At 45.6% G+C, this 106,215-nt stretch carries 97 protein-coding genes, 1 tRNA gene, 1 other RNA gene and 1 pseudogene; 73 read left to right on the top strand and 27 right to left on the bottom strand.

The genetic code is table 11. The annotated features are described in order from the left end of the window. Window positions 1–46 precede the first annotated feature (46 nt). The 3 genes from KI743_RS05015 (at window position 47) to KI743_RS05025 (ending at window position 1,845) form a co-directional block, all read left to right on the top strand. A tRNA-Trp gene (locus tag KI743_RS05015) sits at window positions 47–123 on the top strand. 313 nt (window positions 124–436) lie between these two features. Next, window positions 437–1,276: a penicillin-insensitive murein endopeptidase gene (gene mepA, locus KI743_RS05020; protein ID WP_373417811.1), complete on the top strand. Its 840-nt coding sequence runs from the start codon at window positions 437–439 to the stop codon at window positions 1,274–1,276. A 260-nt stretch (window positions 1,277–1,536) separates the two neighbouring features. Continuing rightward, on the top strand, window positions 1,537–1,845 hold the full coding sequence (locus KI743_RS05025) for a hypothetical protein (protein WP_032551264.1): 309 nt from the start codon (window positions 1,537–1,539) through the stop codon (window positions 1,843–1,845). 40 nt (window positions 1,846–1,885) lie between these two features. Here KI743_RS05025 and KI743_RS05030 read toward each other — a convergent pair whose 3' ends face one another. The 3 genes from KI743_RS05030 to rdgC form a co-directional block, all read right to left on the bottom strand. After that, on the bottom strand, window positions 1,886–2,140 hold the full coding sequence (locus tag KI743_RS05030; RefSeq protein ID WP_032551266.1) for a YfhL family 4Fe-4S dicluster ferredoxin: 255 nt from the start codon (window positions 2,138–2,140) through the stop codon (window positions 1,886–1,888). Between the two features lie 28 nt (window positions 2,141–2,168). Further along, window positions 2,169–3,572 carry a tRNA 5-hydroxyuridine modification protein YegQ gene (gene yegQ, locus KI743_RS05035; RefSeq protein ID WP_032551267.1) on the bottom strand — a complete coding sequence of 468 codons (1,404 nt, stop codon included), beginning with the start codon at window positions 3,570–3,572 and terminating at the stop codon, window positions 2,169–2,171. A 441-nt stretch (window positions 3,573–4,013) separates the two neighbouring features. Continuing rightward, the gene (gene rdgC / locus KI743_RS05040) at window positions 4,014–4,928 is read right to left on the bottom strand and encodes a recombination-associated protein RdgC (RefSeq protein ID WP_152468190.1); all 915 of its coding nucleotides are present in this window, start codon (window positions 4,926–4,928) and stop codon (window positions 4,014–4,016) included. Window positions 4,929–5,123: 195 nt separating this feature from the next. On the opposite strand from rdgC, the gene phoB reads away from it, so the two are divergent. From phoB to KI743_RS05055, 3 genes are read left to right on the top strand one after another with little or no spacing between them, the layout of a single operon-like run. Beyond that, window positions 5,124–5,813 carry a phosphate regulon transcriptional regulator PhoB gene (phoB, locus tag KI743_RS05045; RefSeq protein WP_032551271.1) on the top strand — a complete coding sequence of 230 codons (690 nt, stop codon included), beginning with the start codon at window positions 5,124–5,126 and terminating at the stop codon, window positions 5,811–5,813. Between the two features lie 35 nt (window positions 5,814–5,848). Next, window positions 5,849–7,144, top strand: coding sequence for a phosphate regulon sensor histidine kinase PhoR (gene phoR / locus KI743_RS05050; protein WP_032551272.1), 1,296 nt, complete (start codon window positions 5,849–5,851; stop codon window positions 7,142–7,144). An 11-nt stretch (window positions 7,145–7,155) separates the two neighbouring features. After that, window positions 7,156–8,121, top strand: coding sequence for a PstS family phosphate ABC transporter substrate-binding protein (locus tag KI743_RS05055; protein WP_373417810.1), 966 nt, complete (start codon window positions 7,156–7,158; stop codon window positions 8,119–8,121). A gap of 44 nt (window positions 8,122–8,165) precedes the next feature. On the opposite strand, the gene ppx is transcribed toward KI743_RS05055, so the two are convergent. Next, the gene (ppx, locus tag KI743_RS05060) at window positions 8,166–9,644 is read right to left on the bottom strand and encodes an exopolyphosphatase (RefSeq protein ID WP_373417813.1); all 1,479 of its coding nucleotides are present in this window, start codon (window positions 9,642–9,644) and stop codon (window positions 8,166–8,168) included. Between the two features lie 115 nt (window positions 9,645–9,759). Then, entirely contained in the window at window positions 9,760–11,859 is a 2,100-nt protein-coding gene (gene ppk1, locus KI743_RS05065; protein WP_285465444.1) for a polyphosphate kinase 1, read from the bottom strand. Between the two features lie 204 nt (window positions 11,860–12,063). Between ppk1 and KI743_RS05070 the strand changes: the two genes are divergently transcribed. Genes KI743_RS05070 through phoU form a run of 4 tightly spaced genes read left to right on the top strand, consistent with a single transcriptional unit; the run spans window position 12,064 to window position 17,563 of the window. Next, window positions 12,064–14,280 (top strand): ABC transporter permease subunit, encoded by a 2,217-nt coding sequence (locus tag KI743_RS05070; RefSeq protein ID WP_285465445.1) that lies wholly within the window; start codon window positions 12,064–12,066, stop codon window positions 14,278–14,280. Window positions 14,281–14,304: 24 nt separating this feature from the next. Continuing rightward, the gene (gene pstA / locus KI743_RS05075) at window positions 14,305–16,005 is read left to right on the top strand and encodes a phosphate ABC transporter permease PstA (RefSeq protein WP_285465446.1); all 1,701 of its coding nucleotides are present in this window, start codon (window positions 14,305–14,307) and stop codon (window positions 16,003–16,005) included. Then, on the top strand, window positions 16,006–16,824 hold the full coding sequence (pstB, locus tag KI743_RS05080) for a phosphate ABC transporter ATP-binding protein PstB (RefSeq protein ID WP_285465447.1): 819 nt from the start codon (window positions 16,006–16,008) through the stop codon (window positions 16,822–16,824). A 40-nt stretch (window positions 16,825–16,864) separates the two neighbouring features. Continuing rightward, window positions 16,865–17,563, top strand: coding sequence for a phosphate signaling complex protein PhoU (phoU, locus tag KI743_RS05085; RefSeq protein ID WP_032551280.1), 699 nt, complete (start codon window positions 16,865–16,867; stop codon window positions 17,561–17,563). A 205-nt stretch (window positions 17,564–17,768) separates the two neighbouring features. On the opposite strand, the gene KI743_RS05090 is transcribed toward phoU, so the two are convergent. Both KI743_RS05090 and KI743_RS05095 read right to left on the bottom strand, forming a co-directional pair. Continuing rightward, entirely contained in the window at window positions 17,769–18,518 is a 750-nt protein-coding gene (locus tag KI743_RS05090) for a copper homeostasis protein CutC (protein ID WP_285465450.1), read from the bottom strand. 315 nt (window positions 18,519–18,833) lie between these two features. Continuing rightward, window positions 18,834–19,442, bottom strand: coding sequence for a peroxiredoxin C (locus tag KI743_RS05095; RefSeq protein ID WP_017053745.1), 609 nt, complete (start codon window positions 19,440–19,442; stop codon window positions 18,834–18,836). 221 nt (window positions 19,443–19,663) lie between these two features. Between KI743_RS05095 and KI743_RS05100 the strand changes: the two genes are divergently transcribed. Further along, window positions 19,664–20,569, top strand: a complete 906-nt coding sequence (locus KI743_RS05100; RefSeq protein ID WP_032551286.1) for a hydrogen peroxide-inducible genes activator — start codon at window positions 19,664–19,666, stop codon at window positions 20,567–20,569. 1,070 nt (window positions 20,570–21,639) lie between these two features. On the opposite strand, the gene KI743_RS05105 is transcribed toward KI743_RS05100, so the two are convergent. Then, window positions 21,640–22,083, bottom strand: a complete 444-nt coding sequence (locus KI743_RS05105; RefSeq protein WP_150871089.1) for a CBS domain-containing protein — start codon at window positions 22,081–22,083, stop codon at window positions 21,640–21,642. A 278-nt stretch (window positions 22,084–22,361) separates the two neighbouring features. Between KI743_RS05105 and queA the strand changes: the two genes are divergently transcribed. From queA to secF, 5 genes are all read left to right on the top strand, one after another. Next, on the top strand, window positions 22,362–23,414 hold the full coding sequence (queA, locus tag KI743_RS05110; protein ID WP_285465451.1) for a tRNA preQ1(34) S-adenosylmethionine ribosyltransferase-isomerase QueA: 1,053 nt from the start codon (window positions 22,362–22,364) through the stop codon (window positions 23,412–23,414). 179 nt (window positions 23,415–23,593) lie between these two features. Further along, window positions 23,594–24,730 (top strand): tRNA guanosine(34) transglycosylase Tgt, encoded by a 1,137-nt coding sequence (gene tgt / locus KI743_RS05115; RefSeq protein WP_032551290.1) that lies wholly within the window; start codon window positions 23,594–23,596, stop codon window positions 24,728–24,730. A gap of 108 nt (window positions 24,731–24,838) precedes the next feature. Then, window positions 24,839–25,168, top strand: a complete 330-nt coding sequence (gene yajC / locus KI743_RS05120; RefSeq protein ID WP_032551291.1) for a preprotein translocase subunit YajC — start codon at window positions 24,839–24,841, stop codon at window positions 25,166–25,168. 20 nt (window positions 25,169–25,188) lie between these two features. After that, on the top strand, window positions 25,189–27,045 hold the full coding sequence (gene secD / locus KI743_RS05125; protein ID WP_285465452.1) for a protein translocase subunit SecD: 1,857 nt from the start codon (window positions 25,189–25,191) through the stop codon (window positions 27,043–27,045). A 14-nt stretch (window positions 27,046–27,059) separates the two neighbouring features. Further along, the gene (gene secF / locus KI743_RS05130; protein ID WP_032551294.1) at window positions 27,060–28,007 is read left to right on the top strand and encodes a protein translocase subunit SecF; all 948 of its coding nucleotides are present in this window, start codon (window positions 27,060–27,062) and stop codon (window positions 28,005–28,007) included. Window positions 28,008–28,300: 293 nt separating this feature from the next. Here the strand turns inward: secF and suhB are convergent, their stop codons facing one another. Further along, window positions 28,301–29,104 carry an inositol-1-monophosphatase gene (gene suhB, locus KI743_RS05135; protein WP_032551298.1) on the bottom strand — a complete coding sequence of 268 codons (804 nt, stop codon included), beginning with the start codon at window positions 29,102–29,104 and terminating at the stop codon, window positions 28,301–28,303. A 181-nt stretch (window positions 29,105–29,285) separates the two neighbouring features. Between suhB and trmJ the strand changes: the two genes are divergently transcribed. From trmJ to ureG, 34 genes are all read left to right on the top strand, one after another. Next, the gene (gene trmJ / locus KI743_RS05140) at window positions 29,286–30,014 is read left to right on the top strand and encodes a tRNA (cytosine(32)/uridine(32)-2'-O)-methyltransferase TrmJ (RefSeq protein ID WP_032551299.1); all 729 of its coding nucleotides are present in this window, start codon (window positions 29,286–29,288) and stop codon (window positions 30,012–30,014) included. Window positions 30,015–30,131: 117 nt separating this feature from the next. Further along, window positions 30,132–30,653: a Fe-S cluster assembly transcriptional regulator IscR gene (gene iscR / locus KI743_RS05145; RefSeq protein WP_084181864.1), complete on the top strand. Its 522-nt coding sequence runs from the start codon at window positions 30,132–30,134 to the stop codon at window positions 30,651–30,653. Window positions 30,654–30,680: 27 nt separating this feature from the next. Further along, entirely contained in the window at window positions 30,681–31,895 is a 1,215-nt protein-coding gene (locus tag KI743_RS05150; RefSeq protein WP_032551302.1) for an IscS subfamily cysteine desulfurase, read from the top strand. A 33-nt stretch (window positions 31,896–31,928) separates the two neighbouring features. Continuing rightward, window positions 31,929–32,306 carry a Fe-S cluster assembly scaffold IscU gene (iscU, locus tag KI743_RS05155; protein ID WP_032551304.1) on the top strand — a complete coding sequence of 126 codons (378 nt, stop codon included), beginning with the start codon at window positions 31,929–31,931 and terminating at the stop codon, window positions 32,304–32,306. A 98-nt stretch (window positions 32,307–32,404) separates the two neighbouring features. Next, a complete protein-coding gene (gene iscA, locus KI743_RS05160) occupies window positions 32,405–32,728 on the top strand; it encodes an iron-sulfur cluster assembly protein IscA (RefSeq protein ID WP_032551305.1) in 324 nt (107 codons plus the stop codon). Between the two features lie 96 nt (window positions 32,729–32,824). After that, entirely contained in the window at window positions 32,825–33,340 is a 516-nt protein-coding gene (hscB, locus tag KI743_RS05165) for a co-chaperone HscB (RefSeq protein WP_285465453.1), read from the top strand. Window positions 33,341–33,362: 22 nt separating this feature from the next. Then, window positions 33,363–35,213: a Fe-S protein assembly chaperone HscA gene (gene hscA, locus KI743_RS05170; RefSeq protein WP_285465454.1), complete on the top strand. Its 1,851-nt coding sequence runs from the start codon at window positions 33,363–33,365 to the stop codon at window positions 35,211–35,213. 20 nt (window positions 35,214–35,233) lie between these two features. Beyond that, window positions 35,234–35,572: an ISC system 2Fe-2S type ferredoxin gene (fdx, locus tag KI743_RS05175; protein WP_032551309.1), complete on the top strand. Its 339-nt coding sequence runs from the start codon at window positions 35,234–35,236 to the stop codon at window positions 35,570–35,572. A 94-nt stretch (window positions 35,573–35,666) separates the two neighbouring features. Further along, window positions 35,667–35,867 carry a Fe-S cluster assembly protein IscX gene (iscX, locus tag KI743_RS05180; protein WP_032551310.1) on the top strand — a complete coding sequence of 67 codons (201 nt, stop codon included), beginning with the start codon at window positions 35,667–35,669 and terminating at the stop codon, window positions 35,865–35,867. 206 nt (window positions 35,868–36,073) lie between these two features. Continuing rightward, entirely contained in the window at window positions 36,074–37,369 is a 1,296-nt protein-coding gene (gene pepB, locus KI743_RS05185; protein ID WP_285465455.1) for an aminopeptidase PepB, read from the top strand. Between the two features lie 104 nt (window positions 37,370–37,473). Continuing rightward, window positions 37,474–37,908 carry a nucleoside-diphosphate kinase gene (gene ndk / locus KI743_RS05190; RefSeq protein ID WP_285465456.1) on the top strand — a complete coding sequence of 145 codons (435 nt, stop codon included), beginning with the start codon at window positions 37,474–37,476 and terminating at the stop codon, window positions 37,906–37,908. Between the two features lie 453 nt (window positions 37,909–38,361). After that, window positions 38,362–39,480: a bifunctional tRNA (adenosine(37)-C2)-methyltransferase TrmG/ribosomal RNA large subunit methyltransferase RlmN gene (locus tag KI743_RS05195; RefSeq protein ID WP_032551314.1), complete on the top strand. Its 1,119-nt coding sequence runs from the start codon at window positions 38,362–38,364 to the stop codon at window positions 39,478–39,480. A gap of 443 nt (window positions 39,481–39,923) precedes the next feature. Beyond that, entirely contained in the window at window positions 39,924–40,868 is a 945-nt protein-coding gene (gene rodZ / locus KI743_RS05200) for a cytoskeleton protein RodZ (RefSeq protein ID WP_285465457.1), read from the top strand. 7 nt (window positions 40,869–40,875) lie between these two features. Next, on the top strand, window positions 40,876–41,997 hold the full coding sequence (gene ispG / locus KI743_RS05205) for a flavodoxin-dependent (E)-4-hydroxy-3-methylbut-2-enyl-diphosphate synthase (RefSeq protein ID WP_032551317.1): 1,122 nt from the start codon (window positions 40,876–40,878) through the stop codon (window positions 41,995–41,997). Window positions 41,998–42,058: 61 nt separating this feature from the next. Next, complete coding sequence (hisS, locus tag KI743_RS05210) at window positions 42,059–43,327, top strand: histidine--tRNA ligase (RefSeq protein WP_032551461.1); 1,269 nt, start codon at window positions 42,059–42,061, stop codon at window positions 43,325–43,327. Between the two features lie 86 nt (window positions 43,328–43,413). Continuing rightward, on the top strand, window positions 43,414–44,028 hold the full coding sequence (locus tag KI743_RS05215) for a YfgM family protein (RefSeq protein ID WP_032551318.1): 615 nt from the start codon (window positions 43,414–43,416) through the stop codon (window positions 44,026–44,028). Between the two features lie 10 nt (window positions 44,029–44,038). Then, entirely contained in the window at window positions 44,039–45,199 is a 1,161-nt protein-coding gene (gene bamB, locus KI743_RS05220) for an outer membrane protein assembly factor BamB (RefSeq protein WP_285465458.1), read from the top strand. A 159-nt stretch (window positions 45,200–45,358) separates the two neighbouring features. Further along, window positions 45,359–46,840 (top strand): ribosome biogenesis GTPase Der, encoded by a 1,482-nt coding sequence (gene der, locus KI743_RS05225; protein ID WP_032551321.1) that lies wholly within the window; start codon window positions 45,359–45,361, stop codon window positions 46,838–46,840. A 73-nt stretch (window positions 46,841–46,913) separates the two neighbouring features. Further along, window positions 46,914–47,801: an alanyl-tRNA editing protein gene (locus KI743_RS05230; RefSeq protein ID WP_285465459.1), complete on the top strand. Its 888-nt coding sequence runs from the start codon at window positions 46,914–46,916 to the stop codon at window positions 47,799–47,801. A 287-nt stretch (window positions 47,802–48,088) separates the two neighbouring features. Then, window positions 48,089–49,087, top strand: a complete 999-nt coding sequence (locus KI743_RS05235) for a sensor domain-containing diguanylate cyclase (protein WP_285465460.1) — start codon at window positions 48,089–48,091, stop codon at window positions 49,085–49,087. Window positions 49,088–49,126: 39 nt separating this feature from the next. Further along, window positions 49,127–49,354, top strand: a complete 228-nt coding sequence (locus KI743_RS05240; protein ID WP_285465461.1) for a zinc ribbon domain-containing protein — start codon at window positions 49,127–49,129, stop codon at window positions 49,352–49,354. A gap of 296 nt (window positions 49,355–49,650) precedes the next feature. Continuing rightward, window positions 49,651–50,937, top strand: coding sequence for an urea ABC transporter substrate-binding protein (urtA, locus tag KI743_RS05245; RefSeq protein WP_150871118.1), 1,287 nt, complete (start codon window positions 49,651–49,653; stop codon window positions 50,935–50,937). Between the two features lie 177 nt (window positions 50,938–51,114). Next, window positions 51,115–52,743, top strand: coding sequence for an urea ABC transporter permease subunit UrtB (gene urtB / locus KI743_RS05250; protein ID WP_285465462.1), 1,629 nt, complete (start codon window positions 51,115–51,117; stop codon window positions 52,741–52,743). Between the two features lie 10 nt (window positions 52,744–52,753). After that, complete coding sequence (urtC, locus tag KI743_RS05255) at window positions 52,754–53,977, top strand: urea ABC transporter permease subunit UrtC (RefSeq protein ID WP_225312867.1); 1,224 nt, start codon at window positions 52,754–52,756, stop codon at window positions 53,975–53,977. Next, on the top strand, window positions 53,974–54,816 hold the full coding sequence (gene urtD / locus KI743_RS05260; protein ID WP_285465463.1) for an urea ABC transporter ATP-binding protein UrtD: 843 nt from the start codon (window positions 53,974–53,976) through the stop codon (window positions 54,814–54,816). The genes urtC and urtD overlap by 4 nt, the downstream gene beginning before the upstream one ends. A 1-nt stretch (window position 54,817) precedes the next feature. Beyond that, complete coding sequence (gene urtE / locus KI743_RS05265) at window positions 54,818–55,513, top strand: urea ABC transporter ATP-binding subunit UrtE (protein ID WP_150871123.1); 696 nt, start codon at window positions 54,818–54,820, stop codon at window positions 55,511–55,513. Further along, entirely contained in the window at window positions 55,510–56,439 is a 930-nt protein-coding gene (locus KI743_RS05270; RefSeq protein ID WP_150895761.1) for an urease accessory protein UreD, read from the top strand. The genes urtE and KI743_RS05270 overlap by 4 nt, the downstream gene beginning before the upstream one ends. Before the next feature lie 129 nt (window positions 56,440–56,568). Then, a complete protein-coding gene (gene ureA / locus KI743_RS05275) occupies window positions 56,569–56,871 on the top strand; it encodes an urease subunit gamma (RefSeq protein ID WP_032551330.1) in 303 nt (100 codons plus the stop codon). 10 nt (window positions 56,872–56,881) lie between these two features. Then, entirely contained in the window at window positions 56,882–57,217 is a 336-nt protein-coding gene (locus KI743_RS05280) for an urease subunit beta (RefSeq protein ID WP_150871128.1), read from the top strand. A 59-nt stretch (window positions 57,218–57,276) separates the two neighbouring features. Then, complete coding sequence (ureC, locus tag KI743_RS05285; protein WP_285465464.1) at window positions 57,277–58,980, top strand: urease subunit alpha; 1,704 nt, start codon at window positions 57,277–57,279, stop codon at window positions 58,978–58,980. A gap of 174 nt (window positions 58,981–59,154) precedes the next feature. Beyond that, window positions 59,155–59,607, top strand: coding sequence for an urease accessory protein UreE (gene ureE / locus KI743_RS05290; RefSeq protein ID WP_285465465.1), 453 nt, complete (start codon window positions 59,155–59,157; stop codon window positions 59,605–59,607). A 72-nt stretch (window positions 59,608–59,679) separates the two neighbouring features. After that, complete coding sequence (locus KI743_RS05295) at window positions 59,680–60,264, top strand: HupE/UreJ family protein (protein WP_255231360.1); 585 nt, start codon at window positions 59,680–59,682, stop codon at window positions 60,262–60,264. A 21-nt stretch (window positions 60,265–60,285) separates the two neighbouring features. After that, window positions 60,286–60,966 carry an urease accessory protein UreF gene (locus tag KI743_RS05300; RefSeq protein ID WP_285465466.1) on the top strand — a complete coding sequence of 227 codons (681 nt, stop codon included), beginning with the start codon at window positions 60,286–60,288 and terminating at the stop codon, window positions 60,964–60,966. Window positions 60,967–61,005: 39 nt separating this feature from the next. After that, window positions 61,006–61,644: an urease accessory protein UreG gene (gene ureG / locus KI743_RS05305; protein WP_239940670.1), complete on the top strand. Its 639-nt coding sequence runs from the start codon at window positions 61,006–61,008 to the stop codon at window positions 61,642–61,644. Window positions 61,645–61,729: 85 nt separating this feature from the next. On the opposite strand, the gene xseA is transcribed toward ureG, so the two are convergent. Then, window positions 61,730–63,070 (bottom strand): exodeoxyribonuclease VII large subunit, encoded by a 1,341-nt coding sequence (xseA, locus tag KI743_RS05310; protein ID WP_285465467.1) that lies wholly within the window; start codon window positions 63,068–63,070, stop codon window positions 61,730–61,732. Window positions 63,071–63,308: 238 nt separating this feature from the next. Between xseA and guaB the strand changes: the two genes are divergently transcribed. The 3 genes from guaB to KI743_RS05325 all read left to right on the top strand — a co-directional run bounded on the left by guaB (window position 63,309) and on the right by KI743_RS05325 (window position 68,500). After that, window positions 63,309–64,772 carry an IMP dehydrogenase gene (gene guaB, locus KI743_RS05315; RefSeq protein ID WP_150871141.1) on the top strand — a complete coding sequence of 488 codons (1,464 nt, stop codon included), beginning with the start codon at window positions 63,309–63,311 and terminating at the stop codon, window positions 64,770–64,772. Window positions 64,773–64,971: 199 nt separating this feature from the next. Next, window positions 64,972–66,525 carry a glutamine-hydrolyzing GMP synthase gene (gene guaA / locus KI743_RS05320; protein ID WP_032551338.1) on the top strand — a complete coding sequence of 518 codons (1,554 nt, stop codon included), beginning with the start codon at window positions 64,972–64,974 and terminating at the stop codon, window positions 66,523–66,525. Window positions 66,526–66,760: 235 nt separating this feature from the next. Further along, a complete protein-coding gene (locus tag KI743_RS05325; RefSeq protein ID WP_285465468.1) occupies window positions 66,761–68,500 on the top strand; it encodes a chitinase in 1,740 nt (579 codons plus the stop codon). 28 nt (window positions 68,501–68,528) lie between these two features. On the opposite strand, the gene KI743_RS05330 is transcribed toward KI743_RS05325, so the two are convergent. After that, window positions 68,529–68,900, bottom strand: coding sequence for a hypothetical protein (locus tag KI743_RS05330; RefSeq protein ID WP_285465469.1), 372 nt, complete (start codon window positions 68,898–68,900; stop codon window positions 68,529–68,531). Window positions 68,901–69,330: 430 nt separating this feature from the next. Between KI743_RS05330 and KI743_RS05335 the strand changes: the two genes are divergently transcribed. Continuing rightward, the gene (locus KI743_RS05335; RefSeq protein WP_032551341.1) at window positions 69,331–69,924 is read left to right on the top strand and encodes a GPR1/FUN34/YaaH family transporter; all 594 of its coding nucleotides are present in this window, start codon (window positions 69,331–69,333) and stop codon (window positions 69,922–69,924) included. Between the two features lie 123 nt (window positions 69,925–70,047). On the opposite strand, the gene KI743_RS05340 is transcribed toward KI743_RS05335, so the two are convergent. Then, entirely contained in the window at window positions 70,048–71,595 is a 1,548-nt protein-coding gene (locus KI743_RS05340; RefSeq protein ID WP_150871148.1) for a sodium:alanine symporter family protein, read from the bottom strand. Window positions 71,596–72,108: 513 nt separating this feature from the next. Between KI743_RS05340 and KI743_RS05345 the strand changes: the two are divergent. From KI743_RS05345 to KI743_RS05355, 3 genes and pseudogenes are all read left to right on the top strand, one after another. Further along, window positions 72,109–73,140 (top strand): annotated as a pseudogene (locus KI743_RS05345) (PTS mannitol transporter subunit IICBA); the annotation flags it as partial. 120 nt (window positions 73,141–73,260) lie between these two features. Then, the gene (locus KI743_RS05350) at window positions 73,261–73,848 is read left to right on the top strand and encodes an MltR family transcriptional regulator (RefSeq protein ID WP_285465470.1); all 588 of its coding nucleotides are present in this window, start codon (window positions 73,261–73,263) and stop codon (window positions 73,846–73,848) included. A gap of 177 nt (window positions 73,849–74,025) precedes the next feature. Beyond that, window positions 74,026–74,820, top strand: coding sequence for a hypothetical protein (locus KI743_RS05355; RefSeq protein ID WP_285465471.1), 795 nt, complete (start codon window positions 74,026–74,028; stop codon window positions 74,818–74,820). Between the two features lie 69 nt (window positions 74,821–74,889). Here the strand turns inward: KI743_RS05355 and KI743_RS05360 are convergent, their stop codons facing one another. Together KI743_RS05360 and KI743_RS05365 are read right to left on the bottom strand one after the other, a co-directional pair. Then, window positions 74,890–76,239 carry an MBL fold metallo-hydrolase RNA specificity domain-containing protein gene (locus KI743_RS05360; protein WP_285465472.1) on the bottom strand — a complete coding sequence of 450 codons (1,350 nt, stop codon included), beginning with the start codon at window positions 76,237–76,239 and terminating at the stop codon, window positions 74,890–74,892. Window positions 76,240–76,380: 141 nt separating this feature from the next. Beyond that, window positions 76,381–77,148, bottom strand: coding sequence for a 1-acylglycerol-3-phosphate O-acyltransferase (locus KI743_RS05365; protein ID WP_285465473.1), 768 nt, complete (start codon window positions 77,146–77,148; stop codon window positions 76,381–76,383). 301 nt (window positions 77,149–77,449) lie between these two features. Here KI743_RS05365 and KI743_RS05370 point away from each other — a divergent pair, with 301 nt between their 5' ends. From KI743_RS05370 to KI743_RS05405, 8 genes are all read left to right on the top strand, one after another. Next, window positions 77,450–79,162, top strand: a complete 1,713-nt coding sequence (locus tag KI743_RS05370) for a class I SAM-dependent methyltransferase (RefSeq protein WP_285465474.1) — start codon at window positions 77,450–77,452, stop codon at window positions 79,160–79,162. A gap of 10 nt (window positions 79,163–79,172) precedes the next feature. After that, complete coding sequence (locus tag KI743_RS05375; protein WP_285465475.1) at window positions 79,173–79,883, top strand: DUF429 domain-containing protein; 711 nt, start codon at window positions 79,173–79,175, stop codon at window positions 79,881–79,883. 109 nt (window positions 79,884–79,992) lie between these two features. Further along, window positions 79,993–80,961 carry a cysteine synthase A gene (cysK, locus tag KI743_RS05380; protein WP_285465476.1) on the top strand — a complete coding sequence of 323 codons (969 nt, stop codon included), beginning with the start codon at window positions 79,993–79,995 and terminating at the stop codon, window positions 80,959–80,961. After that, window positions 80,942–81,136, top strand: a complete 195-nt coding sequence (locus KI743_RS05385; RefSeq protein WP_285465477.1) for a hypothetical protein — start codon at window positions 80,942–80,944, stop codon at window positions 81,134–81,136. The genes cysK and KI743_RS05385 overlap by 20 nt, the downstream gene beginning before the upstream one ends. Window positions 81,137–81,212: 76 nt before the next feature. Next, complete coding sequence (tpx, locus tag KI743_RS05390) at window positions 81,213–81,713, top strand: thiol peroxidase (protein ID WP_152468245.1); 501 nt, start codon at window positions 81,213–81,215, stop codon at window positions 81,711–81,713. Window position 81,714: 1 nt separating this feature from the next. Further along, entirely contained in the window at window positions 81,715–82,329 is a 615-nt protein-coding gene (locus KI743_RS05395) for a peroxiredoxin (RefSeq protein WP_285465478.1), read from the top strand. A 262-nt stretch (window positions 82,330–82,591) separates the two neighbouring features. After that, window positions 82,592–83,281 carry a response regulator transcription factor gene (locus tag KI743_RS05400; RefSeq protein WP_285465479.1) on the top strand — a complete coding sequence of 230 codons (690 nt, stop codon included), beginning with the start codon at window positions 82,592–82,594 and terminating at the stop codon, window positions 83,279–83,281. Further along, window positions 83,278–84,468, top strand: a complete 1,191-nt coding sequence (locus tag KI743_RS05405) for a sensor histidine kinase KdpD (RefSeq protein ID WP_285465480.1) — start codon at window positions 83,278–83,280, stop codon at window positions 84,466–84,468. Before KI743_RS05400 ends, KI743_RS05405 begins: the two co-directional genes overlap by 4 nt. 89 nt (window positions 84,469–84,557) lie before the next feature. Here the strand turns inward: KI743_RS05405 and KI743_RS05410 are convergent, their stop codons facing one another. The 5 genes from KI743_RS05410 to KI743_RS05430 form a co-directional block, all read right to left on the bottom strand. Continuing rightward, window positions 84,558–85,022, bottom strand: a complete 465-nt coding sequence (locus tag KI743_RS05410; RefSeq protein ID WP_084181867.1) for a copper chaperone PCu(A)C — start codon at window positions 85,020–85,022, stop codon at window positions 84,558–84,560. Window positions 85,023–85,050: 28 nt separating this feature from the next. Then, entirely contained in the window at window positions 85,051–86,226 is a 1,176-nt protein-coding gene (locus tag KI743_RS05415; RefSeq protein WP_285465481.1) for a hypothetical protein, read from the bottom strand. Next, the gene (locus tag KI743_RS05420) at window positions 86,223–87,386 is read right to left on the bottom strand and encodes a methanobactin export MATE transporter MbnM (protein ID WP_285465482.1); all 1,164 of its coding nucleotides are present in this window, start codon (window positions 87,384–87,386) and stop codon (window positions 86,223–86,225) included. The genes KI743_RS05415 and KI743_RS05420 overlap by 4 nt, the downstream gene beginning before the upstream one ends. Before the next feature lie 5 nt (window positions 87,387–87,391). After that, window positions 87,392–88,279, bottom strand: coding sequence for an MbnP family copper-binding protein (locus tag KI743_RS05425; protein WP_285465483.1), 888 nt, complete (start codon window positions 88,277–88,279; stop codon window positions 87,392–87,394). A 128-nt stretch (window positions 88,280–88,407) separates the two neighbouring features. Next, entirely contained in the window at window positions 88,408–88,821 is a 414-nt protein-coding gene (locus KI743_RS05430; protein ID WP_373417814.1) for a hypothetical protein, read from the bottom strand. Between the two features lie 415 nt (window positions 88,822–89,236). Here KI743_RS05430 and KI743_RS05435 point away from each other — a divergent pair, with 415 nt between their 5' ends. Further along, a complete protein-coding gene (locus KI743_RS05435; RefSeq protein ID WP_285465485.1) occupies window positions 89,237–91,120 on the top strand; it encodes a RimK/LysX family protein in 1,884 nt (627 codons plus the stop codon). Window positions 91,121–91,355: 235 nt separating this feature from the next. On the opposite strand, the gene KI743_RS05440 is transcribed toward KI743_RS05435, so the two are convergent. The 3 genes from KI743_RS05440 to KI743_RS05450 form a co-directional block, all read right to left on the bottom strand. Next, on the bottom strand, window positions 91,356–92,657 hold the full coding sequence (locus tag KI743_RS05440) for a type II toxin-antitoxin system HipA family toxin (protein WP_285465486.1): 1,302 nt from the start codon (window positions 92,655–92,657) through the stop codon (window positions 91,356–91,358). Further along, window positions 92,657–92,905 (bottom strand): type II toxin-antitoxin system antitoxin HipB, encoded by a 249-nt coding sequence (gene hipB, locus KI743_RS05445; protein WP_065740598.1) that lies wholly within the window; start codon window positions 92,903–92,905, stop codon window positions 92,657–92,659. Before hipB ends, KI743_RS05440 begins: the two co-directional genes overlap by 1 nt. A 191-nt stretch (window positions 92,906–93,096) precedes the next feature. After that, a complete protein-coding gene (locus KI743_RS05450; RefSeq protein ID WP_285465487.1) occupies window positions 93,097–94,035 on the bottom strand; it encodes a competence protein CoiA family protein in 939 nt (312 codons plus the stop codon). A 197-nt stretch (window positions 94,036–94,232) separates the two neighbouring features. On the opposite strand from KI743_RS05450, the gene KI743_RS05455 reads away from it, so the two are divergent. Then, window positions 94,233–94,823, top strand: coding sequence for a helix-turn-helix domain-containing protein (locus KI743_RS05455; protein ID WP_285465488.1), 591 nt, complete (start codon window positions 94,233–94,235; stop codon window positions 94,821–94,823). A gap of 89 nt (window positions 94,824–94,912) precedes the next feature. Here the strand turns inward: KI743_RS05455 and ssrA are convergent. Next, window positions 94,913–95,279, bottom strand: a transfer-messenger RNA (tmRNA) gene (gene ssrA / locus KI743_RS05460). 67 nt (window positions 95,280–95,346) lie between these two features. Continuing rightward, a complete protein-coding gene (smpB, locus tag KI743_RS05465) occupies window positions 95,347–95,832 on the bottom strand; it encodes an SsrA-binding protein SmpB (protein ID WP_032551363.1) in 486 nt (161 codons plus the stop codon). A gap of 118 nt (window positions 95,833–95,950) precedes the next feature. Here smpB and KI743_RS05470 point away from each other — a divergent pair, with 118 nt between their 5' ends. Together KI743_RS05470 and KI743_RS05475 are read left to right on the top strand one after the other, a co-directional pair. Further along, window positions 95,951–96,379: an SRPBCC family protein gene (locus KI743_RS05470; RefSeq protein WP_032551364.1), complete on the top strand. Its 429-nt coding sequence runs from the start codon at window positions 95,951–95,953 to the stop codon at window positions 96,377–96,379. Between the two features lie 2 nt (window positions 96,380–96,381). Next, window positions 96,382–96,684, top strand: coding sequence for an RnfH family protein (locus KI743_RS05475; RefSeq protein WP_285465489.1), 303 nt, complete (start codon window positions 96,382–96,384; stop codon window positions 96,682–96,684). Window positions 96,685–96,756: 72 nt separating this feature from the next. Here KI743_RS05475 and bamE read toward each other — a convergent pair whose 3' ends face one another. From bamE to nadK, 3 genes are all read right to left on the bottom strand, one after another. Further along, the gene (gene bamE, locus KI743_RS05480; RefSeq protein ID WP_285465490.1) at window positions 96,757–97,116 is read right to left on the bottom strand and encodes an outer membrane protein assembly factor BamE; all 360 of its coding nucleotides are present in this window, start codon (window positions 97,114–97,116) and stop codon (window positions 96,757–96,759) included. 167 nt (window positions 97,117–97,283) lie between these two features. Then, the gene (gene recN / locus KI743_RS05485) at window positions 97,284–98,948 is read right to left on the bottom strand and encodes a DNA repair protein RecN (RefSeq protein ID WP_285465491.1); all 1,665 of its coding nucleotides are present in this window, start codon (window positions 98,946–98,948) and stop codon (window positions 97,284–97,286) included. A 284-nt stretch (window positions 98,949–99,232) separates the two neighbouring features. Next, complete coding sequence (nadK, locus tag KI743_RS05490) at window positions 99,233–100,117, bottom strand: NAD(+) kinase (RefSeq protein WP_032551369.1); 885 nt, start codon at window positions 100,115–100,117, stop codon at window positions 99,233–99,235. Window positions 100,118–100,260: 143 nt separating this feature from the next. Here nadK and grpE point away from each other — a divergent pair, with 143 nt between their 5' ends. From grpE to dnaK, 4 genes are all read left to right on the top strand, one after another. Continuing rightward, on the top strand, window positions 100,261–100,842 hold the full coding sequence (gene grpE, locus KI743_RS05495; RefSeq protein ID WP_032551370.1) for a nucleotide exchange factor GrpE: 582 nt from the start codon (window positions 100,261–100,263) through the stop codon (window positions 100,840–100,842). A gap of 323 nt (window positions 100,843–101,165) precedes the next feature. Next, complete coding sequence (locus KI743_RS05500; RefSeq protein ID WP_032551372.1) at window positions 101,166–102,440, top strand: dicarboxylate/amino acid:cation symporter; 1,275 nt, start codon at window positions 101,166–101,168, stop codon at window positions 102,438–102,440. A 264-nt stretch (window positions 102,441–102,704) separates the two neighbouring features. Then, window positions 102,705–103,742 carry a polysaccharide lyase family 7 protein gene (locus KI743_RS05505; RefSeq protein WP_285465492.1) on the top strand — a complete coding sequence of 346 codons (1,038 nt, stop codon included), beginning with the start codon at window positions 102,705–102,707 and terminating at the stop codon, window positions 103,740–103,742. A 350-nt stretch (window positions 103,743–104,092) separates the two neighbouring features. Further along, window positions 104,093–106,006, top strand: a complete 1,914-nt coding sequence (gene dnaK, locus KI743_RS05510) for a molecular chaperone DnaK (RefSeq protein ID WP_285465493.1) — start codon at window positions 104,093–104,095, stop codon at window positions 106,004–106,006. Window positions 106,007–106,215: the final 209 nt, after the last annotated feature.

The following is a 106,215-nucleotide window of genomic DNA, read 5'->3' on the forward strand; positions in this document are numbered from 1 at the left end:
CACTCCGCCACTTATTCAGACAAAGTTAAGTCTTTAAAACAACTACAGGGGTGTAGCTCCAATTGGCAGAGCAGCGGATTCCAAATCCGCGTGTTGGGAGTTCGAATCTCTCCACCCCTGCCACTTTCAAGGCTCTAGTCGAAAGACTAGAGCCTTTTTACTTTTTGGTGCGAGGGTATATCGTTACTTCCAAGTGATAGAAGTGCTCCTGCTGTTACAATTAAACCTCTCCCTCCCTCTATAGATTTAAATCGGCTCTTACCATTACGAACTGAATACCCCACCTCTATTACCTTCTTATCAACTAAGAAAGATCTCAGAGCCCAATTTTGCTCGTATAAGTTCGTTGTTAGATTTTGTTTTTATGATATTCAGCTATGCTCATAATCATGGGCTGACTTTATAGTAAGAGTGATGAGAGGAGTAAAGAATGCAAATGAAATGGGGGAGTGTTTTGTTATCGCTCTTACTCTGTATGCAATCACAAGCGATCCCAACTCAATGGGAAGGTGTAGATAGCCCTACACGCAATCAAACCAACTCAATAGGCTCTTATGCCAACGGGTGTTTGGATGGAGCACAAGCATTGCCTCTGGAAGGTGTGGGGTATCAGGTTATACGTCCTCAGAGAAAGCGATACTACGGCCATACAAACGCGATTAGGTTTGTAGAAGCACTTGGAAAAACCGTTAACGATAATCTTAATCAAGTACTCATGATTGGCGATATTTCACTTCCACGTGGTGGCCGCTTCTCTTCAGGACACTCAAGCCATCAAACAGGATTAGACATCGATATCTGGTTAAGACTGAATGATCACAACCTCTCACTGAATCAACTCGCGGTACCTACACCAGTCAGTGTAGTTGACTTAACTAACTACAAGTTACGCACCTCAAACTGGCAAAACAATCACTTTGAGGTACTTAGATACGCGGCAAAAGATCCTAATGTAGCCCGTATATTTGTTCACCCTGTTATAAAACAAACACTGTGCGATCAAGAATCAGCGCAAGATGATGAGCGCAATTGGCTTGGAAAGATAAGGCCCTGGTGGGGCCACCATTCTCATTTTCATGTTCGTCTACATTGTCCGCAAGACGCGACTAGCTGTGTCGAGCAAAAAGCGCCACCGAAAGGTGATGGTTGTGGTTATGAGTTAGCGAGTTGGACGCCCAAACAGATACCTGCACCTCCACCGACGAAAGTTGCTAAATCAAAACCAAAGAAAAAAAAGGTGATGCCGGAATATTGTTCAACTGTAATTGCTAATTAAACATTTCAAGCTAAATTACCAGTTTCTGAACAGGTTCAGAAACTGGAGAAATGTCACACTTTTGTCTAGAGTGAGTAAAGAGTAAATAAGAATATCGTTTGATATTTAATCTTTCACAATCCGACAAAAACAAAAACAGAGTCGAAGTGGCATAGTTGGGTCATAACAAGAATGTTTTTGGGGTGACAAATAGGACTTACACGCCGTATATAAGAATTAGAGTCTTGATACCCGTCGATATGTAATTCGAGGACAAAACCATGACAATGATTTGTGCGAAGGAGTTTTCTGAGTGGTTAAGGCATAGATTTAGCAGTGAGGTTTCTGGTGTTTCTTTAACACGAGAAGATTTGAATAGCTTAACGGGGCGACAGCGCGTAGACCCTGGATTTATTAACGATGTGCATTATGAGTTGATGCAATATGGGATGGCCTTCGTAACCGACACAAGTCGAGAGAACTTTTATCTTGTACATGTTTCTCAAGCATCCAATTGGAGAGAGCGGTTGGAGTATCAATTTGAGAAGGACTTGTTCTGCAATATCTACCCGATAGAGAAATCAGGTTAAAAAAAAGGTTCAACTTAATGCTAAGTTGAACCTTTTAGTTTTAGGTGAGGCCTTGAATGATGACGAACTTCTCTAGAAGTTGATCATCGGTTTCGATGTGATTCGGGTCTGTAATGATACATTTTGTAATCGGACATACAGACTGACACGTCGGCTTTTCGTAGTGACCTTTACATTCAGTACAGAGATCAGGGTCGATCTCAAAGATCGTGTCACCCATAGTAATTGCGCCATTTGGGCATTCAGGGTCACACATATCACAGTTAATGCACTTGTCAGTTATTAGCAGAGCCATTGCTTACTTCTCAGTTTTTTAAGTACAGTTACTTACCTGATGCGTTGCGTGTGTCTTGGCCTTCGCTCAAGTTACGCATCAACAAGCCGTACTCTAAGTCTAGATCGGCAGGTACAGGAATAAATACAAAGTGACCGTTACCTTTTGCGTCTTCTACTGCTTCAGACTTACGGTTTTCCATCATCTCTAGTGTGAAAACAACGTTACCTTTCGGTGTCATCATTTCTAAGCTGTCGCCAACTAGGAATTTGTTCTTCACTTCTACTTCCGCTAGATCGCCACGGCGTTTACCTGTGAATTCGCCAACAAATTGTTGAGTATCAGAGATAGAGTAACCGTACTCGTAGTTCTGGTAAGTATCGTGAGTGTGACGACGTAGGAAGCCTTCAGTGTAGCCACGGTGCGCTAGGCTCTCCAGTGTACCCATTAGGCTTTCATCAAATGGCTTGCCTGCTACAGCGTCATCGATAGCTTTACGGTAAACTTGTGCAGTACGAGCACAGTAGTAGAAAGACTTAGTACGACCTTCGATTTTCAATGAGTGAACACCCATCTTCGTTAGACGCTCAACGTGCTGGATTGCGCGAAGGTCTTTTGAGTTCATGATGTAAGTACCATGCTCATCTTCAAACGCAGCCATTTTTTCTTCTGGCTTGTGTGACTCTGAAAGTAGAACCACTTCGTCTGTTGGTTTACCTAGACCTAGTGTGTTGTCTGGACGTTCGTCTTGAACTTCAACATCCTGAATCTCAACACCTGTAGGGTTTGCTTCAACGATTTGACCGTTCTCGTCTTCTTTTGCCGCTTCTGTTTTGTATTCCCAACGACAAGCGTTAGTGCAAGTACCTTGGTTTGGATCGCGCTTGTTCATGTAACCAGAAAGTAGGCAGCGACCAGAGTACGCCATGCAAAGTGCACCGTGAACAAAGATCTCTAGTTCTGTTTCTGGGCAGTGTTCACGGATTTCTTCGATCTCTTCCAGTGATAGTTCACGAGATAGAATTACACGCTCCACACCTTGCGTTGCCCAGAATTTTACCGTTGCCCAGTTAACAGCATTAGCTTGAACTGAAAGGTGAATTGGCATTTCAGGGAATGCTTCACGAACCATCATAATAAGACCAGGATCAGACATGATTAGGGCATCAGGCCCCATATCTACAACTGGTTTAAGGTCGCGAATGAAAGTTTTTAGTTTAGAGTTGTGCGGCTGAATGTTACATACAACATATAACTTTTTGCCTTGAGCATGAGCTTCGTTGATACCAATTTGTAGGTTTTCGTGGTTAAACTCGTTGTTACGAACACGAAGACTGTAACGTGGCTGGCCCGCGTAAACTGCATCTGCGCCGTAGGCGAATGCGTAACGCATGTTTTTAAGGCTTCCTGCCGGTGATAATAGTTCAGGTACAAATGGTTTTTGTGTCGTCATTGCTTCTTTCTCTAATCTGATCTCAAGTCAGGTTGACATCACCAAGTGATATCAAAGGGGCGCAAATTTTACGCTAAAATGAGATCCAACACTAGTTATTTAGGGTAGAAGACAATAATAAAAGCAGGGGTATTAGGGTCTGTTGATCTTTCGAGCTGATTTTTGCAGCGCTTTGTGGGAGATTTCTACAAGGCAGAGGCTTTGATGTGTAGCTAGCCTACATGAAAAGCCGATAACGCAGTAGAGATGAACCACAAAGGCTGCCTGAAGGGTTCGGCTAGAATCGTTTTATGCTTTGTTAAGAAGTATTTACTTAGAGTGACTAGGCTACATACTCCTTGCAGCGCCTAAAACGATTCTAACTCGAACAAAACTTAACCGCGAAAGGCCAACAGACCCTATCAGGCTCTCAAGAGAATCGGCCTTGAGAGCCTAGTTTGATTACGCTTCAGGGTGAGGTAGACCACCTAAAGAATCAAATAGATTTGGTAGGAAAGCGCTGAACTCACCACACAGTAGAGAGAAGTCTGCATCGAATCGTGCAGCTTGATCTTCACGTGGAATGTCGTCGTTTTCGTCTTTAAGATCATCGCTGAACTTCAGGCGCTTGATGCTGCCGTCTTCGCCAAGAATGAATTCAATACGATCTTGCCAGTTCACAGCAAGCTTGGTGACAACTTTATTGGCTTCGATATGGTTCTTGATCTCGTCAGCTTCTAGTTCCTGTTTCTTCACACGAACGATGCCGCCATCTTCTTGGATTGATTTAAGCTCCGCTTCATCTAGCATGTTGATGCCTTGTGGAGTATCACCTGTTTTAACCCATTCTGTTAGAGTTTCATCAATCGCGCGCTCTGGAATCGCAGGCACAACAGGTAAGCTACCCATTGTTTTACGTAGCAGTGCTAATACGTCTTCGGCTTTCTTGTAGCTGCTTGCATCAACAACAATGAAGCCCTCTTTTGGCATGATCAAAGCGTAGGTGAAGTTGCTGCGGCTGAAAGCGCGCGGAAGAAGATCGATGATGATGTCTTCTTTGATGCTGTCTTTCTCTTTTTTCTTCACTGGTTGGCCTGATTCTACTTCAAGCGCTTCTACTTTAGCGTTCAGTGTCTCTTTGATCACTGAAGCGGGTAGCATCTTCTCTTCTTTCTTTGCACAAATCAGAATGCGGTTTTCAGAAACATGCGTCATCATGTCACCGTGCTTACCCATAGCGTGAACCCAACCAAACTTCTGTTTGTCTTGGCTGCCGCAAGGTGTGAAGCGAAATTCTTCTAGCTGCTTCTCTAGCTTGTCTGCATTGAACTCAATATCACGATTGAAGCGATACACTAGGCAATTTTTAAACCACATATACTTTTTCTCATACCTTTTTAGAAGTGGTCCATCATAGGGGATTTGATCGAATTTGTCGTTAATTCGGTATCAAAACTTCTAAAGTGAAACGATTGAGACAGTTATATTAAAATTTGTTTTCAAAGGTCACAAAAGTGTCATAATTAACTCTGATAATGCAATGCGTTGATTAAATACAAAGGCTATTCAATTATGTCGAGAAGGATTCTGGTCGTTGAGGATGAAGCACCAATTCGTGAGATGTTGTGTTTTGTGCTTGAACAAAAAGGCTACCAAGCAGTAGAAGCTGAAGATTACGATACAGCGGTGAACAAGCTATGTGAACCTTTCCCAGATCTAGTATTACTAGATTGGATGCTACCCGGTGGTAGCGGTATTAATTTCATCAAGCATATGAAGCGTGAAGAGTTAACACGCAACATCCCTGTGGTAATGCTGACAGCGCGTGGTGAAGAGGAAGATAAGGTTCGTGGTTTAGAAGTGGGCGCGGATGATTACATCACCAAGCCATTCTCTCCAAAAGAACTGGTCGCTCGTCTGAAAGCAGTGATTCGTCGTGTGACACCAACAGCCCTAGAAGATGTGATTGACGTGCAAGGTCTAAAACTTGACCCTGTATCTCACCGCGTTACCGCGAGTGATGGGCCTGTTGATATGGGACCAACTGAGTTTAAGATGCTGCACTTCTTTATGACGCATCAAGAGCGTGTATACAGCCGTGAGCAGCTACTGAACAATGTTTGGGGTACCAACGTTTACGTAGAAGACCGTACTGTGGATGTACATATTCGTCGTCTTCGCAAAGCACTTGAAGCCGCAGGTCACGATAAACTGATTCAAACAGTTCGCGGTGCTGGCTATCGCTTCTCTACAAAAGCTTAATATATGGCTTCGATGCCCGATTTACGGAGTCCTGAATGGTTGAAAAGTTAACCTGGAAGAAGCTAGCTTGGGAGCTGGCTTTTTTTTACGCACCTTGGTTTATAGTTGGCTGGATATTTGGCTACCTACCTTGGTTGCTGTTGGCTGCTACGGTACTGCAGCTGGCATGGCATCTTCATAACCAAATGCGTCTTTCGGCGTGGTTGTGGGATGAAAAGCGATTAACACCACCTTCAGGTTCTGGAAATTGGGAATCTCTGTTTAACGGTATCTACCGTATGCAGCAGAGACAGCGTCGTAAGCGCAAAGAGCTAACCAATCTAATTCGCCGCTTCCGAAATGGTGCGGAATCTCTACCTGATGCTGTTGTTGTATTTCGTAGTGAAGGCAACATCGTCTGGTGCAACAAGCTTGCCCAATACTTACTCGGCTTTCGTTGGCCGGATGATTCTGGTCAGCCGATCTCGAACCTGATTCGTACTCCTGATTTCATTAAGTACCTCAATAAACAAGATTTCTCTGAACCGTTGGAGATGCCGTCGCCATTGAATGTGGAGCGTATGCTGGAATTGCGTATCGTGCCATACACTGAAGGTGAGCATCTAATGGTAGTACGTGATGTTACTCAGCTTAAACAGCTTGAGGGCATGCGTCGTAACTTCTTTGCTAATGTTTCTCATGAGCTGCGCACGCCAATGACAGTACTTCAAGGCTACCTTGAGATGACTGAAGACCCGGATATGGTTGTCGGCCCAATGTGGAGCAAAGCACATGGTGTGATGACAGAACAGTTGAATCGCATGAATAGCCTAGTGAACCAATTGCTGACGTTATCTAAGATTGAAGCCGCGCCAATGCATGAATTAGATGAGGTGGTGAATGTCCCTGCAATGCTGGAGGTGCTTGAAAAAGAGGCCACCAGTTTGAGTGGTGATAAAGAGCATAAACTTGAGTTTGATATCGATAAGAGCTTGCGTGTTCTCGCCGATGAAGATCAGTTGCGCAGTGCTATCTCTAATCTCGTTTACAACGCAGTGAAGTACACTCCTGCTGGTGCTACGGTGAAGGTGCGTTGGTATCAAACCAGTCAAGGTGCCTGCTTGGATGTCTCTGATACGGGTGATGGTATTGAACCGCAACACCTGCACAGACTGACTGAGCGCTTCTATCGTGTTGATAAGGCTCGCTCTAGGGACACCGGCGGTAGTGGGCTCGGACTCGCTATTGTGAAACATGCGCTCAGCCATCACGACTCACATCTCGAAATACAGAGTGAAGTTGGCGTTGGTAGTCGTTTCTCCTTTACGCTGCCAAGTCGTCTAACTGTTTAATGAGTCAATCGATGAGAAAATTGTCTGTCTCTAGCCTTTTAATTGCCACTCTAACCATGAGTGGCATTGTTCGTTCAGAGCAAACCACGGAATCATTGCCTGACTATGAGAAAGTACATGGCATTTCGGGGAGTTTGCTATCCGTAGGTTCGGACACCTTAGCCGGAATGACGACGCTCTGGATGGAAGAGTTTAAGACTTACTACCCAAACGTTAATGCACAGGTGCAAGCGTCTGGTTCATCAACTGCCCCGCCGGCATTGACTGAAGGTACTGCACACTTAGGCCCAATGAGCCGACCAATGCGCCTGCGCGAGATTGAAGCCTTCGAGCGAGAGCATGGCTATAAGCCGACCGCACTTAAAGTGGCTATCGATGCGATTGGTATCTTTGTTCATAGAGATAACCCTATTGAAGGGCTGAACTTTCGTCAGATTGACGGGATCTTTTCTCAAACGCTACGCTGTGGCGCCAATCAATCCTACGAAACCTGGAACGACCTAGGTATTACCCAAGCTTGGGCCAAGCACCCATTCCAGTTGTTTGGACGAAACTCGGTCTCAGGTACTTATGGTTACTTTAAGATGAATGCGCTATGTGGCGGTGATTTTAAAAACCGTGTCAATGAGCAGCCTGGTTCTGCATCTGTGGTGCAGTCGGTCTCATCATCAATCAGTGGAATCGGCTACTCAGGCATTGGCTATCGAGTTGCAGGGGTTAAATTGATCCCAGTGGCAACGCAAGGTGATGACTATGTTGATGCTACGCGTGAAAACATCATCAATGGCGATTACCCATTATCGCGATTCCTCTACGTATATGTGAACAAGCACCCAGAGAAGCCTCTGTCTCCGGTAGAACAGGAGTTTTTAACGTTTGTGTTCTCAAAGCAGGGACAGGAGTTGGTTGAAAAGGACGGCTACGTAGCGATTCCAAGAGAATTTGCCCAACAAGAGCTAGCTAAAGTTGGGCTGTAATCGCGCTATTTTATGAAGGCTTGGCTGCGGTATTATCATCGAAACTATTTATCATCGAAACTATCGTTGTCGAAGCCATTGTTATTGAAGTCTAGCTGCCAATCGGCTTGCTCCCATAGCTCTTGCTCTTGCGCTAAATCCGCCGCGAGGAGCTTGTTTTCAGTTAGCCATTCAGGGTTGTCACAGCTAAGTTTCCAGTGATCTTTATCTACAAGGTCAATCTTTATATCTAACAGCGGTGCATCATTCCGCTGCCCATTCAATAAGATAGCTAGCCTTAAAATTCGTATTAAACCTATGACCTGTTTCTTTTTGAACAGGTTGAACTCAGGCACCTCTTGAAGCTTTAAAGACTTACGTTGGAATCGTGCCAAAGTAGCCATCACAGACTGCTGCTCGCTGTTGAAGCCTGGCATATTGGTATGCTTTAAGATGTAGGCTGAATGGCGATGAAACCCTTGAAAGCTGATGCTTAGGCCAACTTCATGGAGTAGGGCACTCCAGCTTAGTAGATCAAACAGCTGGCTCTTTTTCTTGATGCCGAGTGAGTCTTGCAGTTGATGGATGAACTCTAACGCCTGTCCCTTAACCCGTGCTGCATGTTCTAAGTCAACCTGATGCTTGAGCGCTAAGTTTTCTGTGGTACGCATCCGAATATCAGAGCGTTGAAAGCGCTCTTCCATTTCGTACAGCAGCCCCTCTCGGAGGGCTCCGTCTGAAAAGTGCATTTCCTTGATCGATAGAGCTTTGAAGACCCCTGTTAGAATTGCGACGCCCGCTGCGAACACAGGTTGTCGTTCAACGGTTAAACCTTTGATATCGATATCTTCAATCGTTTTATGCTCGCACAGAGTTTCGATGAGGTGCTCTAATCTTTTCTCGGTGATGATTGAATCTTCATAGCCTAGACCGATTAAGACTTCTTTGATGGCTTTGATCGTGCCAGAAGAACCTAGAGCGGCTTCCCAACCTTGCTTCTTGTATTGTCCCGCTAGCGATTCGAGACGCTGTTGCGCAGCAATGATGGCTTTGGCAAAGTTTTTTGAGGAGAGTTTGTTGTTGGCGAAATAGCGATGAGTAAAGCTCACACAGCCCATTTGCTTACTGTTGACGAGCCTGGCTTCAAAGCCTTCACCAATGATCAGCTCGGTACTGCCACCGCCAATATCAACCACCAGTTTAGAGTTAGACTCAGGTTGGGTGTGCGCGACGCCAAGATAAATGAGACGAGCTTCTTCTTGGCCAGGGATCACTTCAATTGGAAAAGGAAGGATCTCTCTCGCTCTCTGAATAAAGGTATGAGCATTGTTTGCTTGTCGAAGGGTGTGAGTCGCGGCAATACGAACGTTATCTAACTCAAAACCTTGTAAGCGCTCTGCAAACATCGCTAAGCATTCAAGACCTCGCTCCATAGCACTGTTGCTAAGGTTGGACTGACTGTCTAGGCCTGAACCTAAGCGCACGCGCTGTTTATGGCGGCTCACAAGTTGCAGTTCTTGGCCAATGACCTTAGCAACCACCATGTGGAAACTGTTGGAACCTAAGTCTATGGCGGCGACATTTCGGATTGGCACAGATGCCGCCTCTAGTGAGATGGCATCTAGGGAAGTATTTGGTTCTTGTTTAGAGGAAGCATCGTTAGTTTTGCTCATCGTCTGGCTTTGTTTCCCTGGCTTTTCTGGTGTGCTTTTCGACCTGCTTTAGGTAATCGTAGATGGCGACTTGTGAGCGAACTTTTTTACGGTTACCGCGTGGAACGTAGCTGTTGCTCATTTCTTTATCAATCCACCTTGCTTTAACTGTATCGGTAAAATGGATATTTACAATATCAATAATACGCTGTTTCAAACGTTCATCACGGATTGGCGCAGCGACTTCGATACGGTGATCGATATTTCGAGTCATCCAGTCAGCAGAAGAGATGTAAACCAGAGGATCGCCATCATTGTGAGTGATAATGACGCGAGGGTGCTCAAGGAAGCGATCAATAATGCTAATGATTTCAATATTCTCACTAATGCCTTCGACCCCAGGTACTAAAGAGCACATACCGCGAATGATCATGCGGATTTTCACCCCAGCACTGCTCGCACCATAGAGTTTATTGATCAGACCTTTATCTACGAGGTTGTTCACTTTTAGGGTGATCTGCGCTTTCTTGCCTTCTTTGGCATTTGCAATTTCACCATCGATCAATCGGTAGAGCTTTTTACGAGAATTTCGCGGAGAAACAATTAAGTGGTCGAAGCGTACAGGTCTGTATGGGTTTTCGATGTAACCAAAAACGTTTCGCACCTCGTTGGCCAAGTCTTGGTCGGCTGTGAGTAATGAGAAGTCTGTATAGATGCGCGCATTTTTTTCATGGAAGTTGCCGGTACCGATATGTGCGTAGCGAGTGATTTTTTCCCCCTCGCGACGGCTAATCAATATTAGCTTTGAGTGTATCTTCAAACCGGGAGCGCCAAAGATAACGTGCACGCCTGCTTCTGTGAGTACTTTCGCCCACTCAATGTTGGCTTCTTCATCGAATCGAGCTTGCAACTCAACCACTACCGTAACGCTTTTCCCATTGTGTACCGCATCAATGATCGAGTTTAATAACTTCGAATTCTTGGCTACTCGATAGACGTTTATCTTAATGCTGATCACTTTAGGATCGAACGACGCTTGGCGAACTAACTCAGTGATATGATCAAAGGTGTGGTAAGGGTAATAGAGCAGGATATCTTTCTCTTTGATCGCATTAAAGGTGTTGTGGTGGTGATCGAAGTCGGCGCACTTCATTGGCGGCAGAGGCTTATTCTCTAAATACTCTCGCCCCATATTTGGAAAGGCAATAAAGTCCTTGAAGTTATGATAGCGCCCACCCGGAATTAAGCTGTCATAGTTGGACATCCCAAGCTTTTCACACAAGAAGCTGAGCATGTTCTCTGGCATTGTGTGTTCGTAAACGAACCTTACAGGCATTGCACTCAATCTTTGCGCAACCCCTTCAGACATCTGTTCTAGCAAGCTATGTTCGACCTCAAAACTCAGATCATATTCAGCGTCACGGGTCATTTTCATGGCGTAACAATTAAGGCTATCGTATTCAAAGAATCCTTTGAAAAGGTCGTCAATACAGTAGCGAATAATGTTGTCGAGCAGAATGATGGTCTTACGGCGCTTGCCTTTTGGCTCTGGCACTTTGACGAAACGTGGAAGGTGATCGGTCGGTATTTCGATCAGGGCATAACTCGATTGCTGATCTTTTTCTAACTCAACGGTGAGGTATGCATATTCATCTTTCAGAAACTGTAATACGTCGATCTCATCGGTCATCAGTAGCGGAGTAATGTGAGGGAGTATCTCTTTACGAAAGTACTTTCGGATCCACTTAATCTGAGATTCATTGAGTTGTGTTTCGTTGACGAGAAAGATGCGTCGTCTTGCCATCTCTAGAATCAATTCATTGTAGAGTTCATCAAACCTTTGATTGAGTTTTAGTGCTTTGGTTTGCATTTTAGCCAAGAGGTGCTTTGAATTATCATTAATACCGCGTTCTTGGTTAATTAAGATTCGACGTTTGACATCAGCAAAGCGAACTTTGTAAAACTCATCTAAATTGTTGGAAAAAATACCCAAAAATCGGACACGCTCTATCAAAGGAACATGTTTATCTGCGGACTCTTGCAATACCCTCTCATTAAAAGAGAGCCAGCTAAGTTCCTTTTCTATGTAGAGTTTTTCCGCATTCATTAAGACTCTCCTCGATTGACTGACGTGTTTTTTGGGGCTTAAATTATAAAAAATAAGCAGCGTATGCTCATTTTGTTACGGTATTATTGCAATTGAAAGTTTATGCAAAAGTTGCTACTAGTTTCAGTTATTTAATGTGACCTGTAATATAATTGTCATCTAATCGAAATATTATGATATTAGCTCAAAAAAGTAGACAGAAAGATGACCCCTAGCCAATTCTCACTGAAAGAAAAAGACAAGAAGCGATGGTTGAAAGACCGTCTTGTCCGCTTTTCTGTGACGTGCGGCGGGGTAAGTGTTCTGGCAGCTTTAGTACTTATCTTTATCTACCTTGCAATGGTTATCCTACCGGTATTTTCTGATGCAGATATTCAGGTAAGTGACAATCGCAAGTCTCTCACTGTAAATAACGCTGTTGCGCTCTCGGTTGATGAATACGGGCAACACGCTTTTACTATTGAAAACTCAGGTAAAGTTCAGTTTTGGGACTTAGATACACAAAACTCAGACTCTTATTTTTCTGAGCAGGTCATCGATGCCCCTATCGCGTTCGCTCGAAACACGCCTGCTGAAAATTGGTTCGCTTTTGCTACGAAAAGTGGTGACATTAGCTTTTTCTCTCCTGAATTCAGTGCGCCACTCTACAAACCAAACAGTGTTGCCGAACCTAAAGTTCAACGCCTAAAGACGATTGAACGCTTCTTACTAGCAACAGAAAGTAACGGAGCTGAGATTGAACATTTTGCTTTCTCACGTCATGGCTCACAGCTGACCATTACTGCTCAATTGACTGATCAGCGTTTGTTGGTGAAATGGTACCAAGCCGATCTTCAAGGCAACTATCATCTGCAAGCGAATCAATGGCTCTCTACTAAGTTTAGTCAACAAGATCAGATCTTGATGACGCCTGATGGCAAAACGCTTTACTTAAGATCAGACTCTGAACTGGCGGTACTTACGCTCAATCAGCACCATTTCTCGGTCAGGGAGCTGGTGGATTTGAGTTTGAGCGATGAAAAACACGCGGTGAAGAAAATTGATCTTCTGTCTGGTGCTTATTCTTTGCTTGTGACCCATAACGATGGTCAGGTGTCACAATGGTTTGATGTGCTGAAGGATAAACAGCGTAGCCTAACTCATATTCGAGATTTTCAGTTAGCTGAAGAAGTACAATTCATTCTGCCGGACACCTATCGCAAAGGCTTTTATAGTTTTTACGAAAACGGCACATTGCAAAGCCATTACACGACCAGTGAAAAACTGTCTCTGTTTGAACGTGCTTTTGATAAGTCACCAGAGTTGGCGGCGATGTCTGCCAACGAGTTGCACCTAGTGGCTTTGATAGACGATGAAATTCGAGTGGCAGCGGTCGACAATGAATATCCGCAGATCTCACTCTCATCGCTCTGGCAGAAGGTATGGTACGAAAGCTACCCAGAACCGGCTTACGTGTGGCAGTCGACATCAGCGAATGATGACTTTGAAGAGAAATTCAGTTTAATCCCGATCACTTTCGGTACCATAAAAGCCGCGCTGTTTGCGATGCTTTTTGCGACGCCGATAGCGGTGTTGGGCGCGATTTATACCGCGTATTTCATGTCTCCAAGAATGCGTCGAGTGGTGAAGCCGTCGATTGAATTAATGGAAGCTTTACCTACGGTGATTATCGGCTTCTTAGCCGGTCTATGGTTTGCGCCTATTGTCGAAACCCATCTCACCGCGGTCTTCTCGTTAATGGTGGCGCTGCCATTAAGCGCATTGTTGGCGGGGTTAGTTTGGTACGTATTGCCTAAAGGTTTTACTCGTCGATTTTCTAACGGCTGGCACGCACTGATCTTAATTCCTGTGTTAATTGTTACCATCGTTGGTGTATTTGTACTCGGGAATCAGATTGAGGCTCTTTTGTTCGGTGGGGATATTCGTACTTTCCTTGCTGGCTACGGCATTGGCTTTGACCAAAGAAACGCGCTGGTGGTTGGTTTTGCTATGGGCTTTGCTGTTATTCCTACCATCTTTACTATCGCGGAAGATGCGATCTTCTCTGTGCCTAAGCATCTCTCAGACGGTTCATTGGCCTTAGGCGCTACTGCATGGCAAACACTGATTTATGTTGTGTTGCTGACGGCGAGTCCCGGTATTTTCTCTGCGATCATGATGGGGCTAGGGCGTGCTGTTGGCGAAACCATGATTGTTCTGATGGCGACTGGCAATACGCCTATTTTGGATTGGAACATATTAGAGGGGATGAGAACTCTGTCTGCGACCATTGCGGTTGAACTGCCTGAATCTGAAGTCGGTGGTTCCCATTTCCGCCTATTGTTCTTAGCTGCGTTGCTGCTGTTTGTCTTCACCTTTGCCGTAAACTTCTTGGCGGAGTGGGTAAGACAACGACTGCGCGACAAGTATCGTGCGTTATAGTGTTAAAGGAGCAGCATAGTATTCATGGCCAATAAATTTAAATCTCTATTGAACTGGGTTAAGTCAGGTTCTCCTTGGATCTGGCTGACCGGTGGCGCGGTTAGTATCAGTATGCTTTCCGTGCTTGGTTTGATGCTCCTAATTGGTTGGAAAGGGCTTACGTACTTTTGGCCAGCACCACTCTACCAATGGCAACTTGACGATTCAGCGCAGTCACAAGTCGAATTGAATGGTTCTCCGGATCGCCTTATTGGTCAACTCTATGAAAACAAATACATTCCCATCGCTCAGATTCCTCAGTCTCAAGAGCATCTATCTGAGCAGCAGCTTGCGACAGGGTTGGTGAAACGCCTAAGTATTAAAGTGGCGAATCGTGAGCTGTATCCGGCAGATTTCGTATCGATTCTAGATATCAACTTACAGCAGCCAACAGAGCCGAAAGAGTGGGCGGTGATTGAGCGTAGCCGTGGTGGTTACTTCTTTGGTAAACCGGTTCGTTTTGAGAGTGCAGCTGGCTCGAGTGTGACTGATATTGACCAGTCCTTAGAAGATGGCCTTGCGTTTGCCGATGTACTTCGTGAAGAGACGTCGCGGATTGTAAATCAAGAGATCCGTGGGATCAGTTGGCAGCTAGAGAAGCTAAGGCTTGAAAAGCGCAAACTAGAGCTGAACGAGACGGTCAGTGATAGCTATTTGAAAAGTTATGAGGACACGCGACGTGCACTCAATGAACAGCTTGATGATGCCGAACTGCGCTTAGAACAACTCAGAACCCAACTCAACATTGAAAGTCTAATTGTCGAAGATATGACAGGACAACAAGTGGAAATCCCACTCAGTCATATCTTAGATTATTGGTACCCAAACCAAATGAACTATGCTGAGAAAGTAACGCACTGGTTCAAACAGATCTGGAAGTTCTTGTCGGAAAACCCAAGAGAGTCGAACTCTGAAGGGGGCGTTTTCCCTGCTATTTTCGGCACAGTGCTGTTGGTTATCTTAATGTCGATCGTAGTGATGCCTCTTGGTGTTATCGCTGCGATCTACCTCCATGAGTATGCAAAGACCAATGCACTCACGCGTTTGATTCGTATCGCGGTAATCAACTTAGCCGGTGTTCCTTCGATTGTTTATGGGGTATTTGGCTTAGGTTTCTTTGTTTACACCATCGGTGGCTCGATCGATACGCTGTTTTATGCCGAGCGTTTACCGGCTCCGACCTTTGGTACCCCGGGGCTTTTATGGTCTTCATTGACCTTGGCAGTTTTAACACTGCCTGTCGTTATTGTGACGACAGAGGAAGGTTTAACACGAATTCCTAGCGCTGTTCGTCACGGTTCGTTAGCGTTAGGGGCAACCCAGTTCGAAACCTTATGGCGAATTGTATTGCCAATGGCAAGTCCGGCAATCATCACCGGTTTGATACTAGCGATTGCGCGTGCCGCAGGTGAAGTTGCGCCGTTAATGCTGGTGGGTGTGGTAAAGCTGGCTTCAAGCCTTCCGGTTGATGGGCAGTTTCCATACGTTCATTTAGATCGTAAGTTCATGCATTTAGGTTTCCATATTTATGATGTTGGTTTTCAAACGTCCAATATCGAAGCTGCTAGACCTCTGGTGTACGCCACGTCGTTTCTTCTGGTTACCGTGATTGTAGGGTTAAATCTGACTGCGATTAATATTCGCAACAATTTGCGTGAGAAGTACCGAACCTTAGGACAAGATTAGATGTTTTCAATTAATGAAACCTTGGGTTATTACGCCCCACTTGATGTTCATAATCTGACGGATGAGCAGACAGCTATCTCAATTGAGGGGCTCAACCTTCATTATAAAGAGAGCCAAGCGCTCGACGACATCTCAATGAAGATCCCTAAAGGGCAGGTGACTGCGTTTATCGGGCCATCGGGTTGTGGTAAATCTACCTTGTTGCGCTGTATTAACCGAATGAATGATTTGGTGGAAGGATGCCAAGTCTCTGGCAAAGTGAAGCTTTACGGTCACAATGTCTATGACCCTCAAGTTGATGTTGCCACCTTACGCCGACGCGTGGGCATGGTTTTTCAGAGACCAAACCCTTTCCCGAAATCGATCTATGAGAACGTGGTTTACGGTTTACGCCTGCAAGGTATGAGTAACAGTCGCGATCTTGATGATGCAGTTGAACGCTCTTTGCGTGCAGCGGCTTTATGGGATGAGGTAAAAGACAGGTTGCATGAAAACGCATTTGGTCTGTCTGGCGGTCAACAGCAGCGACTGGTGATTGCGCGTGCGGTGGCGATTGAACCTGAAGTACTGTTACTGGATGAGCCAACGTCGGCACTGGATCCTATCTCTACTCTGACGATTGAAGAGCTGATTAACGATCTTAAAACGCAATACACGGTAGTGATTGTGACTCACAACATGCAACAAGCAGCGCGAGTCAGTGACCATACCGCGTTTATTCATATGGGGAAGTTGATCGAGTACTCAGATACCGACTCAATCTTTACTTCGCCATTGAAAAATCAAACAGAAGACTACATTACAGGAAGATACGGTTAAGTTTGCTATCTCTATAGCAAATCATCATTTAGGAGCTGACATGCATTTCGGTCGTCATATATCTGGACAATTTAACGTGGAGCTTGAGTCTATACGTACTCATGTTCTGACTATGGGCGGCCTCGTGGAGCAGCAGCTCTCTTTTGCAATGCAGGCGCTGCATAAAGACGATATAGAATTGGCTAAGAAAGTGATCCGTGATGATCACAAGGTCAATGCGATGGAAGTTTCGATCGATGAAGCCTGTACTCGAATCATTGCTAAGCGACAACCAACAGCCAAAGATCTCCGCTTGATAATGGCGATTATCAAAACCATTACCGACCTTGAGCGCATTGGTGATGTTGCCTCTAAGATTGCGCAGGGGGCGATTGATATCCCATCGACTAAGAATCAGAAGTTTCATGTTTCCCTAGAGCCACTATGTCGACATGCAATTGCTATGTTGCATCAAGTTCTTGATGCTTTTGCGCGTATGGATGTCGATGCGGCAGCAGAAGTCCATAAGCTTGACGATAAACTCGATGCAGAATATGAAGCGGTGATTCGCCAGCTGATGACCTACATGATGGAAGACCCGAAGAATATTCCCAATATTCTACAAGTGATGTGGTCGGCTCGCGCTATTGAGCGTGTTGGTGATCGATGCCAAAACATTTGTGAGTACATCATCTACTTTGTGAAAGGAAAAGATGTACGTCATCTAGGAAACCAAAGCCTAGATGACGCACTGAAGTAGTCTGAGAATCTGAATTCTGATCCTAGAAGCTAATGACGGCACCAAGGTTAAAGTTAATCGTGGTGTCATAAGGGATATAAGTTTTGTTATGGTCGAATATGTTAATATCGGCTCCCGCTCTAAGTGCCAGCACTGAAGTTGCTTGGTAAACGTAAGCTCCCCCAATACTTAAACCAGTCTTACTCGGTAAAGCTTTGTTAAACAATTAATTGTGATTGAGGATAACGTTTTTTATGGCTCTAATTTTTTCTGAACTAGTGACAGGAATCAGGTAATCATCGATATCCTGATTTCCCATTTTTGCCTCTGACGTTCTATTCATTAAGCTATCACGAGTGGTTTTCCCTGATAGGTGCAGTGCATTGACCTTCGATGATTGTAAAAGAAGTGACGCATTTTCAGCATTGACACCAGCCCCGGCCATTATATCGATGCGACCTTTAGCAAGCTTAACCATATCGCCTAAAACTTCTATTCCGCTCTCGGCCGTTGGCGCGAGCCCTGAAGTCAGTACTCGTTCAAAGCCAAGTTGAATCGCTTGTTCTAGAGCAAGCTTATAATTTGGAGAGACATCAATTGCTCGGTGGAGAGTCATGCCGAGATTCAGGCATTTCGCTTTTTGGGTCAATTTCTCTAAAGTATTCATATCCAAAGAGCCATCTGACTTAGTGACTCCCAGAACAACACCTGTTAGCCCAGCGATAGAGGCTGCTTCAATATCTTCTAGCATGCATTCAATGTCTTCTGCATCGAAGATGAAGTCGCCTTGCCTTGGGCGAATCATTGCGTAAACAGGAATTGAAGATAGCTGTGCCGCTTTTTTCATAAAGCCAAAGCTTGGGGTGAGTCCGCCTAAGGCGAGAGATGAACACAGTTCTATGCGATCAGCACCACCTTCTACAGCAAGGTGAAGGGACTCAAGGTTATCGATACATACTTCTAATTCAGGTTTCATTCTTTCATTCCGAAGAGGGGATAACTGGATGATAGCAATAGCATGTAATGAAAGGGTAGAGAGAAAAGGAACGAAATAGGGGTAAATCTTTTAGGTATTCGTTGCCTCAATTTAGAGGTTCGAGATAAGTGGATAAGAAGGTTTACTGCCAACATAAGAAAAGCCCGAAGCGTGAACTTCGGGCTTTTTATAAAGACTTTACTTCTTAACTGATTGGCGTTGCACTTTGTGCTATTGCTTTACGCTTCTTGTGCCTTGGGCTACTAAGAGAGCTTCCAACCATTCACCCGTGTTGAGTCGGGCTTAAGAATGTAATTACTTGCTTAGGTCGTCTGCGTGCTCAGATAGGAATGCTGCAACACCTTTTGGAGATGCGTCCATACCTGATTTACCTTCTTCCCATTGTGCAGGACAAACTTCACCGTTCTTCTCGTGGAAGTTTAGTGCGTCAACCATGCGTAGCATTTCGTCGATGTTACGGCCTAGTGGTAGGTCGTTAACTACTTGGTGACGTACAAGACCGTCAGCGTCGATTAGGAAAGAACCACGGAAAGCAACGCCAGCTTCTGGGTGCTCAACGTCGTATGCTTTACAGATTTCGTGCTTAACGTCAGCTACTAGTGGGTACTTAACTTGACCGATACCGCCATCTTCGATAGCAGTGTTACGCCATGCGTTGTGAGAGAATTGAGAATCGATAGAAACACCGATTACTTCAACGCCTTTAGCTTGGAAATCTTCTAGACGGTTGTCGAAAGCGATAAGCTCAGAAGGACAAACGAATGTGAAGTCTAGTGGGTAGAAGAAAACAACCGCTTTCTTACCTTTTGTGAATTCTGCGAAGTTGAAGTTATCAACGATTTCGCCGTTACCTAGAACAGCTGCTGCAGTAAAGTCAGGGGCTTGACGACCTACTAGTACCATTTTGGAATCTCCTAAAAAATTAGTTGGCCCAACACTTCTTTGATTGGGCTCCGTTTCTACGCGACAAACTATAGTACAATCGGTACTATAGAAAAAAGCGAATTAAATAGATTGAGTTCATCGAAAAAAACGATAAACCCTCTCTTTGTCCTTTCCAAGTCTATCGACCATTCAGGAAGCGTAGACTCAAATTTATCTTACTCATATTACAAAGTAATTTCATGAATAAATGGCCAAGTCTTAAGCAACTTCACTATCTAGTGACACTCCATGAAACACGTCACTTTGGTGATGCCGCTGAGCGTTGTTTCGTGAGTCAATCGACTCTAAGTAAAGGTATACAAAATCTTGAAGAGTTGATTGGGTGTCCTCTATACGAAAAGAAAGATAAGAAGAGCCCACTGGTGTTTACTCATGCTGGTGAGCAGGTGGTGGAGCATGGGCGCGAGCTATTAGCTAAAGGGCAAGATTTAGTTGAGCTAGGGCGACTATGCCAAGGCGGCGACATGCAAGGTCAACTTAAAGTGGGTTGTATTCCGACGATTGCCCCTTTTCTTCTATGTAATCTCGTTCAAGAGGTCAATGTTCGCTTCCCAGAATTGAACATGTTGCTGCGTGAAGATACCACTACCAATTTGTTGGCTGCGTTACGCCAGGGTGAACTAGATGTCTTGATATTGGCATTACCTGTCGATATTGATGGAATGGAAAGCCAAATTGTCGGCAGTGACCCGTTTCGAATGATCATCAGTCGCAATCAAGCGGATGCGATTCGCACGCCAATCAAATATGCAGATCTTCCAGATGAATCAGTGTTCCTTTTAGAAAAAGAGCACTGTCTAACGGAACATGCGGTGTCGGCATGTCAATTGACCGCCAAAGAGAAGATCAACCCGTTCTCTGCAACCAGCCTTCACACGCTAGTGCAAATGGTAGCGAATGGTCTAGGCACTACATTCATTCCTCAGATGGCGATTGATCATGGCTTGATTGAGAACCAGAACCTAGTGGTGGTTGATGCGCCGGGGCAGCAAGCCCACCGTCATATTGGCTTAGTTTGGCGTCCTAGCTCTTCACGAGTAAGTACATTCAATCAGTTGGCAGAAGTTGTGTCGGAATTACTTTAATCTTTTTTCTATTCACGATAGCAATAAGTATTAAGTCAGATTTCCTGATAGCTTGAACAAAAGCACACTGCATTTTGTGTGCTTTTTAGTATTTTGTTCTGTTGAAATGATTTTGTTTAACGGCAAATAATTGAGAGCTTGTTAAGTAGCTTTCATTCATTTGTGAAATTTCACACGCCTAATTTTACACATCTTTTTTGGCTCCCTGTTTAACTTCCTTGATGCATATGCTTATCTGTGGTTGAAGGCTAACGACATTCTCACGTTTACTCTAAATCAAACGGTTGTTTTAAACTGGGTGTTGCCCAATTTTTCAACGTAATAAAATTACGTAAATCCTCGAAGAGTAAGCTGTGAAAAAGCCACTTAGATCACAACGATATAAAGCTTTGAATTTAACTTTTCATTAACTTTAGACCTTTTGCTCTACCTTGATTTGGGGTAGATTAACTGCATGAAGACTAAGACTTATGTCTAGCTGCAGCTCACTTGTAATCGATTTCAAATTTGGAGATGGTAATAAGCGAAAGCAACATGGAGCAGACATACATCGACGAGCAATCCCCCATAATATTAATCAGCTTGTCGACGCAAAATGTAGTTTTTGAGTTACAAACGTTCTTAGCGTTATAGCTCTTATTTAGATTGATAGAGATAGTGTCGAAACAGGGAAGTATGTTTGCTACATAAAAACCAAAGCAGACATACCTTACGCCACAGGCAAGCTTGAGGGATTAGGTACCCTTTCACCTAGCCCTTAAGTTATTTTCCCGAAATGAAGCCCAAACCTTTTTACCTGCGCAAAGGCGCACGATGTGAAATCAAGGAGTGCAGTGATAAGTGAAGCAATAAGTAGGAAGGCCGCCTACCTATACAAGAATGAAAACCAGATCGAGCAATAACAAGATTCCTTACTGTTTACAGGAACGCATGAAACCCTGACCTTCGAGCGGCCCAATCCAGCCGCTCATTTTTTTGTCTGTCATCTATCAAAATTCACCGAGCGAGATGAACGGAATCAAGCTTGTTGAATTCGACTTAGACAATAAGCCAGCTTTAAAGAGCGTGTACTACACCTCAATCTCTTCAGGTTCACTCTCTTCTTGCAGCTCCAGTAGATTGATGGCAATGGTCACAAAGTCACTGTCTGTGATGATGCCAACCAACTCACCGTGCTCTACAACGGGTAGACAGCCCACTTTGTGCTTTTGCATATAAATAGCCGACTCTTTCAATCCTGCTCTCGGTTCAACCGACATGACGTTCTTGTGCATGATTTCATTGAGAGGTGTGGCGAGAGTATAAGATTGAGCTTGAGGGATGTTTTGTAGGCTGGATTCTTGAGCGGCAAGGACGTCGCGTTGGGTAACAACACCGAGCAATTTTCTGTCTGCATCTACAACTGGAATGTGCCGAATATCCAAAGCTTCCATGGTGTGTTTAGCATCGGCGAGTGAGTGTGAGCGCAATAGGGTATGAGGGTTGCGAGTCATCATGTCTTCAACCTTGATCATACGGACCTCCTTATTATTCTATTTTACTGCTTCTACTATAAATTTATCTCCCCAAAATATCTGAGAGCTAACTCATTATTGGGTGACTTTTATGCAACAAATGTCGTTAAAGTCATGTACGATTTCGAGTCGATTTTTTACGCCTATTTACAATAATCAGGTACTCAAAACCTTGCTATTGCGTCACGTGCGCCTATACTAGCCCACTGCGAAAAATTTAGTCGCGGCTTCGTGTCGTCTACTGAATTGACCTCATCCAACTAAACAAGACTAGAAGAATGCAAGTTTCAGATTTTCACTTTGACCTACCCGATGAACTCATTGCTCGCTACCCACAAGAGGAGCGCACAGCAAGCCGCCTATTAAAGCTAGATGGCAATACGGGTAACCTAAATGATGGCTCATTTAAAGACGTTCTAGACTTGGTTGAACCAGGTGACTTAGTGGTCTTCAATAACACTCGAGTTATCCCTGCACGTGTTTTCGGTCGCAAGGCTTCAGGCGGTAAGCTAGAAGTGCTTGTAGAGCGCATGTTGGATGAGAAAAGCATTCTTGCACACGTTCGTTGTTCAAAATCACCAAAGCCAGGCACACAGTTGTTCTTGGGTGAGAACGATGAATATGAAGCAGAGATGGTCGCACGTCATGATGCACTGTTTGAGATTCGCTTTACTTCTGAAGAGAGCGTTCTAGATATCTTGAACAGCGTTGGTCATATGCCGCTGCCACCTTACATCGATCGTCCAGATGAAGACGCGGATAAAGAGCGTTACCAGACGGTCTATAATGAGAAACCGGGTGCGGTAGCTGCACCAACGGCAGGTCTTCACTTTGATGACAAGCTAATGGCTGACATTAAAGCTAAAGGTGTTGAGTTTGCTTATGTGACCCTTCACGTTGGTGCGGGTACATTCCAACCAGTAAAAGTGGACAACATCAACGACCACCACATGCACGCTGAGTATGTTGAAGTACCACAAGAAGTGGTTGATGCAATCGCGGCAACTAAAGCTCGCGGTGGTCGTATCATTGCTGTTGGGACTACATCAGTTCGCTCTCTTGAGAGTGCTGCACAAGATGCTCTGAAGAAAGGTACTGAGCTTGTGCCATTCTTTGGTGATACAGAGATCTTCATCTTCCCTGGTTATGAGTACCAACTGGTGGATTGTCTGATCACTAACTTCCACCTGCCAGAATCAACTCTGATCATGCTGGTGAGTGCTTTTGCTGGTTACGACAACGTGATGGGTGCTTACGATCATGCCGTCAAGAGCGAGTACCGCTTCTTCAGCTATGGTGACGCGATGTTCATCAACAAAAAAACAAGCTAATTTTAGCCAGTAATAAGCGATATAAATAGAATTTACGGGTGCTAGCAGTAGGCTAGGAGAGAGGTTGAACATCAGTCTCTTTCTCGCAAGGAATCCGCGACCGCTCCTCATAGAGTCTTAAGACGAACTTAAGCTCTGAATTAACAGTCAGATTGTTTCTCTGGCATATTGGAGGCTTCGTGAAATTAAAATACGAACTTAAGAAAACAAACGCTGGTGCACGTCGTGGTCAACTTCAGTTTGAACGCGGTACCGTTGAAACACCAGCATTCATGCCTGTAGGTACTTACGGTACTGTAAAAGGTATGACTCCTGAAGAAGTAAAAGACACAGGTGCTGAAATCCTGCTGGGTAACACATTCCACCTATGGCTACGTCCTGGTCAAGAGATCATGAAAATGCACGGTGACTTGCACGATTTCATGAACTGGCAAGGTCCTATCCTTACCGATTCAGGCGGCTTCCAAGTATTCAGCTTAGGTGCAATGCGTAAAATCACTGAAGAGGGTGTACATTTCCGTAACCCAGTAAACGGTGACAAGATCTTCATGGACGCAGAAAAGTCGATGGAAATCCAAAAAGACCTAGGTTCAGACATCGTTATGATCTTCGATGAGTGTACGCCTTACCCTGCGACACACAAAGAAGCGAAAGATTCTATGGAGATGTCTCTACGTTGGGCTGAGCGTTCACGTAACCACTTCGACAAACTTGAAAACCCGAACTCACTATTCGGTATCGTTCAAGGTGGTGTGTACGAAGACCTACGTGATGTCTCTGTTAAAGGCCTAACTGAAATTGGCTTTGACGGTTACGCGGTTGGTGGTCTAGCAGTAGGCGAACCAAAAGAAGACATGCACCGCATTCTTGAGCACACATGTCCTCAACTGCCTGAAGATAAGCCTCGCTACCTAATGGGCGTGGGTAAACCTGAAGACCTAGTTGAAGGTGTTCGTCGTGGTATCGACATGTTTGACTGTGTAATGCCAACGCGAAATGCACGTAACGGCCACCTATTTGTGACTGAAGGTGTGATCAAGATCCGTAATGCGAAGCATAAAACGGATACAACGCCACTAGATTCAGAGTGTGACTGTTACACTTGTAAGAACTACAGCAAGTCTTACCTACATCATCTAGACCGTTGTAACGAAATCCTAGGTGCGCGTTTGAACACGATTCACAACCTGCGCTTCTACCAACGTGTTATGTCTGATATCCGTAAAGCGATTGATGAAGACCGTTTTGAAGAGTTTGTGGAAGAGTTCTACGCAAGAATGGGACGTGAAGTTCCACCACTGGGTAAAGAATCTTAGTATTTCTTTTGCGAGCCCCGTCTCTATTCATAGGGATGGGGCTTGAAAATAAAGGGATGCAACCCAATAAGACAAACAATTACGAAAATATAAATAGAGGATGTTTTAATGTTTATTTCTCAAGCACATGCAGCAGCAGAAGGTGCACCAGCTGGCGGCGGTTTTGAAATGCTAATCATGCTAGGTATGTTCGCGGTGATCTTCTACTTCATGATCTACCGTCCACAAGCTAAGCGTGTTAAAGAGCACAAAAATCTAATGGCTTCTATGGGTAAAGGCGACGAAGTTCTAACAAGCGGTGGTCTAATCGGTAAGATTACTAAAATCGCTGAAGACAACGACTACGTTGCAATCGAACTAAACCCAAACAACGAAGTAGTGATCAAGAAAGACTTCGTTACAGCAGTGCTACCAAAAGGTACTCTGAAATCTCTATAAACAGCTAGAGGATCCTCGCTGTGCTAAACCGTTATCCGTTATGGAAGTACCTGATGGTGATGTTTACCATTGCCATCGCTGCGTTGTACGCACTTCCAAATCTATACGGTGAAGATCCGGCAGTTCAAGTTACAGGGGCGCGTGGCGCCTCTGTAGATATGTCTACGCTGGATACTGTCACCAAAGCTCTTGAAGCCGAGAGCCTTCCTACTAAATCCGTTGCTCTAGAAAACGGTTCTATTCTTGTACGCTTTAACGATACCGATACTCAAATCAGTGCGCGTGATGTGATCACTGAAGCTTTGAATGAAGATGTTATCGTTGCCTTAAACTTAGCGGCTTCAACTCCAGACTGGCTTGAATCAATTGGTGCGGCACCAATGAAGCTTGGCCTTGACCTACGTGGTGGTGTTCACTTCTTGATGGAAGTGGATATGGACGCTGCAATGGAAAAGCTGGTGGGCCAACAAGAAGAAGCGTTCCGTAGCGAACTTCGTGAAGAGAAAATCCGTTACCGTGCAATTCGTCCATCTGGTAAAGATGCGGTTGAAGTATTGCTGCGTAACGAGGAACAACTTGCAGCAGCGAAAACGTTGCTAGAGTCTCTGCACCCAGATATGACTTTCGTTGATTCTGAGTCGAATGGTCGTTTCTCTCTGATTGCTAACTTTACTGAAACGCGTCTTCAAGAGATCCGTAACTACGCTGTAGAGCAGAACATCACTATCCTTCGTAACCGTGTTAACGAATTGGGTGTTGCTGAGCCGCTGGTTCAACGTCAAGGCGCAAGCCGTATCGTAGTTGAACTACCAGGCGTTCAAGACACAGCTCGTGCAAAAGAGATTCTTGGCGCAACTGCAACGCTTGAATTCCGTGAAGTCGATAGCTCTGCGGATCTGGCTGCAGCTGCGGCAGGTCGTGCACCAGCAGGTAGCGAAATCAAGCAAGACCGTGATGGTCGCCCTGTTGTTCTTAAAAAGCGCGTTATCCTAGGCGGTTCGAGCATTACAGATGCAAGCTCAAGTGTTGATGAATATGGTCGTCCTCAAGTTAACATCTCGCTAGACAGCGAAGGTGGTAGCAAGATGTCTGCATTCTCTCGTCAAAATATCGGTAAGCTAATGGCAACCGTATTTGCAGAGTACAAAGACAGCGGTCGTAAGACACCTGAAGGCAAAGTGATTCTGAGTAAGCATGAAGAAGTGATTAACCAAGCAACGATTCAATCTGCGCTAGGCCGTAACTTCCGTATTACTGGTATCGATTCTGCTGCTGAAGCACACAATCTTGCACTTCTTTTACGTGCCGGTGCTCTGATTGCACCTATCTCGATTGTTGAAGAACGTACCATTGGTCCATCTATGGGTCAGCAGAACATTGACATGGGTATCATGGCGATGATCTGGGGTATGGCTGCAGTAATGCTATTTACGCTTATTTACTACCGTCGCTTTGGCTTGATTGCTAACGTAGCGCTAATGGCGAACTTGGTGTTGATTATCGGTGTGATGTCGATGATTCCAGGTGCGACGATGACGCTACCGGGTATCGCAGGTATCGTCCTGACGGTCGGTATGGCGGTCGATGCGAACGTACTTATTTTCGAACGTATTCGAGAAGAGCTGCGTGAAGGTCGTAGCCCACAACAAGCGATTCACCAAGGTTATGCGAATGCATTCAGCACCATCGCCGATGCCAACATCACTACGCTTCTAACAGCAATCATTCTATTTGCTGTTGGTACGGGTGCGATTAAAGGCTTCGCGGTAACGCTGTCTATCGGTATTCTGACCTCTATGTTTACAGCTATAGTAGGTACACGTTGTATCGTGAACCTGATGTATGGCGGTAAGCGTGTAAACAAACTGTCGATCTAAGGCTAGGAATTAATATGTTTCAGATTCTAAAAGCAGACAAATTGATCGACTTTATGCGTTGGTCAAAGGTAGCTTTTGTTCTTTCTATCTTAATGATTGGTACAGCCATCTTTACTCTATCAACCAAGTCGTTGAACTGGGGTCTAGATTTTACTGGCGGTACCCTGATTGAAGTTGGTTTTGAGCAACCAGCGAACCTTGAAAACATCCGTTCGGCACTAGAGGCAAAAGGCTTTGGTGATGCGACCGTTCAGAACTTCGGTTCTGCTCGTGATGTTATGGTTCGTCTACGTCCACGTGAAGGTGTGGCGGGCGAAACGCTAGGCAACCAGATTCTATCAGCTATCGAACAAGGTACAGGTGAGCAAGTTGAAATGCGCCGTATTGAGTTCGTTGGTCCAAACGTTGGTGATGAGCTAACAGAAGCGGGTGGCTTAGCTATCCTTGTTTCTCTTATCTGTATCTTGATCTACGTATCGGTACGATTTGAATGGCGTTTGGCTGCAGGTGCGGTACTCGCATTGGCGCACGACGTTATCATCACGCTGGGTGTTTTCTCTTTGATGCAAATCGAAGTGGATTTGACCATCGTAGCGGCCTTGCTAACGGTTGTCGGTTACTCACTCAACGATACCATTGTTGTATTCGACCGTATCCGTGAAAACTTCCGTAAGATGCGTAAAGGCGAAGCGCCTGAAGTACTGAACAGCTCAATCACTCAAACACTGAGCCGTACATTGATCACTTCTGGTACAACCTTGTTCGTAGTTATCGCTCTATTTGTACAGGGCGGCGCGATGATTCACGGTTTCGCTACAGCACTTCTACTGGGTATCACAGTAGGTACTTACTCTTCTATCTATGTTGCTTCGGCACTAGCAATGAAGTTGGGTATAACTCGTGAACACCTAATGCCACCTCAAGTGGAAAAAGAAGGTGAAGAGTTTGACGAAATGCCATAGGCGCTATGCTGAATGACATTTACAAACCAAAAAAAACCGCTAGGCAACTAGCGGTTTTTTTATGCCTGCATTTTGTGGGTAAGATAAAGGCAAAGTACGTTCGAAGACAGTTGTATTAAATATTACCAAGCGCCATCATACTCGCATCTCGCATCTCGCATCTCGCATCTCGCATCTCGCATCTCGCATCTCGCATCTCTGATTAACGGATACAAAAAAGCCCCACATGTGCGAGGCTTTGAATTTTCTGGCACTCTATTTTATAGAGGCTAGCTACGTAAGTAAGGACTGAATTACTTCAGCATACCTTCGTTTGCGTTCTCACGAACGTGCTTAAGAATTGCTTTAACACCGCGTGCGCTTGAAGCAACAACGTTACCAGACTTCATGTAGTCAGTACCGCCAGCGAAATCAGTCAGGATTGCGCCTGCTTCACGTGCGATTAGATCACCTGCAGCCATATCCCATGGTTTTAGGTCTAGCTCTAGGTAACCGTCAACACGGCCAGCTGCTAGGTAACATAGGTCTAGTGCTGGAGAACCAGTACGACGGAAGTCAGAACAATCAACGAATAGACCAGAGATGATCTTCATGAAAGATTCAGAGTGTTGCTTAGCTTTGAATGGGAAACCTGCAGCTAGGATAGAACCTTGTAGGTCTTTCAGCTGAGTTACACGCATACGAGCGTTGTTTAGTTGAGCGCCAGCGCCACGTTGAGCTGTGAATAGCTCGTTTAGCATTGGGTCGTAAACACACGCTACTTCAGTACGGCCGTTCATGCGAACTGCGATAGATACTGCGAAGTGTGGGAAGCCTTTAACGAAGTTGTTCGTGCCATCTAGTGGGTCAACGATCCATTGAACATCAGAGTCTTTACCTTCAGTAAGACCGTTCTCTTCAGAAACAATGCTGTGCTCTGGGTAAGAAGCTTTGATTGTTTCAATAATCATGTATTCAGCTTCTTTAGCAATATTTACAACGTAGTCGTTGTTGCCTTTCAAAGATGTTTCGATCTTATCAGTTGTTTCTAGAGATTTAGCAATGTGATTGCCTGCTTTACGCGCAGCGCGAATAGCAATGTTTAGCATTGGATGCATATGGAAATTCCCACAAGATGTTAAAGAACGATTTAAAGCGGCGGCGAGTATACCAAAGTTTTTGTAAAAGGGAAGTGGTTATTTTTTGAACTCTTGAAATCACATTCCTGTTAGGGTCTGACCATTTTACTTTGTGATGTGTTAATATCTCGCGATTATTTTTAAAGTGGTGTCATATAGCATGTTAGACAATGTAAAAGTCGTTCTCGTTGGTACTTCTCACTCGGGTAATATCGGCTCTGCCGCTCGTGCGATGAAAGTAATGGGTTTAAGCCAATTAGTATTGGTGGATCCTCAGTGTGAAGTAGATGAGCAAACAATGGCTTTGGCAGCAGGTGCTGGTGACATCGCAGAGAACGCGGTCATCGTATCGACGTTAGAAGAAGCGGTAAAAGATTGTGGTCTAGTTGTAGGCTCTAGTGCTCGTTCTCGCACGCTAGAGTGGCCGATGCTAGAGCCACGTGAGTGTGGTGAGAAGTTCGCTATCGAAGGACAAAAGCATCCAGTAGCGCTTATCTTTGGCCGTGAACGTACCGGTTTAACAAATGAAGAGCTACAAAAGTGTCACTACCACGTTTGCATTCCAGCGAACCCAGAGTACAGCTCATTAAACCTAGCGATGGCGGTACAGACATTGAGTTATGAAGTTCGTGTTGCGCACCTAAATCAAGAGGCTAGCCAGTACCCTCCACAAGCTGAAGATGAATACCCACGTCACGAAGAGCTCGAAATGTTCTACGAGCACCTTGAAAAAGTGATTACTGATACCCAATTCATCTCTAAGGACAAACCAGGTCAGGTGATGAATAAACTTCGTCGTCTGTTTAGCCGTGCACGCCCTGAAATCCAAGAAATTAATACCCTTCGTGGTATTTTGACCTCGGTTGAGAAGTCTCAAAAGGGCGAATAAGTACCCACAAATTCCGTAAGGGTGAATACCTGACTAAAATAGTCAACTAAATACTTGACCAATTTAGTCAGGTATGGGAAGATTCCAACCACATAAACAATGTGGATACGGTGTGATATGAAACTTACATCTAAAGGAAGATATGCGGTCACAGCTATGCTAGATGTAGCACTGCATTCGCAAAAAAGCCCTGTACCTTTGGCTGACATCTCTGAACGTCAAGGTATTTCGTTATCTTACTTAGAACAACTTTTTTCTAAGTTGCGCAAAGCTGGCCTGGTGGCAAGTGTGCGCGGTCCTGGTGGTGGTTACCGCTTGGGCGCAGAAGCTGGTGACATTGCTGTCGGAACAGTGATCGCCGCCGTTGATGAATCGGTTGATGCTACTAAGTGTCACGGTCGTGGTGATTGCCAAGGTGGCACACGTTGCCTTACGCACACACTGTGGCGTGATCTAAGCTCCCGCATCAGCAGCTTCTTAAACGACATTACGCTCGGTGAGCTAATGAAAGACAACGAAGTTTTAGAAATTTCTGATCGTCAAGATATCGATCTTGCGGTTAATAATGGTTTTGCACATAAAAATACGAGCACTACAACGATTAGTGCAGCACCTCACGGTGTTAATGCCCGCTCTTAGCGGTCAGTTTTTACATTGGAGTAGAAAATGAAACTGCCTATTTACTTTGACTATTCAGCTACTTGCCCAGTTGATTCTCGTGTTGCTGAAAAAATGGTTCAGTGTATGACGATGGACGGTAACTTCGGTAACCCAGCATCTCGTTCACACCGTTACGGCTGGCAAGCAGAAGAGTCAGTAGATAATGCTCGTGAGCAAATTGCCGATCTCCTGAATGCAGATCCACGTGAAATCGTATTCACGTCTGGTGCAACAGAATCTGACAACCTTGCTATTAAAGGTGCTGCGCACTTTTACGAGAAGAAAGGTAAGCACGTAATCACGTGCAAAACAGAACACAAAGCGGTTCTTGATCCATGTCGCCAACTTGAGCGTGAAGGCTACGAGGTAACTTACCTAGAGCCAGAATCAAACGGCATCATCGATCTAGACAAGCTACAAGCTGCAATGCGTGAAGATACAGTGCTTGTTTCTATCATGCACGTAAACAACGAAATCGGCGTTATCCAAGATATCAATGCAATCGGCGAACTATGTCGTTCACGCAAGATCATCTTCCACGTTGATGCGGCTCAGTCTGCGGGTAAAATTCCACTAGACGTACAAGAGACTAAAGTTGACCTAATCTCACTTTCAGCTCACAAAATGTACGGTCCTAAAGGTATCGGCGCACTTTACGTTCGCCGTAAGCCTCGTATTCGTCTTGAAGCTCAAATGCACGGTGGTGGTCATGAGCGTGGTTTCCGCTCTGGTACACTAGCGACACACCAAATCGTTGGTATGGGTGAAGCGTGTGCTATCGCTAAACAAGATATGCAGAAAGATTATGACCACGCACTAGCGCTACGTGAGCGTCTACTGAAAGGTGTTCAAGACCTTGAAGCCGTAACGGTAAACGGTGACCTAGACCAGCGTGTTCCGCACAACCTAAACGTGAGCTTTGCTTTTGTTGAAGGTGAGTCTCTGCTTATGTCTCTAAAAGACCTAGCAGTATCATCAGGTTCTGCATGTACATCTGCAAGCTTAGAGCCATCTTACGTTCTACGTGCTCTTGGTCTGAACGATGAACTGGCACACAGCTCAGTACGTTTCTCATTCGGCCGTTTTACAACGGAAGAAGAAGTTGACTACGCAATCGCACAGATTCGTGTAGCAGTAAACAAATTACGCGACATGTCTCCTCTATGGGATATGTATAAAGAAGGGATTGATCTGGACACTGTTGAGTGGGCACATCACTAATCTCACGGATATAGAGGATTCGAGGTAACTATCATGGCATATAGCGAAAAAGTAATTGATCACTACGAAAACCCACGTAACGTAGGTTCGTTTGATAAAGAAGATCCAAATGTAGGTAGCGGCATGGTTGGCGCACCAGCATGTGGTGACGTAATGAAACTGCAAATCAAGGTAACACCAGAAGGTATTATCGAAGATGCAAAATTTAAGACATACGGTTGTGGTAGTGCAATCGCGTCTAGCTCACTAGTTACTGAGTGGGTTAAAGGTAAGAGCATCGATGAAGCAGCTGCAATCAAAAACTCTGAAATTGCAGAAGAGCTAGAGCTTCCACCAGTGAAAGTTCACTGTTCGATTCTTGCTGAAGATGCAATTAAAGCAGCCGTTGCGGATTACAAAAAGAAGCGTTAATTGTACCCCGTAGCGAATCGTTGTAAAAAAATAGTAATATTAGGGAGTGCGTTTTGCACTCCCACTGAGTTCTCAAATTATTAAAACAAGGTTGTAGTATGGCCATCACCATGACAGAGACGGCGGCAAGCCGAGTTCAAGCATTCCTAGATAACCGAGGTAAAGGTATCGGGTTACGTTTGGGCGTAAAAACCACTGGCTGTTCAGGTATGGCATATGTACTTGAGTTCGTTGACGAACTTAATGAAGAAGACCAAGTATTTGAGCACTCAGGTGTTAAGGTCATCATTGATCCTAAGAGCTTGGTTTACCTAGATGGCACTGAGCTTGATTATGTAAAAGAAGGCCTAAACGAAGGTTTTGAGTTCAACAACCCAAATGCGAAAGGCGAGTGTGGTTGTGGTGAGAGCTTTAATGTATAAGTGCTTCAATGGCTAAGCATCTATTGTAAGCGCATCGATTGTAAGCAACGTACAATTAGGCTCTGCATCAGGGCCTAAAATTAGGACCACCTTTACATGAATCATTTCGAATTATTTGGGCTACCACTTCAGTTTCAACTGGATGGTAGCCTTCTTGCTTCTCAGTTTAGAGATCTGCAGCGTCAATTTCACCCTGACAACTTTGCTACTGCCTCCGAGCGTGATCGCTTGCTAGCGGTGCAAAAAGCTTCTCAAATCAATGACGCTTATCAGGTACTTAAGAACCCAATTAGTCGCGCAGAGCACCTATTAGTGCAGAATGGCGTTGATATTCGTGGTGAACAGCAAACCATGCAAGATCCAATGTTCCTTATGGAGCAGATGGAACTGCGTGAAGAATTAGAGCATATCGCAGCAAGCCCAGATGGTGCTGACGAGCTGTTCGACTTCGATACTAAAGTCGGCAAAATGTACAAACAACTCCTTGCGCAGATCGAGCAACAGCTGGATCAAGCCGCATGGGAAGAAGCCGCCGACAGTGTTCGTAAACTGAAATTCATCGCAAAACTCAAGAAAGAAATAGAACAAGTCGAAGATCACCTGCTCGACTAGCGACTAGATAAAAGGAATCCTCATGGCATTACTTCAAATTGCAGAACCAGGACAAAGCTCAGCACCGCATGAGCATAAGCTGGCTGTGGGTATCGACCTAGGTACCACCAACTCTCTTGTTGCCTCGGTTCGCAGTGGTGAAGCGACGACTTTAGCGGATGCTCAAGGCCGCTCAATTTTGCCTTCTGTGGTTCACTATCAAGCTGATTCTCACACTACTGGCCAAGAGGCTCGTGATTGTGCACAGACTGATCCACAGAACACCATCATTTCAGTGAAACGTCTTATTGGTCGTTCATTGGCTGATATTCAGCAGCGTTACCCATCACTGCCTTATCAATTTGAAGAGAGCGATAATGGCTTACCAGTTATTCGTACTGAACAAGGCACTAAGAACCCAATTCAAGTATCGGCTGATATCTTGCGTACTCTGGGTCAACGTGCCGAGTCTACGCTAGGCGGTGAGCTTGCAGGTGCGGTCATTACTGTTCCAGCATACTTCGACGATGCGCAGCGTGCTGGTACAAAAGACGCGGCGCAACTGGCTGGTCTTCATGTTCTTCGCCTTTTGAATGAGCCGACGGCTGCTGCGATTGCTTATGGTCTAGATTCAGGTCAAGAAGGCGTGATTGCGGTATACGATTTGGGTGGTGGTACGTTTGATATCTCTATCCTGCGTCTATCAAAAGGCGTATTTGAAGTATTGGCAACTGGTGGTGACTCTGCGCTAGGTGGTGACGATTTTGACCATTTAGTTGCTGAGCACTTCCAACAGCAAGCCGGTTTGACTGAGCTGACTGCTGAACAAAGCCGTGTTCTGCTAGATGCTGCGACGGATGCAAAAATCCGCCTTTCTGTAGAAGAGCAAGTTGACGTAGAAGTACTTGGTTGGAATGGAACCCTGACTCGTGATGAGTTTAACGACATCATCAAGCCACTGGTTAAGAAAACTCTGATGTCTTGTCGTCGTGCATTGAAAGATGCTGATGTAGACGCCGATGAAGTGCTTGAAGTTGTTATGGTAGGTGGTTCAACTCGTACTTTGTTTGTTCGTGAAATGGTCGGTGGCTTCTTTGGTCGCACACCGCTGACGAGCATTAACCCTGATGAAGTGGTTGCGATTGGTGCTTCAATTCAAGCGGATATCCTAGCGGGCAACAAGCCAGATGCTGAAATGCTGCTATTAGACGTAATCCCACTTTCACTGGGTATCGAAACCATGGGTGGTCTAGTAGAGAAGATCATTCCTCGTAACACCACTATTCCTGTTGCTCGTGCGCAAGAGTTTACGACCTTTAAAGATGGTCAAACGGCAATGACGGTTCATACTGTTCAAGGTGAACGAGAGATGGTTGATGACTGTCGTTCATTAGCTCGTTTTGCTCTTAAAGGTATTCCGCCTATGGCTGCGGGTGCAGCGCATATTCGCGTAACTTACCAAGTGGATGCAGACGGTCTTTTGTCTGTGACAGCAATGGAAAAGAGCACGGGCGTTCAAGCGGAAATCCAAGTTAAGCCATCATACGGTCTAAGCGATGATGAAGTGGCTAACATGCTCAAAGACTCAATGACATACGCAAAAGAAGACATGCAAGCTCGTGCACTAGCTGAGCAGCGTGTAGAAGCGGATCGTGTGATTGAAGGTCTAATTGCAGCAATGCAGGCTGATGGCGACGAGCTGCTTAACGAACAAGAGAAACAACAGCTACTACAAGCGATTGAGTCTTTGATCGAAAAGCGTAACGGTGATGACGTTGATGCCATTGAGCTAGAGATTAAGAATACAGACAAAGCGAGCCAAGATTTTGCTTCTCGTCGTATGGATAAATCAATTCGTGCTGCACTGTCAGGTCAGTCAGTCGATAATATTTAATAGTTAGAGAATAGATAAACATGCCAAAGATTATTGTTTTACCTCACGAAGATCTATGTCCAGAAGGCGCAGTGCTAGAAGCAGAAACTGGCGAGACGGTACTTGATGTTGCACTAAAGGCAGGCATTGGTATTGAGCATGCATGTGAAAAGTCGTGTGCATGTACAACGTGTCACGTTGTAATTCGTGAAGGTTTCGATTCACTAGAAGAGAGCGACGATCTTGAAGATGACATGCTAGATAAAGCATGGGGTCTAGAGATGGAATCTCGTCTAGGTTGTCAGGCAAAAGTTGCGGACGAAGATCTCGTTGTTGAGATTCCAAAATACACGCTAAACCTAGCTTCTGAAGATCACTAAAACTCAAGCCGAATGGCGAAGATTTTAGTAAAACTGGCTTAGAATAATAGTGTATTAGAGGCGCATGAGTGCCTTTAACTAATAAGGAAATGATATGAGCTTAAAGTGGATTGACTCGCGAGATATCGCGATTGAACTATGCGACTTATACCCTGATACGGATCCAAAAACAGTACGTTTTACCGATCTGCACCAATGGATATTAGATCTTGAAGACTTCGATGATGAACCAAATCACTCGAATGAGAAGATTCTTGAGGCCATCATTCTATGCTGGATGGATGAGATGGACTAACGTCCTGCGCTCATTTTTAACTTGGTGATAGAGATAAGCTCTCTGAAAACACAGCCAAGTTAACAATTCTTACTAAAAAAAGCGGACCTTATGGTCCGTTTTTTTATCAAAATGACATTTTACTCCTACATAATGCTAACATCAGTTCGCTAATAAAAAATAATCTGAATCACTAAGGTAACGTGGTTCAAAGACAAGGAGAAATCATGTCTACACAGATGTCAGTATTTTTAAGTCAAGAGCCTGCCCAGCCTCAGTGGGGAGACAAGGCTATCCTTTCATTTTCAGAAGCAGGTGCGACAATCCACCTAGCAGGAGGCCACGATCTAGGCGCAGTTCAACGTGCTGGTCGTAAACTTGACGGACAAGGTATTTCGTTCATTTCACTGCAAGGCGAAGGTTGGGATCTGGAGAGCGTTTGGGCTTTCCACCAAGGTTATCGCGGTCCTAAAAAGCAAACCACGCTAGAGTGGGGCGAGCTACCAGAAGCGGACCAAGCTGAGCTAGAAGCTCGTATTCGCGCGACAGACTGGACTCGTGACATCATCAATAAAACAGCAGAAGAAGTTGCACCGCGTCAGCTGGCAACGATGGCTGCTGAATACATCAAATCTATCGCGCCTGAAGGCACAGTAAAAGCGAAGATCGTTAAAGACAAAGACCTACTTACTGAAGGTTGGGAAGGCATCTACGCTGTTGGTCGCGGTTCTGAGCGCACGTCAGCAATGCTACAATTAGACTTCAACCCAACGGGTGATGAAAACGCGCCAGTATTTGCGTGTCTAGTAGGTAAGGGTATCACTTTCGATTCAGGCGGCTACAGCATCAAACCTGGTCAATTTATGACTGCGATGAAAGCAGACATGGGCGGCGCAGCAACAATTACTGGCGGTCTAGGTCTAGCAATCGAGCGTGGCTTGAATAAGCGTATTAAGCTTATCCTATGTTGTGCAGAGAACATGATCTCGGGTCGTGCTCTTAAGCTTGGCGATATTATCACCTACAAAAATGGCACCACGGTAGAAATCATGAACACCGACGCTGAAGGTCGTTTGGTACTCGCTGATGGTCTGATGTACGCAAGTGAGCAAAATCCAGAGCTTATCATCGACTGTGCAACACTGACTGGAGCGGCGAAGAATGCTCTAGGTAACGATTACCACGCACTAATGAGCTTTGACGATGAGCTTTCTCACCAAGCGCTAACTGCAGCAAATCAAGAGAAAGAAGGTCTATGGCCACTTCCATTGGCTGACTTCCACCGCGGCATGCTGCCATCAAACTTTGCTGATCTATCTAACATCAGCACTGGCGATTACACTCCGGGTGCAAGTACTGCAGCGGCATTCTTGTCTTACTTTGTTAATGACTACAAGAAAGGCTGGCTACACATGGACTGCGCGGGTACATACCGTAAGTCACCAAGTGATAAATGGGCAGCAGGCGCGACAGGCATGGGTGTTCGCACTCTGGCTCGTCTACTTATCGAGCAAGCAAAATAATTATAAAATCAGGCAGCTATCGGCTGCCTGATTGTTACCTAAACTCAATCAATGAGGGCAGGTGTCGTTTTAAATAACAACAAAAATGAAGTGAAGGAACCCCTATGGCTCTAGAAAGAACGTTCTCAATTGTTAAGCCAGATGCTGTTAAACGTAACTTGATCGGCGAAATCTACCACCGCATTGAAAAAGCGGGCCTACAAATCGTTGCAGCTAAAATGGTGCACTTAACAGAAGAGCAAGCGAGCAGTTTTTACGCGGAACACGAAGGCAAAGAATTCTTCCCAGCTCTTAAAGAGTTTATGACGTCTGGTCCTATCATGGTTCAGGTACTAGAAGGCGAAGATGCAATTTGTCGTTACCGCGAACTAATGGGTAAAACAAACCCAGAAGAAGCGGCGTGCGGTACTATCCGTGCAGACTACGCAATCAGCATGCGTTACAACTCAGTACACGGCAGCGACAGCCCAGAGTCGGCAGCGCGCGAGATTGAGTTCTTCTTCCCTGAATCTGAAATTTGCCCACGTCCTGCTGAATAAGTAATGGGTTAACGATTCTCAAGGCTTCACTACGGTGAGGCCTTTTTTGTATGTGGATTTTACGTAGTTGGAGATTTCAGACATCTCGTTCCTCGATTCTGGAATGACAACGAAAAGAGCGGCTAGTCGTAACGTCATTCCCGATAGCGACGAAGGAGCGTAGTCGGGAATCTCTGTTTGTTGTTGGAGATTCCAGACATCTCGTCCCTCGATTCTGGAATGACGAGAAGGAGAGCGGTTAGTTCTACCGTCATTCCCGATAGTGACGAAGGAGTGTAGTCGGGAATCTCGCTCTTATTTCTAGAATTGTAAGTAATCAAAGAGGGTTGTGTGAATTTTAATCACTTAACTTTGAATGTCTTAGTAAACACAGGGTTTTACAACCCTTGTTGAAGATGCGTAAAGGCTGTACAATTCGCGCCCTTAATTATTGTTCCGTCATTGAGAGGCACCATGACCACAGCTAAAGTCAATCTACTCGATTTTGATCGTAAAGGTCTTCGTAAATTTTTCACAGAAGAATTGAATGAGAAAGCTTTTCGAGCAGATCAAGTAATGAAGTGGATGTACCACTTCGGTGTCGATGACTTCGAAAACATGAACAACATCAACAAAAAGTTGCGTGAGAAACTTCAACGTCGCTGTGAGATTGTTGCACCTGTTGTTTCTGAAGCTCAACACTCTTCTGACGGTACAATCAAATGGGCAATGCGTGTTGGCGACCAAGACGTTGAAACGGTATACATCCCGGATGGTGACCGTGCGACGCTGTGTGTATCATCACAAGTGGGTTGTGCCCTTGAGTGTAAGTTCTGTTCTACTGCACAACAAGGCTTCAACCGTAACCTAAAAGTATCTGAGATTGTTGGCCAAATCTGGCGTGCCTCTCGTGAGATCGGTCTTGAGAAAGAGACAGGTCGCCGCCCAATTACGAACGTGGTAATGATGGGTATGGGTGAACCTCTACTTAACATGAAAAACCTAATGCCATCATTAGAAATCATGTTGGATGATCTTGGCTTCGCTCTGTCTAAGCGTCGTGTAACCGTATCGACTTCTGGTGTTGTATCAGGTCTTGACCAAATGACGGGTAACATTGATGTTGCACTAGCAATCTCACTACACGCTCCAAATGACAAGCTACGTAGCGAAATCATGCCAATCAATGATCGTTGGGATATTGAAGACTTCCTAGCATCGGTTCGTCGTTACATTGCATCTTCAAACGCAAACCGCGGTAAAGTTACTGTTGAGTACGTGCTGCTTGATCATGTAAATGACGATATGGACCACGCGCGTGAACTTGCTGAGCTAATGAAAGATACGCCATGTAAGATTAACCTGATTCCATTCAACCCATATCCAGGTTCACCTTACAAGAAACCAAGCAACTCTCGTATTGACCGTTTCCAGAAAACACTGATGGAATACGACTACACAGTGACAGTACGTAAGACCCGTGGTGACGATATCGATGCTGCATGTGGTCAGTTGGTAGGTGATGTTATCGACCGTACCAAACGAACTAAGCAAAAAGCCGCTGCGGAAACTATTCCAGTAAAAGCGCTTTAATCCGCTCTCCGTTTTAATAACAAGCCAGAAGTTTACTTCTGGCTTGTTTGTTTTTGACCGTTTATCACTGTTTTCCTGTTTATTACGCCACGATTTTTTACATTTTTCGTTAAATTTTGTACAAAACCATGAGCTAACGGTAAATTTTGTCGAAAGTGTTTTTGCCTTGTCATGGCATTAGCTTATGATTAAATCAGCTTAAACTCAGTTTAAGTGCTTACTTGCTACTCGAACCATCAATATGTCTATTTACTAGGTTGGCATTGAACAGATAGCTGCCTGAGAAAACCCTTTTGCATAGCAGTGCGTGGTTTTCGTTTTCAAAAGGTTTTTGGTGCGAGTCGCAGGACAAATTCCACAAAGAGTGGGTTGTAAGATTGAGCGTAAACGACAATAAAAAATGGCTCTCGACAACCGACGATAATATTTAGAAGTTCAACTTTATGAACACAGAACAAGATACACAAACTCCACAAGCGGCAGCTCCTGTATTGGAAGCTGGTACGATCCTTAAAAATCGACGTGAGTCGTTAGGTTTAACCCAACAGCAAGTCTCTTCTCGCTTAAAGCTGCGCGTTAGCTTGATTCAGCAGATTGAAGACAACCAATTTGATTCAGACCAAGTCGCCACCTTTATGCGTGGTTACGTACGTTCGTACGCCAAATACGTCAATTTGGATGAGAAAGTGGTTCTAGAGGCTTTAGATCACGCTGGTGATGTTCAGCATCAAGAACAAGAGATGATGAGCTTCTCGCGCAAAACCAAAACGGAGAAGCACAACAGCCGTATTATGCTGCTAACTTGGAGTATCTTCGCGGTTATTGCTGGTATCTCTTCACTTTGGTGGTGGCAGAATCAGCAGCAAGATACGCTTTCTCAATCATTTGTAGCTGAAGAGACTGCAGAAGAAGTGGTGGTCGATGATCTCAGTGACGACCAACTCACTACCTCTCTCGATCTGATTGAAGCTGAAACACCGGTAGTTGAAGCGCCTCAAGTTGTTGACAGCGAAGTGATGGCAGACGCCAGTGTTGCAACAGAAACGATGGAAGCTGACGTTGCTCCCGAGGCTGAAGTACCTGCGGAACCTGTAGTGGCTGCTGTAGAGACAGAAGTCGCTGAACCAGAAGTCGTAATACCAGAACCTGTATCTAATGAGTTAGTAATGCAATTTAGCTCTGATTGCTGGATTCAAGTGAAAGACGCGACAGGCAGAACGCTGTCGACGGGCATTAAAAAAGCAGGTCAATCACTCAATTTATCAGGTGAAACTCCGTATAAAGTGGTTATTGGTGCTCCAGAAGCCGTCTCAATGACATTTGCGAGTGAACCTGTCGACCTTTCTGGGTATACTTCAGGCAAAGTAGCTAGAATAACCTTACCTTAGAGTTAATATGCAACACGAATCTCCTATTATTCGTCGCAAGTCGACCCGCATTTATGTGGGCGACGTGCCGATCGGTGATGGTGCACCAATTGCTGTGCAATCCATGACTAATACTCGAACAACAGACGTTGCGGCGACTGTTGCTCAAATTAAATCGCTAGAAAATGTCGGTGCTGACATTGTACGTGTCTCTGTTCCAACGATGGATGCAGCAGAAGCGTTCAAGCAGATCAAACAGCAAGTATCTGTACCTTTGGTCGCAGACATCCATTTCGACTACCGTATCGCTCTCAAAGTAGCAGAGTACGGCGTTGACTGTTTACGTATCAACCCAGGTAATATCGGTAATGAGAGCCGTATTCGCTCTGTGGTTGACTGCGCTCGCGATAAAAATATCCCGATTCGTATTGGTGTTAACGGTGGTTCTCTAGAAAAAGACATTCAAGAGAAGTACACAGAGCCAACAGCAGAAGCGCTCGTTGAATCTGCAATGCGCCATGTGGACATTCTTGATCGTCTTAACTTTGATCAGTTTAAGGTCAGTGTTAAAGCATCAGACGTATTCCTAGCGGTAGGTTCATACCGTCTATTAGCACAGAAGATCGATCAACCTCTACACTTAGGTATTACAGAAGCGGGCGGTGCTCGTGCGGGTGCGGTGAAGTCATCTGTTGGCTTAGGTATGCTTCTATCAGAAGGTATCGGTGATACGCTGCGTATCTCTCTAGCTGCAGATCCTGTTGAAGAGATCAAAGTTGGCTTTGATATTCTTAAGTCTTTGCGTATTCGCTCGCGCGGTATCAACTTTATCGCTTGCCCAAGCTGCTCTCGCCAAGAGTTTGATGTTATTAATACGGTTAATGCATTAGAAGAGCGTTTAGAAGACGTGATTACACCAATGGATGTATCGATCATCGGTTGTGTGGTAAACGGCCCTGGTGAAGCAGAAGTATCGCATTTAGGCCTTGCGGGTAGTGCTCGTAAGAGTGCGTTCTACGAAGACGGTAAGCGTCAAAAAGAGCGTTTTGACAACAATGACCTTGTCGATCAGCTAGAAGCGAAGATCAGAGCAAAAGCGTCTGTGATGGATAAATCCAATCGCATTGACCTAAAGAACCTAGAAGATTAATACAACACGATGAGGTGATGCGATTAGGCATACCTTGTTGTGAAGAATGACGGAAAAAATTGTGGCTAAAAATATCCAAGCAATCCGAGGCATGAACGACTGCCTTCCAACTCAATCACCACTTTGGCAGAAAGTAGAAAACGCAGTAAAAAGCGTGGTAAGCGCATACGGCTACAACGAAGTACGCATGCCTATCGTTGAAGAGACGAACCTATTTAGCCGTGCTGTTGGTGAAGAGACTGACGTAGTTTCAAAAGAGATGTACACCTTTGAAGATCGCAACGGTGACAGCCTAACTCTACGTCCTGAAGGCACAGCGGGTTGTGTTCGTTCATGCATCCAAAACAGCCTTATCAACCGTGATGAACAGCGTCTATGGTACATGGGCCCAATGTTCCGTCACGAGCGTCCTCAAAAAGGTCGTTACCGTCAATTCCACCAATGTGGTGTGGAAGTATTTGGTCTAGATGGCCCAGACGTTGACGCAGAGCTTATCATGATGACCGCACGTCTATGGCGTGAGCTAGGCATCGACAAGCACGTACGTCTGGAGCTGAACTCAATCGGTTCTACTGAAGACCGTGCAAACTACCGTACAGCGCTTGTTGCTTTCCTAGAGCAACACATCGATGTGTTGGATGAAGATTGTAAGCGTCGTATGCACACAAACCCACTGCGTGTTCTAGATACTAAGAACCCAGACGTACAAGCGATTCTTGGTGATGCACCTCGCCTTTCTGAATATTTAGGTGAAGAGTCACAGCAACATTTTGCAGGTTTATGTGAACTTCTTGATGCTGTAGGTATCGAATACCAAGTTAACGAGCGTCTAGTACGTGGTCTTGACTACTACAACCGCACTGTATTTGAGTGGATCACTGACAGCTTAGGTGCACAAGGCACTGTATGTGGCGGTGGTCGTTACGACGGTCTAGTTGAGCAACTAGGTGGTAAAGCAACTAACGCAGTTGGTTTTGCAATGGGTCTAGAGCGTCTTGTTCTAATGATGGAGACTCTAGAGCTAACAGAAGTACGTCGCAGCGTTGACGTATACATGGTTGCAGCAGGTGAAGGCACCATGATTGCGGGCATGCAACTGGCGAACGAACTGCGCGATAACATCGAAGGTGTTCGTGTAATGAACCACTTCGGTGGTGGTAGCTTCAAGAAACAATTTAAGCGTGCTGATAAAGTGGGCGCTGTAGTTGCACTGGTACTGGGTGAAAACGAAGTAGCAGACAACACGGTGGTATTGAAAGATCTGGTTGGTGGTGAACAAGAAGTTGTTGCCCAAGCAGACGTTGCTGCAAAAGTGGCGGCACTAATCTAAGTCTCCCGCTGAGCAACTAAACGCTCAATATGAATATTCAACGCCAGCTGTTTGCTGGCGTTTAAAAGAATCAAAGAGGACAGGAAGTGGAACTTTACGATAGCGAAGAGCAACAAGTTGAAGCCATTAAAGACTGGTGGAAAGAGAACGGCAAGGCTGTAATCTTTGGTGCTGTGATTGGTTTAGGTGGTCTATTTGGCTGGCGCTATTACCAAGACTCAGTTACCCAGGCTCGTGAAGCAGCTTCTGAAAGCTACACCACAGCTATTTCTGCACTGGATGCAAAAGGTCTAGATGCACAAGCGGATATCCAAGCTTTCATCGATAGCAACAAAGACGCGGAGTACTCTGTACTTGCGGCGATGCAATTGGCAAAAGTACAAGTAGAAGCAGGTGATCTAGCAGCAGCGCTTGAGCAGCTTGAGTGGGCGCAGTCGGCGACAAAAGACGCAGCACTAGCTCCTCTGCTAGGCTACCGTGTAGCTCGCGTAAAAGCTGAGCAAGGTGAGTTTGACGCAGCTCTTAGCGAACTAGCGGCGATCACTGATGAATCTTGGAAGGGTCGTGTTGCTGAACTGCGTGGTGATATCTCACTGCGTAAAGGCGACAGCGATGCTGCATATGCGGCTTACACTGAAGCACAACAAGCTGTTGATGCTAGCCAAACGCTTCAAATCAAACTTGACGACTTAGCTAAATAAGGCGCTTTGAATGAAGAAGATGTTTCCCAAAGCGACACTGTGTGCAATAGCTCTAGGGCTACTTGCTGGCTGTGCGGGTGAAGAAGACACCGTTATCATGGCACCAGTGCCAACTGTAACGAGTGAATTTACGCCTTCTCAAGAGTGGTCTAACTCAGTGGGTGATGGCGTTGGTCATTACTTCTCAAAGCTCACGCCTGAATACGCATACGACAAAGTATTTGTTGCTAGCCGCGATGGCATGATCAAAGCGCTTGACCCAGAAACGGGTAAAGAGATCTGGAGAAACGATCTAGAGAAAGACGTGATTGCGCGTATCTCTGGTGGTTTGACAGCGGGCTACGGCAAGGTTTTCCTAGGTTCTGAAAATGGCGAGATGATCGCTGTTAATGAAGAAACCGGTGAAGAGCTATGGCGTGTTTCTGTTAACGGTGAAGTATTAGCGGCACCTGCAACAGAAAACAACATGGTTTTGGTTCACACCAGCCGTGGCATGATGGTGGCGCTTGACCAAGCAACAGGTGAGGAAAAGTGGACCATCAGTACTGAGGTTCCTAGCTTAACCCTGCGTGGTGACAGTGCACCTGTGACAGTATCTGGCGGTGTGTTCTGGGGAACGGCAAATGGTCGATTGGCTGCTGCTATCGTTGACCGTGGTCAGCTAATTTGGCAACAACCAGTAGGCACACCAAAAGGCGCGACTGAAATCGACCGTCTTGTTGATGTTGACTCTTCTCCAGTTGTCCTGGGTGGCACGCTTTATACTGTCGGCATTAATGGCCAACTGATTGCGATTGACCTACGTTCAGGCAAACCAGTGTGGAAGCGCAACTACTCTTCTGCTATTGATTTGGCAAGTGATGGCAGCCGTCTGTTTGTTGTTACAGATAACGATCACTTAGCTGCGGTTGATGCGCGCAGTGGTACAGAGATCTGGAGTACATCTCTGCTTGAAAATCGCTTACTGACAGCACCTGCTATCATTAACGGATACGTCGTGGTAGGTGATACAGAAGGTTACCTACACTGGCTAGACCGTGCAACAGGTGACTTTGTGGCGCAGCAGCTGGTGGATGATAGTGGCTTTGCTGTGGCACCAATTGAGCTATCTGGTGGTTACCTTGTCGTTACTCGCAACGGCGATGTAAAGAAACTGACGATTAGCCAATAAAAGCGTGATATAATTCACAGTCGGCTCCTGGTTGGTAACAGCCAGGGGCCGTTTTGTTGTTGTAAAATTAATAAAGCGTGTGGTTATAGGTAAGAGTTTAAACTTGCGAACAAGTGTTTACCTATAACTACATTAAGAAAAGAAATTGTAGAGGTTGTTATGGTACCTGTTGTTGCTCTAGTAGGGCGTCCGAACGTAGGTAAGTCTACGTTGTTTAACCGATTGACTCGAACTCGCGATGCATTGGTTGCGGATTTTCCTGGCTTAACGCGTGACCGTAAATATGGCCAAGCTCAGCTTGGTGAACACGAATTTATTGTTATCGACACCGGCGGTATCGACGGTACTGAAGAAGGTGTTGAAACAAAAATGGCAGAACAGTCATTAGCGGCGATCGATGAAGCTGATGTTGTACTGTTCATGGTAGATGGCCGTGCTGGTCTAACACCATCTGATATTGCTATCGCGAAGCACCTTCGTCAGCTAGAAAAGCCTTCAATGCTAGTAGTAAACAAGGTTGATGGTATCGACCCTGATGCAGCAAGTGCGGACTTCTGGCAGTTAGGCGTTGAAGACATGTACCAGATTGCTGCGGCTCATGGTCGTGGTGTAACAGCGCTTATCGATCTAGCACTAAACCCATTCGCAGAAGCGCTAAAAGCGGAAGCGGGTGAAGTGAGCGATCTGACTGAATTTGAAGATGAAGAAGCTGAGCAAGTTGATTTCACTGAAGAAGAAGCGGAAGCCGAATTCCAGCGTCTTCAAGATCAACCAATTAAGCTAGCGATCATTGGTCGTCCAAACGTAGGTAAATCAACGCTAACTAACCGCATCCTAGGTGAAGAGCGTGTGGTTGTTTACGATATGCCGGGTACAACACGTGACTCTATCTATATCCCTATGAGCCGTGATGAGCGTGAATACGTTCTTATCGATACTGCGGGTGTACGTCGTCGTAAGAACATCAACGAAACGGTTGAGAAGTTCTCGGTTGTTAAAACGCTGAAGGCAGTTGAAGACGCTAACGTTGTTCTACTTGTAATTGATGCTCGCGAAAACATTTCTGATCAAGACTTGAGCCTGCTAGGCTTCGCTTTGAATGCTGGTCGTTCAATTGTGATCGCAGTAAACAAGTGGGATGGTCTAGATAACGACGTGAAAGAGCGCGTTAAGAAAGAGCTGGACCGTCGTCTTGGTTTCGTTGACTTTGCACGTATCCACTTCATCTCTGCACTACATGGTACAGGTGTTGGTCACTTGTTTGAGTCTGTTCAAGAAGCTTACAAGTCAGCGACGACACGTGTAGGTACATCGGTACTAACACGTATCATGAAGATGGCAACCGATGATCACCAACCGCCAATGGTTCGTGGCCGTCGTGTGAAGCTTAAGTACGCGCACGCGGGTGGTTACAACCCACCGATCGTGGTTATCCACGGTAACCAAGTTCGTGAACTACCAGATTCGTACAAGCGTTACTTGATGAACTACTACCGTCGTTCTCTAGAGATCATGGGTACACCGATTCGTATTCAGTTCCAGAACAGTGAGAACCCGTTTGAAGGTAAGACTAACAAGCTAACTGTCTCTCAAGAGCGTAAACGTAAGCGCATGATGAGCATGATGAAAGGCCGTAAGTAACCTTTATAACTGATTTGATACCCGAGCCGAGCTCGGGTATTTTTTTAAGCAAAATTTATTAGAACTAAAAAACATGACCACATCGATTCAAATTAATCCAACCATCACTCAGTTTTGTCACCAAACTTGGAGCCTAATCGCCACCACGCAATACTTAGAGCAGCAAACAGAGAAAACGTATCTTGTTGTTGATAAAACCCCATTTCACCCAGTCAGCCATATTTGGCCTGATCACCCTGCAGACCGTGGCTACATTATTGCTAATCAACAGCAGATAAAAGTAGAAGACTGTCTAGTTGGAGCGATAGAACAATTGACTGGAAAACTCTTCGTTGCAGAAGATATTCCTGTTAAGCGTGATACAGAGGGGTGGGTGTTTGTCGTGGTGCATCAACTACCGGCTTCTTCAGAAGCGATTGAAGTTGGTGAGCCTGTTGAGCTTCACGTCGATCAAGACTATCAAGACAGCCTTAGCCGTGGACACAGTGCAGGACACGTCGCATACCTTGCTTTAAATCAGGTACTTGCTGAGCAATACTGGCGTAAAGATGCAGACAGAAAAGACCCATTAGGTCACTACGATTTTAATAGCTATGCCCAAGTTACCAGCTTTGTAACCCCTGATTTATGTACCGACAAATACCGCCTTGGCAAAACTCTCAAGAAACGCGGTCTCAATGTTGCGAATATGCTCGAAAATCTTTCTGAAATTGAAATCTCAGTCAATCAAACGATCGCCGATTGGTTAGGGCAAAAAAGCTCAGTTGCAATGAAACTGGATGGTGAGTGTTTGACAGATTCTCGTTACTGGCAATGGCAGAAAAATGAAAGTACTTTAATTTCAATCCCTTGTGGTGGTACTCATATCAATAGTACAGATGAGCTTGGTAACTTGACCGTGCAATTGACCAAGCTTGATGACCAACACATTGAAATGCAGACGCATGTAAATCGAAGATAATTAGTCACAGATCGAATCTGGATATTCTGCAAAGGTGACGTATTTAAATATGTATTGGTTTTATGTGCTGTTTAAAATCCAAATGCAGCACATGTAACTTATGCTTTCGGTGTGTGGTGATATAAATATTCTTTTTGGGGTAGATCGCTGATCAAAATAGATAAAGCGAAAGATCAACCTATGATCTTCAGTTGTGTGTCGTGGTTACTTAGTGTGTTATTATTGAGTAAAAAGTAAACTTGCATAAGAACGGGTTGCTATCAATACACTTAATAAAGCTTTTGTGAATGGAAAAAGATTTTTTATTGGAAGCGCATCGCTCCGTAAACAGCCTGTTGCGTAGACTCGCACTCGGTTTGGATCGCAAAGAGCTGAATGAGAAGATCATTCAGCTTACCGAACATCTTTTCGGCGAGCGTATGGCTTCGATTTTAATGCTCAATCCCGACACACAGACCTTGCATCTTGAACATGCCCCAAACTTACCTCAATTTTATAATGAGAAAATTGAGGGTGTTTCAATTGGCGAAGGTATCGGTTCGTGTGGGGAAGCGGCGGCGCTTAAGAAAGCTGTTATCGTTTCGGATATTAACCAACACCCCAATTGGGCGGCTTTCTTACCTTTGACTCAGCAAGCGAATCTACATGCTTGTTGGTCGGTTCCTATCCTCTCATCCAATGACCATGTCCTTGGCACTTTCGCTATCTACAGCCAATGTCCTTCTGAGCCCCATGAGTTCGAAGTTGAAATACTAGAGCTACTGGCATCACTCTACTCTGTTGCACTTGAGAAATATGAACTTGAGGATCAACTGCAATATTATGCGACTCGCGATTCGTTAACCCGATGCCTTAATCGTCGAGCATTACTTTTTGAAGCTCAGAAAGTTCTGGAAAAGTGCTGCTTTGGTGAAAAGATCATGGGGTGCATGTTTGTTGATGTTGATAAGTTCAAGTCGATCAACGATACCTATGGGCACCGTTTCGGTGACGAAATCCTAGAAAGAGTAGCTAAAGTTCTCGACGATGCGACCACAGCGTGCGCCAAAGTAGGGCGTTATGGTGGAGATGAGTTTGTAGTGTTCTCTTGTTTTAATTCGGAAGAGAGTTTCTCCCAAACTTATCGAGTGCTCAACAGTACACTGCAAGAGGCGTTGTACATCGATGGTACTCAATTTTCGGTTAGTGTTGGAATGGCGTTTGAGAAAAAACCCAATGGTTTGAGTGGTTTGATCGCGCAAGCAGACAAGAACATGTATCAAATCAAGCAATCGAAAGTGCACTAAGCGTAGAGTTAGCCATAGTTGATGATTTAGGAATGCTATATGAGCGAAAATATCTGCCCCCAGTGTCAGTCTGAATTAGGTTGGGACGGGCAATACCACTGCGAAACCTGTGGAATGCACTTCACTAAGATTGGTTACTGTCCAGACTGTCAGAGCCAACTTGAGAAGCTTCAGGCATGCGGTGCGGCTAGTTACTTCTGTAACGATAAGTGTAATGAGCTTAAATCCAAATCGAGAGTGACTTTTGAGTTTAAGTCAGTGGTTTAGTTTTGGTGTAACCAGCTCATTCTATTTGTCTTGCCCTAAAATACATTTCTATTTTAAGCCCAGCTTTCAACGAGCTGGGCTTTTTTATTTTCGTCATGTTTCATATTGGTTCATTTCTAAGACAACTGCACCACCATGAATCAGCGCACATAGTGCAATTTGCACCATAGTTGTCCTTAATGATTTTAAGTTGTTAAAAATCAATTGTTTATTTTATTTTTAACTTTGTAGATAGCTTGGCACCCTTCTTGTAGTTCTGTAATTGGATAATAAAAAACAATTATGGAGTAACAACTATGAACAAGGTGTTCAAATTATCGTTAGCTGCACTATGTACTTCACTCTCTTTCTCTTCAGTAAGCGTTCTTGCTGCGGAAGATACGATCAAGGTGGGGGTTCTTCACTCCTTGTCAGGCACTATGGCGATCAGTGAAACCACACTAAAAGATACGGTTCTGATGCTAATAGATGAACAGAATAAGAAAGGTGGTCTATTGGGTAAAAAGCTTGAACCCGTTGTCGTTGACCCAGCATCAAACTGGCCACTGTTTGCTGAAAAAGCCCGTGAGTTGATTGAAAAAGAGCAAGTCGATGTGGTGTTCGGTGGTTGGACATCGGTTTCTCGTAAATCCATGTTGCCAGTGTTTGAAGAGCTCAACAGTATTCTCTTCTACCCAGTTCAATATGAAGGTGAAGAGTCTTCGAAAAACGTTTTCTATACGGGTGCTGCGCCAAACCAACAGGCAATTCCAGCTGTGGATTACTTGATGGAAGAACTCGAAGTTGAGCGTTGGGTACTTGCGGGTACCGATTACGTTTATCCGCGCACAACCAACAAGATCCTTGAAGCCTACCTAAAAGAGAAAGGTGTCGCACAAGAAGACATCATGATCAACTACACGCCATTTGGTCACTCTGATTGGCAGTCTATTGTCTCTGACATTAAGAAGTTTGGCGATGCAGGTAAAAAGACAGCTGTAGTCTCCACGGTTAATGGCGATGCGAACGTTCCATTTTATAAAGAGCTGGGCGCACAAGGCATCTCATCTGAAGACATTCCTGTGATTGCCTTCTCGGTGGGCGAAGAAGAGCTATCGGGGATGGATACTGAACCATTGGTTGGTCACCTTGCGGCTTGGAACTACTTTATGAGTGTTGACACTGAAGCCAACGAAGAGTTTGTTGAGACATGGCAAGCCTTCATCAAGAATGAAAAACGCGTGACTAACGATCCAATGGAAGCGCACTACGTCGGCTTCAACATGTGGGCTCAAGCTGTGACAAACGCGGGCACCACGGATGCAGAAGCGGTACAAGATGCATTGATTGGTGTTTCTGTTCCTAACCTTTCAGGTGGCTACTCAACCATGCTACCTAACCACCACATCACTAAACCAGTATTGATTGGTGAGATCCAAGATGACGGTCAATTTGAAGTTGTTTGGGAAACCACAGGCCTTGTGGCGGGTGACGCATGGTCAAGCTACTTGCCGGAATCAGCCAAGCTGTACTCTAGCTGGTCTAAGCCGTTCTCGTGTGGTGCTTTCAACGTAGAAACGAAGAAGTGTTCAGGTAGCAACTAAGCAAACCTGGATACGTGCGCCCTTGGCATTTCAGTCAACTTCGCCGAGGGCGCCTTCGTTAGTGCGTCCAAATCAGGATGAGTTTCCAAGCAACAATCAGTTTCCAAACAACTATAACAATAGACTGCGTAAACGTGGCTGGAATAAAAACGTGCTTGGTGGGTTAAGGAACAATAAATGACAAACGTATTAAACGTGTTTAAGGCACTGCTGCTTCTGGTCGTTAGTGCACAGTTTGCGTGGGCCGATGTGTCCGACAACGCAAGCTTTACCAAGGCGCTAGTTGGTAAAAAAACGTCAGAGAAAGAGTCAGCCATTGAATGGCTCATTGCTTCGCAACCGGAAGGCGTTGCAAAACCACTCTTGACCAGTTGGCTTAATGGCACGCTCTACTATGTGAGTGACAGAAAGAGCGATTACTACAAACAGCTGTATTTGATTGAAGGGATCAAAACAGCCACTCAGGCGCAATCTGCATGGAGTAATGAGACTCTGGCGGTTGAGTCGACTAAGCAATTTAAAAAGGTTCGCGTAAACAACAAACTGCGTGGAATCTTACGTATTGAAATCGCCTCAATGGGGCTTAATAGCAAAGATTCAGAAATCCGCTATCAATCGGTCAACAACCTGCTTGGTACCAAAGATCGCGCCATCATAGAGCGTATTGAGCTAATGCAGCCTAGCGAAGAGAATGATCGTGTCGCTGATTTAATGGCATTGCTATTGGCGGTACATACTTCTCAAGACAACCAAGCTAATGCAGCGTCGCGTATCGAAGCTATAGAAACACTCGGTGACTTCAAGCAATCCGTGGTGCTTAAAACGCTTAATTCACTGCTTAGTAAAGAGAGTGAACCCGCGATCATTGATGCGGCTGAGCGTGCGCTCGATCAATATCAGCAGAGCCAAGCTTTCTACTCAGGCGTTGAAACGGTCTTCTTTGGTTTGAGTCTAGGATCTGTATTGGTCTTAGCTGGCATCGGCTTGGCGATTACGTTTGGTGTCATGGGCGTGATTAATATGGCTCACGGCGAGCTGATCATGATAGGTGCTTACACTACCTATGTTCTGCAACTGCTGATGCCAAACCATATTGGTACTGCGCTGCTATTGTCGATTCCTGTTGCTTTCATTGTTTCTGGGTTAGTTGGCATTCTTATCGAACGTTCTGTTATTCGTCATCTTTACGGTCGCCCACTCGAAACGCTACTTGCGACATTTGGTATCAGCTTGATCCTACAACAAGCGGTTCGCAGTATCTTCTCGCCGCTTAACCGCTCTGTGAGTACACCAGAGTGGATGGCAGGTGCGCTTGAGCTAAATCCGATGTTGTCACTGACCTATAACCGACTCTATATCATTTTGTTCTGTGCATTGGTGTTTATGGGACTGCTTATGGTTCTGAAAAAAACGCCACTTGGCTTGCAGGTACGTGCTGTATCTCAAAACCGTGCAATGGCTCGTGCTATGGGTATTCGCTCTGAACGTGTTGATGCAATGACCTTTGGCTTAGGCTCAGGTGTTGCAGGCGTTGCGGGTGTGGCTCTATCGCAACTCACCAACGTTGGTCCGAACATGGGACAGGCCTACATCATCGATTCGTTCATGGTAGTTGTGTTTGGCGGTGTTGGTAACCTATGGGGCACCTTAGTGGCTGGCTTAAGTTTAGGCCTGTTCAACAAGATTTTAGAGCCTTGGGCAGGCGCGGTTCTCGCCAAGATCTTAGTACTGGTTTTCATCATTCTATTTATTCAAAAGCGACCACGCGGGCTATTCCCACAGCGTGGGCGCGCGGCTGAAGGTTAAGGAGAACATTATGCAGTCGAAATCTTTTGTTCTCTCAGCCTTGAGAGGTGATAAGGGCGGTCAGTTGACCATACTCGTGCTTCTTGCTGCGGTGATATTGGTGCCTATGGCCAATACGCTACTGCCAAGCGGGCACCCACTTCATGTTGAGACCTTTACCATCTCTTTGATGGGTAAGTATTTGAGCTATGCAATGCTAGCTCTAGCGCTGGATTTAGTCTGGGGCTACTTGGGTATCCTCAGTCTTGGACACGGGGCATTCTTTGCTCTTGGTGGTTATGCGATGGGCATGTATCTGATGCGTCAGATTGGCGACCGTGGGGTGTATGGTGACCCTATCTTACCTGACTTTATGGTTTTCCTTGATTGGTCGGCGTTACCGTGGTTCTGGCAAGGCTTTGATCAGTTCTGGTTTGCTTGCTTGATGGTGCTATTGGTGCCAGGCGCATTAGCCTACTTGTTCGGTTATCTGGCATTCCGCTCGCGCGTGTCTGGTGTTTATCTCTCTATCATGACGCAGGCGCTGACCTACGCGCTGATGCTGGCGTTTTTCCGTAATGAGATGGGCTTTGGCGGTAACAATGGCCTGACAGACTTCAAAGACATCATCGGATATAGCCTGCAGAGCGACGCAACCAAAATCGGCCTTTTTGTCTGCACGGGCTTAGCGTTGATTGTCAGCTATATCGTTTGTCGTATGGTGGTCACCAGTCGCTTAGGTCGTGTTGCGCTGGCTATTCGCGATACTGAGTCTCGTACTCGCTTTATGGGATATGACGTTGATGGCATCAAGTTGTGGGTATTTGTGCTATCGGCGGTGATTGCGGGTATTGCAGGTGCTCTGTACGTGCCTCAAGTCGGCATCATCAACCCAGGTGAATTTGCGCCGCTTAACTCGATTGAAGTGGTGGTGTGGGTTGCTTTGGGCGGTCGTGCCACGCTGTTTGGTGCGATTGTTGGTGCGCTCATTATCAATTATGCCAAGAGCTGGTTTACGGTCGAATTCCCAGAGGTGTGGCTATTCGCTTTAGGCGGTCTGTTTGTCCTGTCGACCATGTACCTACCACAAGGTGTGATTGGCTTTATCAGCGATAAGTGGCATCAGCTGCGCAAGAAAACCAGCGCGTCAAAACCTGACTCTTCTAATAATGATTCATCGAATAACACGCCCTCCAACCCTAGTTCAGACAATACGGGTGGCTCATCAATCAAACCACAGGAGGTGACAGCATGAGTACATTGAACTCTCTGAAAGACTCGGTGAGCGCACTGACACGTCGCGATCAAGTCTTCGATTATCTCAAGCCAGATGTGCACCCTGCGATTGATACTCGCCATAACATTTTACTGTATGTGGAGGGGGTGAATAAAAGCTTCGACGGCTTCAAGGCGATCAATGACTTGAACCTCTACATCAAGGAAGGGGAATTGCGCTGCATCATAGGTCCGAATGGAGCGGGTAAAACCACCATGATGGATATCATCACTGGTAAAACCAAACCCGATACAGGAGAGGTATGGCTTGGCTCTAACATCAATCTTTTGAAGATGAATGAAGCCGAAATTGCCAACGCGGGCATTGGGCGCAAGTTTCAAAAGCCAACTGTGATTGAGTGTCTTACGGTGTGGCAAAACTTAGAGCTAGCTATGTCTGGCGTGCGCTCAGTGTGGGGAACCTTCACTGCGGTGATGAACGGTGAGCAGAAAGATAAGCTGTTCTCTGTACTTGAACTGATTCACTTGCATGAAGAAGCGACCAACCTTGCGGGTAATCTATCTCATGGTCAGAAGCAGTGGTTGGAAATCGGCATGCTGCTAATGCAAAACCCTAAGCTGTTGCTGGTGGATGAGCCCGTGGCGGGCATGACTCACCAAGAAATGGATCGTACCTCTGAACTGCTCAACTCACTCGCAGGAAAGCACTCGGTGGTGGTTGTGGAGCACGACATGGATTTTGTGCGCTCGATTGCCAGCCACGTGACGGTACTTCACCAAGGTCATGTACTGGCGGAAGGCACCATGGATCAAGTGCAAGCGCATCCACAAGTGAAACAGGTTTATCTGGGAGAATAAGATGTTACAAGTGAAATCCGTTAACCAGTATTACGGTGAAAGCCATACCTTGTGGGATCTCGATATGCATATTCCAGAAGGCAAGTGCACTGTACTTATGGGGCGTAATGGCGTCGGTAAAACCACCTTGTTGCAGTGCATTATGGGGTTGGTCAAAGTTGAAAGTGGCGACATCTCGCTTTCTGGACAATCTCTGTTGAAAACCGATGCAGAAGAGCGTCCAAGACAGGGAATTGGTTATGTACCGCAGGGGCGTCAAATCTTCCCTATGCTCACAGTTCAAGAGAACCTAGAGGTTGGACTGCCTATCCGTGACAAAGGCGATCGCAAGATCCCGGAGTTTATCTTTGACCTGTTTCCGGTGTTGAAAGAGATGCTGCATCGTCGTGGTGGAGATCTGTCTGGTGGTCAACAGCAGCAACTCGCGATCGGCAGAGCTTTGGTAGTCAATCCAAAGTTGCTGATTCTGGATGAGCCGACCGAGGGTATTCAGCCGAATATTGTTCAGGAAATTGGCGACATTATCCGCATGCTTAATGAAAAGATGGGGCTAACGGTATTGCTGGTTGAGCAGAAGTTGCCGTTTGCTCGCAAAGTGGGTGACCGCTTTTGCATTCTTGACCGAGGCCGACAAGTAGCAGAGGGCGAAATGGAAGGCCTCGATGAAAAATTGATAAAGGAGTATCTCACGGTATGAGCGATGTACTTAACGCGATCTTGGAAGACGCGCAGCCACTTGGGATGGCAATTGAAGAGGATGTGAGAGATGGCTGGCAAGCCAATTTGAATCTTACCTTTGCAGACCGTGGTGACAAAACCGTACTCAAGCACCGCTATCAGTTGGGGCCTCTTGCTGTGCAAAGACCTCTATATCCCGATGGCAAAACCTGTCACAGCTACCTGCTGCATCCACCGGGTGGTGTTGTGGGAGGGGATACCTTAAATATTGATATCTCAGTAGAAAGTGGAGCGCACACTCTGATCACAACACCGGGTGCTACCAAGTTCTATCGTTCTAACGCTAAGTATGCAAAGCAGAAACAGATGCTGCACGTCGCTAAAGATGCGCGCCTTGAGTGGATGCCACAAGAGAACATCTTTTTTCCAGATGCGCACGTTCGCTTAGACACTGAAATCTACCTCGAAAAAGGTGCACAGTTTTGGGGGTGGGAGATGCACTGTTTTGGTCGGCCTGCACAAAATGAGGGATTTGAGCAAGGACACCTGGTTGGGAAAACCGAAATCTACTTAGATAACAAGAAATTGCTCACCGAAGGTTTTAACTTTCACGGCGGCGATAAGTTAATGATAAATATGGGGTTATTAAACTATCCGATGATGGGAACCTTCTATATTACCGCGGATGAGCCACAAGATTTAGAGTTGGTACAGAGCTTGCTCTTATCTATTACACAGCAAGCTTCACTGCAACCTGTTCATTTTGGTTCATCGAGTAAGTCCTCATTAATTATGGGCGCGACACAAATTGAAGGGTTGATTGTGATCCGAGCTTTAGGTCATTGGAGTGAAGACATACTCCAAGCCTTTGGACAGATATGGCAAGCAACGCGCTCACACCTTTGTGGCTCCACCCCTGATTTACCAAGGATTTGGGCGACTTAGCGACCTGCCCATTTTTGTACCGAGGGTAGACTTCCAGCCCTCGGTACTTTTTTTCGCTTGCTGTGTGAAAAATTAACTTAGTTCAGAAGGAAAACGGGCTAAGTACCTAGACGAACAGTGGGCAAGTAAATGGAATTAACACCAAGAGAAAAAGACAAACTCCTCATCTTCTGCGCAGGTATGCTCGCGCAGCAGAGAAAAGACAAAGGCTTAAAACTTAACTATCCAGAGTCCATCGCACTGATCAGCAGTGCCATTCTCGAAGGCGCGAGAGAAGGAAAAACCGTCTCCGAGTTAATGGATTTTGGACGTACTCTTCTCACCGTCGATGATGTGATGGAAGGCATTCCCTCTATGATCCCCGACGTGCAAGTCGAGGCCACCTTTCCTGATGGCACCAAGTTGGTGACTGTTCACGAACCGATTGTGTAAGGAGAGTTCAATGGCCAGTTCCAATTCAAATTACAGCGGGTTTGTACCCGGAAAGATAGAGACCGCACCCGGCACTATCACCTTGAATGAAGGACGAGATACTGTCTCAGTTAAGGTCAACAATATCGGTGACCGTCCGGTTCAAATTGGCTCTCATTATCACTTCTATGAAGCGAACCCTTCGCTGATTTTCGAACGAGAATTAACTAAGGGCTATCGCCTGAACATCCCAGCTGGTACTGCAACCCGTTTTGAGCCGGGCCAGTCGCGTACTGTTGAGCTAGTGAGTTATGCAGGTGCAAGGGAAGTGTACGGCTTTCAAGGAAAAGTGATGGGTAAGCTTTAACGGTCAACACTATCCGAAGCATATAACCGTCAAAGAGACAAAATAACAAAGGATTGATAATGGCGACAATATCCCGACAGGCGTATGCCGAGATGTTTGGGCCAACAATCGGCGACCGCGTGCGTCTTGCAGATACCGATTTATGGCTAGAAGTAGAAAAGGATTACACCGTTTACGGTGACGAAGTGAAGTTTGGTGGCGGTAAAGTGATTCGTGATGGCATGGGACAGAGCCAGCGAGTGAGCGCAGAAACGCCAGACCTTGTGATCACCAATGCCGTTGTACTCGATTATTGGGGCATCGTAAAAGCCGATGTCGCGATTAAAGATGGACGTATTCAGGCGCTTGGTAAAGCCGGTAACCCTGATGTACAACCGGGGGTTGATATTGTGATTGGCCCGGGGACCGAAATCTTAGCCGGTGAGGGCGCAATCCTGACGGCTGGTGGCATTGATTCACACATTCATTTTATCTGCCCACAACAGATTGAAGAGGCGTTGGCGTCTGGTGTCACCACTATGATCGGCGGTGGTACTGGCCCTAATACCGGTACCAATGCTACGACCTGTACGCCGGGGCCGTGGAACATGCATCGTATGTTGGAAGCTTTAGACGAGTACCCAATGAACTTTGGTTTACTCGGCAAGGGTAACGCCAGCCAACCAGAAGCACTACGCGAGCAAGTGGCTGCGGGTGCAGTTGGCTTAAAGCTGCATGAAGACTGGGGGACAACACCTGCATCGATTGATACGTGTTTAAGTGTTGCCGATGAAATGGATGTACAGGTTGCAATTCATACTGACACCTTAAACGAATCAGGCTTTGTGGAATCGACACTCGGTGCAATTGGTGATCGCGTGATTCATACCTATCACACCGAAGGAGCAGGTGGCGGCCATGCGCCCGACATCATTCGCGCTGCTGGCGAACCGAATGTATTGCCGTCATCAACCAACCCAACAAGGCCTTACACCGTCAATACCGTTGATGAGCATTTAGATATGCTGATGGTGTGTCACCACCTTTCTCCGTCGATTGCTGAAGATGTCGCGTTTGCTGAGTCTCGTATTCGTCGTGAAACCATCGCTGCCGAAGATATTCTTCATGACCTTGGTGCTTTCTCGATGATCGCATCGGATTCGCAAGCAATGGGGCGCGTAGGTGAGGTGGTCACTCGCACTTGGCAAACCGCGCACAAGATGAAAGTGCAGCGTGGCAGCCTGGAGGAGGATTCAGACTACAGCGATAACTTCCGTCTGCGTCGCTACATTGCAAAATACACCATCAACCCTGCTATCACTCACGGCATGGCGCATGAAATTGGCTCAATTGAAGAAGGAAAGTTGGCCGACCTTGTGTTGTGGAAACCAGCTTTCTTTGGTGTCAAACCAAGCGTGATTCTAAAAGGTGGCATGATCGCGATGGCACCGATGGGCGACCCTAATGCCTCTATCCCAACGCCACAGCCTGTGCACTACCGTTCTATGTTTGGTAGCTCGGGCAAGGCAAGTCAAAACACCTCAATGCTATTTGTTTCTAAAGAAGCCAAGGCGCAAAACATTGATAAGCAGCTTGGGCTGAAAAGCCTAATTGGAGTAGTCAGCAACTGTCGCAACATCAGCAAAGCAGACATGAAGCTCAACAATTGGATGCCGAAGATTGAGGTGGATTCACAAACCTATCAAGTACGAGCCGATGGTCAGTTGCTTGAGTGTGAGCCGGCCAAAGAGCTGCCGATGGCACAGCGTTATTTTTTGTTTTAAAGAAAAGTTGTTTTAAAGAAAAGTTGTTTTGAGAGCAGCTGTTTCAGAGAAGAACGGTTCTACGAAAAATTATTTTAGAGAGCTCTTGATTTGAACACTCTTGTTTTAAGAGCTCGGATTTTAATTCTACGCCTTACACAAGGCTATGAATCTCATATGGAGGTGAGTAATAACATGATTGAACTAACTCAAATTCAAGCAGAGCAGAGCACGGCGCCCGATGGTTTTTTGAGCCTACCGATCGATAGTCGTATTAAGAGTCGTCTTAAAGTGACGCTCGATGATGGCCGTGATGCTGGTTTGTTTCTTCCGCGCGGACACATCCTACGTGGAGGCGAACTGCTCACCAGTGAGTGTGGCTTAACGGTTGAAGTCAAAGCGGCACCAGAAACTGTTTCTACGGTGTATTGCGATGATGCGCACCTGCTGACGCGCGTGGCTTATCACTTAGGTAATCGACATGTTCCCCTACAAGTAGAGGCAGGCTGGGTTCGCTATCAGCACGACCATGTACTGGATGAAATGGTCGAGGGCTTGGGCGCAACAGTAACCACTGAAAAACAACCTTTTGAACCAGAAGGTGGGGCTTATGGTGGGCGCTCTGGCGGTCATCACCACCATCACTAATCGAGTCATTTGCGACTCATCTATTGATAGATAAAACAACGATATTAATAACAATAACGCAAGGATTACGCGATGAACTTTAAACACGCTACTGGCTTAACGACACTAACAATCGCTTCGCTAACAACACCAACATTGGCTTTCGCTCACCCTGGGCATGATCACGGCTCTCACTCACTTGTCTCTGGTTTAACGCACCCTGTTACCGGCGTCGACCATCTAATTATGTTGGTGGCATTTGGCATGTTGATTGGTGCGCTCTCTTATTCTAACAAGATTAAATCCGCTCTAGTCGGTGGCGGTCTTGTTTCTCTGATGGCGGGACTATTAGTCGGTCAAGCAATGGGCTTCTCTGTCGTGGTTGAGCCTGCGATCATCGCTTCTCTGTTTGTCGTAAGCCTATGTCTATGGCATGTGTTTTCACCTTCAACGACTAAGGTCAACAGCGTACTGGCGGTTTCAATCGGGTTCCTGTTCTTCCATGGCTACGCTCACGGAGTTGAAGCTGCGTCTGGTCTTGCACAGTTCGCGGCAGGCATGGGCGTAAGTGCTTTAGGGCTGATGGGCGTTGGCTATGTTGCCGGTAAGGCGCTGTATTCAAAATGGGCATCACTGGGTGTGGCTTCGCTAAGCGCGCTATTTTTAATGGCGGCCTAAATTGCCCCTAGGGAGATAAGCATGCAAGCAACAGCGAATGTCGCGAGCTATCGCCTATTTCAATTAATTAGCCCTTCATTGCCAATCGGCGGCTTCACCTATTCCCAGGGGCTGGAATATGCCGTGGAAGCGGGGTGGGTGACCAATCGCGATACGATGGAGCAGTGGCTGAATTGCATGGCGAACTCTAGTGTCGCCACCCTAGAACTACCAATTATTGATCGACTCTATCTGGCATTAGAACAAGGTGAGCTCGATCAGATTGAGTACTGGTGTGATTTTTTGTACGCAAGCCGGGAAACCAGCGAACTGCGTGCGGAGGAAAAACAGCGTGGGTTGGCTCTGTTTACTTTGCTTAAGCGATTGGAGATTGATGTCTCTGTCATGGCTTCAATCCAATCGCACCCCAATCAACTGTTGGGATTCTGCATAGCAGCAAAGCATTGGAAAATCAGTTTAGAGGATTTGAAGCAAGGCTACCTGTGGAGCTGGTTAGAGAATTTGGTCACTGCAGGCGTGAAGCTAGTGCCACTTGGTCAAACCGATGGTCAGCTAGCACTACTGAATGTCACACAGCGATTTCCTGAAGTGATCAATCAGGCGCGAAAAATTGAAGAGTGGATGATTGGCAGTTTTACGCCGTCGCTCTCGATTGCCAGTTCACTGCATGAAACACAATACACAAGACTATTTCGTTCATAGTGCAACGATGTAGTGAAAAAGAATATAAGGAATAAGACTATGGAAAGTTATAAGCAACCGCTTCGAATTGGTATTGGCGGCCCGGTAGGCTCTGGTAAAACGGCACTGCTTGAGGTGCTGTGTAAGGCGATTCGTGACAAGCTGAATATCGCGGTCGTTACTAACGATATTTATACACAGGAAGATGCAAAGATCCTAACTCGCGCCGAAGCACTAGAGCCGGATCGCATCATCGGTGTTGAGACGGGCGGCTGCCCACACACTGCGATTCGTGAAGATGCGTCGATGAACCTCGCAGCCGTTGAAGAGCTGGCTAAGCTGCACAAAAACCTAGATGTGGTGTTTGTTGAAAGTGGCGGTGATAACCTGAGTGCGACGTTCAGCCCAGAGCTTGCTGACCTGACTATCTATGTAATTGATGTAGCGGAAGGGGAAAAGATCCCACGTAAAGGTGGCCCGGGTATTACTCGCTCGGATCTGCTGGTGATTAACAAGATTGATTTAGCGCCATATGTTGGCGCGTCGCTAGAAGTGATGGAACAAGATACACAACGTATGCGTCCAACCAAGCCGTTTGTGTTTACCAACCTTAAAGAGAGCAAAGGCCTAGATACCATCATCGACTTTATCGTGACTGAAGGTATGCTTACTCTTAAAGAGCCAGAGAAGGCAAGCTAGTCATTCGCAGCTTCTGATAATTCCCCCATAAGCAAAAGCCCTATCAAATCTGATAGGGCTTTCTAGTTTAACGCTGCTTAGGCGCTTATGCTTTTGCAATCTTTTGGGTGACTTGAGATTCAATCACGCCATCTTCAACTTGCGTTTTGATTACTTCACCAACATTCACATCTTCAATTGAAGAGACCGTCTGTTTAGAGGCTGAATGAGTGATGCTGTAGCCACGCTTAAGCGTCGCGAGTGGGCTTACTGTTTCTAGCTTCTCTGCGGCCATTGCGAGCTGGTGGCGAGTGGTTAGCAGTGTCTTATCCATCGCATCCAATAGCTTTTGCTCTGAACGTTGCAGATGCAGTTTTTGTTCGCCCAAACGCTTAACAGGCGAGTTCAATTGAAGTTGATGCTGCTTACGCTCGACACGCTGTGCATGCTGCTTTAGGTATTGAGCCATACCACGACGCAGACGCATGTCTAGATCATCCAGTTGCTGACTCTGTTTTTGTAACTGGTAGCTTGGATGCTGTTTCTCTAAGCGGAACTTAAGCGCATGTGTCGATTGTGCTTGTTTCATTAATAGGTGACGAATCGCGCTGACTAAGCGTGCACGCTTCGCAGAAAAAGCTTGTTCTTTATGACTGTTATCACGGCTCACTAATTCAGCCGCCGCTGATGGAGTAGGGGCGCGCATATCAGCAACAAAGTCAGCAATTGTCACATCCACCTCGTGGCCGACGGCACTGATGATTGGAATCTGGCTTGCGGCAATGGTGCGCGCAACGATCTCGTTGTTAAAGCACCATAGGTCTTCCAGTGAACCGCCGCCACGGCCCACAATTAACACGTCACACTCATTACGCTCATTGGCGCGTCCAATTGCTTGAGCAATCTGAATCGCTGCTTCTTCGCCTTGAACCATGGTTGGGTAAACCACAACAGGCAAAGATGGATCACGACGCTTTAGTACGTCCAAGATATCGTAGAGAGCGGCACCCGTTTTTGATGTGATGACACCAACACGCTTAGGGTGTTCTGGCAGAGGTTGCTTATTTGATTGAGCAAATAGACCTTCTGCAGCAAGGTTCATTTTGAGTTTTTCAAACTCTTGCTGAAGTCGACCATCGCCCTCTGGCTGCATGCTTTCAATGATCAGTTGATAGTCACCACGCGGCTCATAAAGAGAGAGGCGGGCTTTGACTAATACTTGATTACCGTTTTGAGGCTTAAATGTCACTCGGCGGTTGTTGCCGCGGAACATGGCACATTTCACCTGAGCACGAGAGTCTTTAAGGGTGAGGTACCAGTGACCAGAGACAGGCGCTGAGAAATTGGAGATCTCTCCGACGAGCCAGACAATACCCATTTCATTTTCAAGAAGAAGTCGAACCTCTGCATTGAGGCGAGAAACAGTAAAGATGTTTGGATTGGTCATAGAGGCGCTATCTTTGTAGGACGGTCTTATGTCGTATCTCACAGGGCGTGAGTATGGAAGATAGCGGCAATATAATACATATCAAGGGGGTAAATGCAAATAAAAAATACAAAAATGTGTAGCCAAGCGATTTCCCCGTGCGTATAATCCCTCCGCAATATCTAATCCTAAGAGCTTCATTATGCGAAACGATGAAGCGGGATTTTTCTTTCTACCCCTCAATTGTGAGATATTGCAAATGCTAAGAATTGCCAAAGAAGCGCTGACATTCGATGACGTACTACTTGTGCCAGCACACTCCACTGTTCTCCCAAACACAGCTGATCTTCGCACTCAGTTGACTAAAAACATTTCACTGAACATCCCTATGATTTCTGCGTCGATGGATACCGTGACGGAAGCTCGTCTGGCTATCGCACTCGCGCAAGAAGGTGGCATTGGCTTTATCCACAAGAACATGTCTATCGAGCAACAAGCTGAGATGGTTCGTCAGGTTAAAATCTACGAAGCAGGTGTGGTTTCTCACCCTGTAACAGTAAGTCCTGATGCAACAATCGCTGACGTTGTCGCTCTAACTGAGAAGCACGGCTTTGCTGGTTTCCCAGTTGTTACTGAAACAAACGAACTGGTTGGTATCATTACTGGTCGTGACGTTCGCTTCGTAACAGACTTGTCTAAGAAAGTAGACGTAGTGATGACGCCTAAGTCGCGTCTAGCTTCAGTTAAAGAAGGTGCAACACGTGAAGAAGTGCAAGAGAAAATGCACGAAGCACGCGTTGAGAAAGTACTGGTAGTGAACGATGAGTTCCAACTAACCGGTATGATCACAGCAAAAGATTTCCATAAAGCAGAACGTAAGCCAAACGCATGTAAAGATGAGCGCGGCAGTCTACGTGTTGGTGCCGCTGTTGGCGCTGGCGCTGGTAACGAAGAGCGCGTTGCTGCTCTTGTTGAAGCTGGTGTAGACGTTCTACTTATCGACTCTTCTCACGGTCACTCTGAAGGTGTCCTAAACCGTATCCGCGAAACTCGCGCAGCTTACCCAGATCTAGAGATCATTGGTGGTAACGTTGCAACGGGTGCAGGTGCTCGTGCACTTATCGAAGCTGGCGTAAGCGCAGTTAAAGTAGGTATCGGCCCTGGTTCTATCTGTACAACTCGTATCGTTACTGGTGTTGGTGTTCCTCAAGTAACAGCAATCGCAGACGCTGCAGAAGTTGCTAACGAATACGGCATCCCAGTTATCGCTGATGGCGGTATCCGTTTCTCTGGTGACATTTGTAAAGCAATCGTAGCTGGCGCATCTTGTGTGATGGTTGGTTCTATGTTCGCTGGTACTGAAGAAGCACCGGGCGAGGTTATCCTTTACAACGGTCGTTCTTACAAGTCTTACCGTGGTATGGGTTCTCTTGGCGCAATGTCTCAAGGTTCTTCTGACCGCTACTTCCAGTCTGACAACGCAGCAGACAAACTGGTACCAGAAGGTATCGAAGGTCGTATCGCATACAAAGGTCGCCTAAAAGAGATCGTTCACCAACAAATGGGTGGTCTTCGCTCGAGCATGGGCCTAACAGGTTCAGCAACAGTAGAAGATATGCGTACTAAAGCAGAGTTTGTTCGTATCTCTGGTGCAGGCATGAAAGAGTCTCACGTACACGACGTTCAAATTACTAAAGAAGCGCCTAACTACCGTCTAGGTTAATCGCCTCCTTTAAACGTTTTATAGTGTGCCCATTAGAGGCACACTGTTTTATCTAGCTCTGTTTTTTCTCTATCTATATAGTGATTAAACATTGAGTAAGAGAAAATTGACGAAAACGTTTGCTTTATTTCTTGAAGAGTTAATGAGAGGTGAGTAAACTCGCCTCCGTTTCATCACATAGCCAATAAGACTGCTTACAATGACTAAAAATATTCATGACCAACGTATTCTAATTCTAGATTTCGGCTCTCAATACACGCAGCTAGTTGCTCGTCGTATTCGTGAAATCGGTGTTTACTGTGAACTTTGGAGCTGGGACGTAGAAGAAGCGGATATTCGTGAATTCAACCCAGATGGCATCATCCTTTCTGGTGGCCCTGAAAGTGTAACGGAAGAGAACTCTCCACGTGCACCTCAATATGTATTTGATTCAGGTGTTCCTGTATTCGGTATCTGCTACGGCATGCAAACTATGGCTGAGCAACTTGGCGGTAAAGTAGCAACGTCTACTGAGCGTGAGTTCGGCTACGCAGCAGTACAAGTAACAGGTGAATCTGCACTGTTTGCTGATCTAGAAGCATCGCAAGATGTATGGATGAGCCACGGTGACAAAGTAGTAGAAATCCCAGCGGACTTCGTTAAAACAGGTGAAACAGACACTTGTCCTTACGCAGCAATGGCGAACGAAGAGAAGAAATACTACGGCGTTCAATTCCACCCAGAAGTAACACACACTAAGAACGGCATGAAAATGCTAGAAAACTTCGTTCTTAATGTATGTGGTTGTGAAGGCCTTTGGACTTCTGCTTCAATCATTGAAGATGCAGTTGCACGCATTAAAGAACAAGTAGGTGACGACGAAGTTATCCTTGGCCTATCTGGTGGTGTTGATTCATCAGTAGTTGCGATGCTTGCTCACCGCGCTATCGGTGACAAACTAACGTGTGTATTCGTAGATAACGGCCTACTTCGTCTGAACGAAGCTGAGCAAGTTATGGATATGTTCGGCAACAAGTTTGGTCTAAACATCATCCACGTTAACGCTGAAGACCGTTTCCTAGAAGCGCTTAAAGGTGAGAACGATCCTGAAGCTAAGCGTAAGATCATCGGTCACGTATTCGTAGATATCTTCGACGAAGAGTCTAAGAAACTGAAGAATGCTAAGTGGCTAGCTCAGGGTACTATCTACCCAGACGTAATTGAGTCTGCAGCATCTAAGACTGGTAAAGCACACGTAATTAAATCTCACCACAACGTTGGTGGTCTTCCAGACGATATGGAAATGGGCCTTGTTGAGCCTCTACGTGAGCTGTTTAAAGATGAAGTTCGTAAGATCGGTCTAGAGCTTGGCCTTCCATACAACATGCTTTACCGCCACCCATTCCCAGGTCCAGGTCTAGGTGTTCGTGTTCTTGGCGAAATCAAGAAAGAGTACTGTGACTTGCTACGTCGCGCAGATGCTATCTTCATTGAAGAGCTTCACGCTGCAGACCTTTACCACAAAGTATCTCAAGCGTTCACGGTATTCCTACCAGTACGCTCTGTTGGTGTAATGGGCGATGGCCGTAAGTACGATTGGGTTGTGTCTCTACGTGCTGTAGAAACAATCGACTTCATGACTGCTCACTGGGCACACCTACCATACGACTTCCTAGGTAAGGTTTCTAACCGTATTATCAACGAAGTTGACGGCATTTCACGTGTTGTTTACGACATCTCTGGTAAGCCACCAGCAACAATCGAGTGGGAATAATCTCTCTCTGTTGATGTAATCGAGACAGATTTGTCTTAGATTCTAGAAGCCTCGAACTCTGTTCGGGGCTTTTTGTTTTTTGGAGCCACTCCCCATAACGATTGAGACAAAATGAAGTGATTTATAAATTGTTAGTAAGCGACTCGCAGTTCTTTTCGATTTAACCGTTCGGCACTAGAGCCTTTTCATCGTGCCACATACTCTCTTATCGACGTTACTTATAAGAGAACAAACTATGTTAAACGTGAAGCCGATAGCGCTCGTTGTGAGTGCTCTTTTTGTTGGTGGTAGCATTTTCGCTGGCGGAAGCCATGCGGCGACCAATAGCCAACCAACCATGAACATCCAATCCGATCCGCAGAACCCGACTGGCTATCTTGTGTCGAGAGCTGACCTTGCAGCTGTAGAGCAATCCAAGGCTTCTGATCCTATGTATGCGATTTGGTCTCAAGCTCTGCAAACTCGTTCGAATACGATTGTTGAAGCGATTGAACCCGGTTCGCCTTCCAACCCTGACAACGTAAAACGCGTTGAGCGTGTGTTCCCGCAAACTGAGTGGGACTTCCTAACGCAAATGGCGGCACCAGAATATACCTATACCCGTTTCCTGCGTGCGATTGGTAAGTTCCCTGCGTTCTGTGGAGAGTACACCGATGGCCGCGATTCAGATGCTATCTGTAAGAAATCCATCATCACGGCTTTTGCTCACTTCTCTCAAGAGACGGGCGGACACATCGCGATAGACAACACCTCTGATAATCCATTGGCGTTAGAAGAGTGGCAGCAAGCGCTGGTGCACGTGCGCGAAATGGGCTGGTCTGAAGGCCAAGAAGGCTACACCACAGGCTGTGGTCAGAATGATTGGCAGAATGCGCGTTGGCCGTGTGCGGCGGGGCAGGGCTACTTTGGGCGAGGCGCTAAACAGCTTTCTTACCATTTTAACTATGGAGCCTTCTCTGAGGTAATGTTCGATGGTGATGCAGCGGTGCTTTTGAATAATCCCGGTCTAGTTGCAGACTCATGGTTGAACCTAGCTTCAGCGATCTGGTTTTTCTTAACGCCTCAAGCGCCTAAGCCAGCGATGCTGCATGTGATCGATCGCACTTGGACACCTTCTCAGCGCGAAATCGACGCGGGAATTGGCTACGGCTTCGGAACTACCATCAACGTAATCAACGGTGGTATTGAGTGTGGTGAGCAGAACAAGAACAAAGGCCAGCCAGTGAATCGTATCCGTTACTGGGAAGGCCTAGCTGAACACTATCAAATCCCAATTGAAGCAGACGAGAAGAATACTTGTTGGCAACAGGCGCCTTACGGCAGCTTAAACCTCAACGGTGCGACAGATGTGCTTTATACCAACTGGGATGGTAACTGGAAATACTACGCCGATCGCCCAGAAGGCTTTTCATTTGAGTGTGAGTTAGTTGGCTTCCAAACCGCTTACTCTGCATTAGTGCCGGGTGATTACGAGAAGTGTGTGACCAACTTTTATGGCTCTCATGCGAGCTGGCCAGAAGTGCGTGTGGTCGACAAGCTAGATCCGGTAGATCCTGGAACCAATCCGGGTGGTAATGGCTGGGATGCCAATAAGGTTTACAACTCTGGCGATCAGGTGACCTTTAACGGGGCAACCTATGAGGCGAAGTGGTGGACACAAGGCGATGAGCCTTCCGCTGGCGGCCCTTGGAAATTGGTCGCTGGCGAACCAACGCCACCTGTAGAGCCCGATCCAACACCTGTAGACCCGCCAGTGACTGAGCCTCCGGTAACGAATCCTCCAGTCGAGCCACCAGTTACTGAACCGCCAGTCGTTCCAAGCGAATTTACCACTTGGGAGCCGGGTGTTACTCAGGTGAGTGACGGTGAGAAGGTGACATACCAAGGTAAGTGCTTTGTCGCGAAAAATGGTCCCGGTGTATGGGAGAGCCCAGTTCAATCAAACTGGTTCTGGGATGAGATTAGTTGTCAGTAAATTCAGTACTTGCTGAGCTAATTCCGTTTCAACAAGCCGGGCATACGCTCGGCTTTTTGGTGGTTAGGAATAGATGCGGGAAGCGAGTAAACGAGTGGCGAAGAGCCTGTTTTTGATTGCTCCCAAACTCCGCGCATTCAAGGGTATAAGATCTTTTCGTATCTCTCATCTCGATACTCGAATCAATGATCAGATGCGGGATACGAGTAAACGAGTGGCGAAGAGCCTGTTTTTGATTGCTCCCAAGCTCTGCGTATTCAAGAGTATAAGAGCTTTTCGTATCTCGAATCTCGTTACTCGAATCAATGATCAGATGCGGGATATGAGTAAACGAGTGGCGAAAAGCTCGCTCTCTATTGCTCTTCGCATCTCGAATCCCGTTCACTCGCATCTCAAACACTCACCGTCATTCCCTAGAGCGAGGTACGAGCGTAGTAGGGAATCTCTTGCTTTTGGATATACCTACTGCCTGTAAAAGATTCCAGACATCTCGTCCCTCGATTCTGGAATGACGACTTAAAGAGCTGATACGGGATACGAGTAAACAAGTGACGAAAAGCACGTTCTCTATTGCTCTTCGTATCTCTCATCTCGCTTACTCGAATCTAAACACGTTCTTCTCATCCCGAATCTCGTTCACTCGTATCTCAAAAAACACATACAAAACATGAATACTAAGCCCTGAATATGAAACTAATATTCCATAGGATCATTTATTCAACCTAAGTTTTCGATAACTGGATTACCTCAAATACGGTTTATAGATTAAAATTTTCTTACAATTTTTATTGGTTTTGTTTAACCCCCTATTTGATAAAGGTAAATTCGCAATGTCGACCAAACTAGCTAACCCAGCGCCACTTGGCTTAATGGGTTTCGGTATGACCACTATTCTTCTTAATATTCACAACGCAGGTTTCTTCCCGATTGATTCGATGATCCTAGCGATGGGTATTTTCTACGGTGGTTTGAGCCAAGTGATTGTCGGCACAATGTGCTTTAAGCGTGGTGACACCTTCGGTACGACAGCGTTTACTTCTTACGGTCTATTTTGGCTGACACTGGTTGGTCTGATCGTAATGCCTTACATGGGCCTACCAGCAAGCCCAGCAAGCTTCATGGGTTGGTACCTACTGCTATGGGGCGTATTCACAGGCTTCATGTTCATCGGCTCTCTATGCTACCCAGTAGCGAAGCAAGTGGTATTCGGTTCTCTGACGATTCTATTCTTCCTGCTTGCAGCTCGTGATTTCACTGGTAGCGAACTAATCGGCACTATCGCTGGTTTTGAGGGTATCTTCTGTGGCGCTTCTGCAATCTACTTTGCAATGGCTCAAGTGATCAACAACGAATACGGTCGCACAGTTCTGCCAATCGGTGAGAAGAAAGCACCGCAAGTTGCAACGCAAGAGATCGCAGCTTAAGACCATTGTTTGGGAACAGATCTTAAGATACAGGAAAACAAAACGGGTTAGCCGAAATGGCTAACCCGTTTTTTTATTATCTCTGAATAGGCCTTACAGCACCTATTCAACTCAGGAGTTTACTTACGCAGATGGCTGCTCAACTGGCTTGCTGTCAGTTGTTTCAGCTTCAGGCGATTTGCCTGTCTTACGCTTGTATTTACCTTCCCAGTAGTCTGCACCTTTAATGCCAAGCTTAACTGGGTTGAATGTGTACTCAGTTACGCCTTTCTTCTGTTGCTCTTCGTAGTCTTTCAGCGCTTTCAGAGCTGGTTTAGACATGAAGAAGATAATCAGAATGCCGACGATGTTTAGCCAAGCCATCAGACCAACGCCCACATCACCCATTGCCCATGCAAGGTTGGCGGTTTTCACTGTACCGTAGAATACTGCAGTGATAAGAACCGCTTTCAGAGCAAACATCATACCTGGGATCTTAATAGTACGACGTAGGTACGCGATGTTCGTTTCTGCAATGTAGTAGTAAGCAAGAATAGTTGTGAACGCGAAGAAGAACAGAGCGAACGCAATGAATGGCTTACCAACACCTGGTAGAGCACTTTCGATTGCAAGCTGTGTAAATACAGGGCCGTTCGCACCGATATCTGCAGCTAGGTTCTGTACTAGGAATGCGCCTTCAGCACCACCGTGTACGTTGTATGCACCAGTGATAAGAATCATGAATGCTGTTGCTGAACATACTAGTAGTGTATCAATGTAGATAGAGAAAGATTGAACCAGACCTTGCTGTGCTGGGTGATCAACACTTGCAGCCGCTGCAGCGTGAGGACCAGTACCTTGACCCGCTTCGTTAGAGTAAACACCACGTTTTACACCCCAACCGATAGCAGCACCAACACCAGCCATAGGCGTAAATGCGTCACCAACAATCATACCGAAGATGCGTGGCACCTCACCGATGTTTAGAAGGATGATAACGAAAGCAATCACGATGTAAGCTAGCGCCATGAAAGGAACCACGATTTGCGTGAAGTTCGCAATACGCTTAACACCGCCGAAGATGATGAACGCTAGGATGATCGCAATAACAGTACCAGTGAAAACTTTAGCAAAACTGAACGTACCGATAGCTGTTTCGATCATGTCGCCCGTGCCAAACGCAGCTTCTACCGCATTACCAATGCTGTTTGACTGAACGCCTGGTAGTAGAACACCACAAGCAAAGATTGTCGCGATAGCGAAGATCCACGCGTACCATTTCTGACCCATCGCTTTTTCGATGTAGTAAGCTGGACCACCACGGAACTCGCCTTCATCTTCTTCTTTATAGATTTGAGCCAGCGTCGATTCTGCAAACGCAGTTGCCGCGCCAAAGAAGGCAACAACCCACATCCAGAATACAGCACCAGGACCACCGAAACCGATTGCGGCAGCAACACCAGCAATATTACCTGTACCTACGCGCCCAGAAAGCGAAACGGCAAGTGCTTGAAAAGATGAGATACCTTTACTTGAGCTTTTGCCAGATAACAACAAACGCCACATTTCAAAGAAGTGACGAACTTGAACAAATCGGGTCATTATGGAGTAGAACAAACCTGCGCCTAGACACAAGTAAATCAGTACCGGACTCCAGATTATTCCATTCAAAAAATCAACGAATGACTGCATGAGTATTTTTCCCTGTTAGTTGTACTTATGATTGTTTTTCGTACAACACAATACTTCACATGTAATGCTCTTGTTAAATTATTTATCTATCTAAGCTTAATAGTGTGATATATCGCATGTTCTGGAGTGCTTTTGTTAACGATAAGTTCTATTTTTCCGTTTGCCATTCGACATAGAAATGCAATTTAATGCATTTTTTTAGTTAGATCTCTCTCGGAAAAATAGAATTTCATGATGTGACTGGGTTTGGAATTAAATTTCAACTTTCGGACAAGTTGCTGATAGATACATCAGGACGGTGTTGTATTGTAGTTTTAATACGTAATCTTATCGGTGGTCATTCTATTAATGTGATCTGTGAATCACATTTAGATTGCTGTGTTTGAGTTTTGGTGTGATCAAAATCACAATGGGTGAGTGTGGTATGAATCTCAGATAATTGCAGGATATTTTGCCTAAGTTTGCAGATTTTACCAGAGTCATTGATTGTTACAGATGTGTTTCAGGTTCTATATGTTCTCCCCAAGTTCAAAAATCAAAGTTCAGAGTTTCGGTCGTGTTCTTGCGAACATGGTTATGCCTAGTATTGGTGCCTTTATTGCTTGGGGACTGATCTCCGCACTGTTCATACCAACGGGCTGGTGGCCGAATGAAGCTCTAGCTTCGATGGTTAGCCCAATGATCACCTTTTTGATTCCATTGTTGATTGGCTACACCGGCGGCAAGATGACTGGGGGAGAGCGGGGCGCAATTGTTGGCTCTATCGCAACCATGGGCCTGATTGTTGGCACTGATGTTCCGATGCTAATGGGAGCGATGATCATTGGGCCATTAGGTGGCGCTGTGATTGCACGCTTTGACCGAGCCATCGAAGGCAAGGTTCGAAGTGGTTTTGAGATGCTAGTGAACAACTTCTCTGCGGGCATCGTAGGAATGATGTGTGCCATCGTCGCCTTTTTGATTGTTGGACCTGCTGTAAAAGTGGTTTCGACGATGTTGGCCGCAGGTGTCCAGGCCATGGTCGACACCGGCTCACTGGCTTTGGTTTCTATTTTAGTGGAACCGGCGAAAATTCTTTTCCTCAATAATGCGATTAACCATGGCGTTTTTTCACCAATAGGAATCCAGCAGGTTGAACAATATGGTCAGTCGTTAGTATTCCTTATTGAGTCTAACCCAGGCCCTGGTCTTGGGGTGTTATTGGCTTATATGGTGTTTGGCAAAGGCAGTACTAAACAAACAGCTGGTGGTGCATCCATCATTCACTTCTTCGGCGGTATTCAAGAGATCTACTTCCCTTACGTGCTAATGAAGCCTCGCCTAATTTTCGCTTTGATTGCTGGCGGTATGGCGGGACTGACAACGCTAGTCCTGTTTGATGCGGGATTGGTGTCAGCAGCCTCTCCGGGCTCTATCTTCGCTATTTTGGTGATGGCGCCTAAATCATCAATGTTGGGTGTCGCGCTTTCTATCGCTATCTCAACCTTAGTGTCGTTCTTATGCTCATCACTGGTTCTAAAAACAGAGCAAAGTACGGAAGCTGAGCAGGAAGAAGGCTATTTAACAGGTCGACCACGCTTTTCAAATCGAACGTCAGACTAATCACTTAAAATAAAGACGTTCTCAGAGCGATAGACTAACGTCACCTTAGGCTTAGAGGTAAATATGAGAAACACGCGAGCAGAAAGCGCCATGCTTTCAAAGGCCATAGAGCCTATCGACTTGCCCAATGAAGCTGAACTGCTGGAAGTGATCTCGACTGCTGAGGACGCCAGTGCGGTTTTCTTAGCGGCCTATCATGCCTTGGACGATACCATTGGTGTGTTAATGCAAACTATCTTCTATAAAGACGATTACGCCGTGAAGTTTGTGGTTGATCCTCTGCTTAAGAATCAAGGCCCTTTAGGGGATGTGATGGTTCGTAGCAAGCTGCTGTATGGACTTGGTGTGATTAACCGTGAAATCTATGAAGATGTAGAGCGTTTTGTAACCCTGAAAGAGTGGGCAGACACGCCACAAAGCAGCATCTACTTTACCGACCCAGATGTGATTGAAGAGCTGCAAAAAGTCCACGTGGTGCAAAGTGTGATGCCTATCGACTACGATCAGCAAGCAGCCAACAACCTACCGGAAGAGATGCTGACCATGTTCATTGACCGTCATAACCAAAAGGTGCAGTCGAGCATAGTATTAGCCATTGCAGAACTCGTGAGACAAATCTGCCACTGCGACACCTCATTTCTTCCTTCTTAAGTGCTCATTTAGCATTGCTTACAGTCATAATTAATCTCCTCTCAACCATTAATATTGTTACTAAATTTTACCCATATCATATCCGTGAAGTGCATCGAAACTCATTTTGAAACCGATTGAGTCAATGACTGTATAAATAAAAAATATCTAGCGTTTTTATATGTTTATGGAGGATTTATGAAAACACTAGGCGGCGTTGTTTTGGGGAGCCTACTACTAGTAGGTTGTGGTGGCGGCGGAGGCGGTAGCAGCAGTAGCGGTGGCTCTGGTACTGGCAATTTGAGTGGCCTTCCTGACCCTGGAGGAGTATCAAGCACCAACTATGACCCACGACAGTTGCGTGCTCAAGCGACTTTTTCCAATAGTACTGTCACTGGTTCAACTATCGTTTTTGCACTTACCTATGAGAAAGACGCAACGCGTCTGATGTCAGTCGATGATCTCGATGAAATTGAAGTGCTGGTCGATGGTACACCGGTTGTTTTGACTAATATGTACGGCTTTCTCTATTCGTATGATATGCCAGCTAATGCTTCAAGTTATGAGGTAAGTTGGAAACGTGATGGTGAGGTAATTGCATCGACGAGTTTTGATGGTGAACCCGCTGAGATTCCTCTCACAACTCTTTATGATGGCAGTGGCGTACAGTTCAGTTGGGTAGAGCAAGCCAACACTACTTATCGCTTTGTGATTCCAGGGTTAACGTGTACGGATCGCTTCGGCAATAATGAACACTTCTCGCACTGGGAAAATGATGATTTATCTAAGAACGTGGTTGAGGGAGGTTCGTACTATGTTCCACTTAGCCTCTTTAACAACTTCACTGAAGACCAGCTAAGAGCTACCTACCAAACTTGTTTCGTTAGTTTAGATGTGACCGGAGAACACCATGACATTAATATTCGAGATTCTGGTTATCAAATGAAGGGCATTGCGATGGGATCTGGCGTTGAACTGCTTACCATTTTCTAAGTTATTCTGACCATGCTCTGAGTTATCTCTATTCAGATATTTATTCTTTGGGGAAGGTTATTCTTCCCCTTATTCTCTAGAAACACTATACCCACGTCCTTCAAGTAATTTGGCAAAGGTGGATTGAGTTTTTGGTTCACCATGAATCAAATGGATCGATTTTGGTGGGGGAGTGATTCCCTCGATAAAGCGCATGAGATCGCTTTGACCTGCGTGAGCGGAATAACCAGACATCGTATGAATTTGTGCATTCACTGAGATATGAGCTTGGTCGATCTCTACAGACATTTCTCCTTGCTGCAAAGCACGACCTAATGTTCCATGGGCTTGATATCCCGCCAAAATCACATCAGTTCTCTGGTCGGGTAGTAAAGCCGATAGATAGTTCATGATTCGCCCGCCCTGACACATTCCCGAAGCAGCAATCACTATCGCAGGCTCTGCTGTTGATTTAAGTCTATTGACCAGTTTCTTGTGGGCTCGGTGATCATCAATCGTAATGCACTGCTCGAACGCCAATGGATTGCGGTGTGCTGATAATCTCTGTTTCGCTTCCTCTCCCCATAGCTCTTTGAATTGACGATAGGAGCGGGTGATCTTGTGTGCCATTGGTGAGTCAAGAATGATGGGCAGCTGGCGACTCAGAGAGCGCTGCTCGATCATCTGTTCAATATCAAATAGCAGTTCTTGAGTTCTTCCAACGCTAAAGGCGGGAATAAGGATTGCGCCACCATCTTCCAATGAGTGGTCAATAATGCGGTTTAGGGTTTCTGCACGCTCAGCGATATTGGAATGATTGCTCGCACCATAGGTCGATTCAATAAACAGATAGTCAGCTCTTCCAGGTGACACTGGGTCGGGCAGTAGGGGAGTGTTACTTGGGCCAAGGTCTCCAGAAAATACCACCACCTCTTCATTCGGTAATTTAACCTCAATATAAGCCGAACCAAGTATGTGCCCTGCGGGTTGAAAACGAGCATAAAGAGTATTTGGCCTACCATGATCCTTTTGCTTGTTGAGGTGAGGTGCTCGCGGAATGGGAAACCATTGATGATAGGCTTGAGGCTGTATTAGTGAGTGAATTCTTTTGAGGATTTGCTTTTGTTGGCGGTGGCTAAAGCCTTGCAGTTTTAGACCATCTTCAATCATTAGCGGGGCAATGGCGGCCGTCGCTTTGGTACAGATGATGGGTTGATTAAAGCCTGTCGCCAGCAGCCATGGAATGCGACCAATATGATCAATATGGCTATGGGTCAGCAGCAAAGCGTTTAGATGCTGAGTGTCAAACTCAACTTCTAATGGGCGTGTATCTGCGCCTTGAAACAGACCACAATCAATCAGTATTGCTTGGTCTTCCACTCTCAGCTCATGACAAGAGCCCGTAACTGTATGTTTACCACCGTGATGAATAACCTGCATTCGCCGCTCCTATTAAAGCCAACCTCAATTGTGCTAATCGTGACGGGCAAAGAAAATAGCAGCGACGAGAGTTGCGAGGCCGCAAGCGATAAAATGTAATTGAGCCTTCACTCAGCCCAACTGTCGCGAGATATCACTCTGCTATTGGGTCGAACTTTTACGTGTATCGAGCTTTGGACTGGCTCCAGACTCTAAGCGCGCGACTTCTGCATCAAGCTGGGCAATTTTTTCCGCCATTAAAGCGTGGCAGTGATCAGCAAGGGCTCTGGCATCACCCAGTTCGTAACCCGACACATCGATAGGTTCGAGCATTTCAGTGATCACAATGCCGTTGTTGGCGCGATTCAAATCAATCTTATTGTGAGTGGTACTGGTACACATTGGGGTAATAGGCACACCTGCCTCAATCGCCATGCGGAACGCACCCGTTTTAAAAGGCAAGAGCCCACGGCCTTTGCTACGAGTACCTTCTGGGTAAATCCATACCGAAAGGTCTCTCTGGTGAATCGTCTCAGCTACTTGCTTAATCGTATCTCTGGCTTTGGATTTGTCTTCACGATTGATCAAAATGTTACCCGTGATCCAATACAAAACGCCAAAGAACGGAATCCATAGTAAATCGCGTTTCCCCAGTGATACGGTGCGAGGTCTTAACATTCCCGGATCGGTAACAAAATCAAACACACTCTGGTGATTCGAAATGTACACGCTGTTTTTTGGCGTTGGCGCGTTCTCTAGCCCGCGCTGAATAATTGTAAGGCCAAGGATCTTTTGCAGTTGATTGAACCAGCGACAGAAGAAATACACATGCTTAGGGTTTTTAGGGCTAAACAGACAGAAAACAAGTGCACTCAGTGTTGTGGTAACCACAAACACCGTAGCCAAGATAAGACGAAGAACAGTAAGCACAGCCGACTCCTTTCCACTGCACATTGGCAGTATTCAAACCGTTGAAGAAGATTAGAGCTTCAGTTCTATTTAACCAAGTTGCAACATTTTGAGAGCGGCAGACATCAAGAGTGAGAGATGTATATAAAACCGCAGTCAAGAATCTAGGGTATCAGCACACACGTGTTCACTGGCTAGAGTGATATTGGGATCAAAGAAAACGATCATGCTGAGGAAAAAACAGTAACAACGGCATCTCTAGATAGAAATCTATTAATCATCGATTTATCATTGAGTTAGAACTCACAACAACCGGCCGAGTATGTCTTCTACTATCGATTTCTATCACCACAATGCGCTTACCTTAAGTCATCAGTACAATTCGGTATCGTTTGAATCTGTACACCACAGTTGGAAGCCTTATTGGCCTCTAGCGGGCGATAAAGTGCTTGATGTTGGCGCTGGTAGCGGGCGTGATGCTCGTTGGATGCAACAACAAGGTTGTGAGGTGATAGCTATCGAACCGAGTAATGCTCTTCGCGAGTTAGGAGCAGAATACACCGGGGTAGAGGTTACTTGGATTAATGATGCACTTCCTGCATTGAGTCGAACTGAAAATCTCGGGATGCGCTTTGATCTTATCTTGGTGAGTGCGGTTTGGATGCATCTTCCAAGCAGCTATCGTGAGCGAGCCTTTCGCAAACTCTCTAATCTACTTGCACCTAATGGCCGCTTGATTATCAGTCTTCGACATGGTGAGTTCGACGACCAACGTCAAGGCTATCCGGTTTCTGTTGAAGAGCTCGAACAGCTGGCAAAAAATAGTGCCTTACAAGTCCGACATATTGACGAGAGCAAAGATCAACTCAATCGAAGTGAGGTTTGGTGGCAGACCGTTGTTATGACCTTGCCTGATGATGGTTCCGGTGATCTCAACAAAGTGCGCCATATCATCGTTAACGACAACAAGTCAGCGACTTACAAACTGGCCTTGTTGCGAACACTATTACGTATTGCTGATGCTCATTCAGGAGCGGTCATCGATAGAAGTGACGGAAAAATACTGCTTCCAGTAGGACTGGTAGCTCTGTACTGGGTAAGGCAGTTTAAAAGGTTGATTGATATCGACATTGAAGGTTCTGGTATTCAGCAGAATAGCAATACCACCAAGGGGCTCGGTTTTGTCAAAGAAGATGGTTGGAATCAGCTCAAGCATTTGAGTGCCGACGATCTTGCGATTGGTGCGATGTTTTTAGGAGAAGAAGCGAAAGCGCTACAGAAACTGTTCTCACATACCATAAGTACCATCAAAGCTGGGCCTGTCACTTTTATCTATCAGGGAGCCAAAGACAACAAACTGTTCGAGATACTGCCTCCAGCACAGCGTCGAAAGTCACTCAGTTCTTTGGTGATAGACAGCGACTTCTTAGCCAGCTTTGGTTACTTCACTTTGGATGAGAGTTTGTGGGAGTGTTTTCGAATCTATCACTCTTGGATTGAGCCATTAGTCGTTAACCAATGGGTGATGGAAATGCAGCGCTTCGAGACAAACCGTGAACGCAACATTTCACTGCAAACCTATCATGACTGCTTGGTGTGGATTGACCACAACCACGATACGCGAGATGTCAGAAAGCGCGTAGAACAACTTCGCAAAGAACACACTGAGATTGTAAGCGTGTGGAGTGGAACTGTGCTTAAGCAAGACTATCACGTTGATCACTGCCTGCCATTTACCTATTGGCCGAACAATGACAAATGGAATTTGTTGCCAACCACAACCAACGAAAACCTCAAAAAAAGTGACAAAGTGCCTACAGCGGAGAAGCTACATAAATCAAAGCAGAGGATCTTGGATTGGTGGCAATTGGCATGGGATCACTCTGACCTATCCAAGCAGCGATTCTTTTCTGAGGCAGCCCTCTCCTTGCCGAACATTCCACCGCGATGCCGTGACTTTGAAGAGGTATTTGATGCGATGGGACTGCAGGTTCGTGGCGTTAAAAGTCGCCTACTTATCAATGAATGGAGTTAGGTAGAGAGTCATGAAACACATCGGCATAGATGCCTGCAGAGCGGGTTGGGTGGTTTGGAGTTGGCAGCACGATGAAGTGGAGCTAAAAGTGGTGGCAGAGCTGTCTGAGATAACAGAACAGTTGCGTGATGCTCATACTCTGATTGATATCCCAGTCGGCTTTAGTGATTCACAAACGCCTGATAGGTTGTGCGACAAAGCAGCCCGAAAATACTTAACGAGAACTCGCGGGGCTTCAGTGTTCCCAGTGCCTTGTCGTGAAGCGGCTTATGCTGAAAGCTACCCTCAGGCTTGTGAGATTAACTTCGAATTGTGTGGGCGTAAGCTCTCTAAACAGGCATGGTACATTCTGCCAAAAGTGCGCGAGGTGGATGCCTTACTCAATCTTTACCCTGAACTCTATCTGCGAGAATCTCACCCAGAGGTGGTGTTCGCTACTTTGAATGGTGCGCCGTTAGAGCACTCGAAAAAGAGCATCGAAGGCCAACAGCAAAGGCTCGACTTGTTAGCGCGATATCTACCGAAACATATCGATAAGCTCAAGCACCAAGTAGCAACCACCAAGAAATCGAAAGTGGCGCCTGATGATCTCATCGACGCGTTCGCTTTAATGCTGTGTGCTTTGCATTCTCAGCAACTGAGCTCATTTCCTGAGAATGAAGACAAAGATCCACAAGGTCGAACCCGAGAGATTGTCTATTGGCAGCCGCCATCTCATTAGCTCTTTTCATGTCTAAAAGCCACTTACAGTGTCTTAACTGCCGTTAGTTATCTTCATAACTCGCGAGACGTATTTTCTGTTGCTCTAATTATTAATAAGAGCAGTCGTTATGAGAAACAACATCGCAGAAGATAACTCCTACACCATCGGTCAAACTCCATTGGTGCGCTTGAACCGAGTGAGCAACGGACGTGTGCTGGCCAAGATTGAATCACGTAATCCAAGTTTTAGTGTTAAGTGCCGTATTGGCGCCAACATGATCTGGCAGGCGGAGAAGCTAGGCAAGCTAGTACCGGGGATTGAGCTTGTTGAGCCGACCAGCGGCAACACGGGTATTGCTCTGGCTTATGTTGCTGCGGCGCGTGGCTACAAGCTGACTCTGACCATGCCGGAATCGATGAGCTTAGAGCGCCGCAAGCTATTGAAAGCCTTGGGCGCAAACTTGGTTTTGACCGAAGCGGCCAAAGGCATGAAAGGCGCGATAGAAAAAGCGCAGCAGATCGTTGATGCCAACCCAAATAAATATCTGCTTCTTCAGCAGTTTGATAACCCTGCTAACCCTGAGATCCATGTAAAAACCACGGGGCCAGAGATCTGGGATGCTACTCAAGGTCAAGTAGATGTATTTGTCGCAGGCGTAGGTACGGGCGGCACCATCACAGGCGTGAGCCGTTATCTTAAGAACTATCAGAAAAAGCCGGTGTTGTCGGTGGCGGTTGAGCCTGCTGAATCTCCTGTTATCTCTCAATCATTGGCAGGGGAAGAGATTCAACCTGCGCCCCATAAAATTCAAGGCATTGGCGCTGGGTTCATTCCTGGAAACCTAGACCTTACCCTTATCGACCACGTAGAGCGTGTCACTTCTCAAGAAGCTATCGATATGGCCAATCGTCTCATGAAAGAAGAGGGCATTCTAGCGGGGATCTCTTCTGGCGCGGCAGTAGTCGCGGCGAATCGAATTGCTGATATGCACGAATACCGAGGCAAGAACATTGTGACGGTGCTACCAAGTTCGGGCGAGCGTTACCTAAGCTCTGCGCTATTTGCAGGTATGTTCGATGAAAAAAGCAGTAACTAGCGCGATCATCTCTATTTTTGGGGAACTGGTGAACGCCTTGCTTCCACAAGCTGGCGTCAAAGCCCTAAAAGAGCGCATAGCCGATGAAGATGGAACGCTAATCTTTTTCTATGTCGCTCCTGCGTATATCGCGACTTACCTAGGCTTAGTCGCCCTTACTTTTTATAGCCAGTAAGCGCCATAGAATAGAGATGGATAAGTCGCTCAATCTTATCTATCTCATTTAATAATAAATATTTCGAAGGTAAATCATGTCAATTACTTTTCAAGGCGAAGCGGTTTCTGTTTCTGGTTCATTCCCACAGGCAGGCCAAGCAGCACCAAACTTCACACTATGCTCAGCAGAGCTTGCAGACATCACTCTTGAGTCGATGAAAGGCCAGAAGTTGGTACTGAATATCTTCCCAAGCATCGACACGCCAGTATGTGCGGCAAGCGTACGTGAATTTCACCAAAAGCTGGCAAGTGTTGAAGGTGTTGCTGTACTGAACATCTCGGCAGATCTGCCATTTGCAACGGGCCGTTTCTGCGCATCTGAGTCTATCGATTCAGTGCAAAATCTCTCTTTCTTCCGCTCTCCAACATTCACTGAAGACTACGGTGTGAACCTGAATGAAGGCGCACTAAAAGGCCTAGCAACTCGCGCAGTGGTTGTGGTTGATGAAGAAGGTAAAGTGATGCACAGCGAATTAGTTTCTGAAATCACAGAAGAGCCTAACTACCAAGCCGTTCTTGAAGTAGTAGGTGCTTAACATGAAAAAGTCACTGTTAGTTATGGCACTTTCTGCTCTGTTTTCGACTGCAGCTTCAGCGCAGTTTGAAGTAACAGAGCAGCACGCTAGCTTAGGTTCAGGCGAGATCGTGACGCTAGAGAAAACCAACAAATTTCATCTAGCTGGTGAAGGTGTAAAAGTCGGCGACTACATGCCTTCTGTTCAGCTAATGACATCAAACCTTAAGCCGTTCGATACCAGCGCAACCAACGGCAAAGTGAAGATCTATAGCTTACTGACGTCAGTTGATACTCCTGTATGTGTTCAGCAAGCGGCAGAGCTTTCTCAGTTTGTGAATGAGAATAAAGCGTCACTGAAAGATATCGAGTTTTACGCGATCAGTGCAGATACACCATTCGCACAGCAGCGTTTTATTTCTGAGCATGAGCTAACGGGTGTTGAGTACCTGTCAGACTCGGTAGAGCATGCATTTGGTGAAAAGACTGGCGCGCTGATCAAAGAACTTGGCCTACTGACGCGCAGCATTGTGGTGACGGATCAAAACAACAAGATCATTCTCGTACAACGTGTACCAGAACTGACGACATTGCCAAACCTTGCAGCTGCTGTCGAGCTAGCGAAAAAACAAGGTTAATCAATCTCGGTGTTAGAACGCCGACTTTGACGACAAGAGTTCTCTTGTAAATCAATTATTAAGCCCTTCTTTTATAGAGGGGCTTACATTATCTTAAAGAGTAAATCACCTCTTGGCCTTACACTGCCCCCATTAGAGCAACGCAAACGTTGCCGTGACGAAAAACGTTTATAATGTAAGAGAGTTAAAGCTTTGCTTTTGTGAGATTTTAGCTTTACTGGCTAGGTTGGTTATTAATACTAATTTAAGTAGAGAATATTCAATGTCTGACGTTTTAATAGTGGAAGATGATCTGCAGCTTAGGGAGATGCTGTGTTATTTTTTGAAAAATGTAGAGGGATATTCGGTTGACTGTTTAAGCAGTGGTGAAGGTGCCGCTGAGATAATTATGGAGCAAGCGCCTAAGTTGGTATTGCTTGATATCCAACTCCCACACACTTCTGGGTTAAGTGTTCTCGAGAGCCTGCGCCAACAAGGCTCGACCATTCCCGTGATCATTATGACCGCCAACGACAATGAGATCACAGAAACCAATGCACTCACTATTGGGGCGAATGATTACATTACCAAGCCAGTTCGCACCAATGCGCTTCGTGAGCGTATCCGAAAGATCCTAGAGCAGAAACCAAGTATTCATTCTCGTGTTGAAGAAGAGTTGATATTTAGGTTGTGCCCTAGAAACTCAACACTGCAGTTTAAGCACATTACGGTTCCATTGATTCCCTCCGAATTTGAGCTCCTTGAGTTGTTGGCGAAAGCCGATGAGCCCATGCCAGTACATGAGCTATTCCAGCACATTCACGGCTTTCCTTATCACATTGAAGACCGCTCTATTTACATGCGAGTGTCGACCCTGCGTAAAAAGCTCAGCGCCTACCTGCCAGATATGGAGCTGATCAAAAACAAACGTAGCCGCGGTTTCTACCTTAACTATCAGGTTGTGGTTCGATGAAAACCTTTATCGGTCAGATCATCAGCTCACTGATCTTGGGCTACTTGATCAGCACCATGCTGTCGTTGGTGTTACTGACTCCGTACAAAGAACAGCTGCAACAAGACCTGAACTTTCGCCGTTTAGAGATGGTGTTGAACGGTTTTCTGGAGCCGCTCGTTCCCAGCAAGCCTGAAGAAGAGTCTCCGGTTTGGTTGTTCCAATGTGATGTCTCGTCGGGAGAGATGCAAAGGGTCGATGAAGGAGAGTACACACTGGCGAAGAAACGCGGCGATAAAGAGATTTTAGGAACGTTCAATAGCGAGGCCTACAACAATGATCCAGCGATTCGCCACATCAAACTGGTGGAGCTTTTGGAAGATGTTCTGCAGCTTGTATGTACGTTGATCATCTTGGTCTTGTCGCTGCGTACTTGGACCAATGGCTTTAAGTCGCTTCATCACCTATCTACACACTATGCGCGGGGCGACTTCAAGGCACGTGTCGATGAAACGGGCCCTGAAGCCGTGAAAATACTGATCGCGAATCAACATCAGATGGCGGAAGCGATAGAGAGTTTGATGGCGCGTCAGAAGATGATTTTTGCGGCACTGCCTCATGACATTCGAACCCCACTCTCATCGATCCAGCTAACCAGTGATATGTTGGTCGAGAGCCACAACAGCAATGCATTTCTGCTAACCAAGCTCGATGAGCAGGTGAGAAGCCTGAACATGCTGTGTGAGAACAGTCTCCACTTGCTGAAGATTCTAAACAAGCAGGTGCCACTAGCCAGAGAAGAGGCGAACTTTGAAGCGATAGTGCATAAGACTTTCTCGGCACTGAGCAACAAAAAAGGGTTGGAGCTGGTTAACTGCGATCAAACGATCACCACCGATCGTAAAGTGCTCAAGATATTGCTATTCAACATTCTCAGTAATGCGTGCCGTTACACGCGTGAGAACATCAAGATTGTTTACACTAACTACCCGCATTTCGATGTCGTGAAGATCAGCGATGACGGGCGCGGCTTTCCACAACCTATCATCCAAGCATTCAATAATGGCGACATTGATAGCATTAAGCCGCAAGATGGGTTTGGGATTGGAATGCTGCTTATTTACGAGCTTACCGCGCATTTGAATGGCAAAACCCTGTTGTCGAATACTGATCACGGCGGACAAGTGACTCTCATCATGCAGCGCTGATTCCTTTAGCCTATTGAAATACAACAAGCCCTCTTGCTGTAAGAAACACAAGGGGGCTTGTTTTTTAGCTAGTGGTTAGTGACTAGTCATTAGTGGTGATGGTGAACGTGTGCGTTTTCCTCAACCGCGAGTTCGACTTCTACTTTGCCAGCGTTCTTAAATTGTAGGGTCATCGGGAAGCGTTCGCCTTTTTTGTAAGACTTGTTTGGGTTGAAGATCATCAAGTGATAGCCGCCCGGCTTGAACATCACTGTCTTCATGCTGCCAATACGCACGTTATCGATTTTCATCATCTTCATCATGCCGTCCGACATCTCATGAGTGTGAATCTCTACGCGACTTGCGATAGGGGTCGATGCGCTGATCAAAAAATCATCCTTTGTCGCTAGGTTCTTGAGCTGGAAAAAGCCAGCAATTACAGTGGCATTGGGTGGCGCTTCACGGCTCCAAGGGTGATCAATTTGAATGCTATCAGCGGTATATTCATGAGCTGCGACGTTGATACTAAAAAGCGTCGCGATAAATAGAATTAAAGTGTTGAGCTGTTTTTTCATAATAGTCTCTCTTGTTTTTAATAATCGGTTACCAAGTCAGGTTGCCCTGATACACCAGCCAAAAGGCCAGTTGGTTTTGTTGAGTAATGGATTCGTAGTTGGTTTGAAATCGCACCAGCTGGAACGGTGCAATTTGCCAGTTAGCAATAGCACTGATGCGTTGCGGGTTGTGGCCATTGGCATCTAGAGCTTGTTCGAATTCGCTGCTGGTTTGGGTGACGTCATTATCGGTGGTTAGCCAGTCATAACGAGCGGCTACTTCAATGTCTTCAAACTGCCAGCTGAGTTGGGTAGTGATGCCATGTTGAAAGGCATCGAGTTCTGAGCGGATCTGCTGTGAATCGGTGAGGGTCGATTCAAGGCGTTGTCCCATCCACTCAAGTTGCCAGTTCAATGCACCCCACTGAAGGTTGCCGCCGAAAGATGCCAGCGTCGTGTCACCATCAAACATAATATTGATGTCCGTTGGATGAGCATGACCGTGATTATCAGAAGCGTCCGCCTGTCGCTGGTGAGCTTTAAAGAAGGCAAGGCTTGCGACTAGGTTGATTTGATAGTCGCTGCGCAAGTGGTGCCACTGTGTATGCAGTCCGAATGCAGCGGGTGATGCGGAATCTGTATCGTATTGCGCAGGGAAACCATCGCCACGCCCAATCCACAAAGTGACGTCATACTGGTTTTGTGCGTAGGTCGCTTGAAGCGCATCATCGGAGTATTGATTCCCCAGAAAAGCCTGCTGAGTTAACGATGCATCTAGGAAGCGCCAATCGTGCTCATGAGTGCTGTTGTATAAGCCAATCTCACTCAACTGACGGCCAAGGCGCAGGGTCCAATCCTGATGTAGATAGGGCTGCAGCCATAACTCTTCCAACTCAATGCCTTCACCGTGATGGCTGCCGATGACGAGTTTGGTCGCGAGCACTTGGTCGAGACTAGCCAGAAACCCCAGTTCACCGTGCATAAACTGCAAGCCCTCTTCGTAGTGGAAGGCATTGGTGTCGGTAAGCACACCGGGAATGGTGTAAGCCGAATCTCGGTCAGTTTGGTAGTAGCCAAATTGGGCAAACACATTGGTTTGTACATTTACCTCACTTAGGTTCATGTTATCTACAGTGCCAGTTTCAGCATGAACGGAAGCGGTGAACATCAGCACTCCTAGCGATGCTGTGATTGCTCTATTAAGAGTGGTTTTCGAAACGATCATTGCGCAGCTCCTTGTAAAAATGGGTTGGAATAACGTGGGTTAGAGATAAACACCTCGTCACTCAACGCATTTAGGAAGGCCAGCATGTCCTGCTTCTCTTGTTGGCTTAGCGAAAAGCCTTTGACGAACTCACTCTTGTTCGGGTTGTTTCTACCATCGCCCTGATGCTCTCCCGAAGTGATATTGCGGCCACCGTTGGCGTAGAAATCTAGGACTTCCGATAAGGTCGCGATGCTGCCATCGTGCATGTAAGGGGCGGTAAACTCCACGTTTCTGAGTGTTGGCGGGCGGAACTTTCCTTTGTCTTGTGGGTTTTGAGTCACGGTAAATAGGCCGTTGTCCTCAATTGGGTAGCTGCCCTCATCATCTAGGTTGTACAACCCAGTATTGAAGAAAGGACGCGACACGAATACCGAGTCACTGTGTAGGGTCGAATCGCTGAAGTTAAAGCCATTGTGACAGTGGAAACACTCCATCTTTTCACTGTTAAACAGATCTTGTCCGCGCAGGGCTGAGCTACTCATGGTGCCTTTATCAAAATCTGAATCTTTGGAAATCAACGCTCGGTTAAACACAGCCAACGCCTTGATGATATTGGGAAAGGTCACCGCGTCTTGGTCATCAGGAAAGGCGGCATTAAAGCGGTTGAGATAATCCACGTCATTGCGAAAACGCTCTAATATTGCCTCCCGATTTGAATCGTTGATGCCCATCTCTACGGGGAACTCACCAAATAGCGGGATCACCAACTGCTGCTCAATCTCTTTCAAGATAGGGTTTGCCCACGTGTAAGAGGCGTTGTAGCCAATGTTGGTCAAGGTTTGGGAGTTGCGGTGCAACACCTCGCCTGTTGACCCCGTGGGTACGGTTAATCCGTCAGAAAACGCCAATGCCTGCTGGTGGCAAGACTCACATGACATGGTCTGGTTGCCAGACAGTTTGGTGTCATAAAATAGGTGTCGACCTAGCTGAAACTTCTCTTCCGTTGCAGGATTATCTGCAGGCTCTTTCGGTTGAGGAAGAGAGCCTGTTTGGAAGTCAAAACCGAATGGATTGGTGGTGTTTTCTGGGGTAACGGTATAGCTTGATTCGCTGCCACAGCCTGCGAACATGACGATCGCAAGCGATGCCAGCAAACCTCGCTTCAGGTTTGCTGACATAGCGATTACTCCACCGACACCCAAGATTGCGATGTGCTGCAGTTACCTGCGCTACATTCCCCAGTGGTTAGGTCTAATCCAAGCTTATCGAAAATACCCTGGCAGTCGGCATCAACACTTGAGGACATACAACCCGGAGGCGTCCCCGGAGTATTGAAAGTAATGTCGTTACTCGCGACCAAGCTTTGGTAATCAAACACAATCACATTGGATGCATGGTCAAAGTTATCGAACTGGTATGTGGGCCTGTTCGGGCGAGAGTCGACACAATTAACAATTTCAGATTCGGCATCCACTACTTCACAACCTGTAGTACCTAAGTGAATATTCCAACCACTCACATCCATACGTAGGTGTTTATGGCCGTTTTGCCAGCTCCAGTTCATGCCCATTACATCAAGTGGTGATACCGCGTCGTTACCATCAATACCGTAGTGGTTGAGGTCGGTAGGAACGCCGAGTGTAAAACGTACACCTGTGTAATCACCTTCGGGAACTTGACCTGTGATTTGGTGATTGAGTGCTTCATTGCCATTGGCACAGCTATCCGCACCCGTCTCAAAATCCAGTAGGGCAACGTTCTGATATTGCCATTTTCCATCTTGCTTGAGGCTGACTGGCGTTGCTTGACCCTTGTCATCAATCAGTTTGAGGTTAGAGATGTACATACGCACGTCTTTAAACTCTGGATTGGTGTTACGTGTACCCACTGTAGCGGTATCCATCAGCTTACATTCGATGTCTTGTGTACCGACTTTGGCAGCAAATTGGATGGTGACATCTTGCTGGGTTACCGACGTTGATGGGCTAGAGCTTGAACCACCACAAGCGGACAAAGCGGTGCAGACTAAAGCGGTAACGAGCGCTTTCGTCTTTGGGATTTGGTTGAACATAGACTTTCCTTTCTTATTATTTTCTTGTGCACAACAGATTGAATGCGTGCAAATACGTCCCGCCATTTGAATCAAAGGCGGTGATTAGTGTTTTGTTAGAAAAATAGGCGTATGGCGAGATCGCCGAATTACGCGAAGAAAGTCGAGGGTGGGGATTGCTTAGGCGCTAGTGCGAGGTAAATCTTACGGTAACTTTGAACATGGTGATAGGGAGTGAATGAAGTCACGATTCGGCACAACCAAACCGCCAACGCCGCTAACACCATTGCGATCATGGTGATAGAAAACTGACACATCTCTAGCAGAGGACATTGAAATTTGAGCGGGTCATGGATTTCATCGATAGACAGTGGCGACATCGCGTTATCTTCGATGAGTTCGCTAATATCGACCCATTTAAAGCCTTCAGCGGTACACAGCAAGATCTTCTCTCCCTGTGCTTCTGACAGCCAGTTCTTGTTATTCACTTGTGATGGGTTGAGCGCCATCGTGGCTAATAAATATATCTGAAACAGCAAAGCAGCAATGACGTAAATCGCCATTACTTTTTGTTTTATCTGCTTATTTCTTGATATATGCATCACAACATTCAGTTCACTAAATTCGGCGCGGATACTACCAAAGAAATTAAGGGAATGTAATGCTAAGTTTATAAAACGGTGACATAAATACTTAAAAGGAATAATGATTTAGCTTCTATACTTTTAGTTGATTCGTTTAAAGAGGCTGACTTGTCTTCAGTGGATTTCATGAGGTATAGACATAGGTTCTTAGTTGAATACTTCATGAAAATGGGCTGCTCTAAAGTCAATAATTGATGAGGTTAACCCCGGTTAAGTCATCGATTTGTCATTGAAAAAGTCACCACGTAAACGTTATGTGAGAACCACTGCTGACGCGGGAACTCTGAGCAAAAACGTCAGTATTATTAGTGAACTGATGACAACGGAACAACTAATGAAAAAGATACCTTTGGCTTTAACTCTATTAAGTACACTCGTTTTTTCACACTATTCCATGGCAACAACTGACACTTCACCTACCACGCAAAACCCAACCTATGAGCTTGATGGCAAGTCGGTGCTTGGTCGTACCGAGAATGTTTACTTGTCTAAAGTGGAAGGGCTTAGTGATATTTCTTTTGTCGGAAAAATCGACACCGGCGCTGAAACCACCTCGATGCACGCAGAAGAGATTCAAGTAACCAGTACCCATCCAGATTACAAAAATCTAAAAGACCAAGAGTTGATGCTGGCGCTGACAGAAGAGGTGCTGAACAATGGCGATGTGGCCTACAGTGATTGGGATGCCAGCACCTTCGAACCTTTTGAAACACAGGTATCGTTTAAGATTCAAAACCCCAAAACTGGGGAGATGGAGCTGATTGAGGCACCTCTAGAGCGTGTCAGTATGATCCGCAGCCGAACCAGCAGTACGCCAATATTGCGCCCAACCATAAAAATGTCGCTCAAAATTGCAGACCAAGAGCTCACGACTGACGTTAACCTCACCGATAGAAGCCACTTTTCTGCGCCCATTTTGATCGGTAAAACCTTCTTAGCTGACAACGCGTTAGTGTTTGCGGGCTATGACTACCTACAAGAGCAAGAAAAGGCGACGGTCGTAGGCAGAAAGGAAGTGGTATCCATTAATGGCTTATCAGTGAATGCAAGCTTCTCTTTTTCGAACCGCTACAGCAATCTACATGCTGAAGAGATTGATGTTGATAAGAAAAGCAATCTAGTGACCTTTGATATGGTCAGTAACGATGGCCGGAAACAAGAGATGAGCCTACCACTGGTGCGTATGCTCAATGTAGGCGGTAAACAAAGGCCTTTGGTGTATGTTCCTGTTGAGTTGGGTAAAGACACCACGCGAGATATTTTGGTGTATCTGCGCGATCGTTCAGGTAGTGATTCTCAGCTAAGAATTGGCACCATGACCGCCAGCGAGCACTTCATGATCAACAGTAACGCCGAAAACTTACTATCGAGTGGTGCCGAGAGCTTCCAAGATGCAACTAAGTCGGGTGAACCTTTAATTATCTCGCCAGAAGAAGACATCACGTTGGATAACTTCCCACTGAAAGCCGTCGCTTCATTTACTGTAAGTACGCCAGTTCTAAAGGTGGAAAGCTTTGAAGTTACTGGCTCAGGAGACAATGCCAAAGTAGATTTTTTCCTGATGGACGCTGATGGTGAACTGAAGAAAGTGTCTAAAAAGGTAATTAAGCAGCTGAAAGTCGGATCAGACACGCGCCCAGTAGCCAGCGCCGATCTTGTTGTATCTGGCAAAGCACAACAACGAGAGTTTGCACTCGATGTGTTGGATAAGAATGAAAAGGCACCTTACTTCATTCTAGGCAAGAAGATGGCTAAAGAGGGCGTGTACATTAACACTCGCGCCGACTACCTCTTGAACGCGGAACCTCTGTTTAAAGTTGGACATGTTGAGCTTGTTGAAGTCAACGGCATGACATTCCCAGCTAAGTTAGATACTGGTGCTGACGTGAGTTCGATGAACGCAATAAACATAAAACGCTTCAAGAAAGACGGACAGGATATGGTGAGCTTCACGTATCAAAACAAGCAGGGTGATAAGCAAGACTTTGTTAAGCCTGTGATTGATGTGATGCGCATAAAAGCCAAGAAGGGAGAGAAGGTAAACATCCGCCCTGTGGTGGAGATGGACGTTAAACTCGGCGGCCTAGAGAAGAAGGTGAAAGTAAACCTGCAAGACCGCTCTCGCTTCGAGTACAGCATGATTCTAGGCAAGAACTTCCTGAAATACGGTGCGCTTGTGAGTAGTGACGAAGACTATGTATTGGGTAAGAAGAAGTAACCCATACTAGATTCCAGACAAACAAAAAGGGCCAACTCTTGCGAGTTGGCCCTTTCCAAACGTTTGGTGGGCTGGCGGGAGTTGAATGGTTGTCTCATTTGTTTTAATTTCAATGATTTAAAACGGCTGTTTGAATTTAGTGTTACATTGAATGTTACATCAGTTTCCTACTGAAAAAGGAACTGAACCCGCGTCCGCTTATGTTAATTTTCCTGATGATTCTGGTTTGATATAGCTAAATCTTCTTAACTATTTTCTGAGTATTCTCAAAAATTGAGCCCACGATATGCTCAGGAAAGCCTTTAGGCAATGTATCACTTACCTGTAACATCGCCTTAGGTAAGGCATCTTTCATTTCATCAATTATCTCTTGCATCGTGTCTTGATTAAAGTTTACATCTTTAGCTGTATCCAAAAAGTGACGAGGCAGGATTTTACTGATTTCATACTTCTTGCCCTTTGTTGCTTTCAATCCCATCGCCAGCTTAAGCTTTCTGATATTGAGCCCTTTTCCTCCCAGTAGTGGGTAGGCTGACAAAATATCGTAGAATGGAGTGAGTCTGTAGCTGCCTCCTTTATCAATATAGATAGAAAAGTTTTTAGCATGTCCATCTGTAGCGCCAATGAGCCATTGAAATACTTGGAACCTCATGAAGTTATATCGATCTTCTAGGGCATTACTTGACCCCATTAACAACTCCATGATCTGAGCTATGCCAGGGCCACCTTGAGATTCGTACTTAATGGATGAGGGCATACCAAATACTTGGCAGATATCTTCCTGAGGTAAGCGTAGCAAGCCTGCTTTGTTTTTTGTCCAGCGTCTATCAAAACGCTCTACAGCTAAAGCTTTAATGTTGTCTGTTTGGATTATTTTGACGTTGGGAACTGCAAACCCCAGAGCTCTAGCTAACTCAATACAAAGGTACTCGTTTTCTACGCTATCTTTGAGATCTAGGGTCGCGTTGGCTTGTTGTATTTCGCCTATTGGCAGTTTGATGATGTGAGTGGTGGGGGTGTTTCCTTTCGGTATACACCATTGCTCATCAACGAATAGGAGAGCTGTTTTCTCTTGAGCACCTGCCACGGAGATTCTAAAGTCTTCTTCTTCTTCGAGCATTCCGAGCGGAATATCAGACTTGTATGCAGAAAGAACAGTTTCTAGTTTTTTGTCATCAAGGACTTCGTAGCTAAGTGGTTCCTTTTTATAGGGGCGGTCTGGAGGAAGTAAAGCAATCGCACCAACACTGTCTTTTCCTATTTCTTTTAGGAGATCAAATGGTTGTTTGGATGACGCCTTGTACCTTGCAACTATTCTATCTCTGACTTGAGGACTGTCTGGCAAGAGATTGTCAAAATAGTTTATAACTGCATCGGAAGTGATAGCTGGTAATTGAAGTTTTAAAGACAATGATAGTGGTCGAGTTACCGCCTTGGTTAACCAGTTTTTATCATATTGAAAAGTGTGAGCACCATTCTTATGTTTCTCTAGAGTACCAACAAGTTCACCATTCATGTATGCGATTAGCTTCTGCATTACCAACTCTCATCATCATTTTCATTTAACGAAGCTACCTGTGATTTCTCTTGGATACTCAATGTTAGATCCATTGCCTGGGCAAGCTTAAAGAAGGTAGAAAGTGTTGTTTTGTTAGGGTTGTTTTCGAAGTTCGAGATTGTAGCTTGCTTGATGCCGACTTTTTTTGCTAGTTCTGACTGTGTCCATCCATTCTTCTGACGTATCAGTAGCATCATATCTGCTAATTGTTTTGGACTATATATCATTTGTTCCAGCTCTCTATAGAATTAAGGTGCACCTTTAAGATATTTAATTATCCCTTAGTGAGGATAGGTAGAAGTATATCCCCACAAAAGGATAAAGTCTATATTATCCCCAGTAAGGGATGAGAAAGGATTTATCCCTTACTGGGGATATTGAGTAATCTTAAGGGGCATAAGAAGCTGAGGAGCCGTTCTTATCTGGATGAGACCTCGCTAGCATACAGGTGGTTATGACATTTAGGGCAGGTAGGTTGCCCTGGTAATGAAGCTTGCCATTGGCAGTTACACATGATGCATTCGAATGTTGCTGTTCTTTTGGGTATCGGTGGCGGAGAAGCTATCGGCTTGCTTCTTGGCATCAGCCAAGGGTCGTTGTGCTGATAGGAAGCACGATCTCTATGATTAGAATGACTTATTGTTGAGTGACGTTTGACTTGATAGCTAGCGATAGCCGAGTTCAAACGTTGATATGCTGCTTTTTGCATTGACGCTTTTCGTGGGTGAAATACCCAACTCTTAGATGACAGGTCATTCTGTAAAAAGTGCTTCAGTCTATCTAGTTGCCGAGTTCCTGTTCTATTTTCTTTGAACAAGTGGTGTGTATCATCGAGTTGAATTTCTAGCACGCCACTTTGTTGATTGTTCGAGACATTAAGCTCAGTAGGGAGTGGACGGTTTGGGTGGGTAAAATAGATGGCAAAAGAGAAATCTTCAACCTTACCAACAATGTCGACAACACAATTTGAAAATGAAACTTCCTTATGGACGTCATTTAATTCGATAGTTGATTGTTTTGCTACCAGAAACTCTTCTTTGAAGTGAGCTCCTTTAGCCTGGCGATCTACAGTGCACTTGAACTCTGGCAGAGCGATCTTAATCCCTGTTTCAATAACTTGCCTTGCCATCATCCTGACTGAGACAAAGAAGGAAAAGTCACACTCTTTATCGGTTTTATCTACTTTGCGAGTTGCATGAGCAAAGTGCCACTGTTTCTCCTCTCCTTGTCGGGCTATGAGTGGAGTGTGACAAGATGGGCAAATACAGCCACATTTCTTTCCGCGAACTACATCAGAGACATCCACAAAGGAATTGTCTTCGATTCTCAAGCCAAAAGGAACGTGTTGTAGTGTCATGTTGCGTTATGCTGTTAATTGTTGGGCCGTTGGAATCATAATAAGCTAGAAAGCCTGGCCAATATGTTAGGCAGTTAGCAATAATGCTTATGGCTTAATATGGGTTCATCGCGGATTAGCGGGGACTAAAAACAAAAACGGTAGTAAGTGATATGGTTTAGTCGCCAAACAAAAATCATACACAAACTACCGTTTTCATGCCGAATCATACTTTCCTATCTTCATTCTGGGAAGGCTTTCAAGTCGTAAAGTCTCACCAGACAACATCACTTATTACCCTAACTCTTGAACCGAACTCTAAAGCTAAGTGCCTTTGTGGTCTCGAGGCCGAGGCTATTCATGAGTATCAATGGCGTCATGTAAAAGAGACTATGTTGCCCGGTGTTCCTGTTGATCTTTCTGTTCAAACGCGAAGAACTAAGTGCCGTGAGTGCGGCATAAAAACAGAGTCTCTATCTTGGTTGGAGCCTTATGCTCGTATAACGAAGCGCTTAAAAAGCTATATAGAACAATTACTGCCTCTTCTTCCTATCAAGCATATCTCCCAGTTAACGAATGTTCATTGGCACACCATTAAAGAGATAGATAAACGCCGACTTAGAGATGTGGTACCGCCAGTGAAATGGAAGGAGCTAAGGCAACTCGTCATGGACGAGTTCGCCATCTTTAAAGGGCATCGAGAGCCTTTTATTTCTCGGCGATTGTCGAAAAGGGCGATGTGGAGCAGGGAGCTGATATCGGAAGTGCCAGATGCCCGTTTTGGTCGAAGAAAGATAGCGCATGTTTAGTACCTACTTTTAGTACCAACAGCTATTTAAGTGATTTCAAAATACAAAAAGGGCGATAACTCAATGAGTTACCGCCCTTTCCAAACGTTTGGTGGAGCTGGCGGGAGTTGAACCCGCGTCCAGAAACCATTCATCCTTGGCACTACATGCTTAGTCGATCTTTAAATTCACCAGTAACCTGCGAACCGACACGCTAGTTAAAGGCTAACCTGAATTATAATTCGCCGTTCATCTCTCAGGTGGGAAAATCCGGGCTAGCGCGTTTGGGTTTGATCTCTCGTTATTCCCCGTCTTACGTGCGGAAGCTAGGGCGAGAGAGCTCTGAGCAGGTTATTAAGCTGCTAGTGCGTAGTTTTCGTCGTTTGCGACTATTTTTTTGCGGCTTTTTACGTGGCCAACCGCCCCACGGCATGCACCTCAGACTGCAAAATTCCTGTCGAATCCTAAATCAGCCCCAAAGTGTTCTTGCATAGTACCAGAAAAGCTATGCCTGTCTAGCACTGTGCAGTTCAAGTGCTCAAGATTAACGCAAATTACTCTTCATAATTCGTGCTTTATCGCGAGCCCAATCTTTTTCTTTCATATCAGTACGTTTGTCGTGCAGCTTCTTACCTTTTGCTACGCCAATTTTGATTTTCGCCCAAGAGCGAGACCAGTATAGCGACGTTGCAACTAGCGTCATGCCTTCACGGTTAATACGACCGAATAGGTTGTCGAGTTCTTTTCTCGACATTAGGAGTTTACGGACACGTGTTGGGTTCGCGACAATGTGCGTACTTGCTTGTGTTAGTGGAGTGATAGTCATGCCACTGATGAATGCTTCACCGTCTCGGATGTAGACGTAGCTTTCTGCGATGTTCGTTTTGCCTTCACGAAGGGATTTTACTTCCCAGCCTTGTAGCTCAAGCCCCGCTTCAATCTCATCGTCGATGAAATATTCGTGGCGAGCTTTCTTATTTAGCGCAATGGTATTACTACCCGCTTTTGATTTTGATTTTTTCTTTGCCATAATGGCCTCATTATACGGATTGCGCGAAAGATGGGGAATCCTTTTTATTTGCGCTCTGGCTCAATACCATTAAAATTGTGGTTTGTTTAATGTAACGCTGTCTTTAACAGGAGTCTATATGCCAAAGGTTACTCGTTCAGCATTAGTATCATTTAGTGCTGACCAGATGTTTGACTTGGTCAATGATGTTGCTCGTTATCCTGAGTTTTTGCCGGGTTGTTCTGGTTCTCGTGTGATCGAATCTTCAGATTCAGCAATGGTGGCTTCGGTTGATGTATCGAAAGCTGGTATTAGCAAAACATTTACAACATCGAATCGCCTCGCGGAAGGTGCAGAGATTTTAATGGAGCTGGTGGACGGCCCATTTAAGAAACTGCAGGGCGGTTGGTACTTTACTCCTTTGGATGATCAAGCGTGCAAAGTGGAACTTAAGCTTGAGTTTGAATTCTCAAGCCGCATGATTGAAATGGCCTTCGGCAAGATCTTCAATGAGCTCACCAGCAATATGGTGAACGCCTTTACTCAGCGTGCGAAGCAGGTGTACTAAGCATGAGCATTGAATCAGACATGATCCACGTTGAAGTGGTTTACGCTCTGCCACATGAGCAGCGTGTATTTACACTGGTTGTGAACAAGAACGCGACGGTAGAAGAGATCATCGGCCAATCTGGCGTACTTGAGCTTTACTCTGAAATCGACCTATCTAAGAATAAAGTCGGTGTATACAGCCGTAACGTGAAGCTCGATGCCACGGTTCGCGATAAAGACCGTATTGAGATTTACCGTGCACTGCTGGCCGATCCGAAAGAGATTCGTCGTAAGCGTGCTGAGCAAGCAAAAGCGGCCAAGTAATTGGTTATACGTTCAAATAGCAAAAAGCCTGCAGTGTTGCAGGCTTTTTAGTATCTGGGGCATTTAGCGGTTTTATCGAAGGCTTTCGAAAAACTCATCACTCGCTTCAAAATCACCGTTGATGGTTACCAGTGTGCCTGTCGCGTTAAAGTTAACAATCAGGTTCTTCTGGATCGGAGCTTCGTGGCCTTTTTGGTGATGGTAAATGTAGTACCAAGTGTCTGGGTAGCCGTTTTCAATCAGCATTGGTGAGCCCATAACGTAACGAACTTGTGTCTTGGTCATACCAAATTTCAGTTGGTCGACAGCTTCTTGTTCAACGTAGTTACCCTGGTTGATGTCAATTCGATAAACCAACTTTTCTAATAGAGAACAACCGGTCAACATTGTTAGTGCAAGTGGAACTGCAACTAACCACTTCTTAATTCGCATAGTCTGAGATCTTTCTTCGCTAAAATACTGCCTGATAATAAACAAGCTCCAGCAAGAAGTAAAAAGCTCCTTGCGCTTTGAACTTAATATGACTGGCAATTTTGAAATAAGTTGCAAAATTGCCAATCTTTTTCAGAAAACTATCAGGTATTTGGCGAAAGTTTAATCTAAGCGGCGATTAACAGCTCTTTTGCGTTAGCGAGTGTTGAATCGGTGATCTGGCTGCCACCAAGCAATCTTGCAAGCTCAGAAATACGCTGTTGCTCATCAAGCGTGTGCATTTGTGTCTCTGTTTTGCCTGCTTTAGTGCTCTTGGCAACGAACAGTTGTTGATGACCACAACCTGCAACTTGAGGCAAGTGAGTCACACACATGACTTGTGTTGATTCACCTAGAGTACGCAGCATTTTTCCAACGACTGCAGCCGTTGGGCCACTGATACCAACATCGACTTCATCGAAGATCAGGCTAGGGGTATCGACTTTCTGAGCGGTGATTACCTGAATCGCTAATGAGATACGCGATAGCTCACCACCAGAGGCCACTTTAGCAATTGGCTGCATTGGTTGCCCTGGGTTGGTAGAAACAATAAAGGTCACGTTGTCCATCCCCAGTGGCGATGGGTGAGTATTGGTGTTGTTTACCTCAATCGCGAACTGCGCTTTCTCCATACTCAATTCGTGCATGCTTTGCGTGATCAGTTTGTTGAGTTCTTTGGCGTAGCGCACGCGAGACTTATGCAGTTTCTCTGCTTTAGCAACAAAGCTTTGGTAGTGCTGTTCAACTTCATTAGCCAGCTCATCCAATTTTTCATCAGAGCAATCGAGGTCTTCAATTTGCTGAAGAAGATCTTGGTGATGCTTATACAGCTCTTCTGGCAATACGTGATGTTTGCGTGACATCGACATGACTTTTGAGAAGCGCTCTTCGACAAATGCCATACGACCTGGGTCGACATCGATGCTATCAAGGTAAGTTCTTAGCTCGCTGTTGGTCTCTTCAATTTGGATGATGGCTTCAGAGAGCATGTTTGGTAACTCAGCCAGCCTTTCATCCAGTTCAGCCAGCTGAATTAGGGAGTGATTGGCCGATTGCAGAATACCAAGCGCATTAACTTCTTCACCTTCGTAAATAAGCTCGATAGCTTGCTGACAGGTTGATGCAAGCTCACCACTGTTGGATAGGCGTTTGTGCTCTTGTTCAAGCTCTTCATATTCTTCCTCCCCAAGTGAGAGTTCGTTCAGCTCTTTGATTTGGTACTCAAGCAGTTGTTTCTGTGCTTGATTCTGTTGGCTGTTGTCGCGCAGCTCTTTTAGGTGGTTATCTGCATGACGCCAAGTTTGGTAAGCGTTGCGAGTCGACTTCAGCAGGTTAAGGTGGCCCGCATATTGGTCAAGCATCGCCATCTGGTAGTCGCTTTTCATCAACTGATGGTGTGCGTGCTGACCATGGATATTAATAAGCAGCTGTCCTAATGATTTTAGTTGTGAGAGCGGAACAGGGCTGCCATTAATGAAGGCACGTGAACGACCTTCTTTCGAGATGGTACGGCGAAGAATACATTCGCTGCCATCCAGTAGCTCGTTATCTTCTAGCCAACGAGTCGCATGTAAGTTGTTATCCAGTAAAAATGCAGCGCTGACTTCGGTTTTCTCTTCACCTTGTCGTACCATGCCTGCATCAGCTCTACCACCAAGGCATAAGCCCAACGCATCGATAGCAATAGATTTACCTGCACCCGTTTCACCGGTGATGGTTGTCATGCCTTTAGAAAGTTCTAGCTGTAAAGACTTAACAATAGCGAAATTATTAACACTTAGATGAGCCAGCATTTTTATTTACCTGTATAACTGAACAATACTGTATATAAGTTCAGTATATACTGTTTCTTTATACAGTAAAGTAAGCAGGTGAATATTTTTTGTGAGATCGATCAAATCAAACCTCGTTCGTAGGTGCCTGATATTGATGTCTATTTGCGAAAAGAGATTCCAGACACCTCGTTCCTCGGTTCTGGAATGACGGTATGAACAGGGCTTAGAAGGCGAGGAAGCGTATGGGTTTCAGGCAATAAAAAAGCTGGCATATAGCCAACCTTTCATTTTTCTTTGTGCCGTTAGAACAACTTACTCGACCAACCGAGTTTGTTTCGCAGAACGTGGTAGTAGCTGTAATCCTTAGGGTGGATCAGCTTAAGGACGTTTGGGCTCTGGTAGATATGGATCTCGTCGCCCGGCGAAACTGGTAGAGAAATTTGGCCGTCACAGCTTACTTCTTGAGTGCCGCGATTGTCTGGGGAGACGATCAGTTTGATGTGGCGTTTGCCGTCAACGACCAAAGGTCGGCTCGATAGGGTGTGTGGGAACATCGGCACCAAAGAGATAGCATTCAAGCTTGAAGACAGGATCGGGCCACCACCAGACAGTGAGTAGGCAGTAGAGCCAGTGGGTGTTGATACGATCAAGCCATCTGAGCGTTGTGAGAAGGCGAAGCTATCATCAATGTAGACTTCAAACTCGATCATATGAGCGACTTGGCCTGGGTGGAGTACCGCTTCGTTAAGTGCTGCATTGTGGCTTTTTATTTGGCCGTGGCGATGGATCTCTGTTTCAAGTAGGAATCGTTCTTCCTCCATGAACTCACCATTAAGCACATCAGTTAACGCTGATTGGAAATTCTCTGGGTTAAGATCGGTCAAGAAGCCGAGGTTGCCACGGTTTACACCAATCACTGAGATATCGAATCGAGACAAGATTCGCGCAGCGCCGAGCATGTTGCCATCACCGCCTACAACCACCGCCAAATCCGCTCGTTTTCCGAGTTCGACTAAGCTCGAGAATCGCTCTTTAGGGATGTCGTCTAAGATACTGGCTAATCTGTCGTCAACAAACACTTGATAGCCTTCAGCACTTAACCACTGATACAGCTCTCTATGAGTCTGAATTGCTTGTTGATCTCGAGGTTTACCAATGATGGCGATGACTTCAAATGGCTTTTTCATAAGGTTTCCAAACGAATTAGGCTTGAATCAAAATTCTTCATCCCCATAATAAAGGCAAGTTGAATGACTATGCGAGTGTTTTATATCAAATTGGGCGCTAATACGCCGCTCACTGGCATAGAAAACTGAATTCTGGAGATATCATGAGCAACGAAGAAAACAAAGTAACGGAAGAAGAGCTAGATCAGATCATTGCTGAGGCAGAGAAAGTTGAAGCAGAAGCGCAAACTGAAGAAGCTGCTGACGAGCAAGAAGCAAAGATCGCTCAACTAGAAGCAGCTTTGTTGTCGAGCGAAGCGAAAGTAAAAGAGCAGCAAGATTCTGTTCTACGTGCGAAAGCTGAAGTTGAAAACATGCGCCGCCGTACTGAGCAAGAGATCGATAAAGCGCGTAAATTTGCTCTAAACAAGTTTGCTGAAGAGCTGCTACCAGTTATCGATAACCTAGAGCGTGCAATGCAAGCAGCAGACGCTGACAACGAAGTGGTTAAGCCACTGTTTGAAGGTGTTGAGCTTACGCACAAAACGTTTGTAGACGTAGTGGCTAAGTTTGGTCTTAAAGAGATCAACCCTGAAGGCGAAGCATTCAATCCTGAGCTTCACCAAGCAATGTCGATTCAAGAGAGCCCAGATCACGAGCCAAATACAGTAATGTTCGTAATGCAGAAAGGCTACGAGCTAAACGGTCGTGTGATTCGTCCAGCAATGGTTATGGTTTCAAAATAAATCACTGAACCATGTGAAATACAGAGAGAGGCTTCGGCCTCTCTTTTTTTGTGTTTAAAACAGCGAAAGGCCAATAAATAGGCAAAAAAATAGTTTTGGGTATGTCGTTCTTTTTATTTTAGCGATTTCAGGTGGTTAGTGTAATATTTTATGAAACTAGTTGTTTTTAAATAATTGCTCTGATGTCACATTTGTAATTAATATGTGAAATAATACTTTCAATTGTTATCTTGATATGTAAAATCTCCGGCCATATCGAGATATCACTCGTATATATAACTATAAAAGTACACTTTTCAAACATAACAGACTGGAGATAAACGATGGATAAATCGCTCTCAAGTAAAATATTTGTAGGTTTGTTTGCCGGCCTACTTATCGGTACTGCAATTCAGTACCTATTCAGCGGTATTGCGATCTTTGACACTTACCTACTTGGTGCTGCGGAAGGCGCTGGTGGTATGTTCGTTTCACTAATTAAACTTCTTGTTGTTCCACTTGTTTACGTATCTATCGTTTGCGGTATCGTTGAACTGAAAGATATCCGTTCATTTGGTCGTCTTGGTGGTAAAACCTTTGCTCTTTACATTATCAACACCATCATCGCGATTTCTGCTGCACTAACTATCGGTTTGATCTTCCAACCGGGTGCGGGTGCTAGCCTAGCGGGTACGGTTTCTGAGACGATTGCTCTAACAACAACTGAAACTCCAGATATCTTCTCTCTGGTTGTGAACATTGTTCCTAGCAACCCAGTACAAGCGTTCGCAAGCGGCGACATGCTTCAAATCATCTTCATGGCGATTCTAACTGGTCTTGCTATTCAAGCTCTTGATTCTCGTGGTGGCCCAGCTATCAAGACGTTCAAGATGGCTAACGAAATCATGATGAAGCTTATCGGCCTTGTAATGAGCCTAGCGCCATACGGTGTATTCGCTCTTATGATTCAGCTAGGCGCAACGCTTGACGCAAACACGCTAATGTCGGTAGCAGGTTACGTAGCACTTGTTGTTGCAATGTTAGTGTTCTGGATTTTCTTCTTCTATCCAGCAATGGTTGGTGCGTTCACAGGTATTTCTCCAAAGCAGTTCCTACGTGCAACTCGTGAGCAAATTCTATTCTCACTATCTACTGCAAGCTCGAACGCGACAATTCCTGTAACAATGCGTACTCTTACTGAGAAGCTGAATGTTTCTAAATCTGTAGCGGGCTTCGGTGTACCACTAGGTGCAACAATGAACATGTCTGGTGTATCTATCTACATCGCACTAGCAACTATGTTCGTAGCTAACGCATTTGGTCAGCCAATCAACACTGCAGACATCTTTACTCTTGGTCTAACTATCCTGCTACTGTCTATCGGTGCTGGTGGTGTTCCAGGTGGCGGTGTAGTAATGGTAGGTGTTCTATTGCACCAACTAGGTCTACCACCAGAAGGTCTAGCAATCGTTGCAGCTGTTGACCGTATTTGTGACATGTTCTGTACTTCTTCTAACGTAGTTGGTGACACAGCAGTAAACACAATTGTTGCTAAGTCTGAAGACGAAATCGGTGTAGAAGCAGACAAAGAAGTTGAACTGAACAAAGCAGAAGCTTAATCAGAAAAATCTCAACTGAATCCTAAAAGCGAGGCCTAGTGCCTCGCTTTTTTCGTCTGCAGTTTTCCAATAGAAGCGGTGCGGTAGCGAGCTGAAAATCTGAATAGAGATTAAGGTAAGGAAAGACCATTCGTCAGTTTTGTGAATGACAACATCAAAATGATTCACGGCTCTGTAAATATCTAAGACTGATCACATATAATAATACAATATTATTTTATATTCTTTAACAACCTACATTCAGACGACATTAAGGAAAATAAAATGAAGTTGTCCTACCTTAGCTTAATTACCGTTGCTGTTTTGGCGACCCCTGCTCTTGCCGCTGATACTGATATGGCGAGCCAGTTCAACCTTGATCCTGCAAAGGCGCCAGCGCAAAACTTTGACCTATCTAAATGGAAGATCAATCTGCCAGAGCTGACTACCGAAGGCCCTCGCAAAGGAAAAACGCTGGAGATTGCCAAGACTGAGCTTGCTAATGTAGAGACACCTTATGTTCACCCTGAATGGTTCTACACAGATAAGGAAACCGGTGCGATGGTGTTTGTTGCACCAAATACAGCACCAACTACACCAAATAGTAAGAATACGCGTAGTGAACTGCGTGCAATGTTAGGTGACGACTACGCTGCGCCAGACAACAACTTTGTAGTGTCGAGCCATAGTAATGCCAAGGATTATGGTTCCATTGGTGGCCAGATGACGGCAACACTGTCGGTTGACCAAGTGAGTACCAGTGGCAACTATAAAAAGACAGGTGCGTTCTCTGTCGTGATTGGTCAAATCCACGGTTCAGACAATGAACCACTGAAGATTGTTTATCGTAAATTGCCTGAACATGAGCATGGTTCATTAGCGTGGAACTACGAGTTAAACCCACCGAAAGAGCTGAAAAATGCCAAAGATGAAAATGGTAAGAAGCTGCGTAAAGACATTCGTCATGATGTGTTTGGTAAATACAACCTGAAGAAGGGCAGTGCAGACCCAGTTGATGGTATCAAGCTGGGGGAAGTCTTCTCTTATGATGTCGATATCAAAGATACCATTATGCACCTAACGTTCACTAAGAATCCAAATTCGGACTCACCAGTCGTGAAAACGTACGAAGTAGATTTAGCGGCGGGCAAATATCAAGGCCATGATGTTGACTTAGGCTATGGTCAGGACTGGATGTACTTTAAAGCGGGTGCTTACAACCAGTGCAACACTAAGAGGTCGAGCTCAGCGTGTGAATGGCGCGGTATGGATGCGGGCGACTACACCAAAGCCAGTTTTTATCAACTGGTCTTAAATCAGTAATCCTCAATAAATATTTATTTTAAAAGGCCTTCTATATGAAGGTCTTTTTTATGGAAAGAGGAATATGGCTGAGGTTTTAATGTGGTGTTAAATGCGAGGCATTCTCAACTTTAGAGCCTTAACTGGCAAGGGATCGCTCACTTTTTACCTCTATGAAAAAAGATGGAGAAAAAAATAGATTTTTTTTACCTATTCCCTTGAAAACCAGTTTGCCGCCCTTATCTATGGTGCATACGAAAGCAAATTACATTTGCACTTTAATTTTGTGTGTCGGGGTTGAATCCCCGGTAACCACCCCCACATATGTGGGTATAGCAAAAACTAAATAGAATTATTTCGGAGATAGCCTGATGGGTAAAATCATTGGTATTGATTTAGGTACTACTAACTCTTGTGTTGCTGTTCTTGACGGCGACAAACCACGCGTAATCGAGAATGCGGAAGGCGAACGCACAACTGCGTCAGTAATCGCATACACAGAAGGCGAGACGCTAGTTGGTCAACCTGCAAAACGTCAAGCTGTTACTAACCCTCAAAACACACTATTCGCTATCAAGCGTCTAATCGGTCGTCGTTTTGAAGATGAAGAAGTACAACGCGATATCGAAATCATGCCTTTCAACATTGTTAAGGCTGACAACGGTGATGCATGGGTAGAAGCGCAAGGCCAAAAAATGGCTGCTCCTCAAGTATCTGCTGAAGTACTTAAGAAGATGAAGAAAACAGCTGAAGACTTCCTAGGTGAAGAAGTAACTGGCGCTGTTGTAACTGTTCCTGCTTACTTCAACGATGCACAACGTCAAGCAACTAAAGATGCTGGCCGTATCGCTGGTCTAGACGTTAAGCGTATCATCAACGAACCAACTGCTGCTGCTCTAGCTTACGGCCTAGACAAGCAAGGTGGTGACCGCACTATCGCTGTATACGACCTTGGTGGTGGTACTTTCGATATCTCTATCATCGAGATCGACGAAGTTGAAGGCGAGAAGACATTTGAAGTTCTTTCTACTAACGGTGACACTCACCTAGGTGGTGAAGACTTCGATAACCGCATGATCAACTACCTAGTAGACGAGTTCAAGAAAGAGCAAGGCATCGATCTTAAGACTGATCCACTAGCAATGCAGCGTGTTAAAGAAGCAGCAGAAAAAGCGAAAATCGAGCTTTCTTCTACTACTCAAACTGACGTAAACCTACCTTACGTTACTGCTGATGCGACTGGTCCTAAGCACATGAACATCAAAGTGACTCGTGCGAAGCTTGAGTCTCTAGTTGAAGACCTAGTACAACGTTCTCTTGAGCCTCTAAAAGTTGCTCTAGCAGATGCTGATCTATCTGTAGGCGAAATCACTGACGTTATCCTAGTTGGTGGTCAAACTCGTATGCCTATGGTTCAAGCTAAAGTTGCTGAGTTCTTCGGTAAAGAAGCTCGTAAAGACGTAAACCCTGACGAAGCAGTAGCAATGGGTGCTGCAGTTCAAGGTGGTGTTCTAGCTGGTGACGTTAAAGACGTACTACTTCTAGACGTTACTCCTCTATCGTTCGGTATCGAAACGATGGGTGGCGTAATGACTAAGCTAATCGAGAAAAACACAACTATCCCTACAAAAGCGGATCAAGTGTTCTCTACAGCTGAAGACAACCAAAGCGCGGTAACTATCCACGTACTACAAGGTGAGCGTAAGCAAGCGACTTACAACAAGTCTCTTGGTCAGTTCAACCTAGAAGGTATCCAACCAGCACCACGTGGCATGCCACAAATCGAAGTAACTTTCGACCTAGATGCTGACGGTATCCTAAACGTATCTGCGAAAGATAAAGCGACTGGTAAAGAGCAGAAGATCACTATCCAAGCATCAGGCGGTCTGTCTGAGGAAGAGATCGAAGCAATGGTACAAGAAGCAGAAGCTAACAAAGAAGCGGACAAGAAGTTCGAAGAGCTAGTAACTGCACGTAACCAAGCTGACCAAATGATTCACGGTACTAAGAAGCAAGTAGAAGAAGCTGGTGAAGCTCTACCTGCAGACGAGAAAGAGAAGATTGAAGCAGCTATCTCAGCTCTAGAATCAGTTAAGTCTGGTGACGACAAAGAAGCGATCGACGCTAAAGTTCAAGAACTTATGCAAGCAGCTCAGAAGCTAATGGAAATCGCTCAACAGCAAGCTCAAGCTCAACAAGCTGGTGCTGAAGCCGGTGAGCAACCTAAGCAAGACGACGATGTTGTTGACGCTGAGTTCGAAGAAGTAAAAGACGACAAAAAATAATTTTTCGTCGCTATAACACGTGATTTCTGCGTCGAAGGTACTCACTTACATTTGTAAGCTCCGTGCCTTCTCCTTGAACTAACGTGTTTTAGCTTAGAAAAAGTCGTTTTTCGATTTCTAAATATGCGGGCGTCAGAGGTAACTCTCACGCCCGTAAATTTGTATTTAGGCTGTCAATCTAGATAATGGCTCTCGAATCTCGAATCTCG

The organism is Vibrio sp. D420a (genome assembly GCF_030248625.1).
Taxonomy (GTDB): Bacteria; Pseudomonadota; Gammaproteobacteria; order Enterobacterales; family Vibrionaceae; genus Vibrio; species Vibrio fortis_A.

Coding starts and splice junctions, on each gene's coding strand:
- urtE (WP_150871123.1), top strand. CDS start 54,818: ATGTTACAAGTGAAATCCGTTAACCAGTATTACGGTGAAAGCCATACC.
- KI743_RS05235 (WP_285465460.1), top strand. CDS start 48,089: ATGGAAAAAGATTTTTTATTGGAAGCGCATCGCTCCGTAAACAGCCTG.
- urtB (WP_285465462.1), top strand. CDS start 51,115: ATGACAAACGTATTAAACGTGTTTAAGGCACTGCTGCTTCTGGTCGTT.
- KI743_RS05055 (WP_373417810.1), top strand. CDS start 7,156: ATGAGAAAATTGTCTGTCTCTAGCCTTTTAATTGCCACTCTAACCATG.
- KI743_RS05425 (WP_285465483.1), bottom strand. CDS start 88,279: ATGTTCAACCAAATCCCAAAGACGAAAGCGCTCGTTACCGCTTTAGTC.
- KI743_RS05375 (WP_285465475.1), top strand. CDS start 79,173: ATGAAACACATCGGCATAGATGCCTGCAGAGCGGGTTGGGTGGTTTGG.
- ureC (WP_285465464.1), top strand. CDS start 57,277: ATGGCGACAATATCCCGACAGGCGTATGCCGAGATGTTTGGGCCAACA.
- KI743_RS05450 (WP_285465487.1), bottom strand. CDS start 94,035: ATGACACTACAACACGTTCCTTTTGGCTTGAGAATCGAAGACAATTCC.
- suhB (WP_032551298.1), bottom strand. CDS start 29,104: ATGCATCCAATGCTAAACATTGCTATTCGCGCTGCGCGTAAAGCAGGC.
- KI743_RS05400 (WP_285465479.1), top strand. CDS start 82,592: ATGTCTGACGTTTTAATAGTGGAAGATGATCTGCAGCTTAGGGAGATG.
- ureA (WP_032551330.1), top strand. CDS start 56,569: ATGGAATTAACACCAAGAGAAAAAGACAAACTCCTCATCTTCTGCGCA.
- iscU (WP_032551304.1), top strand. CDS start 31,929: ATGGCATATAGCGAAAAAGTAATTGATCACTACGAAAACCCACGTAAC.
- KI743_RS05350 (WP_285465470.1), top strand. CDS start 73,261: ATGAGAAACACGCGAGCAGAAAGCGCCATGCTTTCAAAGGCCATAGAG.
- nadK (WP_032551369.1), bottom strand. CDS start 100,117: ATGAAAAAGCCATTTGAAGTCATCGCCATCATTGGTAAACCTCGAGAT.
- pepB (WP_285465455.1), top strand. CDS start 36,074: ATGTCTACACAGATGTCAGTATTTTTAAGTCAAGAGCCTGCCCAGCCT.
- ppx (WP_373417813.1), bottom strand. CDS start 9,644: ATGGTGGTTGCTAAGGTCATTGGCCAAGAACTGCAACTTGTGAGCCGC.
- yegQ (WP_032551267.1), bottom strand. CDS start 3,572: ATGACGACACAAAAACCATTTGTACCTGAACTATTATCACCGGCAGGA.
- fdx (WP_032551309.1), top strand. CDS start 35,234: ATGCCAAAGATTATTGTTTTACCTCACGAAGATCTATGTCCAGAAGGC.
- pstB (WP_285465447.1), top strand. CDS start 16,006: ATGTTTTCAATTAATGAAACCTTGGGTTATTACGCCCCACTTGATGTT.
- urtA (WP_150871118.1), top strand. CDS start 49,651: ATGAACAAGGTGTTCAAATTATCGTTAGCTGCACTATGTACTTCACTC.
- KI743_RS05090 (WP_285465450.1), bottom strand. CDS start 18,518: ATGAAACCTGAATTAGAAGTATGTATCGATAACCTTGAGTCCCTTCAC.
- KI743_RS05270 (WP_150895761.1), top strand. CDS start 55,510: ATGAGCGATGTACTTAACGCGATCTTGGAAGACGCGCAGCCACTTGGG.
- KI743_RS05415 (WP_285465481.1), bottom strand. CDS start 86,226: ATGATCGTTTCGAAAACCACTCTTAATAGAGCAATCACAGCATCGCTA.
- iscR (WP_084181864.1), top strand. CDS start 30,132: ATGAAACTTACATCTAAAGGAAGATATGCGGTCACAGCTATGCTAGAT.
- queA (WP_285465451.1), top strand. CDS start 22,362: ATGCAAGTTTCAGATTTTCACTTTGACCTACCCGATGAACTCATTGCT.
- tpx (WP_152468245.1), top strand. CDS start 81,213: ATGTCAATTACTTTTCAAGGCGAAGCGGTTTCTGTTTCTGGTTCATTC.
- KI743_RS05500 (WP_032551372.1), top strand. CDS start 101,166: ATGGATAAATCGCTCTCAAGTAAAATATTTGTAGGTTTGTTTGCCGGC.
- guaB (WP_150871141.1), top strand. CDS start 63,309: ATGCTAAGAATTGCCAAAGAAGCGCTGACATTCGATGACGTACTACTT.
- ispG (WP_032551317.1), top strand. CDS start 40,876: ATGCAACACGAATCTCCTATTATTCGTCGCAAGTCGACCCGCATTTAT.
- ndk (WP_285465456.1), top strand. CDS start 37,474: ATGGCTCTAGAAAGAACGTTCTCAATTGTTAAGCCAGATGCTGTTAAA.
- grpE (WP_032551370.1), top strand. CDS start 100,261: ATGAGCAACGAAGAAAACAAAGTAACGGAAGAAGAGCTAGATCAGATC.
- hscA (WP_285465454.1), top strand. CDS start 33,363: ATGGCATTACTTCAAATTGCAGAACCAGGACAAAGCTCAGCACCGCAT.
- hipB (WP_065740598.1), bottom strand. CDS start 92,905: ATGATATATAGTCCAAAACAATTAGCAGATATGATGCTACTGATACGT.
- KI743_RS05405 (WP_285465480.1), top strand. CDS start 83,278: ATGAAAACCTTTATCGGTCAGATCATCAGCTCACTGATCTTGGGCTAC.
- ppk1 (WP_285465444.1), bottom strand. CDS start 11,859: ATGAATGCGGAAAAACTCTACATAGAAAAGGAACTTAGCTGGCTCTCT.
- KI743_RS05195 (WP_032551314.1), top strand. CDS start 38,362: ATGACCACAGCTAAAGTCAATCTACTCGATTTTGATCGTAAAGGTCTT.
- KI743_RS05440 (WP_285465486.1), bottom strand. CDS start 92,657: ATGCAGAAGCTAATCGCATACATGAATGGTGAACTTGTTGGTACTCTA.
- KI743_RS05150 (WP_032551302.1), top strand. CDS start 30,681: ATGAAACTGCCTATTTACTTTGACTATTCAGCTACTTGCCCAGTTGAT.
- KI743_RS05070 (WP_285465445.1), top strand. CDS start 12,064: ATGACCCCTAGCCAATTCTCACTGAAAGAAAAAGACAAGAAGCGATGG.
- KI743_RS05395 (WP_285465478.1), top strand. CDS start 81,715: ATGAAAAAGTCACTGTTAGTTATGGCACTTTCTGCTCTGTTTTCGACT.
- KI743_RS05420 (WP_285465482.1), bottom strand. CDS start 87,386: ATGTCAGCAAACCTGAAGCGAGGTTTGCTGGCATCGCTTGCGATCGTC.
- trmJ (WP_032551299.1), top strand. CDS start 29,286: ATGTTAGACAATGTAAAAGTCGTTCTCGTTGGTACTTCTCACTCGGGT.
- KI743_RS05025 (WP_032551264.1), top strand. CDS start 1,537: ATGACAATGATTTGTGCGAAGGAGTTTTCTGAGTGGTTAAGGCATAGA.
- KI743_RS05335 (WP_032551341.1), top strand. CDS start 69,331: ATGTCGACCAAACTAGCTAACCCAGCGCCACTTGGCTTAATGGGTTTC.
- iscX (WP_032551310.1), top strand. CDS start 35,667: ATGAGCTTAAAGTGGATTGACTCGCGAGATATCGCGATTGAACTATGC.
- KI743_RS05385 (WP_285465477.1), top strand. CDS start 80,942: ATGAAAAAAGCAGTAACTAGCGCGATCATCTCTATTTTTGGGGAACTG.
- urtD (WP_285465463.1), top strand. CDS start 53,974: ATGAGTACATTGAACTCTCTGAAAGACTCGGTGAGCGCACTGACACGT.
- guaA (WP_032551338.1), top strand. CDS start 64,972: ATGACTAAAAATATTCATGACCAACGTATTCTAATTCTAGATTTCGGC.
- KI743_RS05470 (WP_032551364.1), top strand. CDS start 95,951: ATGCCAAAGGTTACTCGTTCAGCATTAGTATCATTTAGTGCTGACCAG.
- KI743_RS05410 (WP_084181867.1), bottom strand. CDS start 85,022: ATGAAAAAACAGCTCAACACTTTAATTCTATTTATCGCGACGCTTTTT.
- phoB (WP_032551271.1), top strand. CDS start 5,124: ATGTCGAGAAGGATTCTGGTCGTTGAGGATGAAGCACCAATTCGTGAG.
- ureE (WP_285465465.1), top strand. CDS start 59,155: ATGATTGAACTAACTCAAATTCAAGCAGAGCAGAGCACGGCGCCCGAT.
- KI743_RS05340 (WP_150871148.1), bottom strand. CDS start 71,595: ATGCAGTCATTCGTTGATTTTTTGAATGGAATAATCTGGAGTCCGGTA.
- phoR (WP_032551272.1), top strand. CDS start 5,849: ATGGTTGAAAAGTTAACCTGGAAGAAGCTAGCTTGGGAGCTGGCTTTT.
- bamB (WP_285465458.1), top strand. CDS start 44,039: ATGAAGAAGATGTTTCCCAAAGCGACACTGTGTGCAATAGCTCTAGGG.
- KI743_RS05240 (WP_285465461.1), top strand. CDS start 49,127: ATGAGCGAAAATATCTGCCCCCAGTGTCAGTCTGAATTAGGTTGGGAC.
- KI743_RS05475 (WP_285465489.1), top strand. CDS start 96,382: ATGAGCATTGAATCAGACATGATCCACGTTGAAGTGGTTTACGCTCTG.
- phoU (WP_032551280.1), top strand. CDS start 16,865: ATGCATTTCGGTCGTCATATATCTGGACAATTTAACGTGGAGCTTGAG.
- KI743_RS05100 (WP_032551286.1), top strand. CDS start 19,664: ATGAATAAATGGCCAAGTCTTAAGCAACTTCACTATCTAGTGACACTC.
- rdgC (WP_152468190.1), bottom strand. CDS start 4,928: ATGTGGTTTAAAAATTGCCTAGTGTATCGCTTCAATCGTGATATTGAG.
- KI743_RS05280 (WP_150871128.1), top strand. CDS start 56,882: ATGGCCAGTTCCAATTCAAATTACAGCGGGTTTGTACCCGGAAAGATA.
- xseA (WP_285465467.1), bottom strand. CDS start 63,070: ATGACCAATCCAAACATCTTTACTGTTTCTCGCCTCAATGCAGAGGTT.
- bamE (WP_285465490.1), bottom strand. CDS start 97,116: ATGCGAATTAAGAAGTGGTTAGTTGCAGTTCCACTTGCACTAACAATG.
- KI743_RS05030 (WP_032551266.1), bottom strand. CDS start 2,140: ATGGCTCTGCTAATAACTGACAAGTGCATTAACTGTGATATGTGTGAC.
- KI743_RS05300 (WP_285465466.1), top strand. CDS start 60,286: ATGCAAGCAACAGCGAATGTCGCGAGCTATCGCCTATTTCAATTAATT.
- ureG (WP_239940670.1), top strand. CDS start 61,006: ATGGAAAGTTATAAGCAACCGCTTCGAATTGGTATTGGCGGCCCGGTA.
- secF (WP_032551294.1), top strand. CDS start 27,060: ATGTTTCAGATTCTAAAAGCAGACAAATTGATCGACTTTATGCGTTGG.
- KI743_RS05095 (WP_017053745.1), bottom strand. CDS start 19,442: ATGGTACTAGTAGGTCGTCAAGCCCCTGACTTTACTGCAGCAGCTGTT.
- KI743_RS05435 (WP_285465485.1), top strand. CDS start 89,237: ATGAAAAAGATACCTTTGGCTTTAACTCTATTAAGTACACTCGTTTTT.
- hscB (WP_285465453.1), top strand. CDS start 32,825: ATGAATCATTTCGAATTATTTGGGCTACCACTTCAGTTTCAACTGGAT.
- KI743_RS05360 (WP_285465472.1), bottom strand. CDS start 76,239: ATGCAGGTTATTCATCACGGTGGTAAACATACAGTTACGGGCTCTTGT.
- urtC (WP_225312867.1), top strand. CDS start 52,754: ATGCAGTCGAAATCTTTTGTTCTCTCAGCCTTGAGAGGTGATAAGGGC.
- KI743_RS05430 (WP_373417814.1), bottom strand. CDS start 88,821: ATGGCGATTTACGTCATTGCTGCTTTGCTGTTTCAGATATATTTATTA.
- yajC (WP_032551291.1), top strand. CDS start 24,839: ATGTTTATTTCTCAAGCACATGCAGCAGCAGAAGGTGCACCAGCTGGC.
- mepA (WP_373417811.1), top strand. CDS start 437: ATGAAATGGGGGAGTGTTTTGTTATCGCTCTTACTCTGTATGCAATCA.
- KI743_RS05105 (WP_150871089.1), bottom strand. CDS start 22,083: ATGATCAAGGTTGAAGACATGATGACTCGCAACCCTCATACCCTATTG.
- KI743_RS05355 (WP_285465471.1), top strand. CDS start 74,026: ATGAAAACACTAGGCGGCGTTGTTTTGGGGAGCCTACTACTAGTAGGT.
- der (WP_032551321.1), top strand. CDS start 45,359: ATGGTACCTGTTGTTGCTCTAGTAGGGCGTCCGAACGTAGGTAAGTCT.
- dnaK (WP_285465493.1), top strand. CDS start 104,093: ATGGGTAAAATCATTGGTATTGATTTAGGTACTACTAACTCTTGTGTT.
- KI743_RS05370 (WP_285465474.1), top strand. CDS start 77,450: ATGTCTTCTACTATCGATTTCTATCACCACAATGCGCTTACCTTAAGT.
- KI743_RS05295 (WP_255231360.1), top strand. CDS start 59,680: ATGAACTTTAAACACGCTACTGGCTTAACGACACTAACAATCGCTTCG.
- cysK (WP_285465476.1), top strand. CDS start 79,993: ATGAGAAACAACATCGCAGAAGATAACTCCTACACCATCGGTCAAACT.
- KI743_RS05455 (WP_285465488.1), top strand. CDS start 94,233: ATGCCGAATCATACTTTCCTATCTTCATTCTGGGAAGGCTTTCAAGTC.
- rodZ (WP_285465457.1), top strand. CDS start 39,924: ATGAACACAGAACAAGATACACAAACTCCACAAGCGGCAGCTCCTGTA.
- recN (WP_285465491.1), bottom strand. CDS start 98,948: ATGCTGGCTCATCTAAGTGTTAATAATTTCGCTATTGTTAAGTCTTTA.
- smpB (WP_032551363.1), bottom strand. CDS start 95,832: ATGGCAAAGAAAAAATCAAAATCAAAAGCGGGTAGTAATACCATTGCG.
- iscA (WP_032551305.1), top strand. CDS start 32,405: ATGGCCATCACCATGACAGAGACGGCGGCAAGCCGAGTTCAAGCATTC.
- KI743_RS05325 (WP_285465468.1), top strand. CDS start 66,761: ATGTTAAACGTGAAGCCGATAGCGCTCGTTGTGAGTGCTCTTTTTGTT.
- pstA (WP_285465446.1), top strand. CDS start 14,305: ATGGCCAATAAATTTAAATCTCTATTGAACTGGGTTAAGTCAGGTTCT.
- KI743_RS05505 (WP_285465492.1), top strand. CDS start 102,705: ATGAAGTTGTCCTACCTTAGCTTAATTACCGTTGCTGTTTTGGCGACC.
- KI743_RS05230 (WP_285465459.1), top strand. CDS start 46,914: ATGACCACATCGATTCAAATTAATCCAACCATCACTCAGTTTTGTCAC.